Raw genomic sequence first — 99,390 nt, 5'->3', positions numbered from 1 at the left:
GCATGCAGATCGATTCCACAGTAGTACTGATGTTGCGTGGTGTAGAATCTCATCGAGGTCTCCTCCTTCGTGGGGTGAGTTGTTTGCCACAGCCACCGTACCCCGAAGGGCCACGGAGGCGGAGGCCTTGATGAGGATCAACGTGATCTCCTGCACCAGACGGTCGGCCGGATCGGGGGCGCCCATGGCTCGGTACATGGCCTCGGCATCGCGCAGGCCCGCTTCCAGGAGGCCACGCACGCTTCCGCTTCAAGGTGACGCACTACGAAGCGCGGAACACCAGTCGGTCGCGTTGGCACGACCCCACAGGTGAGGTGGCGAAGGAGATCGGCCCTCAGCGCGCGGATTGGGTGCGCGACGTGCCAGCCCTGAACCAAAGGGAATCGCCCTGCACGGCGTCTACGACCGGGCCAGGATCTCGCCGGAGGCGCGCTCGCCGGAGCGGATGGCTCCGTCGATCCCGCCGTACGAGAGCGTCGCAGTCTCGGTTCCCGCCCAATGGACACGTCCGAACGGCTCGCGCAGCAGTGACCCGTACCGCGTGAGGATTCCCGGCGACCAGTGCGCCATCGAGCAGCCGCGCGTCCACTCCTCATGCCACCAGGCCGTCTCGATGAACTCGGATGGCGAGGCCGCGCGGGGGCCGAACCGTTCGGCCATTGTGTGGAGCACCAACCGGCGGCGTTCGCTCGCGTCGAGCGCGTCGGCCCGTTCGGCTACGGGTCCGAACGTGAAGGATGCGATGACCCCCGGCGTGCCTGCAGCGGGTGTCGCATCGATCGTGACCTCGGCCGCTGACCCCGGCTCGGCGGACTGCCCACTGAAACCAGCCGCGCGCCAGAAGGGCTCGTCGTAGACCAACAGCGTCTTGGTCTCCGGACCCGCGGTCGAGTGACGGTACAACGAAAGCCGGTCGTCCGGCAGAACGGGATCGAAGGCGATCTCCAGCGCTAGCGCGGGCGGCACGGCGACGACGACGTGTCGAGCCGACACCGTAAGCGCGGCGCTTTGGACGATGACGTGATCGTCGCGCTGAGCAATCGCGCGAACCGGCGTGTTCAGGCGGACGGCATCGCCAAGTTCTTCTGCCACACGCCGTGCGATCGACCCGGCGCCGCCCTCGACAAGGTTCTCCTGGTAGCCGCCAGCGATCGAGAATAGCGTGTTGATGCTCCCGGCCGAACGGATGAGGAATAAGAGGTTGAGGAACGACACCTTGGTCAGGTCGCCACAGAACAGCCCGCGCACGGCCGACTCGAACAGATCGCGCGCGATCGTCGTGCGGATTCCCGACCGCTCGAGGAACCACGCGATCGAGCGTGAGTCCCACTCCTCGGCGCGCTTGGCCGTCCACGGTGCCTCGATCGGCAGGCGCTTGGCCATGCGATCGAGTTTAGCCTGCACGAGGATGATCGAGAGGACGGCGCCCACGCTGATCTTCGGGATCAAGCCGTGGTACCGCCGTGTTCGTCCGTCACCAATGAGGAGATGGTCGCCGGCGACGTACGTCTTGTAGGTCGACACACCGACCTCATTCGCCAGGCCGCGGGCCGCTTCGTGGCGGTTCGCCAGCCACGCACCGCCGCGATCGATCGGCGAGCCGTCAGGAAGATGGTGGGTCCAGATGCGACCGCCGACTCGGCCGCGTGCTTCGAGGACGACGACCGACTTGCCGGCTTGCGTCAGGCGCCGCGCGGCCGTGAGCCCGGCGTACCCAGCCCCGACGACACAGACGTCGGTATCTACGCGCTCAACCATCGACCCTCACCGCAACCCCTAACACCCTAACAGCGCAACAACTCGACAACCGATCTTTTCCGACAACTCACTTGTCGAGCCCCACCTTCTTCAGCAGCGCCGTGAAGCGCGGGTCGGCGCGCAGCGGGTCGAGCTCGGGATCGAGTTTCCACCATCCGGCATAGTAGGAGTGTTGCGCCGCGGCTTCCTCCAGCGCCGCGAAGGCTTCGTCGATCTGGCCCAGCCCGACGTGCACCGTCGCCAGGAATGCAGCGGAAACGAACGTGTCGCGCATTTGCTCGCGCAGGCGGTCGAGCACCTCGGTCGCTTTGGTCCTGTCCCCCGCGTCGGCATACGCGCGCCCGAGAGCCGACTCTTGTTCTGGACCCGGTGCCACCTGCATGGCAGTTCGCAGCTCGGCAACCGCTTCGGAGAATCTGCCAGTGCGCGCGTACACACGCCCGAGAAACAAGTGTGGGTAGACGTAATCCGGGTCAGTGTTGATCGCGGCCCGCAGCTGTTTGACCGCCTCGTCGTAGCGGCGGGTGAGATAGAGGTTGACGCCGAGGAAGGTGTTGGTCTCGGACGACAGCGGATCTAGCTCGACCGCACGATGCGACTCGGCGAGTCCTGCATCGACCTGACCGGCGGACACCAAGTACCAGCCGTACATTTCGTGAGCCGAGGCCAAGTCGGGTTGCATTGTGATCGCCGTTTGGAACTCGCGTCGCGCTGCGGCGTCGTCACGGTCGTACCACCAGTGCACCGTGCCTAGCCAGGTGTGCGCCTCCGCCAACGACGGGTCGAGCTGCAGCGCCTTCGCGGCCGCCTCGCGGGCGCGCGGTAGGCACTCGCTTCCCGATAGCAGCCCATCGGTGCCGGACACGTAGTAGTAAGCCAGCCCGTTATAGGCCAACGCATAGCCTGGGTCGCGCGTGATCGCCTGCTGCAGATACCGCATGGCCGTGACCGGGTCAGCGTAGGTCGCGGCTGCATGCCGTCCCTTCAAATAGAGCTGATACGCTTCCAGGTCCTCCGTCGGCTTCTGCCCGAGCCTCTGGTACTCGCCCGCCGCCAGAGTGACCTGCAGCGCCTTCGCCACGGTCTCCGCCACCTGGCTGCGGATGGCGAAGATGTCCTGCAGCTCGCGGTCGTAGCTGTCCGACCAGAGATGGTAGCCGTCCTCGACGTTGATGAGCTGCGCGGTGATCCTCACTTGATTGCCCGCCTTGGCGACACTGCCTTCAAGGACGGCCCCGACGTGCAGTTGCGCACCGATGGTGCGGATGTCGTCGTTCTTCCCTTTGAAGGCGAACGACGAGGTGCGCGCCGCGACGTGCAGGCCCGACACCTTGGAGAGCGCGGTGATCAGGTCTTCGGTGATCCCGTCGCTGAAGTACTCGTTCTCCTTGTCCGAGCTCATGTTGACGAAGGGCAGGACGGCGATGGACTTGCGATCGTCATCATTGCTTGCGACCGACGGCGCCGCGGGCTGTCGGTAACGCCACACGGCAACACCAACGGCAACGACTATGAGCGCAGCGGCCACGACGGCCCAGCGCATCGCGGCGCGCCGGGGTGCCGGGCCCCGCGCCACGCCCTTCGGCACGATGAGATAGGCGTGCACCGGATCGGAGATGTTCTTCAGCTTCTGTCGGCCGAGATCGACGAATTGTTCATCGAGCGTGTTGCGCACCTGGCGGTAGACGCCTTCGGAGATGCAGATCGTCCCCGGCCGTGCCAGCGCCTCCAGACGCGCGGCGATGTTGATGGCGTCGCCGAAGGCGCGGCCGTCGCGCAACAACACGTCGCCGAGATGGACGCCGATGCGGATTTGCAGCGCCTGACCCTCGAACGGCTCGTCGGCGATGCGCCGCTGCAGCGCGACCGCCGCTTGCACGGCCGCCACCACGCTGTCGAAGGTGGCGAACAACGCGTCGCCGGCCACCGGCTCGGCGCGGCCGTTGTGCTCGCTGACGATGCCCTGCGCGATCGACTGCAGATGATGCACCGCGTGCGCCGTGCGCTCGTCGTTCTCGCCCATGAGCTTGCTGAAGCCGGTCACATCGGCCAGCAGCACGGCGCACACGCGGCGCGTGAAGGTGGAGTCGGGGTCCATCCGGCTCAACGCGAGGCGCTTGGGACGCTCATCCTTCGATCTCGCCCGCCACCTGTTGCAGGGTTAGCGCGCGGTGCGGCACGTACGGCCGGATGAGGTCGAAATCCCGCGTGTTGCTCGTCACGATGACGGCGCCGATGCGCAGCGCGGTGCAGGCGATGAGGATGTCGTTCTGCAGGTTCTTCGTGCGCAAGGAGGGATGCGCGTCCCAGATGCGTCCTTGAGTGGTGCCCGCTCGCGTCCAGTCCGCATGCGTCGGGGCAATCACCCGGCCGCTCCGTTCGAGCGGAGCGACCGCCTTCCCAACACGGGCGCGGGCGATGTCCCCCTGCGCTCCCTGCACTAGCTCGAGCCGCACCACACTGCTGAGAAAGGTTTGCGGAGTGACTCGCAGGAGCGCACTGCGGTAGCGAGCGAGATAGGCCGGGTCGTGGAGGGTATGAAAGTAGATGTTGGTGTCGAGCAGATACTTCACCGGCGCCGTCCGCGCTGACTCCGCATGCGCTTGAGAAACTCCGGCCGGAACTCGACCTGTCCGCTCACCGATTCAAGCGCCGCAATCAATTGCTCGCCAACCAGCACGGCATGCAGCGCCTGATGAATGGTGTCGGTCTCTGTCGCCGCACCTAGGACGCGCTGCGCTCGCCGCAGCAGGTGCGCGTCCAAGTTGTGGCTCTTTCGTTTGATGTGCATGGCGATATGCCTGTAACACCGCCTGATGCATACGGCAAACGGTTGGCACGTAGGACGCCGGCGGGCGTCCGCGTTCATTGGTCCAACCCCACCTTCTTCAGCAGCGCCGTGAACCGCGGATCAGAGCGAACGCTGTCGAACAGTGGCTCTACTTTGAGCAACATCAGCCCACTCGAACGTTCCTCGTACGCCCTTCCCAGCCACTCGAACGCCCGGTCCTTGTCGCCAAGACCTGTGTAGATCACCGCGATCGAAAACGGGTCTACATAGTGTCGCTGCGATAGTTCATTCAAATCATTGAGTGCCTTCTGCGCGTCGCTTGTCCTTCCCGATACCGCATAGGTGTATCCAAGCTGTGCGAGCACCCGCTGGCCGTCCTCCAATTGTCGAGCCGCTTGCAACTCAGCAATCGCTTCTTCGTTCATCCCCTGTTGCAGATACACCACACCCAGGACCCAGTGCGTCCGGGCGAATTTCGGGTCCATCGCAAGCGTCCGGTGGGCTTGGTCGACTGCTTCGTCGTATCGCCGCGCGTGGTACAAAACAACTGCGCGGGCTGTGCTGATAATGAGCGACAGGGGATCAAGTTCCTGTGCGCGTTTCACCTCTGCAATGGCCTCATCCGCGCGGCCCCGGTTGCTCCAGAACATGCCGTACCAGTGGTGGGCCGTGGCATAGTTTGGGTTGAGCTGCAGGGCTCGCTTCCATTCCCCTTCGGCAGCGAGCCAGTCCCAGTCTCTCTGGAAGACCATGGCGAGCGAGTTGTGCGCTTCCGCAAGGGTGTCATCAATCTCCAGAGCCCTGGTCACTGCCGCCCTGGCTTTGGGCATCGCTGTGGCTGGAGGAAGGCCGCCGGTGTCGGCATCGCTTGCCAGCAAGTAGCAGTCTGCCAATCCGGCATACGCCGCAGCGTAGTTCGGGTCTTTGTCGATCGCCTGTTCGAACTGCTCGATGCCCTTCTGGAATCCTTCCTCAGTCCGCTTGTTCCAGTAGTAACGGCCCAACAGATACGAGTTGTAGGCGTCGAGGTTCTCCGTCGCTTTGCGTTCGAGCCGTTGCCGCTCGTCTGCCAGCAGCGTGACTTTCAACGCGTCAGCGACGCGTTGGGCGACCTCACTTTGGATGGCAAAGATGTCGGCCATCTCCCGGTCGTAGCTCTCTGACCAGAGATGATAGCCGTCGGCAATGTTGATGAGCTGCGTCGTGATGCGGAGTCGGTTCGCCGCCTTGCGCACGCTGCCTTCGAGCACGGCGTGCACGTGCAGTTGGTCCCCGATCTTCTCAATCGCCTCGTTCTTGCCTTTGAAGGCGAACGACGAGGTGCGGGCCGCAACCCGCAAGCCGCTGAGCTTGGACAACGCCGTGATGATCTCTTCGGTCATGCCATCGCTCAAGTATTCGTCAGCGTCGTTGCCGCTCATGTTGACGAAGGGCAGCACGGCGACGGACTTGCGTTCTTCAGCTTGCCCGCTCGCCTTCGGCGCGCCGGGAGCTGCGCTCTGTTGGTGGCGCCATGCGAGGACGCCGGCGGCAGCCAGCAGCGCCAACGCACCTGCCGCCACGACCCAGTGCCGCGCGGAACGCCGAGGCACCGGACCCAACGCGCCACTCGGTACGATGAGATAGGCGTGCACCGGATCGGAGATGTTCTTCAGCTTCTGCCGGCCGAGATCGACGAATTGTTCGTCGAGTGTATTGCGCACCTGGCGGTAGACGCCTTCGGAGATGCAGATCGTCCCCGGCCGTGCCAGCGCTTCCAGGCGCGCGGCGATGTTGATGGCGTCACCGAAGGCGCGGCCGTCGCGCAGCAACACGTCGCCGAGGTGCACGCCGATGCGGATTTGCAGCGCCTGGCCTTCGAACGGCTCGGCGGCGATGCGCCGCTGCAGCGCCACCGCCGCTTGCACCGCTGCGACCACGCTGTCGAAGGTGGCGAACAAGGCGTCGCCGGCGACCGGCTCGGCGCGGCCGTTGTGCTCGCCGACGATCCCCTACGCGATGGACTGCAGATGATGCACCGCGTGCGCCGTGCGCTCGTCGTTCTCGCCCATCAGCGTGCTGAAGCCGGTCACATCGGCCAGCAGCACGGCGCAGACGCGGCGCGTGAAGGTGGTGTCGGACTCCACTTAGCCCCGCATCTCCGGCGCGACGTGAGCCAGGTCTGACGGCCGCATCAGGCTTGCCAGGCGTTGAGCAGTGCGACGCCGGTCTTTGCGAAGTCGCTCACGTTCCGCGTCACCACCGTGTATCCGTGATGCATACCGGTGGCCGCGATCAAGCCATCGACCACGGCGAGCGTGCCGCCCGCACGTTCGATCCGCGCCGCGGTGCGGCCCCAGATGGCCGCAATGGCCGCGTCGATCGACAGCATCCGATCCGTGTATGTTGAGCGCAGGGTGGCGAGCCATCCGCTCAGAGCCACTTTCTTCCGGCCTGCCGGAAGGGCGGCGACTCCCTTCTCGATTTCGCCGATGGTGAGCACGCTCACAAACAGCGCCGTCGCGTCCTGCGCTTCGAACCAGCGCAGCACATTCGAATGCGGCTTCGGGCGGGTGAGCTCCGACAAGACGCACGTATCGAGTAGGAAGCTCACAGCAACACGCGTCGGCCGGCGTCCCGGCTGCGGACCAGCTTCAATTGATGCAATGGGGCGCGGCGCAAGAACGCCTTGAAATCGTGTCGCCGGCTCGTCAGGCGCTGGTAGTCCGCGGCACTCAGCACCACAGCCGCCGGCCGGCCATGCCGGGTGACGGTCTGCGGCCCCTTGGTTGCGCTGGTCTCGATGAGCTTGCTCAGTTCCGCCTTAGCGCGCTGCAGTTGCCACGTGTTGGCCATGATGACTCCATTCTGGTCAGACTAGTCAGTTCTCACCCTATCGACACGCCCCCACCCCTGTCAAACTCGACGCCAGTAAGGTGGCGTCGGGCTCCTTGCCCCTCACTTATCCAACCCCACCTTCTTCAGCAGTGCCGTGAACCGCGGGTCGGCTCGCAGCGCATCCACCATCGGGTCAACCTTCAGCCCCGAGATGAAAAAGCTGCGATCTTCATACGCCCTGTCGAGGAATGCGAAGGCCTGGTCGGTCTCGCCCAATGCTGCGTAGATCACCGCGAAGAAATATGGCGACACGTAACTCGCTTGCGACTGCTGGCGTAATTCGTCGATCGCTCGCTGCGCCGCGTCGCGGTCACGCGCCACGGCATACGCGTAGCCCAGTGCGCTCATCACGTCCGGGTTGTGCGGATCGAGCTCCTTCGCCCGGCGCAGCTCGGCGATGCCGCGCTCCAGCTCTCCATTCTGCACGTATGCTTTGCCCAACTGGAGGCGGGCGAACGAATAGCTGGGCTCCATTTCGAGCGTCTCGCGGAACTGTGCGATCGCGTCGGCATAGCGGCGCGCACAATAGAGGGTAGCGCCGAGGAAGCTGTTGGCCTCCGGGGAGAGCGGATCGATTGCGACGGCTCTCCTGACCTCGTCAATGCCTTCGGGCGCCAGTCGGATCAGATTCAAGTACTGACCGTAGAACTCGTGCGCAACGACGCTGTTCGGATCCAGCGCGAGCGCACGCTTGTGCTCCTCCTCGGCGGTGGACCAGTTCCAGTCATACCACCAAGCGAATGCGGCCAAGAAAGTATGGGGCTCGGAAAGTGTGGGGTCGATCTGCAAGGCCTTCTCCGCCGCCGCGCGCATCTTGGGCATCGCGTCCTTCGGCGCCGCAAACCAGTCATTGACGATGCTGTAGTAGTAGGCCAGGCCCTGGTAGGCGAGCGCGTAGCCGGGATCGAGTGCAATCGCTTGCTGCAGGTAGGTGAGTCCCTTCTTCAGCCCTTCTTCGCTGTAGCGATTCACGTAGTAGCGGCCCTTCAGATAGAGCTGATGCGCTTCGGGGTTCTCGGTCGGTTTGCTCTGTAGTCGCGCCTGTTCGCTCGCATGCAAGGTGACCTTCAGTGCCGCAGCAACACGCTGCGCCACGGCGCTCTCGATGGCAAGAATGTCCGCCGTGTCCTCGTCGTAGGTTTCCGACCACAGGTGGTAACCGTCACCAGTGCTGATGAGCTGCGCCGTCACTCGCAGCTTCGGACCCACCTTACGGACGCTGCCTTCGAGCACGCTGCCGACGCGCAGCTTCGCGCCGATCTCTTCGATGTCTTCGTTCTTGCCCTTGAAGAAGAACGACGAGGTGCGCGCGGCGACGCGCAGGCCGCTGACTTTCGACAGCGCCGTGATGATCTCTTCGCTCATGCCGTCGCTCAGATACTCGTCGGCATCGTTGCCGCTCATATTCACGAAGGGCAGCACGGCGACGGACTTTGACACCTCAGCCGATGCGGCTGCCGACGGCTTCGGAGTGGTCGCCGGAGCGGCGAACAGAGGCCAGAACCACCGCCCAACCCCAGCGCCGACAAGAGCGATGACCAACCCGTGCCCCGCAATCACAAGGGCGATGATCACACCGATGACCCACGTACGCATTCCGCGCTGTCGCAGACGTCGGACCCAGCGCCCTACGTGAGGCAGATCACCGCCTGCCCACGGCAGCACCACGCGGTATACCTCGACGGGCACATCGATGTTCTTCAGCTGCGGTTGCTTCAGCCGGATCAGCGGCAGGTCAATCTTGTTTCGGATCTGTTCGTAGACCGCACCGGAGATACAGATCCCGCCGGGCTCCGCCAACGGCTCGATGCGCGCGGCGATGTTCACACCGTCGCCGAAGACGTCACCGTCGCGGGTCTCGACGTCACCGAGATGCAGTCCGATGCGGATCTGAATGCGCCGGTCCGGCGCCTCGGACGAATTGCGCTGCACCATCCCCTTTTGAATCTCAATCGCACAATGCACCGCCTGCAACGCGCTGCCGAACTCGACCAGGAACCCATCACCGGTGCTTTTGACTTCGCGCCCGCTGTACTGCGCAAAGATCGGCCGGACGAGTTGTTGCTGCTCGTGGAGCAGTGCAAGCGACAACGCCTCGTTGCGTTGCGCCAGCGCGCTGTAGCCGACCATGTCGGTGAACATGATGGCCGCGAGCTTGCGGTGTTCGTTCTCGGTAAGCATCGGCTTGTTGGTCCTAACATTTGGACGTGCTCTGTGTCGAAGCCGCAGGCGAAAGGGTAGTCGCACGTGGACAAGCGCGGTGATGCCTGGTTATAGATCCATCGTTGTCGATCAGGAGGCGGAGGATTCAGTGACAGTCGAAGCGCACATTCCTCTTCCCGGCTGCGAGGTCGCGTTGCCGGTGATGGGAGTGGGAACCTGGGCGTGGGGCGACTCGCGCACTTGGGGGATGAACGCGTACGACCGCAGCTACAGTTTCGAGACGATTCGCCAAGCCTACGAGCGCTCCGTCGCCGCCGGGATCACACTGCTCGACACCGCAGAGGGCTACGGCGAGGGCGAGAGCGAGCGCATCATCGCGCGGTTGCTCGATGGCGATGCGGCGCATCGCGGGCAGATCGTGGTGGCGACAAAATTCTTTCCGGTACCGTGGAAGATCTGGGTCATGTCGGCGCTGCTCGCATCGCTCAAAGCGTCGCTCGCTCGCCTACACCTGCCGTGGGTCCATCTCTACCAGATTCACGGCCCCATCAGCTTGCGCTCGCACGCGGCGATGGCTGAAGCGCTGGCGGCCGCGCACAGCGCGGGGTTGGTCAAAGCGGTCGGCGTCTCGAACTATTCGGAACGGGAGATGCGAGCGATCTATGGAGAGTTGGCCAAGCGCGGCATTCGTCTCGCGACCAACCAAGTCGAATTCTCTCTGCTGCGCACGCGGCCAGAATCCACCGGTCTGCTGCGCGCGTGCAAAGAGTTGGGCGTGGTGCTGCTGGCCTACTCGCCGCTGGCGATGGGGCGATTGACGGGCAAGTACAGCGCCAGCAACCCGCCACCGAGTCATCGCACCTTCTCCGACTTTCCGATGACGGAAGTCGACCCGATCATCGCGGAGCTGCGCCGCATCGGCGCAAACCACGGCGACAAGACCCCGGCGCAGGTGGCGCTCAACTGGATCATTTGCAAGGGCGCCGTGCCGATTCCCGGCGCAAAGACTGCGGCGCAAGCCGAGCAGAACGCCGGCGCGCTCGGCTGGCGTCTCGCGGAAGACGACATGCGGGCGCTCGATCAGATTAGCAAGCTCGGTCGGCGCAAGCTCATGCAGCGCGTGTGGCAGCACGGGTGAGGGGTTGAGGGGGCTGTGCATAAGACGAGCGGCGACCTCCCCACTCGTCATTCCGGCGGAAGCCGGAATCCAGGATCGCGCGCCGCTCCCCGCCTGGATTTCGCCGGTATGACGAACCGACGGCTGCGAGACTCTTGTGCAAGAGCGTGAGGGGCGAGTCGCTTGCTCCGAGCTTCACCATGGCGGATCAATTGTATAGAGATCGGGACAATGACTGACGCCGAGCAGCGGTCGCCACGCTACATCAAACGCTCCGGCGATCCTGATCTCTCCTACTTCCCCGACTTCCTCATCGTCGGGCCGCAGCGGACCGGCACGACGTGGTTGCACGCGCACCTGCGCTATCACCCGCAGATCATGCTGGCGGAACCGAAGGAGCTGTTCTTCTTCAGCAGCCTGAAGACGCCCGACAGTCCGCGCTATCGCTCCAACGAATTGGGTTGGTACCTCCAATTCTTTCACGAACCGCTGTGGCGCGTTGTCTTCCGCAATCTCATGAGCGTGCGCCTCTACCGCGAACTGTACCGGCCGCAGGTTCGCGGCGAAGCGACCGCGAGTTACGCCACGCTCGATCGCGACGTGATCCAAGAGATCGCGGCGCTCAAGCCGGACATCAAAATAGTCCTAATGATCCGTGAGCCGATCGATCGCGCTTGGTCGCACGCGAAGAAGGACCTCGTCCGAAACAAGGGGCGCAAGTTCGCCGAGGTGTCGGCCGGCGAGTTCGAGCGGTTCTTCGCCGAACCGTATCAACGCCAGTGTGCCCGCTACGTCGAGCAGATCGACAACTGGTCGGTGTACCTGCGTCCCGGCAATCTGCTGGTCGGTCTGTTCGACGACGTCGATGCGCAGCCGGAGGCATTGCTGCTCGAGGTGATGCGATTTCTCGGTGTTGCCAGCGATCGCCGCTATATCAGCGGCGCGGTGAGCGAGCCGGTCAATCCGACTGGGGTGAGCACAATCCCGGAACAATATCGCCGGCGGCTCGAAGCGCTGCTCAAGGACGACATCATACGATTGAAGGAGCGCCTCGGCCTGTCGTGGGACTTGGCCGGCAAGCTGGAACGGCGTCCGGGCGGTAGCGGCGGGTTCAGGTTCGCGCTGGACTAGCGTAGTGCGTCACGCAGACGGGCTCTTGTCCGAGCGTGCGCAGCTCACGCAGAATTGGGAGGGCGAGGCTCCCGCCGAGCCGATCCGCTCTGCAACACGGCTCCGCGGAAGCGTCGCCCTCCCAAATTCGCGCTAGGCTCTCGTTTGCGGAATGGGTCTTCATTTCGGACGCAGCACACTAGCGATCGCCAAGACAGAGGAGCATTTGGAGCGGCCCGGCCCGGCTTGTCATCCGATCCCACCCTCTGGAGCTTGCGTTGCGCGGCTGCTATGGTGCGCCGCATCACTCATTAGAAGGAGCCAACTGACGGGGGCCTTCCGGCCCCCGTTGTGTTTCACACGGATGATGACATCACCGAATCCAATCCGCCGCACCGATATCCGCAACATCGCCATTGTCGCCCACGTTGACCACGGCAAGACCACGCTGGTCGACGCCATGCTGCATCAGAGTGGGATCTTCCGCGTGAACGAGCAAGTAATGGAGCGCGTCATGGACTCCAACGCGCTGGAGCGCGAGCGGGGCATTACGATCCTCGCGAAGAACACGGCGGTCGAATACGGCGGCGTGAAGATCAACATCGTCGATACGCCCGGCCACGCCGATTTTGGTGGTGAGGTCGAACGCACGCTGGCCATGGTCGACGGTGTGATGTTGCTGGTCGATGCCTCGGAAGGGCCGCTTCCGCAGACGCGCTTCGTGCTGAAGAAGGCGCTCGAAGCGGGACTGCCGCCGATCGTCTGCGTCAACAAGATCGATCGGCCCGACGCGCGCATCGCCGAAGTACTCGACGAGATCTACGCGCTGTTCATCGACCTCGACGCGACGGTGGAGCAGATCGAGTTCCCTGTGGTCTACACCAACGCGCGCGAGGGCACCGCGACGCGCGACCTGGCGCAGCCGTCGAACGACTTGCGGCCGCTGTTCGACCTGATCGTTGCGCGGCTGCCGGGACCGGCCGGCGACATCGATGCGCCGATTCAGTTTCAGGCCAACAATCTCGACTACAACGACTACGTCGGCCGGCTCGCCATCGGCCGGATCAAGAACGGCGCGCTCAAGAGCGCCGGTCTGTACACGCTGTGCCGCACCGATGGCACGCAAGCACTGGTGAAGGTGACGCAGATCTACACCTGGCACGGCCTCAAGCGGCAAGAAGTCGAGACCGCGGGGGCGGGCGACATCGTCGCGATCGCGGGGATCGAGGACATTCACATCGGCGACACCATCGCCGACCGCGAGAATCCGCGTCCGCTGCCGGCGATTCGCATCGACGAGCCGACGATCGCGATGATCTTCAGCGTCAACACCTCGCCGTGGGCGGGCAAGGAAGGCGAGTTCGTGACCTCGCGCAAGCTGCGCGAGCGCTTAGAGCAGGAGCTGCGCAAGAACGTCAGCATTCGGATTGAAGACACCGACTCGCCCGACGCGTTGCGGGTCACCGGCCGCGGCGAATTGCAACTCGCGATCTTGATCGAGACCATGCGTCGCGAAGGCTACGAGATGATGGTGTCGAAGCCGACCGTGGTTACGCGCGACGTCAACGGCGCGCTGAACGAGCCGATCGAGTTGCTCGTCATCGACGTCCCCGCAGACTACATCGGCGTGGTCTCGCAGCTGCTGGCGATGCGCAAGGGCAAGATGACCAAGATGACGCAAGCTGGCTCCGGCCGCGTGCGGTTGGAATTCTCGGTGCCGTCGCGCGGGCTGATCGGCTTTCGCTCGCGCTTCCTCACCGAGACGCGCGGCACCGGCATCCAGAACGCGCTGTTCGATGGCTGGGCGCCGTGGCATGGACCAATCCAAGCGCGCACCAACGGCGCGATGGTGTCGGATCGCGAAGGCGTGGCGCCGCCGTACGCGATCTTCCATTTGCAAGAGCGCGGCACGATCTTCATCGCGCCGAGCACGCACGTGTACGAGGGCATGGTTGTCGGTGAGTACTCGCGCGAGAGCGATCTCAACGTCAACATCTGCCGCGAGAAGAAGCTCACCAACATCCGCGCCGCCGGCCGCGACGAGAACATCATCATCACGCCGCACCGCGAGATGGGCTTGGAAAACGGCATCGAGTGGATCGGTGACGACGAGCTGGTCGAAATCACGCCGCAGTCGGTGCGCCTGCGCAAACGCGTGCTCAAACAAGTCGAACGCCCGAAGCGCCGCGCCGAGACACTCGAGTAGAACGCCTACGCTGGCCGAGTCCTTTGATTCGCCCGCTTTCCGGCGATGGCGGCCGTTGCGTCGAAGGAGCAAATTCTATTTTCAAGGGCTGAACCCGTAGCCTGGCGAGCGAACTCATGCCGCCGCCGACTGCGGCTTTGGGGCTGCGGATATCCGTCTGGGCGCAAGGAATCGTGAGCAGCGCAGTGAACGAGCTCGCCGAGCGTGCGAAGCGGCCGTAAACTAGACCGCGCGTGGGATACGAAACCCCGCAAGCGCCGCCAATCACGTCAATCGGCGTTCATAGGGAGAATCGGCGGCCTGATCGAACGCATCGTTCTCATCCGTGCCCTCGGTGAGCGCCTCCGGGAGATCGCGAAAGCGCACCACGTCTCCGAATTCACGCCAATGGGCAGTGATCAAGTAGGTGAGACTCGATCAGCCATCCCGGACTATTTGCCAAAGTACTCTGCGATCTGCGAGTCGTGAAGTAGCAGAACCCCCAGTGCCTGAGCCAACTGCCGCGCCGGATCGGTGAACTCGTTGTTGGTTACGACCACAGCCAGGTCCGCCCCGACAAAACTCTTGGCTGCGTAGATTTCTTGCACCGCTTTGTTACCCACTGGCGAGCCGTAGAGCTTACACTGTAAGGCAACCGTTAGCCCGGGCTTCCGTGCGATGACGTCGACGCCTTGGTCACCGGATGCTTTGGTGACTGTGGCTTCGAATCCGCATGTCCTCATCAGTTCGGCACACTGGTGTTCGTACTCCGTCGGCGACGTCTCTAGGGAGAGGGCCACCGCATCAGTTTCTTGGATCGGTACAGCGTCGGCGAGAGTCTCGAGTGTCAGATACAAAGCTGTACAGAGAGCATCGCCGATTCGCTCCATCACCAGCTCCGTAACGTTGCAAGCCGATAGAAAATGTCTGAGTTCCCGCAATAGTGGCTCGTCATCGATCTCACCGTAGTCCCCCCTCACCAGAAGGTTGCGCCTCTTCCGCAACAGGGTCTCCATGTGACGTTCGGCACAGTCGAACAGATACTCCTTCCAGGTTTCGAAGAGTTGCTCCTGGAGCCACGAGTCCACTTGGCCGGGCGACCATGCAGTCCGCAGAAAGCCACCCTTCGACATCTTTGCAGCGTGCTTGTGGAGTTCTAAGGTGCGCACCATTGCGTCCTTGAGCTTTTGCGCGTCGAATGGAGTCATCAACTCTCTCCAGGACCTCGGTTTTCTGACTGCTGTGTTCCCTCCGGACCCCTGACCCTTCCGCTACGATGACCACGGTTCTGACCCTCGGGAATGAAGGCTCAAAATTCACCGCCCAGAGATACGTCCCGGCATGCCTTCGTTCTGCAGCCTACGACCCGTCCTCCCTGTTGCTTCCGACCGGTTCACGACGTCGCTGAGCTGGGTGGTTTCGGTGGCCTTGGTGGCGGCGGCGGCGGCGGAACCCCTCCCTCTGCCGGCTTACGCGTTGGCCTCCGTGTCCTCTGCACACTGCCCATGAGATCCTCCTCTACTTGTTTGGTTGGCCTCGGCTCAATGGGTGATCTATGTATCGCCTCGTCGGTAGCTTGTCAGGAATACCTGTCAAGGCACGGGCGTTGGCGTCGCGGTCAGTGTCGCAGTCGGAGATACGCTTGTCACCGATGGAGCCTTGTCTTGAGTCTGGCCCACTCGCCCTAGATTCTGTGCCGCGAAGGTAACCAGAAAGATGACCCCGACGCCGAAGAAGCACCCCGCGGAAATGTTCAATATCCAGGTTGCAATTCCGAACCCTCCACCTGGGGGTTCCTTCTTTGACGCAGGATCTGCTCTGGGACGATCGACCTGCACAATCGCCCGATACAACGCAAACTGACTCGTAAGCATCGAACCTAGGCAGCTCAGCATACTCGTCGACAAGAAGATCCACGCGCAGAACAGCTCCGGCATAGTGATTGGATCTGGAGTTCCGCCGATGATGTCCTTGACGAACGCGAAGGAAACAGCGAGAGCCCCGCCCGACAGGGTCATCACGGCCTTGTCATACGCGTGAGCCTCCTTCTCTAGTGCTGCCTCAAGGAACGTACGATGAGACAGCAAAGGGTCGCTTTGCTGATTTGTCCCAACACCCATGCGGGCACCTCTCTAATCCAGTAGATGGTCGTCATCAAGACTAGCAGCCCGATGAAAAAGTGCGGCGCCCTTCGAAACGGCGCTGCGCGCCTCAGGGCGAACGGGAAAGTGTTGTGGCACAAGGGAGGAACCGCTCATGCTGAGGAGCGCCGACAGGCGCGTCTCGAAGCAAGCGAGGTTTTTCAACGGGCTGCTAGGGAAGGCGAACACTCGACCGATGACGGTGGCGTCGAGCAGAATCGGGGTCAGTGAATCGAGCAGAATCAGGGTCAGCCCTTGAATGTAGACTTCAGCCGATCACGCGAGCCCGAGTCTTCGCTTGCGCCTCGCCTACCGGCGTTCATCGCCCATTGAGCCTTCACGGAATGGAATGTCCTCAAGTCTCAACTCCCCTCGCGGATCTCGACGTCGCGCACGGTCCAATAACCGCCCGCCGCTTGGAGTGCGTTGGCTTGCGGGCTGTACTGCTCGTGCTCGTGCGACGGGCCGAGGTCAACGGTGAAGATGATTCGCCCCGCCGCGTCGGCAACGACGTGCGAGTCCGCATCGCCGGCGTTTGCGACTGTGTAGCTGTGCCGGGGTTTGTACAACGATGCGGTTCGAATCGTGCCCCGTCCAGAACCCTGCACGACGAGGCCATCGGCGCGCACGTCGCTGAGGTCGAGAAACTCGCGTACCCCTCGCTCGACGTGTACCTCGTATCCCCACACCGAGAACTGCTGCGCGATCGTACGATAACGAAAACCCGGTCGTGCTGCCGCCGACACGGGACGGATGCCGGCACTGCGCGGGTCGGCGAGACGGGCCAGGAAGAATGGCAGGTGCCGCTCGCGTAGCCACAGCGGCCACCACCGCCACGAGTGGCCGCCTTCGGTTTCGCGGTAGTCGAAGACACCGTCGCTCGGGGCGCGACTCGCCAGGTGGTCTCTGAAATCGCGGTTCGCGGGCACGAAGACCTGCTCGAATCGAAACGTGACGCAATCGTCGATCGCCTGATCGGTTATGCAGACGGTGCCGATATCGAGGGTCAGATCAACACCATCGAGATTACCCGCGAGATCGACCGGCAAGTTGCCGTGCCGGTACGCGGGGGCCTTGCTCGCCGTGCCGAGTCCGCTGATGGAGACGGCCGCCAGATTCGACGACATCCCCCCGGCCGCCACGAATCGGTCGGGCGCTTTGGCGGCGAACAGCGTGGCGCCGTAGCCACCATTGGATAGGCCGTCGATGACACGCCCGCTGCGTTCGGCGATCGTGCGGAAGTGGCGGTCGACGTACGGAATGAGGTAGCCGAGCACGTACTGCTCGTTCTTGATGCTGCCGTCGAAGCTGTCGTACCACTGCCCATCGCGTCCGTCGGGCATGACCACGACGGCGGCGTTCGCGACGTCCGTCGCGACGAGAGTGTCCATGATCGCACGGATGCCGCCGTAGGTGACCCAATCGGCTTGGTCTCCTCCGCCTCCGTGCAGCAGGTAGACCACCGGGTAACGAAGATTGCTGGTGAGATATCCGGGTGGAAGATACACGCAAACGCCGGAGGTGAACGCCAGCGAGCCATCGGGCGCGAGCGGCCCGCGCGGCAGAACGCGGATCACGAGCGACTGATCACTGGCTCGCAGTGGATCGTTGCATGCCACTATGGGTGCGACGTGCGCCTCGTTGCCGAACGGGTCGAGCCCTTGCGCCCCGTTGTCTTGCTCGGCGGGAAGTTCGTCGTCGATCGCCGGCGTTGAGGTACTGCCGCCGCAACCGGCGAGAGCCACGGCGGTGAAGACGAGCGCAAGATGTCGCCGGATTAAGGATCGAGCTCGATGCATGATCACGCGGGTGTGGAGGGAATGCGTCATACTCCCTGCTCCTGGCCATCTGAATCGCGCCGCCTGCCTACACGAGGCTATGTCGGAAACGCAAACTGCGAGGCTTGGCGCGGGGCTGCTGCGTGAACTGCACGCGCTTGGATAGGAGCCCATCTGTGTGACGCGCGACGTCGCCAGCACCAACGCTGTTACACGAAGGCTTACGCGGCATGAACAGCGGCGACAGATCTTCGGCGGGTTCGTCACCCGCTCGACTTCGGCCCCGTCGCGGGGGACAATGACGGCGATGGAAGACCGGCCCATCACCGGGTACTCGTACCTGGTGACGAATCCCGAGCGGCTCGGCGGAAAACCGACGATACGCGGCACGCGTTTTACTGTGTCGTTCATCCTGGCGTGTCTGGCTGAGGGAATGTCGTACGAGGACATCGTGCGCGACTACTCCGAGTTCCCACGCGAAGCCCTCCCGGAAGTGCTGCGCTTCGCCAGCGCCGCTACCGATCGGCGCGATGTGGCTGCTTGATGTCAATTTGCCGAATGGGCTGGTGACGTTTCTCCATCGGCAGGGCGTCTCGTGCGACACCGCGGTGAACCGTGGATGGCGCGGTTTGACGAACGGGTCTCTGACCCAGGTGGCATTTCAGGCAGGCTTTCGTGTGATTCTGACCCGAGACCGCCTCTTCGGATACTCTGCGGGTAGCAGCCTCAAACTACTCCCTGACTTTGCGATCATCCTCGTGACGCTACCGCAGGCGCGCGCGGCTGCATACTTGGCAGAGTTCGAAGCGCGCTGGCGGCACACGCCCATCACGCCGGCAGCCGGCCAAATCATCGAGTGGCCGTAAACCGGTCGCAAACGACTCATCGAAGTCTCTTCACTGACGCGACTGCAACGTCATCGGCAGTCCGTTGCGCGGTCGCAGGGTCAGAATCGGATCGGGTTCGACCGGGTGGCTTGGATCGCCGTGCAGGCGGAACCGTTGTGCGATCATCGCCAGCACCAGCTGCCCCTCCATCATCGCGAACTGACTGCCGATGCAGCGGCGTGGTCCGGCGCCGAATGGGAAGTAGGCGTACTCAGGGCGGCCGGCGCTGCGCTCGGGCGAGAAACGGTCGGGATCAAAACGCTCGGGGTCTTCCCAGTACGCCGGATCGCGATGGGTCGCGTACGGACTGAGCGTCACGACAGTGTTGGCCGGGATGCGGTGGCCGCAGACGTCGTCTTCCTTGAAACTCTGCCGAGCGGTTGCCCATACCGGTGGGTAGAGTCGCATGGACTCCTCCAGCACCATGCGCGCGAAGGGAAGGTTGGGTAGATCGCTCAACGTCGGCGTGCGCTTGCCGAGGACATCGTCCACCTCTGCGTGCAAACGCCGCTCGACGTTCGGATGCGTTGACAGCAGATGCCACGTCCACGAGAGCGCAACCGCGGTGGTCTCGTGACCCGCCACCAGGAAGGTGACGGCTTCATCGCGCAGTTGGCGGTCGGTCATCGCTTCGTTGGTCTCCGCGTCGCGTGCGCCGATGAGCATGCTCAATAGGTCGCCACGGTCTCCGCCTTCGCGACGATGCCGGGCGATGATATTCCAGACGATCTCATCGAGCGTGGCGATCGCCCGGCGGCCGGCGCGGTTGGCGCGCGTTGGAACGATCAGCGGCAGCGCCAGGAAGTGGTTCATCAAATAGTTCGCATAGGCCAGCCCACCCGAGACAGCGTCGGTGAACACCACCTCGTCATCCTCGAGATCCGTGCCGAACAGCGCCTTGGCGACGATCTGCAACGTGAGCTTCGACATCTCCGCCGCTACGTTGAGTGACTGCCCCGAGGCAGCGGGCGTCTGCCAGCGATCGAGCATCTCGATGGTTGCGCCGGTCATCATGTCCGCCATCGCCGCGATGCGGTCGCGATGGAATGCCGGCTGCACCAACTGGCGCTGGCGACGCCAGAGGTCGCCATCGCTGAACACGAGTCCCTCACCGGCAATGCGCTTGAGTTTGCCGAACAGTGAACCCTTCCAGTAGTTGCGGTGGTTCTCCTGCAGGATGTGTTTGACGCCGGCTGGATTGGTCACGAGAAAATTACGCAGAGGAAAGAAGCGGATCTCGACCACATCGCCGTAGCGGCGGGTCGTGTCCATCAGGAAGCCAAGCGCGTCGTCCCGCATGACGGCCAGGAACCCGAACGGCGTGGCGAAACGCGGTCCGCGAGTCGACCCGCCGTTGTTGGCCATGACTGCCATTGCTGCGAAGTCTACAGCCCGCTCTTGTAGTCTTCCTCGACGAGTTCATCGATCGATTGTGCGACCTGATCGTCGGCGCCGAGCTTGGCGGCAAACATCTTGCCGAACGAGATGCGCTCCACCGCGGGCCACGACTCCGGCTTCCACAGTTGCGCACGAATGAAAGCCTTGGCGCAGTGGAAGAAACACTCCTCGATGGTGACGCGGATGGCGAGCAGCGCGGGCTGACCGCGTGTCGAGAGCCGTTCGAGGATCTGCGGATCGGAAGTCAGCTCGGCATGACCGTTGATCCGGACGGTTTCACGCACGCCGGGAATGATGAACAGTACGCCGACGTGCGGGTTCGCGAGAATGTTTTGCAAGCCGTAGATGAGCTTGTTGCCCTTGCGATCGGGGATGAGCAACGTGCGATCGTCGTCGATCGCCACGAACCCCGGTGTGTCGCCCTTGGGAGATACGTCTTGTCTTCCCGCGGCATCGGAAGTCGAGAGCACAAGGAAAGGGGAGCGGGCGATGAAAGCACGCGCGTACTCGTTCAGCGCAGCATCGACCTTCATCCCGATGACCGGCATGGGTTCGCCGATCACTGCGCGCAATTGTTCCGCCGTCTCGATGCCGTACCGATCGCGATTGCTCATGGACTCCTCCGCAGTGTGATGGCGCTCATAGTAGTCTCCATACGCCGAACAAGCGAGGCAGTGCGAAGGAAAGCTACGCGGCTAGCCGATGGCTGATGGCATTTGGTGGATCACTCGTTGGCAGATCGAACGTCCGCACGATGTCCCGGCCGGTCGCGACGCTTGCGCCGAGGCGCAGCCCCGAGTGACTGAAACGTTGGCAATGATCGGCCCATGTGATCTACACGCGCCGTGAACTCGACGGCGCGGACGGTTGTGTTCTTGGCGATCGCGGCCAGTCTGGAAATCACCGGCGACGCGATGATCCGGCGCGGGCTGGTGCAATCGACGTGGATCTCCGTGTTGCTCGGGGGTGCGCTACTCGCCGGGTATGGGTTCGCGGTGAACGTCGATCGTACAATAGACTTCGGCCGTCTGATGGGCCTCTACATCGCGATCTTCTTCGTCGTCAGCCAAGCGATCAGCTTCGTCGTCTTCGGCGAGCGCCCGTCCGTCGCCGTACTGGCCGGCGGTGCGCTGATCGTCGCGGGTGGACTGGTGATGCTGCTCCTGCCGTCGGCGTGATCCAATCTTCTCCGTGACGGGATTGGATCACGAGGTGGTTACGGCTGAATCAGCCCGTTGCGCACTGCGTATTTCACCAAGCCGGCGAGGTCGTGGATGTTGAGGCGCTTCATGATGTGAGTACGGTGGGTGTCGACGGTCTTGATGCTGGTTTCGAGGAGTTGGGCGATCTCTTTGTTGGTGCGGCCCTCGGCGATGAGTTGCAACACTTCGCGTTCGCGCAGGGTCAGCTCGGGAGCGCGATCGGGTCGGGTGCGGACTGCGCTCAAGTAGTCGCTGACCACGAGCGAGGCGACGTCCGGACTGAGGTACGTGTCGCCGCGGGCCACGGCGAGGATGGCTTGGGCGACGTCGCTCCCGATCGATTGTTTGGTGAGATAGCCGCGGGCGCCGGCTTCCAAGGCCTGCAGCACCAACTCGCGGTCGGCGAACATGCTGAGCATGACCACCGCGGTGTGCGGCGATAGCTTGGGGATGCGCATCGCCGCGGTGAGGCCGTTCATGCTCGGCATCGAGATGTCGAGCAACGCGACCTTCGGCCGCAGCCGCTGCACCAGGCGAAGCGCCTCTTTACCGTCGCGTGCCTCGGCGAGGATCTGAATGTCCGGATTCGTGCTCAGCAGCGAAGCGATACCTTGCCGAACGATCGCGTGATCATCGGCGATGACTACCGTGACCTTCATGCTCAAGGGCCTGGAGTCTACGTGGCCTCCGCGCGAATGCATCGCGTATGCTTCATAGCTCATATCCTACTCGGAGCAGAACAGAAAAGTCCGCCGCGGTGGCCACGGGACTGATGTTGTCGACCATAGCGAGTTGAAATGTCGTCGGCCCTACCCGCGCGTTGGCGCCCCACGTCAGCTCGACCACCGTGCCGTCGAGAATGCGCGTGCCGTTGCCGTGCAGCGGGCTGGTGTACAGTTCCTGCTGCAACAGCAGAGAAAACCACGGCCACAACACTCGCGCTTCAGCGGCGACCGCTTGGTTGAGCGCCGGATTGAGTGTGAGCCGCGCCGGGGTGATCGGACCGACCGGAAAGATTCCCGCTAGGTCGGCGTACAGAATGAGCCATGATAGCGGCTGATGCTCAGCCGCGAAGCCGAGTCCGAAGTCCGGATAACCACTGCCGAACACGGCGCTGGCGCGACCGGTGGGCGCTTTGATAGCGGCGCGCAGCGAGACCAGCGGCCAGTTCGCTCGGCCCCATACTTCTTGTTTAGCGCTGAACCAGATGTCGCCAAGTTCAAACACCTGCCGCTTGCCTTGAAAGACGGTTGTATTGCCTTGGCGAACGAGGAACGCGCCGAACGAATTGTCGGGATATAGATCGCGCTCGGGATTGAACGTGCCGAGCGCGTGTTCGATGGGATCGATGACCGTATCGAGCATGCCGCCGTAGTGCGAGATGAACGGAATGTCGCCCCCGACTTCGAGCCCCGGCCACACGCCGAATTTCGCACCGATGACAGTGCGGTTGGTTTCGAGTTTGAGCTGACCCTGCACCTTCGGATTGGAGACCGTGGCGATGGTGTTGCTCTCGACCGTTTCCAGGTGCGCTTCAAGCGTGCCCGCTGCCAACGTGCGTGCGCGCTCGACCGGCAGGTTCAAGAAGATGAGTTGGATCGGCTGGTAGTTGCGAACCGACGCGGGACCGAATCCGGAGAAGTCGTCCGCGCGCGCGCAGGGGACGAGCAACGCGATGGCCATGCTCGTGGTGATGCGCGCGATGATGCGAATGATCCGGAGCCACCGCGAAAACACCGGCGCGTCATAGCCGATGTGTGCAGCGCGCTCAAACGGCCACCTTCAGTTGCGACGGCTACGGCTTTTTGAATTCGCGGGCGCCCGACTGCGCGAACATGTCGGCGGCGGCTTGCTTGGCCGTGCTCTCATCGCCCTGGGCGAGCGCCGCGCGGAAGCGTTGCGCGACCGCTCGCATCAGCATGGCCTCGGCGGGGTCAAGCCGATCGGCGAGCGCGGCGAGGTTGTCCATCGCCAGGCCGACGCGCGCCAGCGCGGCGGGAGCATCGCCGCGGTCGCGGGCGGCCATCGCTTCGATCAGCCGCGCGCGCACCGCCGGGATCGCCGCGCGCGCGGGTTCGCCGAGCACGATCTCCAATTCGGAGAGGCGTGCGATCACTTGCTCGATGGCGATCGGTACCGCAGGTTGATGTTCGTCGGCCATTGTGGCAGCGGCAGCGCGACTGCACTGTACGAAGTCGGCCAGCGAACTGCAACGGAGGTAGGCATGTTGTTTGTGATCATTGGACACGACGCGCCGGACGCGAGAGAGAAACGGCCACAGCATCGCCCGGCACATCTCGCCCACTTGGAACCGCTGGCGCAGGCCGGACGCGTGCGGCTGGCGGGTCCGTTCACCGACGGGAGCGGAAGCCTGATCATCCTCGATGCGGAGTCGCGCGAGGCGGTGTGGGCGATCGTCAGCCGCGATCCCTATGTGATCAATGGCGTGTTCAACTCGGTCGAAGTGAAACCGTTCATGCAGGTATTCCCGCAGATCGCGGCATGAGTAGCCGACCACCGCGGGACGCGCCGGCGCCGTTCCGTCGTGCTGTGTATCGCACGGTGAAGCGAATCCCCTCCGGCCGCGTGGCGACGTACGGACAAATCGCCGCCATCGTCGGCCATCCGCGCGCGGCGCGCGCCGTCGGAACGGCGCTGTCCTGGCTGCCGGCGGCAATCGAGCCGAGCGTTCCATGGCAGCGGGTGATCAACGCGGCGGGACGGATCAGCCATCGCGGTGATGTCTATCGGCCGGAACTGCAGCGCCGGCTACTTGAAGACGAAGGGATCGAGTTCGATCGCGACGGTGTCGTCGACCTGCGCCGCTTTCGCTGGTGCGGGCCGCGCCGCGAGCATCCAGTGCGGTTGCGGGTTGCGCTGCGAGACTAGCGGGCGATTCAGCCGACCGCTTTGCGGTGCGGCAAGAGGAGGCCAACCTTGTGGCGATGCCCGGCAACCCGACGAGCAAAGGGCAGGGTGACGACGAACTGGCCACTGGCGGCGCCCGCCGGGCCATGAGCCAGGGTGAATACGCCGCGGCGGATGTAATCGGCATCGAAGTGCAACGCGCTGCAGATGTTCTCAAACGAGAACGGCCAACTGTTGTCGCGCGCCGCGAACCAACGCGTGGCATCCTTCGCCAGGCGCTGCGGTCGCACGCTCGGGTTGCCGCAGTGCTTGAGCAGGGTCAGCACGGCCTCTTCCAGCACCGCCAGCATGAGGCGACGCTCTGGTGAGAGCGAAGGCGGGTAGGCGGATGCGAAATATTGTTCGGGCACCATGATGTCGGGCGCGAGCAAAGATCCAGCGGCCTCGTATACCGGCATGCACGACTCCGTCGGCCTCAGGCCGGCCCAGCGGGGACGACGCGATCCATCGGTGGTTCTTCCCGCAGTACTTCCCGCGTTGCCTCCGCGAGCGGCAGGGTGACGAAGGTGAGCAGCCAGCAGAGGCCCGGTCCGGTCATGTCATCGACTCTAACTCGGCGACGGGGGGTAAGGTTCCCAGTATGGCTCCAACGGCTCGAATCGGGCGCGCAACGGCTGGCTTTCGGTGGCGAGAAGCCCATTGAACGCGTGAACGCGGCGCGGCGCGGCGTTTCATTTCAGCGCGAGTGGCAAGCACTCGCCGGAGTACGCTTCCGCACACCCAGGACAGCCCGGCATGCGCCCTCGCAGGGAACGGGGCACTGATCTTGCAAACCCGATCGGGGCACGACACCATGGTGGACATGATCGAACTACGTGACCTCACCAAGCGTTACGGCGACGTGATCGCTGTGGATTGCGTCAATCTGCACGTGCCGGCCGGCGAGATCTTCGGCTTTCTCGGTCCCAACGGAGCGGGAAAGACGACGACGATCCGCATGATGATGGGTTTGCTGCAGCCGACCGAGGGCAGCGTATGGCTCGGCGGCCACCACCTCAGTGCCGATCCGTTGCGCGCCAAACAAATGTGCGGCTTCGTCCCGGATCGTCCGTACATCTATGAGAAGCTCACGGCGAGCGAATTCCTCGCCTTTGTCGCCGGACTCTATAGCGTTCCCGACGGATTGATGGACAAGCGGCGGGCCGAGCTGCTGGATCTGTTCGACCTCACCAACTGGGCCGACGACTTGGTCGAGTCGTACTCGCACGGGATGAAGCAACGCCTGACGATGGCATCGGCGCTGATTCACGGACCGCGGTTGTTGATCGTCGACGAACCGATGGTCGGGCTCGATCCGCGCGGGGCGCGCTTGCTTAAGCGCACCTTCCGACAGCTCGCCGCCGAGGGCGTCACGGTCTTCATGTCGACCCACAGCTTGGAGGTGGCGGAAGAGACCTGTGATCGCGTCGGCATCATCAATCAGGGCCATCTGATCGCCGTCGGCAGCGTCGACGAGCTGCGCCAGCAGGTGGGCAGCGCCGATCACCTGCCAATCGAGTCGTTGTTCCTCACGCTCACGGGAGGGATCGAGGGCGACGGCGCGGTGGGTGGGATGCGGGTCTGACTATGCCGCGCGCCAACGGCCGACTGGCCGTGCCGCTCGCAACGCCGTTGAATGAGTTGCACGGGAGCCCCGGCGGCGAGCTGGCGGGCCTTTCGCTGCTATTGCAGCCGCGTTGGCTGGCGGCGCGTAACCGCACTCGGCGCTTGACCCGTGCGGGGCGGATTCAAGCGGCAGTGTTGGCGCTGGTCGCGCTCGGGTTCGGCGCGGCGGTCTTCATCTTCTTCACTCGCGCGTTGCGGTACTTCCTGTCGATTCCGGATCTCGGCCCGGTGCTGGCGTACAAGCTGCTCGGCATGGTGCTGATGACGTTCTTTTCGATCCTGTTGTTCTCGAACATCGTCGCGTCGCTGTCGACGTTTTTTCTCTCCCGCGATCTCGATCGTCTGGTGGCGGCGCCGATCCCGCCGGCACGCTTCTTCTACAGTCGGCTGGGCGAGACCCTCCTCGACTCGTCGTGGATGGTGATCCTATTCGCGATTCCGGCGTTCCTTGCGTATGGCACGGTGCATCATGCCGGCCCGCTCTTCTATCTCGCCGTCGTTGGAACCTTGCCACCGTTCTTGGTGATTCCGGCGGCGATCGGCATCACGCTCACTGCCGTGCTGGTGAACGTCTTCCCGGCGCGCCGGACCAAGGACATTCTCTTCCTGCTGTCGATCGTCGCCGTGGCTGTGCTGTACTTGTTCTTTCGCCTGCTGCAACCGGAGCGGCTGGTCAATCCGGAGGCGTTTGCAAACTTCATGGACTTCCTCGGGGCGATGCAGGCCCCCGCTTCGCCGCTACTGCCCAGCACCTGGGCCGCGGAGGCGATCTCTCCCTCGCTTGGGCTGCGCGAGGGCTCCCCGTGGTTTTACTACGGGCTGCTGGTCACCACGGCCGCGGTCGTCGCGATGGGCAGCGAATTGGTCATGCGGCGGCTCTTCCTGCCCGGCTGGACCAAGGCACAGGAAGGTCGGCAGGCCCGGTTGACGCAGCAACCGGCGTGGGAAGCCCTGTTGCGCTGGGCGACCTGGCCGTTCTCGCCGCAGACACGTTTGATCTTGATCAAGGACGTGAAGACCTTCTTTCGCGACACCAGTCAGTGGTCGCAGCTCATTCTGCTGCTGGCGCTCGTGGTCGTGTACGTCTACAACTTCAGCGTCCTGCCGCTGCAGGGCAATCCGCTGGTGACGTTCTACTTCAAGAATGCAATCGCCTTTTTGAACCTGGCACTGGCCGGTTTTGTGGTGGCGGCCGTTTCGGTTCGTTTCATTTTCCCGTCGGTGAGTTTGGAGGGGAAGGCCTTGTGGGTGCTGCGCACGGCGCCGCTCAGCCTGCGCCGAGTGTGGTGGGCGAAATTCTGGGTGGGGTTGGTCCCGCTGTTGGTGCTTGGGGAGGTGCTGGTCTTAGCCACCAATACCTATCTGCGAGTGATGCCATTCATGATGTGGTTGTCCGCGCTGACCCTGTTTGGGATGACGTTCAGCATCGTCAGCCTCGGTCTGGCGGTCGGGGTCACGTACCCGAACTTCGATGCCGACAACGCCGCCCGCGTGGCTGCCGGAACCGGTGGCCTGGTCTACATGGTCCTGTGCATGTCGTTCATTGCGGCGGTGGTCGGCTTGGAGGCCTGGCCGGTCTATGTTCTGTTCACGAGCTGGCTGCGGGGAGGCGTGATCGCCGCCGGCGCTTGGCTGGGAATCGGAACATCGTTGGCGGGTGCGTTGGGGGTGACGGTGGCGGTGTTTGTGGCCTCAACCCAGTATGGGCTGCGCCGACTCGAGGGGATCGAAGACTAAGGCGAGCGAGGTCCCACCGGGCAGCCGTTCGGATCAGATTTTCATTGCCCGGGGTATGCAATGGTGATAATCGTCCAACCGTTATGCGCTTCGGAACGGACACTGCGGAAACGCAGCATCGTGTCACGAGCCCCGAGGAACGGCTGCTGCTCGCCGTCATGCAGTCAGCCTTTTGGGATTTGGAGCACCGCGACCCCGCCGAGCGCGACCGGGCGCAGCGCTACTTCTTGAGCGAAGGCGACGATCATCCGTTCAGCTTCGAAGCGATTTGCCGGCACTTTGGCTGGTCCCCTGGGCGGATTCGCAAGCAACTATCGCCTCAGCTGATCACGCTGGGCCCCGAACTGTTACGGCCCCCACTGCGTCAGGTTGCCAGCCGTTGATCCACCGCTCATCGCCGGGCAGGTTCCGATCGCCGGTGGCAATAACACTCTCCGATTTCCCAGACAAAAGGGGTGCCGTTGGCGCGTCAAGTCGCCTCGGTAGGGGTAACACCCCACAGGGTTGACTGACCCGTGGGCGGCTCTTATTCTTCGCCCGACAACGGAACCTGGCGTGTCGCAGCTGCGATCCGAATCGATGTCCGAAACTGTAGTTGGCGCGGCCGCGTCCGCTGGCGATCCGTACCTGAGCACCGAGGTCGGCGGCGTGATTCTCGCGGGAGGTAAAAACAGCCGTATGGGCGGCGAGGACAAAGCCTTCCTTACGGTCGATGGTCAATCAGTGTTCGAGCGGACCTTGGCATTGTTGCGGGGGTGCTTTCCGCAAGTGGTGGTGGTCAGTAACTCTCCCGAGAAGTACCGCGGCTTCGACGTGGAAATCACCAGCGATGAAGTACCCGGTCTCGGACCGCTCGGCGGCATTCATGCGGGGCTCTCGCGGTTGCGGACCCCTTACGCTTTCGTGGTGGCGTGTGACATGCCCTTCCTGCGAATTGAGCCGATTGGGTTTCTAGTGCGTCGATTGAATGGACAAGACTCCATCATCCCCGAATGGGAGAGCGACATTGAGCCGTTGCACGCTTTGTACGCAACGCGGCTGCGGGATCCGATTGCGGCAGCCCTGCAGCGCGGCGTCCGCGCTATTCGCAACCTGCTGCCGGCGCTCAACGTCGACTACGTACCTGAGGCTGAGATGCGAGCCGTCGTGGGTGCCGCCGAGTCGTTTCGCAACGTCAACACGCCCGAGGAAGCTGCACGCTTTGCCGTGCGCCGACGCGCAGTGAGGTAGGAGCCGTTGACGTCAGCGGGTACCCGGCAGTAAGCTGCCGCGGCAGGTGACCTCGACAATCAGGTGTGTAGCTGTGAGGCCGTCATCTCGCCAGATTTCATCCCGCTAGGTTCTATCCGACGACTTAACAATGACCTGTCAACCGCGTCGCGACGCTTGAGGCTTGTGAACGAATGGAAGAGGGAGTGATCCGCGCAGCATTTGAAAAGTGGACCGCTGGCCGTGACCCGGTGGCGGCGCGCATCGCGTTGTTCGAACACGTGCGCGATATCCCCTACACCTACCCGGCCAGTCGGAATCCGGCCGAGGTGCTGCGCCAACGCGTCGCGTCCTGTTCCGGGAAGCACTACCTGTTGGGCGAGTTGTTCCGCATGCTCGGGCTCAAAGTGCGCAACATGATCTGCCGCCACCGCTTCGACGAATCGTCGTTGCCGTTTCCAGACGAGATGCAGGCGCTGCTGCTCAAGAATGAGATCGTCGATTTTCACGACTATCTGCAGATCCAGGTCGACGGCCAATGGATTGAAGTCGATGCGACCTGGGAAGGTGGCCTGCGCGAGTTCGGGTTTCCGGTCACCGAGCAATGGAACGGGAGCGACCCGATGCTGCTCAGCGTTGTCGTCGACGAGGAATTCGTCGTGCAAGGCGACCCGGCCAAAACCAAAGAAGAAATGCTCTCCAAGCTGACCCCACGTCAGCGCGCGCTGCGCAAGCAGTTCCTCGAGTTGCTCAGCGCCTGGTTGCAAGAGATCAGCGCCGAGATCCCCCGCGAGGCCGTCGCCGAATGAGTGCGGCGGCGAGCGCGGACGAACTGGTCGACATCGTCGACGAACAGGACCGTGTCGTCGGTCAGACGACGCGGCGCGACATCCGCGCCCGCGGCTTGCGTCACCGCAGCACCTATGTGCTGCTGTTCAATCGAGACAGTCAGCTGTTCGTCCATCGGCGGACGGTTACGAAGGACGTTTACCCAGGCTACTACGACGTGACGTTCGGCGGCGTCGTGGCGGCGGGAGAAGATCACGACGCCGGGGCACAGCGCGAGTTGCGCGAAGAAGCGGGGGTCGCCGGCGATCGGCTGCGGCGCCTCTTCAGCTTCCAGTTCGATGACGACACGAACCACATCAACGGCGTCGTCTACACGGCGACCCACAATGGAGCACTCGCGCTGCAGGCCAGTGAAGTGGCCAGCGGCGAGTGGATGGATCTGGATGCGGTGATCGAACTGGCCCAGCGTGAACCGTTCTGTCCCGACGGGATCGAAGTGCTGCGCCTGTACCTCGACCGACTCAATCAGGCGCGATCTCCCGCGGAGTAGCCACGCGTCAGTGCGGCGCGGCCATCGCGATCGTGCGCACGGCCTGCATCAGCACGATCTTCTGCGCGCCGGCGGCGCTCTCAATGGTGACTTCCTGGCCATCGATGGCAACGACCGTGAACATCCCCGGTGCTGACATGATCACTACTGTATCCCCGATGCGTACCATGAATCGCCTCCGCCCCGCCTCTATAGCGGCCGGCGCGCGGCGGGGCAAAGGGCGCGTTGCCGGTCTGAAAATGGTGTGGTAGCGTCCGCCGGTCATGGACAACGCATGCCGCGAAGAACATTGGATGCGAAGAGCACTCGAGGAAGCCGCGAGCGCCGCAGCCCACGGGGAAGTGCCGGTGGGCGCGGTGGTGGTGCGCGACGGCGCTGAATTGAGTGGCGGGCACAACGCGGTCATTCAGTCGGCTGATCCGACAGCGCACGCGGAAATCGTCGCGTTGCGGCGTGCGGCGACCGTGATCGGCAACTATCGGTTGCTTGGTTGCACTGTCTTCGTCACGCTCGAACCCTGCGCGATGTGCGTCGGCGCGCTGATCCACGCGCGGGTCGATCGTGTGGTGTTCGCCGCCGCCGACCCCAAGGCCGGCGCGTTGGGTTCGGTATTCGATCTCAATACCGGCGTGCTGAACCATCGGCTGGATGTTCAAAGCGGGGTATGCGCGGATCAGAGCGTGGCCCTGTTGCAGGCGTTTTTTCGAGCCCGGCGTGGCGCGGGCGAGATGATGCCCGCGGCCGAACGCGAACTGTCGGCGCAATAGCTTTTGGAGAGGTGGCCGAGCTTGGTTGAAGGCGCACGACTCGAAATCGTGTGACCCTAACGGGTCCGGGGGTTCGAATCCCTCCCTCTCCGCTCTTGTCTTCATCACAGTTGCCGGCTGTTGCCACGATGCGCTGCCGGTGAAGGAGATTACCGATGCGTGGTCTCATGCAAGATGGTCCGTTGACGTTGTCGCAGCTCGTGCGGCGTGCCGAGCGGATGTTCTCCACCGTACCGTTAGCCAGCCGTACGGCGGACGGGATGTTCCGCTACACCTATGGCGAGGCCTGCCGCCGTGTCTATCGGCTCGCCAACGTGCTGAAGAAGCTCGGCGTCAAACCGGGCGATCGGGTCGCCACCTTTGCTTGGAACAACCATCGGCACTTCGAACTGTATCTCGCGATTCCCAGCTTCGGTGCGGTGTTGCACACGGTCAACATCCGGCTGTTCCCCGAACAGATCACCTACATCATCAACCACGCGGAAGACACCGTCGTGTTCCTCGACGACTCGCTGGTGGCACAGTTGGAACCACTGGCGGCGCAATTGCGTTCTGTGCGTGCCTTCGTCGTGATGGGCGACGGACCGCTGCCGTCGAGTTCGCTCGCACCGATGTATAGCTACGAAGAGTTGTTAGAAGAGGCGCCGGAAGAGTTCGCCTTTCCCGACCTCGACGAACGATCGGCGGCGGGCATGTGTTACACGTCGGGGACGACCGGCAATCCAAAGGGCGTGCTCTACAGCCACCGTTCGCTGTTCCTACAGTCGATGGCGCAAGCGATGACCGACGCCATGGGTATCTGCGAGCGCGACCGCATCCTGTCGATCGTGCCGATGTTCCACGCCAACGCCTGGAACATGCCGTTCACCGCGACGATGGTGGGGGCGGAGCAAGTGTTTCCCGGCACTCAGCCGACGCCGGAGGGTATTGCGCGGCTGATCCAAGACGAGCGCATCACGGTGGCCGCGGGCGTGCCGACGATCTGGATGGGCGTGCTCGGTGTGCTCGACCAGAAGCCGTACGATCTCTCCAGCCTCCGCTGTATCCCGTGCGGCGGCTCCGCGGTGCCTCCGAGTTTGATCGAATCCTACGACAAGCGCGGCCTGACCATTGTTCAGGCGTGGGGCCTCACCGAAACCGCGCCGTTGGCGACGCTGTCGCGCGCGCGCAAACACATGGACGCGTGGACCCCCGCGCAGCGGGTCGCCGTTCGCGCTAAGCAAGGGACCATCATGCCGTGCTTGGACATCCGCGCCGTCAATGACGACGGGCGCGAAGTGCCGTGGGACGGCCAGAGCGTCGGCGAGCTGCAACTGCGCGGCCCGTGGGTGATCAGCGAGTATTACAACGATCCGCGCAGCGCGCAGGCCTTCGCCGATGGATGGTTCAAGACCGGCGATGTCGCTAGCATCGATGCCGACGGCTTCGTGCAGATCACCGATCGCGCCAAGGACGTGATCAAGAGCGGCGGCGAATGGATCTCCAGCGTCGAGTTGGAGAACGTGATCATGGGCCATCCGAAAGTGCTCGAAGCCGCTGTGATTGGCTTGCCGCACGAACGATGGGGGGAACGTCCGCTCGCCTGCGTGGTGGCCAAGCCCGGGCAGACCATCACGAAGGACGAGATCATGACGTTGCTGCGCGAGAAGGTCGCCAAGTGGTCGCTGCCGGAGGACGTCGTCTTCGTCGAGTCGATTCCGAAGACCAGCGTCGGAAAATTCGCCAAGCGCGAGTTGCGTGAGCAGTTCGTGAATTACAAATGGGGGGCCAGGGGCTAGGGGTTGGGGGCTGGTAGGACTCCGCCGCCCTCCACAATGTCCCTTCCCGCATTCATCGATGCGATGCTGCGGCCCGAGTTCTATTCGCATCGACCGCGCGAAGTCACCCTGGTTCAGAGTCACATCTCCTACGTCCTGCTCGCTGGCGACGAGGTGTACAAGCTGAAGAAGCCGGCGCGCTTCTCGTTTCTCGACTTCTCCAGCTTGCAACAGCGCCGCCACTTCTGCCACGAGGAAGTTCGCCTCAATCGTCGACTCGCGCCCGACGCCTACCGCGGCGTAGTCGCGATCTGTTCCCACGATGGCGGCTATCGGCTCGGGGATGAGAGCGACGCTGGGGCCGTCGAGTACGCCGTTCACATGCGGCGGTTGCCGGACGACCGCATGCTCGATCGATTGCTCGAACGCGGCGCGGTGACGGCGGAGATGATCGACGCCGTCGTTGCGCGGCTGGTCGCCTTCCATCGCGCGGCCGACTGCGGTGCAGAGGTCACGGCCAACGGCGATCCCGCGGCGATCTGGCGCGTGTTGGAGGAGAACTACGACGGTGTGCGCCCGTTTCGCGATGTCACCATCGCGTGTGGCGACGACGACGCGATCCAGTCATTTGCGCGGGAGTTCATGGCGCGTCACGACGCGCTGTTTCGCCGCCGACAGGCCGAGCAACGCATCCGTGATTGTCACGGCGATCTGCACAGCGAGCATGTCTGTTTCGCCGACGATGGCTTGGTGATCTACGACTGCATCGAGTTCAACCAGCGATTGCGCTACTGCGACGTAGCGTCGGAGATTGCGTTTTTGGCGATGGACCTCGACTATCACGACCGCCCCGACCTAGCGGCGCACCTGATCGCGAGCTACGCCGCGCATGCGAACGATCCCGAGTTGCCGCGGCTCGCGCCGTTCTACCAGTGCTACCGCGCGTACGTGCGCGGCAAAGTCGACAGCCTGAAGAGTGTCGAAGGTGAAGTCAGTGAAGCCGGCCGCGCTGCAGCGCGCACGAGCGCGCAACGGCACTTCGCCTTAGCCTACCGCTACACCTGGGTCGAGCATGCGTGCGTGGTCGCCATCTGCGGACTCAGTGGTTCGGGTAAGTCAACCATCGCGGCGGCGCTGCGCGCCCGCACCGGCTTTGTCCACGTCAACTCGGATGTCGTCCGTAAAGAGCTCGCCGGCATCGCGGCCAATGCGCCGCGCTCGGCGGCGTACGACGAAGGCATCTACGCGGCCGAGCAGAGCGACGCGACCTATCGCGCAATGATCGAGCGGGCTCGTGCTGCGTTGGCAGCGGGGCAGGGCGTCATCATCGACGCCACCTTCCAGCGCCGGCGCGACCGCGACGGATTGCGAGCGCTGGCGGCGGAGCTCCGCGTGCCCGTGCACTTCGTCGAGTGCCAGTGCAGCGAGGAAGAAACGCGCCGCCGCCTCGATGCGCGTGGCGTCAACACACCATCGGATGCCGACTGGAACGTGTACGTCGAGCAACGCCGCCGGTTCGAAGCCTTTGCTGCCGAAGAGGCGCGCATCATGGTGGATACCAGCGCTGCGCTCCCGGACATCGTCGGCGCGATCGAGTACGCGCTGCGACGCTGATGCACGAGCGGAAGGAGGATGCTCCTATGTTGCACGGATCGATCAATCACATCTCGATCACAGTCCGCGAATTGGTGACTGCGATGCGCTTCTTTCGTCCGCTGCTAGAGTTCCTCGGTTTCGCTGTCGGCGAGATTGAATACTACAAGCCCGCCGACGCGCGGCTGACCGTCAACATCAACGAGAAGAACGGCGTCGCCTTCAACATCTGGCAAGCTAAGTCGGGCCTCGCCGATCATCCGTTCGAAGTGTACGAGGTAGGATTGCACCACGTTGCCTTCAACGTCGCCACGCACGACCGGGTGGATGAAGTGGCGCAGCTCATTCCGCAGATCGGCGGTCAGATCATCGACGGCCCCGGTGAGTGGCCCTTCGGCCCGGGCGGCTACTACGCGGTCTACTTCCTCGGCCCCGACCGGCTAAAGTTCGAGGTCGTCCACATGCCGCTAGCCGAACGCCGAGCGCGGGAACGCGGGGATCAGTAACCGCGAGAGCCCGGGCTGGCGCCGCCTCGTCATTGGGGGAACAGATGTTCCTGCCTGTCCAGGTATTCTTCGTGAGGAGGATATCGATCTACTCCCTAGGCGTGCTTCGACAAGCCTGTCCTGAGCCGAGTCGAAGGGCCTAGCACAAGCGATGATCGAACGGTTTGAAAGGACCTCATCGCCCTGAGCCTGTCGAAGGGTCTTCGCGTTTCTCGACAGTCTCAAGGCATAGAAATTGTCCGCGTCGATGACCACGCCGCGATCTTGCAGCTCTGGGCTAGATAGCTGCGCGAGGTGATCTAGATGACCACTTCCGGCTTAGCCCTTTGATGAACCACCACCAAGAATGTCCGTCATCTCAGCGTCATCGACGATTCTGTATCTCCTCATCAACTGTGCCCATAAGAGCATCGCGAGCACCCAGCCGCCGGTAGCCCCTAACACTACCGCCATTCCTGCACCCCACGGCAATTCGTTCTCACCCCCATGAACAGAAACCGCATTGTTAGCTCCAGTTCTCTGGGCATCCCAGTCCAATGCTTGCAACGCGACAAAGATGCCCAATAGAACACCCAAAATGCTGAGTGCGACGCCGCTGACCCACGCGACGCTCTTCCTTCCTCTACTAGGCCGTTCAGGAGTCACGACCATCGGGGTGCCAATGACGAGTCTAGTCCTTGCAGCTCACGCCTTCAAAATGTCCGCCGCGGCATTGAGCGCGGTGACCGCTGCCGGAACACCGGCGTAGCACGCCGTCTGCATCAGCACTTCGATCAACTCTTCGCGCGTGATGCCGAGGTTGAGTGCGCCCATCAGGTGGCCCTTCAGCTCGTCGATCTTGCCGAGTGCGGCGAGTTGGGCGACGGTACACAGGCTGCGGCTGCGCAGATCGAGATTCGGCCGCGACCAGAACATGCCGAACACAAACTGGGCGACCAGTCCGAAAAACTCCGGCGCCAGTTTGTGCCCCGGCAACTCCTGCCCGCCGGCGCGTGTCCCCCACAACTTGCCTGCCACTTCGCGCCCGCGCGCGAGATAATCCGGTTGCTCCGCCATTGGTTCTCTCCTCTCTCTCAATGATTGATACAGCGCTCGGCGTATAGGCCGCGACCGCATCGTCGTGCAAGGGCGCACCGCCAAGAGCGCGGAGACCGCAGAGAGGAGTGTGGAGTTGCGTCGGGCTCCTTCGTGGTCTCCCGCTCTATGGCTCGGCGCTCTCGGCGCGCTCTGCGGTGAATCCATTTTTTGTCGCATCGAAGCTAGTCATCGGGTGCGCAAATCGTGTAGGAGGTCGCGTGCTCGAAGACGCGTGGCGCATGATGAGCGGATGATGATGGGTGGATACGGACTGCAGTTCACGACTGCTACCGCGCTGGCATTGTTGGCGACGCCGGTGGTGCGCGCCGCCGCCGCACGCTTCGGTGCGGTCGACGTACCGGGTGATCGCCGCGTGCATCGCAACAATGTCCCGCGCCTCGGCGGGTTGGCGGTGGTGGCAGCGATGCTGGCAGCGCTCGCAATCGGCGCCGCTGCCGGCGGCATCAAGCCATTTGGCGAACTTCCGCAGTTGCTGTGGCTGTTGGCGGGCACGCTCTGCGTGGTCACCGTCGGCGTCATCGATGACGTCCGCGGTCTCGGGCCGTGGCCGAAGCTGGCGGTCGAGATCGTTGCTGGGTTGATGGCGCTCGCCGGCGGCTATGGATTTAGTGCCGTGACCAACCCGTTCACCGGCGGCTACATCGCGCTGAGCGTGTTCGGCACTCCTATCACGCTGCTGTGGATCGTCGGCATCACCAACGCAGTCAATCTCATCGATGGGCTCGACGGACTCGCGGCCGGCGTTGGCGTGATCGCCGCCGTGACGTTGATCGTGGTCGCGCAAATGCAGGAACGGCCGGAGGCTGGACTGCTCGCGGCGACGTTGGCCGGGGCGTTGGTCGGTTTCCTGGTCTACAACTTTCATCCGGCGTCGATTTTTCTCGGCGACTCCGGGGCACTGGTTGTTGGCTTTCTTCTCTCCGTGTTGTCGATCCAGGCGCAAGGGAAAGGTAGCACGATTGTCGTCGTGTTGGCCCCGCTGCTGGTACTCGGTCTTCCGATCATCGAAACCGGATTGTCGATGCTGCGGCGCTTCTCCGCCGCGGGAGCGGCGGGCATCTTCCGGGCCGATCAGGAGCACATTCATCACCGGTTGCTTCGTCGCGGGTTGAGCCAGCGCCGCGCCGTGCTGTTGCTCTATGCGGTGTCCGTGCTCTTGAGCGTGCTGGCCTATCTCGCCATCGTGATCGGTGGTCGAGGCAATGCGCTGCTGGTGGCCGGCGTGGTCGTGGCCATTTACGCTGCGGTGCGCAAGTTGGGCTACGGAGTGCGTTCGTGAGCCGCCGCGAGCGGGTCACGACCGGCGCGCTGGCGCTGGCCGCGGTTGCGTTCGTGGCGTGGGTGCGGCTCTTGCCGCTCGCGCTGCAGGCGGTTCCAGAGAACGTCAAAGGGCAGTTGCGCTACCACGCCGATGACGGCCGCGACTACACTTGCCTGGGCGACTACGACAGCTACGCGTGGCTGTCCGACGCGCGTACCTATTTGCGCACCGGCGCTACCTGCGAGAAGGGGACCGACGGCAAATGCCACGACGGATACTCCAACGCGCCGGTCGGGCGGCGGACGATGTACAATCACTCGGCACACTTCACTGCGATTGTAGCAGTGCAACGTATCCTGACCTGGTTCGACGCTGGCTTCCCGCTGCCGGCGAGTTCGTTTCTCGTGCAAGCGATTGTGGGCGCCCTAGGGGTGCTGCCGGCGTTCTGCCTGGGCCGACGGCTCGCTGGCAATCTCGCCGGCGTGGCGGCCGCGGTGGTCATCGGCGCCAACCCCGTGTTTCTCGAGCGCAGCCTGGGAAGCGACAACGACGTGTGGAATGTCATTCTGCCGTTGTGGATGTTTGCCGCGGCCGGCGCCGCTTTGGCTGCCACCGGCTGGCGACGGGCGATGTACGTGTTGGCCGCGGCGCTCGCTGCCGGCTTGCACCTCGCCACTTGGCGCGGATGGTTTTTCACCTACATGGTGCTGCTGGCGGGGTTGGCGGCTTACGTCCTCCTGGTGGCCGCGCAGGCGTTGCTCGACCGTCGCCGCGCGGCCGCGGCGTACGCGCTGCGGCTTCGCACCGCGTTGATCGTGTCCGGCATGTTCTATCTTGCAACGGGAGCGGCGGCGTGGATGAACGGATCGCTCAAGGGGTACCTGCGCGCTCCGGGGATTGTCGCGGAGTTCATGGTTCGAGAGGCCCCCGAGTCATCGGCTCGAGGAGCGCCGACTCGGTACTGGCCGGATGTCTTTGTGACCGTCGGCGAACTTCGTGGGACAAACTTGAGCAGCGTCGCCGACGGGCTCGGCGGCCGCGCGTACTTCGCCCTCGGTTGTCTCGGCCTCTTGTTGCTGGCGCTACCGCGTTCCGACTGGAAGCGCTGGCAACTCGCCATATTCATCGGTGGGAGTTGCCTCTATGGCTATCTCGCCTTGATGTCCGACGTCGGCCGACTCGTGTTGATCGCGATGCTGGCGATGCCGCTGGGGCTGGCGCTCGGTCTGCACGTCGTAACCGCCGACGACGCCAGCGACCGCGGTGCCGGTGTGATCGTCATCGCCTGGTTTCTGAGCGCGCTATTCCAAGCCCACAGCGGCCTGCGCTTCGTGATGTTGCTGGTGCCGCCGTTCGGTATCGCGTTCGGCGTACTGCTCGGCCGCTTGCAGCAGTGGCTCCGTGACGCGGCCGCGCGTCTGGTCCCTGCCTCTGCGCGAGTCGCCGGCGGCGTGGCCTTCATCGCGCTCGCCGGGACGTTGGTGTTGCCCGTGCAGCGCGGCTATGCCGTGGCGAGCAACTACGTGCCTCGCATCAACGCCGCGTGGTGGGAGGCCCTGCGGAGGATCCGCGACGAAACGTCGTCGTCCGCGATCGTCACCACGTGGTGGGACTACGGCTACTGGGTGAAGTTCGTCGCCGAGCGCCGGGGCAGCGCCGACGGCGGATCGCTGATGACGCATATCCCGCACTGGATAGCGCGAGCGTTTTTGGCGCCGACCGAGCGCGAAGCGATCGGGCTGTTGCGCATGTTGGATTGCGGCTCGGATGCGACGCCGGATGATGAAGGCGACGCCGGCGCCTACGGCCGCTTGCTGGCAGCCGGCGTCGATGAGGTGACCGCGCACGGGGTCATCCTTCAACTCGCGAGCATGGATCGCTCTGCTGCGCAGCAGTATCTCGCTAAGCGCGGCATCGAGTCCGCAGCCAGCGCCCGCATTCTGGCAGCCTCGCACTGTTCGCCGCCGCCGGCGTATCTCGTGCTCAGCTCCGAACTGATCGATCAGCCGGCGTGGCGACATCTGGGGAGCTGGGATGTCGAGCGCGCCTACATTGCCACACACGCGCGCGACCTCCCGCTGCCGGCCGCGGTCGCAGACTTGATGCAGCGCTTCGGTCATTCTCGAGCGGATGCGACGCGACTCTATTTGCAAGCGACCGCGTTGCAGTCCGAAGCCGCGGTGCGCAACTTCATCGGCCCGGCGACCGGCTACGTCGACCCAAACTGGAAGCCGTGCCGGGCCCCGAGCGAGGCCGGCGACGTGATCTGCCCAGTCGACGTGCCGCTCGATCGCGGCACGACCGTGCTCGACGAGTTTCGCTACCACATCGACGCGCCGGCAAACGGCCGACTCCTGCTGCATCGCACGGACAGTGGCAGCGCGTCACACCGCATCGATAGCGTGCCCGCCAGCATTGTGATCGCGGGCGCCGATCACCTCGACGAGGTGTCGCCCGCAAGCGCCACGGATGCTCGGCTGGGCGTCCTGCTCGATCTCGTCAATCAGCGTGTGCTCATTGGTCCGCCGTACTTGCTGCGTTCGACGTTCACCCATCTGGTCTACCTCGACGGCCGCTACGCGCAGTTCTTTGAGAAGTTCGACGAGCGCATCGGCTACAAGGGCGAGCGCGTCGTGACCTGGAAGATCAACTGGCCGGACCCGTAGAGCTGAGGTGGAGCAGCGCTTCACAATCGGCGACCAGGCGCGCCGCGGCGTCCGCGTGAGCGAGGCTGCCGACGCGATTCGCCGCCGCCGCCCACGCGTCAGCGTTCTGCAACAGCGTGACGATGGGTTCCGCCAACGCTTCGACCTGCCAGGTTGACTCCGCGACGCAGCGCAGCCCGGCCGCGCGCGCGAAGGCTGCGGCGTTGCGCGCCTGGTGGTTGGCCGCGGCACTCGCCAGCGGTACCAGCAGCGCTGGCAAGGCGGCAGCCGCCAACTCCGCAAGCGTGCCGGCGCCCGCACAGGTTACCGCGAAGTCGGCCCACGCGTAGGCGGCGCCGATGTCGTCGATGAATGACACGACCGTCGCCGTCGCCCCGGTCGCCGCGTACAACGCTTGCACGGGCTCGATTGGCCAATCGCCGGCCTGGTGCAGCACCTCGATCGCCACCGCGCGCTGCGCGAGGCGCGCCACCAGTTCGGGCACACGCCCGTTCAGGAATCGCGAACCGCCGGAGCCACCGGTTACCAGCAATCGCCGCGGGCGACTGGCGGAGAACGCGTCGCGCGATCGCTGCGCATTCGCGAACTCCGCGCGTAGCGGCATTCCGATCACGACAGCGCGGCGCGGTGGAAATGCGCGGCTCGCGTCTGCGAAGGCGAGGTACACGCGGTCGACGAGATGCCCGAGTAGTCGATTGGTCAACCCGGGTACGACGTTTGCCTCGTGAATCGCGGTGCGCATGCCCAGCATGCGCGCCGCGAGAATGGTACCGGCTGAAACGTAGCCGCCAAAGCCGATGACCAACTCGGTCCGTTGGGTTTGCAAGAGACGACGTGCGGCGCGTGCGCCGGCCAGCAGATCGCGGGCGGCGCGCACTACACCGCGCAGACCAACGCCGTACAGCGGCGAGCCTGGGACCACTGCGAGTCGATAGCCGTGAGCGGGTACCAGCCGCGTCTCCCAACCATCGGCGGTGCCGATGAAAAGCAGGTCGACATCGGGCCGTGCTTGCCGATACGCGTCGGCAAGCGCCAGCGCTGGGTAGACATGCCCCGCCGTGCCGCCGGCGACGATGGCGACGCGTCGCCTGACTAGCTCGCCTGCTTCAGAATCGGTATGAGCCACGTACGTCGTGCTCATGTCGTCCACCCCTCATCCTCGCGTTGCCATCGTTGTGCTCGGCGAATTCGAGCGCAGCCCGCGCATGCAGTACCACGCCGATGCGTTGGCAACCAGTTCGGCTGAGGTTGATGTGATCGCGTACTCTAGCGAGCGCCACGACTGCGCGAGCCCGCACGTGCGGCTCCACCGCTTGCGAGACCTGCCAGGCGCCACGTCAACGCATCTCCCTCGCCCGCTATTTCTCCTGTGCGCGATGCTGCGTGCGCTGCACCAGAGCGGGCAGTTACTCTATCGACTACTCGTGTTGCCAAAACCGGACGTCATCCTGGTGCAGAATCCGCCGGCGATGCCGACGCTGCTCGTCGCCGTGTTGGCCGCGCGGCTGCGTGCGGCGAAGTTGATCATCGACTGGCACAACTTCGGATACACGATGCTCGGGCTGCGGCTCGGCCACACTCATCCGATGGTTCGGCTGGCGCGCGGATACGAGTTCGCCATCGGCCGGCGCGCTGATGTGCACCTGTGTGTCTCGCGCGCGATGCTAAACGCGCTGCGCGAGCGCGGCATCGCTGCGACGGTGCTCTACGACTGCCCGGCAGAGCGGTTTACGCCGACGCCGGTCGAAGCGCGGCGCGACCACTTTCACCGCCTGTGCGTCGCCGGCATCGTCGATGTCCCGTTCGAAGAGCCGCAGCGTCCAGGCATCGTCGTCAGCGCGACGAGTTGGACCGCTGACGAGGACTTCGATCTGTTGCTCGACGCGCTGCGCCTTTGCGACGAACGGCTGTGCACGACCGCCGCACGACTGATGATCCTCATCACCGGCGAGGGCCCACTGCGCGCGCGCTTCGACGCGGCCATTGCACGGCTGACGTTGCGAGCAATTCAGATTCGCACGCTGTGGCTCGCGCCCGATGACTACGCTCGGCTGTTGGGGTCTGCCGACTTAGGTGTGTCGTTGCACCGTTCGTCATCGGGCGTCGACCTACCGATGAAGATCGCCGACATGTTCGGCGCCGGCTTGCCGGTGTGCGCGTTCGACTACGGCGCGTGCGTGACGGAGCAAGTCCAGGATGGTGAAACCGGCTTGTTGTTTTCGAGCGGAGCGCAGCTGGCACAGCAGCTCTTCGAGCTGTTCAGCGAGCATCCGCGCCACACGCCACAGCTTGATCGCCTGCGGCAGAATGTGCGGGCGATGCCGCCGCGGCGCTGGATCGATGCGTGGAACGTTGCGGCGAAGCCGCTGTTCTTCGATGGCGACTAGCCCTGATGTGGCATGAACGGATTCACCGCAGAGTACGCCGAGAGCGCCGAGCATGGAGTGGGAGACCACGAAGGAGGTCACACGGAAGTCCATTGCAAATGAGGTTGTCGAACATGCTCGAATACTCTCGTGTTGACGCTTTCTCTGCGATCTCCGCGTCCTCGGCGGTGAGTCTTTTGTCTCATCAGGGCTCGCACGTGGAGTTGTTGACGCGGTTGTGGTCAGGGATGTCGGCGTTTGCGGATACACCTGCGGGCTTGATAGCAGACCGGTAGTGACCGATTGCCGCAGCCCCGAGATCCGAGATCGCTAGGCATGTTCAACACGTTGCGCAAGTGCTTGCTCTTTCTGCCATCGGCACTGCGCTGGCGTTGGGTCGCCGTGGTGCCGCTGGTGGTATCGGCGGCGGCATTGGAGGCGCTCGGCGCCGCCGCGGTGTTTCTCCTGATCAAGCTGATCGGTGATCCGCTCCACCCGCCGTCGTTCGTGTTCGCGGGATTGATTTACCGGATTCTTCCGGCCGGCGACGCGCGCGCGATCGTCTTGTGGGCCACGGTGCTGGTGGCGCTGTTCTATGTGGTGAAGAACGCGTTCCTGGCATTCGTCGTCGCCATCGAGAGCCGAGTCGTCACCGATTCGGTCACGCAATTGGCCAGTGACATGCTGCGCGGGTACTTGTCGCTACCGATGGCGTTTCATTTCCAACGCAACTCCGCCGAATTGATTCGCCATACGGCGGACGGTACCGACGTGGTCTTTCGCCAGGTCATGACTGCCGCGGTGGCGATCGTCACCGAGATGCTGATCACCCTGGCGATCGTGTCGGTCCTGATGAGCACGGCGCCGGTGTCGACGCTGATCGCCATCGTCATGCTGTTCTCGCTGCTGGCCGGACTGTTGCGCCTGACACGACGAGTGCTGACGCGCTGGAGTCGGCAGGAGCATGATCTCAAGCGCGAGACGTTGCAGACCCTGCAACAGACGTTCGGGGCGCTGAAGGAAGTCAAGCTGCGCGGCGGCGACGCGTTTTTTCACGGCCTGTACTCTGCGCAGCATCGCACGCTCAGCCGTCTCCGCCATCGTTACATCACACTCAACGATTCGCTGCGCTTGCTGATTGAGACCGTGTTCGTGTGCGGCATGCTGTTGCTGATCACGCTGGTGAACTCGCGCAGCGTGGCGGGGCCTGACATCGTGCCGCTGCTGGGGTTGTACGCGTATGCCGGCTTCCGCGTCATCCCTTCCGTCAATCGCGTGCTGCTGCATCTCAACACGATCCGCTGGGGTTCGGTGGCGGTGGAGAAGCTGTACGACGACTTTGTCACGTTTCGTCGCGTCGTGGCCGCACCCGCGAGCACCGACGGTGTCGCTGACCTTTCGTTTAGCGATCGCATCGAGTTGGCCGGCGTCTCATACATCTACGCTGGGGCCGCGACCCCCGCGGCGCAGGCGATCGATCTGGTCATCAGCCGCGGCGAATCGATCGGGATTGTCGGCCCGACCGGCGCCGGCAAGAGCACGTTGGTTGACATGATCCTGGGCTTCCTGCAGCCGGCGACCGGGCATGTCACCGTGGATGGCTGTGATATCTTTGCGCGCAATGCGTACTTGCGCGGGTGGCAGCGGCGCATCGGCTACGTGCCGCAAGCCGTCTACCTCATCGACGATACGCTGCGTCGCAACATCGCCTTTGCCTTGCCCGAGCGAGGCATTGACGATGTCAAACTCTCCGCCGCGGTTCGTCTGGCGCAGTTGGAGGAGTTCGTCGCCGGCCTTCCGCAGGGCCTCGAGACGGTGGTGGGCGAGCGTGGCGTCCGTCTCTCCGGCGGCGAGCGCCAGCGCGTAGCGATTGCGCGCGCGCTCTACCATCAACCCGAGCTGTTGGTGTTCGACGAGGCGACTTCGGCGCTCGATCTGCAAACCGAGCGTGAGCTGACGCGCGCGATCGACGAGCTGCACGGCAAGAAGACGCTGATCATCATCGCCCATCGCCTGAGCACGGTGCACAACTGCGATCGCCTGGTGTTCCTGCGCAATGGTCGCATCGCGGGGATTGGATCGTTCGACGAACTGCTGGCCGGCAACGCTGAGTTCCAGAACATGGTCCGCACCGGTAGCGAGGCGGTGACGCCGTGAACGAATCTAGAAGTCCCGCACGAGTTCCCGCACTCGGGCGATGAACCGCTCGACCGAGAACACATCGGCGCGCGATGACAGATGCGTCCGCAGCGCCTCTTGCCGGCTGGGGTCATCGAGGGTGGCGACGATCTTGGTGACCGCATCGTCGACGCTGTTGTAAAGGAGGCGCGGATCGCGGTCGACGATCTCCACCTGCCCGCCGCCGTCCGGAACGAACACGACACAACCCGCGCGCACCATCTCTCCGATGGCCATCCCGAAGTGCTCCTCTTGCATGCCGTGGATGCCGTAACGATGTTCGGCCAACCGCTGATTCAACTCGGCGCGCGACGGATTCTCATCGAGGAATAGCCAGGCCGCATTGTCACGCACGCGGCGTCGGATGTGATCCAAATAGGGAGGCTCGGTGGTGGACCCGATGAGGTGCAAGTGTACGTCGTGTCCGGCCTGGCGAACTCCGGCGACGATGTCGATCACGCGGTCCAATTCCTTGCTGGGCGACAGGCGCCCGACGCACACGAAGCCGTTCTCGCGCGCGGACCACGATAGCTGCGTGTTACCACCGACCACCGGCGGATACAGCGTGGTGCTCGCGAGGCCGTGACGTTCGTACACCTTCGACCCGGTCCAGTCGGAGTTGACTAAGGTGAGGTTGCGTTTCATACGTTCGGAGGAGAAATCGGCGATCCGCAGGCAGCGCTTGTAGTACCACCGCAGCAAGGCGGCCGAGCGTTGGTACCAGCGCAATGAGCCCTCGGGTTCTGCGAAGAAGACCCACGGAAAGTGGACGTACTGAATGCCGGGCGTGCCGAGATCGGCCTCGTTGTGCGTGGAGATGAGCAGGTCGTACGAATGGCTGATCTGTTTACCCCGCCGCCACAACAGACAAATGCGAAGCAAGTTGAGGCGGAAGGGAATACGATCAAGCACAAGGCGCCACCACAAGGGCGGGCGCAGCACCGCGAAGTCGCCGTGGCCGAGCGCCGTGCCGTAGTAGCGATTGATCGGCTCGGGGTCGAGCGGCTCCCACATCAGCACCGCGAGGTCGTGTTCCTGCTTCAGCGCTTCAATCATCCACGCGGCGACCCCTCTGCCACCGCCCCGCGGCTGCAGCGATGGCATGACGAACAAGATCTTCCGCGTTATCGATTCGGTCGTGGCCATGGGAGCGATAAGTACAAACTTCTCCTTGCCAGGGTTTTGACTTCGCTCCCGCTCCTTGTCAAAGCCGGGTCGGCCGTGCAACATCGCGCAACAGTTCGAATGACTCGACGGTTCACCATAGCATCACAGACCCTGCTGCTCGCGGCTCTGGTGCTGGCTATTGCCAGCGCCCAAACTTACGGGCAAAGCGCCGCCGCCGCGTTTGACGCGTGTGTCGGCGACTGTGATGGCAATGGCCAGGTGACGGTCGAGGAGTTGGTGGCGGGTGTGAACATCGCGCTCGACAGCCTGCCGCTCGACACCTGCCCGGGGTTCGATAGCGACGACGATGGGCGGGTATCGATCGACGAAATCGTGCGCGCGGTGGGCTACGCGCTGAACCGCTGCCCGGTGAAAGCCACGCCCACGTTCACAGCGACAGAAGCGGTGTTGACCGAAACGCCGACCGCGACCGCAACCGCAACAGTGCCGCCCTTGCCGACTCCGACCGAGACGCCGATTCCGACCGTGCCGGTTCATTTCTGCGATCTTCCCGGCTCGGTTCAGACGACGGCAAACGGTCTGGTCGTCATCCCTGGCGGCCCGGCGAGCGCGCCGGATCTGCGGTTCCTGCATCTGCCCGTCGGTTTCTGCGCGCACTTTTTCGCCAACATCGGCAACACGCGGCAATTGCGCTTCGCTCCAGGCGGCGAACTGTTCGTCGCATCACCCACGGCGGTCACGACTGGAGGTGGACCCAGAGGTCTGAGGTCGATCATGGTTCTCCCCGACGATGATCACGATGGCGTGGCGGACACGCCGCTGACGTTTATGAGCGGACTCCCTTCGACACAAGGCCTGCTCTTCACCGGCGGGTTCTTGTACTACCAGCGTGGGACGAAGATTATGCGCGTGCCCTACGCGACGGGCGATCGTACGCCGTCGGGTAGCAGCGAGCAGGTTGCCGACATCACCATCTACAGCTCCCAGCTGCATTGGCCGAAGACGCTCGACGTCGCCGACGACGGCACCATCTACGTCGGCAACGGCGGCGAACAGGGAGAGACCTGCACGATCATGCACCCTTTCCGTGGAGGCATCCTCAAGCTCGACGGTTCTCCCGGCGGCACGCCGGTCGCCAAGGGTTTCCGCAACCCCATCTCGGTGCGCTGCTCGCGCGGTCACAACCTGTGCTTCGCAGTGGAACTCGCGCGGGACTATTCGGCCACGCAGGACGGGCGCGAAAAGCTGGTGCCGATCCGGCCGGGCGACGATTGGGGACACCCATGTTGCGCCACCAAGGACGTACCGTATCCGGACATCGCTCCGGTGCCGAACTGTTCCGCGGTCGCATCCGAGAACAACTCGTTCGTCATCGGGCACACGCCCTTCGATTTGGATTTCGAGACCGGGCAATGGCCCGCGCCATGGAATCAGCGCGTGTACGTTCCGCTCCATGGTGCGTATGGGACCTGGGATGGCGCGCGCGTGGTCGCCATCGAGTTGGATCCGGCAACCGGCCAGCTATTGCCTGGATCAGACCTCGGCGGTGAATCGAGTGGTTCCATGTTGGACTTCGCGACCGGTTGGGCTGGCGGCCCGCTGTTGCACGGCCGCCCGGCCGTCGTGGCGTTTGCGAGCGACGGCCGTCTCTTCTTAGGCAACGACAACAACGGCGACATCATCTGGATCGCGCCGATGGGGTTGTGATGGATTTACTGGCGAGGCGCAGTCCGTGGCGGCTGTCGTTTGACCTGGCACGGGAAAGTGAAAAGGTCCTTCAGGAGCAGAGCAGCAGCGACAACCCGGACGTGAAGCGTAAGAAATCCGGAGGCTCCAGTGACTCAACGTGACCGAGAAGCACGGTCGCATGGTGTTCGTCAGCAGGCGACGCACCAGGTTCAATTCTCGCGGTCTCTTTTCGCGATATCACTCCTCTCGTTGTATGCAGACACGTCCAGATGCCGCCGCTCTCGTACGGACTCGAGGCACTTGGACAACACAAACGTGGGACCTAGGCTCTCGCGGGGAGATCGTGTGTTCTTGACCCTCGCGCCCTTGACCGGGAGCACCATCCTGTTGCAGTCATACCGAGAAAACGCGTTTCCTCAACCTACCGACGGACCGATTTTCGGGGGCAGGTCAGCCTTAGTCACTTGGTTAACCCGAGGATTTTCTTTGCGCGGAAGTACCGCGCAGCGTCCCAGGTCGGGAGACCATTCCTCCAGTAGCCCGCGGGTGTGCGATTTGTGAATTCACGGAATTTTTCGAGGTCCCAATCGTAAAGGTGAGTCGCGGTCCGCAATTGGTGCAATAGATCAGTTGCGGGTGGCTGTTCGATCATCGCGCGCAAAACCTGCTCTTGGGTGTGTGTCAATTGACCATGGGTCTCGAAGATTCGATCAAAGTCTTTCCGTGCTTTGCCCTTTATTCGTATCCAGCCCGATACGGTTAGGCTGAAGATCGGCGCATCATCAATTCGATTGCGCGGCTCGCGTTGAACCAGATCAAAACTAGCAAGTTCCTTCTCCAGTGCATCCAGATACTCAAGGCGCTTTTGGCGGTCGTGGGAGTCAAAGAAAAAACGATTCTCGGTCGAGACGAAGCGTTGTCCTTCCTCCGTCTCAATGTAGAACAAACCCGACGGTTCAACGGAATCGAGGAGTTCCTCAGCGCAGTCACTCAAGATACCGGCCCGTTTACGGGCAAAAGCAGTGATCCCATCTTGATTGCGTGAAAGCGTTAGACCAAGGGTCGCAATCACCAATGCCGCGACGCCAGAAAGCAGCCCAACAAGGATCTGGCCAGCGGTTCCAGTCACAATGGCAACCACGGCAGTCACTGCGGCAAGCCCCCAAAGCCTCTTGACGACCACTCCAAATACCGCTGCTGCGACACGGCCCCATAGCCATCGCCTGATTCGCTCTACCGGCTTGTCCATGCCGTCGATTTTAGCGCGACACGACTGATCCGGAAAGCTGTCGAACCTGTACGCGTCAAGAGCCGTGAAGTCGCGAGTCGCGCGACGGACGTGCGCGGCGAGCGCGAAGATTTGATCGGAGGCTCGCAAGATTCTTTGGCACCAAAGTTGGCACCAAATCACTGATTAGCCGGCGAAGCGTCGTGAGGCAAAAGCAAAACCCTCCGATTTCTCAGGGGCATTCCCAAGTGGGCCGCGTTGTCCGCAGCGTCGCGCGGAGTGATTTCCGCTCGCTGCGATTGCACTTGTCGTACGGTTCCATCCGCGCCCGTCCGCTTCCTTGTTGGCGGCTTGGCTGTCAGCGTGGCTGTCAATTCGAAGATCCTCCGACGCGCGGAATCGTGCCCTTCACGGGAGAGCTTCGACTTGGCGGTAGAGTTCGTAGACGGCACCCTCGGTTGCCTGAAGCAAGGACGCCGACGCGAACGCTTTGGAGATACCGAAGGCGCCCAACTCTTTACGAACAGGCGTCGCTGAACACTCGAGGGAAGGTGCGTCGCTAGCTACTAGCGGCGTGCGTCGTCGACCTCGATCTCGTGCTGCCATTGATGAGCTTGCACGACGTTGGGCATCATGCGGTCTACCTCGGCATTGGCGCCCATGTAGGGCTTGCACGCGAGCGCAAAGTCCTCTCCGGCCCGATTGGCCCCAAAGATTCGGCGCGCGACACTCCCCTTACTGCCGTGTATCACGGCATCAAAGGCGGCGGTGAACAACTCCAACGCTTCCTTGCATGGCTGCGAGACGGCAACTTCGTAGGATGTGTCGGCGACTACGTAGGGGGTGCTGTGTGTGGTGTCCGAGAGGACGTTGCGCATCGCGCGGGCTACCTTGGCATTGCCGCCCACGCAGGGCTTGCACGCGAGCATGAAGTCCGAGCGCCGACTGGCCGCGAAGGCCAGGCGCTCTCTTGCACGAGTTTCTTCAATAATCCCCGGTGGGTTGCTGACTTTACTGTCGCGTACCGCTCAACCCAAAAGGCGGCGGTGAACAACTCCAACGCTTCGTCGCATTGCTGTGAGACGGCCACTTCGTAGGATGTGTCACTGGATTTGCTGGGCGCATGCATCGCAGTAACGAGGCTTGTCCCTAGATTGTTCGACGGTTTAGGGCCGCCCGGATCAAAGAAGCAATAGAATACGATAGGGAGGCCGACTAAAACGGATAGGAAAATCGCGCCCGGAAACTGCTTGATCCAGTTGATCCACTGTTTTCCTCTCGCCATCGGTCTTCTCCCCATCTCTGCCGCCGACCGCACTCAATTGACAGTACCAGATGGCGACCTTCGGCGACAAACGACAGAGGGGTGGACGAGGCAGGCGAGTCGATTCGATCACCTCGTTGGAGACTCGGCCATGATCATAGCGCCCGCGACCCCGTTTCGGACCGCGCAACTCGGGCATGCGAAGCCGATAACGACGTTGCAATAGCACTCGCATCTTCCGCACGCGGACTCGCACCGATTCGTTGACGGGCTCGCTGCCGGCTCGAAAATTCTTTGGCACCAGTTGGCACCAAACGACCGTTGAGCCGGTGAAGCACCGCGCGGCAAAAGAAAAAGCCCCCGATTGCTCAGGGGCTTTCCCGAGTGGGCCGCGAGTGACTCGAACACTCGACCCGCTGATTAAGAGTCAGCTGCTCTAGCCAACTGAGCTAGCGGCCCGTACGACGACGCGCAGCACTCTCACCATACCCGCGAACGCAACTCAAGTGGCTGCGCGGAGCGGTTACTGAAAAAAGGGTGAGCGAAGGGTTTCGAACCCTCAACCCCTGGAGCCACAGTCCAGTGCTCTACCATTGAGCTACGCCCACCATACTTCCCCCCGTGCGCGCGATCACCGCACCAGCCTCTCAAGCAGACGCGCCAGTCCGGATTCGAACCGGAGACCTACGGCTTAGAAGGCCGTTGCTCTATCCACCTGAGCTACTGGCGCCCGTACGTCGCACATCGATCGTGCTCTGGTGCGATGCCGTGGCCACACGTCGTCCGAATCGAAGTCGGGGTGAGAGGATTTGAACCTCCGACCCCCTGCGCCCAAGGCAGGTGCGCTACCAGGCTGCGCCACACCCCGTTCACATCGGCAGCGTCGTATGACCCGTGGTGCTCCTCGTGCTCGATCGATCACGGAACTCGCACGCTGCGTGGCTGTAACAGAGGGAATACTTGAAATCAACTTACTCGCCGCGCAGAAAGCGCTCCAAACGTGGACGCAACACGGCACAGGCGCGGGCGCGATGACTGAGGGCGTGCTTCTGCGACAACGGCAGCTCGGCGAAGGTACGCCCGAGTGCCGGCACGAGGAAAACCGGATCGTAGCCGAACCCGCCGCTGCCGGCCGGTTGCGGCGCGATCAGGCCCTCGCACGATCCGTCCGCCGTCAACACGCCCCCATCGGGCCGCGCCACGACGATCGTACAGCGGAAGCGCGCGGTGCGCGCGGTTGCAGGCACGTCGCGCAGGGCGGCGAGCAACTTGGCGATGTTGCGCTGATCGTCGGCGGGTTCGCCCGCAAAGCGGGCCGACCGCACACCGGGACTGCCGGCGAGTGCGTCGACTTCGAGACCCGAATCGTCGGCGAGTGCTGGCAACCCAAGGTGTCGGCACACCACCTCGGCCTTCGCCAGGGCATTCTCGCGATACGTCGAAGCGTCCTCGGGAATTTCCGGAATCGCGGCGAACTCGCGGAGCGAAAGCAGAGTGATAGCGAGACCAGCGAGCAGATCCTGGAACTCGGCGACCTTGCCTGCGTTGCGAGTCGCGAATATCAACCGCGGCGCTTCAGGCACGAGCCAACCCTGATGTGACATGAACGGATTCACCGCAGAGCGCGCCGAGAGCGCCGAGCCAATGAGCGGGAGACCACGAAGAAGCCAAACGAAAGTCCATCGCCAATGAGGTTAACGAAAATGGCTGGAATACTCTCCGTGGCGACGCTCTCTCTGCGATCTCCGCGTCCTCGGCGGTGAGTTTTCTGTCACATCTTGGCTAGCAGGTCCGCTTGCGCGCGGGTCAACTGAGTGATCGCTGCCCACGCGAGCTCCGCCATGTGATCCAGTTGCACCTTGCTGAATGGATTGTGCTCCGCGGTACCTTGGACCTCGACGTACTGGCCACCCTGGGTCATGACGAAGTTCATGTCGACGGCCGCGCGGCTGTCTTCGTCGTAACGAAGGTCGACCAGCACCTCACTACCGACGACGCCGACACTGATCGCTGCGACCGCTTCGCGGAGCGCCCCGTTCCCACTCTTGCCCTGCGCTGCAAGCTTGCGCACGGCAAGTGCCAGCGCGACGTACGCACCGGTGATCGAGGCCGTGCGGGTTCCTCCGTCGGCTTGAATCACATCGCAATCAATCCAGACCGTGCGCTCGCCCAGCTTGGTCATGTCGGTGACGGCGCGCAGGCTGCGGCCGATGAGCCGCTGGATCTCGTGGGTTCGGCCGCCGATTCGCCCGCGGGTCACCTCGCGCTCGATGCGCGTATCGCCCGATCCCGGCAGCATGCCGTACTCCGCCGTCACCCAGCCGCGTCCGCTGTCCCGCAAGAATTGCGGAACCTTGTCTTCGATCGTCGCGGTACAAATCACGCGGGTCTCGCCCATTTCGATCAACACCGAACCGTCGGTGCTGCGAATGAATCCTGGCGTCATCACCACCGGGCGAATTTCGTCGGCCCGTCTCCCATCAGATCGCATTTCGCCTCCTGCCGCCCGGCCTCCATACCAAACAACCCCATACGGCGCAGCGCACTCTGGCCGCAGAGATAAAAAATTGTCGTCCGGTTGGGCGCTGCTCTTGTAATCGGCCCCTCTTGCTGTTAATTTTTTGTCACTTTGTCTGTGAGGTATTAGGGACAACGATGGACGCGTTTACGATCAAGGGCAACCACCCGGTGATGGAAAAGCTCCTGAGCATTGCGCACCGGGTCGCCACCACCGACTCGACGGTAATGATCTCGGGGGAGAGCGGCACAGGCAAGGAACTGGTCGCACGCTACATTCACGCCAACAGCAAACGCGCCAGCAATCCGTTCATCGCCGTCAACTGTGGAGCCATTCCACCAGAGTTGCTCGAGTCGGAGATGTTCGGTCACGAGCGCGGGGCATTCACCGGGGCAATCGGCACCCGCATGGGCATGTTTCAACTGGCCAACGGCGGGACGATTTTTCTCGACGAGATCGGTGAGATGACCTCCCAGCTCCAAGTGAAGCTGCTGCGGGTGCTGCAGGACCGCGAGATCAGGCCGGTGGGCGCCGATCGCACCGTTAAGGTCGACGTTCGCGTGGTCGCCGCCACCAATCGCGAGCTCTCCGTCGAGGTCGAGAAGGGGCGCTTCCGCGAGGATCTCTTCTACCGCCTCCAAGTTATTCCGCTCCTCATTCCACCGTTGCGCGAGCGGCGTTCAGACATCCCGATCTTGGTGCAGCACTTCCTCGAAAAGCACAATGCGAAGCGGCAAGGGTCGGCCGCGCCGGTTCGGGTTTCGGACGAGGCTCTGGTGCACCTGTGGGAATACGATTGGCCCGGCAATGTGCGGGAGTTGGAGAATCTGGTCGAACGCCTGGTGATCTTGAGCGATGACGGCATCATCCACATTCAACAGCTGCCGCCCAACATTCGCTCGTTCATTTCGGAGAAGAAAATTCCGCGCCCGACGCTGACAGAGGAAGGGATCGATCTGAACCAAGCCGTGGAGGAATTCGAGTACCGTCTCATCGATGAGGCGCTGCGCCGCACCAAGGGTAACAAACAGGCCGCGGCTCGACTCCTCGGCCTCAAGCGTACCACCCTCGTCGCCAAGCTACGCCGCAAAGGCAGCGGTGGGGATGCCGCGGAAGGCTACTTGATCTAAAGGACGGCGATGGGAAAACCAGTCATGCAAGAAGAAGCGATTCAGGCGCCCAAGGGGCGGGTGCTCATCGTCGATGACGACCCACACGCATTGGAGATTTTGTCACGACTGTTGGGGCGTGAAGGCTACGAGTGCCAAACCGTCGACAGCGGGCAGGGCTGCCTTGATGCCCTGGCGCGGCAACCAGCCGACGTCATCGTGCTCGACGTCATGATGCCGAATATGGATGGCCTGCAGGTGTGCGAGCACCTACGCGCCAGTGACGCGACGCGCGCCATCCCAGTGATTCTGCTGACCGCCAAGGACGACATGGAAACGCGTCAGCGGGGCATGGCCCTGGGCGTCAGCGAGTACCTCACCAAGCCACTCAACAAGCAGGAACTGTTCACGCGCATCCGCGCCCAGGTGCACTCGCGCGAACTTGAGCGGCGGCTCACCAAAACCGAAGAATCCGTCGCCGGCAAAAAGAAGGCCTGACCGCTTCAAGCCGCGATGCGAAAGTCTGCTCAAAGACTCTGGTTAGTTACCGCGCTCGTCGTCGGAGTGATCGCCGCGCCCGTTGGCGGCAGCGCCGTCGATCGTCGTAGCGAGCAGGCCCTCCCGAATGGACCCGCGCGGCCGACGCTCGACTCGACCCCGCCCGCGATCAAACTTCCAGGCGTGCCGGGTGTCAGCCTGGCGCCACCGCGCCCCAACCCGTTGCGCGTGCCGGGTAAGATTCGACTGCTGGTGGTGGCTCCGCACCCCGACGACGAAACACTGGGCGCTGGCGGCCTGATGCAACGGGTGATCGCACTCGGCGGCACAGTACGAGTGGTTTTCGTTACGAACGGCGACGGCTTTCGCAGCGCCGTGGTCGCGGAAAACAAACACGTCAAGGTTTCAGGTCGAGACTTTCGCGCCTACGGTGAGCGCCGCCATCACGAAGCGCTGCGCGCCGTTGAAGTCCTTGGTGGCAAGCAGATCGGCAGCACGTTCTTCGGCTTTCCCGATGACGGGATCGATGATCTCTGGAGCGACAACTGGCCGGAGAGCCGCCCCTATCGGTCACCATTCACCGAATCGGATCGCCCGCCCTACGAGGAGAGCCCGCGGCAAGGCATCGAGTACTCGGGGGTCGACCTCAAGCGCGAGCTGCGCGATCTGCTCCGCGATTTCGTGCCCGACTGGGTGGCGATTCCCGATCCGCGCGATCGCCATCCCGATCACTGTACCACCGGTGGCTTCGTGCTCGACGCGCTACGCGAGTTGCGCGAGGCGCAGATCGCTCCATTCACGCATACTGAGGTGCTGACCTACCTCGTTCACTACCCAGAGTACCCAGGCAACCCGCTCTGGCAGGTCGCGGTCAACCGCGCCGGCATCGGCGGCTCGAGTGCTGGGCACGAGAGCCTCTCGCATACCGCCTGGCTGCGGCTCGATCTGACCCCTGACGAGGTCGCCCACAAGCGCGACGCGCTCGGCCGGTACCGCTCGCAAGTGCAAGCCATGGACCGTTTCCTTGGGCTGTTCGTGCGGTCTGACGAAGTGTTCGGTCATCTCAACGGCAGCCAGATCTCGACGTTGCCGATCGAGTATGCGCGCCGTTGGCGTCCGCACCGAGCGCCGTAACGCCGCGGCCGCGCGCCGCGCAAGCCTCGCCAAGACTTGCCAGGACTCGTAAGGCTCGCCGTGTCGCTGCGCAACATCCGCATCGTCCTGCATCGCCCGCGTGGCGCCATCAACGTTGGCGCCGTCGCCCGCGTTATTGGGAACACGGGACTCGGCGACTTGGTCGTCGTTCGCGCGAAGCCACTGCGATCGACTTGGGTGCGCAAAATGGCCGCCCACGCCGGCGGGGTTGTCGATCACATGCGGCAGTGCGTCACACTCGCCGACGCGATCGCTGATTGCGCGTTGGTGATCGGAACGACCTGCCGCGCCGGCGGCTATCGTGAGGTGACGCACGCGCCGCACGCACTAGCGCCGGCGATCGTCGCACGCGCGCAGACCCAACCCGTTGCTCTCGTGTTCGGCCCCGAGGACCACGGCCTCAGCAACGCCGATGTCAAACTCTGCCACCAGCTGATCACGATCCCATCCGCGGCCGACTATCCGTCCCTCAATCTGGCGCAAGCGGTCATGGTGTGCGGCTACGAATTGTTCGTCGCCGCGCAGGAGACGCTGACTGAGCCGATGCTGCCAGCGATTGCAACGACGGCGGCGATGGAGGACATGTATGAACGGCTGCAGGCCGCGCTGCTGGCGATCGGGTTCCTCCATCCGGAAAATCCCGAGCACATCATGTTTTCTCTGCGGCGCCTGTTCGGGCGCGTCGGGATCGACGAACGCGAGATGCGTATTCTGCTCGGCCTGGCGCGACAGATCGAGTGGTACGGCTACGATGGGTGGCGCGTGATGCACGACAAGGCCGCGGGCAGGGATCGGCCGGCGTGATGGCCGAGATCATCGCGTTTACTGATATCGTCGCCGCCCGCCGGCGTGCCCACTCTCAGGCATGCACGCAGGCGTGCATCGATCTCATCGAGGTGAACCTGCGGCTGGCGTTGGAGCACTTCGCCGTTGCCGATCGTTCAGAACGCGCGCTGCGGGCGCGCCGCATCCGCGTGCTCAGTGAGCTGCTAGAGTACGCGCTGCACGTGCAGTGATCTGCCGGAGTGCCGGGAGCTGACTCGTGCGCAGCCCCGGATGTGCGGCGTGCACGGCTTCGGAGCGTATGCCCAGTCGTGCGCACATCGCCTCACCGCCGCGGAGCCACCCGCGCAGAATCTGCCGCAACCACTCCGTGCTTATGGTCGGCACGATCTGGTTCGCGATCAGATGATCTCGCAATGCTACCAACGACCACTCAGCCCGCGCCAGCCCCAGCGTTCGCGGCGAGCAGGCGGCGTACGCGCAGATGCGTGCGCGGACGTCAGCGGTGAACCGCACTCGGCCACCGCGCCGTGGCACGCGTTCGAGCGCGGGCACGCCGCCCGCTGCAAATCGACGCACCCAGCGCCGCACCGTGTTGACGGTGACACCAAGGTCCAGAGCGATGGCCTTGGCCAAAGAACCGTCCGCCGCCGCCAACACGATCACCGCGCGCCGGCCAATGTCACGGTCGCCGGCGAGCCGTCGCAATGCCAGCTGAGCCGTTCGATCCAGCGCGATGCGGTCTGTCGCCGGCGGCGGCCACCCGGGCGGGCGGCCACCGGTTCGCGCGAGCAGTTGCCGCAGCCCTTCGACGCTGATGTCGTGCACGATCTCCATACGTATGACGTGAGCGCGCAGCTTTTGCAGCGACCAGGTTGCAAATGCTTCGCTGCGGGCGCCGGGAGGCTGGCTGGCGATGGCCCGGATCGTCGCAACCGTCGCGTCGGTGAACTTCGCCGGGTGCGTACGTCCCGAATTGGCGTGCCATAACCCGACGGGCCCGCGCGCGCGGTAGCGGGCCACCCAGCGACGCACCGTGTCGCGATGCACGCCCAGGCGATGCGCGATCAGCCAGTTTGGCAAGCCTTGACGGCGAAGCAGGATCATGTGCGCGCGCCGCTGCTGGGCGTGGCGCCCGTATTCGACCCACTCGTGCAGCTGCGCAAGATCCCGTGCTCCACTCGACGCAATTCGATCTCCCATTGCGACCCCTTTCTGGGGCGCGGTCCTCCGCAACCCCCGTGCCGCGAGAGCGCACTTGGCCACACGCCGTGCGCGCGGGCTTCGCGGAGAGGCAGTGGGCGTCGGACCTGTCCGCGAGCGCCCGCCCTGGGCGCTGGAACCCGTGCGGGCCGCTTGGGCCAAGTGCTCGCGCTGGTTGCAAGCCGTACTCGGGGCTGGTGTACTGCCGCTCCATGCAATCGCGCACTCGACGCACTGCGGCGCGCGCGCTTGTGCTGGCCTGGTCGGTTCAGTGGGTTGCCACGCCGGCGCTGGCGTCAGACGAGAGCGAGCGGGAGCTCGGGCGCAAGTTCGCGCTGCAAGCGCAGGCGCAGTTGCCTTTGATCACCGACGTCGAAGTGGTCAACTACGTCAGCCGCATGGGGCAACGCATCGTGGCAAATCTGGATGGCGATCCATTCGACTACACCTTCGCGGTCGTGCGCGATCCCAAGATCAATGCGTTCGCTGTCCCCGGGGGCTACGTGTACGTGCACTCCGGGCTGCTCACGCGTGCGGTCACCGACGACGAGGTGGCGGGCGTACTCGGCCACGAGATCGCCCACGTGCACGCGCATCATCTCGCGCGCGAGCAGGACGCAACCCGATTCATGAACTACGCGACGCTGTTCGGCTTGCTGCTGTCGATTGTGCAGCCGGCCATCGGCGCCGGTGCGGTGGCCGCCAGCGCCGCCGCGCAACTCAAGTACCACCGCGAGTTCGAACAAGAAGCCGACTACCTCGGCGTGCGCTACATGCAGCACGCGGGCTTCGATCCGAAGGGCATGCTCGACTTCTACAAGACGATGGCCGACGAGCAGCGCGTCTCGCCCACCTTTGCGCCGCCGTATTTGCAAACCCATCCGCTCAACGACGATCGCCTCACGCATCTCGAAGCGATCCTGCGCACGCAGCAGTGGGACAAGACGCCACGCCGGCCGAAGTCGGCGGCGCTCGCCCGCGTGCAGGCCTTGCTACACGCCAAGACCGAGGTGCCGAACGACGTGCTCCGGGTCTATCGCCGGCAGGTCGACGAGCATCCCGACGATCCGCAAGCACGCTATCTGCTTGGGGTCGTGTTTCTCGAAACCGGCGCCTTCGACGCCGCACGCCAGACGCTCGAACAGGCGCGCGACATGGGCTGGACTGCGGCTAATCGAGAACTCGGCCGCACTTGGCTGCGCCTGCGCGAGCCGAGCAAGGCGCGATTGCTGTTGGCCGCAGCGGTCGAAACCAACCCCGACGATGCCGGCGCGCACCACGAACTGGCCAAGGCGTTCGAAGCGATGGGAGATAGCTCGTCCGCGCTACGCGAATACGAACGCGCCTTCACGCTGGCGCCCGGACTCGACGAAGCCCACTACAACTTCGGCATCCTCGCCGGCCGCGCCGGCCGCGAGGCCGACGGCTACTTCCACCTCGCCGAAGCCCTGCGCTTGCGCGGCGAGTACGACAAGGCAGTCAAGCAATATGAGAAAGTGCTGCCGCTGCTCGAATCGACGAGTCCGCGCGCGGAATATGTGCGCAACCAGATCGAGGAACTCAGCGAATTCATCCGGCACAGCCGCAGTCGGCATTGACGCGCGTGGTCAGTCCATCGAAGAGAGAGACGACCGCCGATTCACGCCGATGCGGAATTGGACCCAACAGCGCTTGATCACGTAACATCTATCGCTGCGATTCGCCTAGCGCCAGTGTTCACGCGCCGCGGACGGAACGCGACGCTACGCTTTGCCCGAACGGCCTCGCGGCCGCGGGCGGGTGGAGCGCCTTGCCCGGCCTTGCCGCTTCGGTGATAGTCCCAACCGCATTCGTACCTGTTCGCTGGACAAACCTCCTTCGGTTTCCAGCCGTGTTCGTGATCGCTCCAAGATGGCCTGGAACGTTGGATTGATGCTCAGCAGCATGCTTTCTGCATCGTGCTGGTCAGCGGGGACGATCGCTGCGACCACCTGCCCGTGGTCCGTGAGCAGCAACGGCATATCGCAGCCAGGCTGGATGTGCGGGGCCAAGGCAGAAACCTCGGATAACTCGATGGCTTTCATAGATCGATTCTCTCCTTGCCGATCCACAACTGATTATGCTGCTTGATGCCCACGGCCGCAACCTTGACCAGAAGCTCCGCCTTCTCCTGCACGTCGTAGAATACCCGGACGTCACCCAATCGCAGCTCCCACGGAGCAATCGGATTGGGACGCAACAGCTTCCGCTTCCGTGTTGGTAGGTTCGGCTCGTGCGTGAGTTGCTTCTCCACCTGATCGACGACCAGCCTTTGCGTGGCCTTCGAAAGCGCCGCAAGATGGTCAACGGCTTCTGGGGAGTAGACGATTGCGAAGACCATGACCGAGCCTACGCATATCCCCGCCGCTGCATCAACGGAAGCGCTACATCGTCCAACGCCTCAGCGTTCTGCTGCGGCGCACCGATCATGCTGCGGCCAGCGCGCACAGCGGGCTGGCCGCTTCTGAATGACGCGCCGACAGCAGCAACACGTCGTTAGGCGGTCTGCGGAGACAATTAGTCAGAGTCGGCTGAGTGCGCCAGCGACTTGAGCTCATTGAAGATGGCGGTCAACGCCGCCACGTTTTCAGCCAAGTCCAAAGTCGTCCCGTCTCGGTCGACGACGAACCTTAGCGGGGGAACAAAGTGGCCGTGTCGACGCAATTCACCGTCTCGGGAGCCACGTTCTGGAACAAACCTGCAAGGTGCGGCCGAAGCGAATGACTGAAGCCGTGCATCGACGGACCCGCGACTCTTGGAGAACACTGCAACAACCAAGGACTCGGCTCGTGTCCGTACCGGCGCCTCACCCGCGCGGTAGAATCGAGGGTTGAGGAGCGGATGTACGTGCCACCCACCGACATATGCCCTAAGCGTTGACTCGTTAGCGTGCCGGCGCTCAACATAGAACCCGATATTCTCGAGGTCATCGCGTAGCTCATCAGCGAACGGTGGCATGCTTCGGATTCCCCGTCGAACAGGTCGCCGACCATCCCCTTCAGAATTCGCGTGTGTCCCTTCATGTGCCTGAGTGGGGTGTCCTTCATCAGATGTAGAGTGATCCGCCTAGCATGAATTCGGCAGGTCTCTGTAGGACGTCGAGCGCTGCACGGCTCGGAACGTAACACTGCGCGCGGGGCGCAATCGTTCTTGAGGCCATTGCGCTTCGCCGAGTTAGGGGCTGCCCCCGGCGGAACGCGGCGGTGGCAGGTGCAACTTCACGCCGGCGTGGCGCTCCATCAGCTCGACGAGGTCGGTGAAGTCGCGCTCGCCGAGGCCGGCGGCGATTGCGGCAACGAAGCTCTGCGCGACCTCGGCGGCTACCGGCGTCGGGACGCCGAGGTCGCGGCCGACATCGAGCAGCAGGCCGGCATCCTTCGCGGCCAGTGCGAGCGAGAAGGACGTGGGACGATTGCGTTCGTTGATGCCTTCGACCATTCGATCGGTGAAGAAGTTGCCGGCGCCGCCGGTGCGGATCACTTCGATCATTGTCCGCAGATCGATGCCCGCCTTCGCCGCCACCGCGAGGCCTTCGAGCGAGACCCACGCCGCAGTGAACGCGAGCAGGCTGTTCACCAGCTTGGCGACGTTGCCTGACCCCAGCGGTCCGATGTGAAAGCTGGCGCGGCCGAGTTTGTCGAGTAACGGCCTGCAGCGTTCGTAGACGCCAGCATCGCCGCCGACCATGAAGACGAGCATGCGCATCTTCGCACCCGGCGCGCCGCCAGTCAGCGGCGCTTCGAGCAGATGACAACCGGCCGCGGAGATGCGCGCGCCGACCGCTCGCACTGTGACCGGCGCGTTGGTGCTCAAATCGACGAGCACTGCGTCGCGAGTGGCGCCCGCCAGCCAGGCTGTGGCGACCGTGTCCATGGCCGCAGGGTTGGGGAGGGAGGTGAACACGACCTCGGTGCGTTGCGCCAACGCGATCGCTGATGCCGCGGCCGTGGCGCCAGCGGCCACGAGGGTTTCGACGCGGGTGGGGTCGAGATCATGCACATGGACTTCGTGGCCGTCGACGATCAAGTTCGCGGCAATCGCGCCGCCGATGTTACCGAGTCCGATGACACCGACGCGTTGCGTTGCCGCGCTCACGATGCCACCTGCGTGCTGATCCCGTACAACCGCGCCGGGTTGTCCCACAGCGTTTTTCGCTTCACTGCTTCCGATAGCGTGTCGACGGCGACGAATTCTTTGATCGCGTTCGGAAACTTGCCGTCACCATGTGGGTAGTCGCTGCCGAGTACCAGGCAATCGTCGCCGAAGGCATCGACGACGTACTTCGTGCCGCGCTCGTCGACCTCGGTTGAGATGAAGCATTGGCGTTTGAAGTACTCGCTGGGCTTCATGCGGAGGTACGGCGCTTCGCGCGGGCCGAAGTAGCCTTCGAAGTGCTCATCCATTCGTTCGAGCCACCACGGCGCCCAGCCGGCTCCCGACTCGAGGAAGACGCAGCGCAGCGCCGGATGGCGTTCGAGCACGCCGCCGACGATCAGGTCGAGACAGCCACCCATGTTCTCGACCGCGTGGCAGACCATGTGGAGTTTGAACAGCTTGTCGTAGCGATCGCGGCCGAATTGATTGAGATGCACCCCGGCGCCTTCATGGGTGGCGAGCGGCACACCGAGACGCTCGATCTCGCCGTAGAGGGCATCGAAGTCTTGGTGATCGATGGTACGGCCGTTGACCGGATTGGGGCGAATGAAGATCGCCTTCATGCCGAGTTGTTCGACCGCGTAAACGGCTTCCTTCACTGCGGTGTCGGGATCGTGCATGGTCACCATCCCCGCGCCATACAGACGAGTCGGCGCGTAGCGGCAGAAGTCGGCGAGCCAGCGATTGTAAGCGCGGCAAATCGCGCCGGCGAGGCGCGGCGGGATCGCATCGACCGACGCCGCGTAGAGGCCGCGCGACGGATATAACACGGCAATGTCGATCCCTTCGATGTCGAGCGCTTCCACTTGGCTGGCGGGATTGAAGCCTTGCCTGGCGGCGAAGCCGTAGCGCGCGGACGGTCCGGTAGTGTAGTCGGGCGCGACGTCGGCGAGACCACCGGGCACGTCGGGCATGCGATGGCCGAGCACGTCCATGCTCATCACGCCGAAACCTTTTGGTGCTTGATGGCGGAACTCGGGATCGATGTAGCGCTCCCACAGGTCCGGCGGTTCGAGTACGTGGCCGTCGGCGTCGATGACTCGGTAGTCTTGATACATGCCGTCCTCCGCGATCAGTCAATCAGTTGATTGGCTACCACAGTGAGGGATCGCGTGACAACGGTGCGCCGTGTCGGCCTTCCGGTGTAGGGGCGACGCATGCGTCGCCCGCGAAGTAGAATGTTCGCGGCGGGGAACCCGGCGTGCGATGCATGCATCGCCCCTACGACTTGGAGCGAGATTGCTTCGTCGCTCCGCTCCTTGCAATGACGACTGCCGAAACGTTCAAGTCCCGCGGGGCGGCAAGCCGGCCGCGCGATATACCGCGTCGATCACGCGCATGTTGGCGATGCCGTCGGTCGCGTCGGTTGGGACGGCGGTACCGTCACGCACGGCCGCGACGAAGGCGCGCAGTTGGTGTGTGTAGGTGGCGTCGCCGGCGACGCGTTCGCTGGTGGTGCCGCGTTCGGTGCGCACGCTGAGCCGATGCCATAGGTGCGGCGCGACGGGATTGATCACGCGCAATTCGCCGCGATCGCCGCGCACGAGCGCGCGAATGCGCAGCAACGCGGCGGAGAACAACGAGCACGTCATCCGTCCACTGCGGCCGTCGGCAAAGCGGAAGTCCGCTTCCATGTAGCGATCGACCTTGGGCGACGACAGGCGCGCCTCGGCGTGCGTCACCTCTGGCTCCGCGCCGGCGAGGAAGCGCAGGAGGCTGATGGTGTAGCAGCCGACGTCCATTGCCGCGCCGCCAGCGAGGTCGTAGCGGTAGCGGATGTCGTTGGGGAAGGGCAGGGGGATGCACATGTGGGTTTCGACGTGGCGGATCGTCCCCAGGTCGCCGCTGTCGATGATGGCCCGCATGCGCGCCGCGAGTGGATGGTAGCGGTAGTGAAACGCTTCCATCAGCACGAGCCCGGTGCGTGAAGCGGCCTGCGCCATCTGCTCGGCTTCGGCGGCGTTCGAGGCAATCGGCTTTTCGCAGAGGACGTGCTTGCCCGCTTCGAGTGCGCGAATCGTCCACACGCAGTGCAACCCGTTGGGCAACGGATTGTAGATCGCGTCGATGTCCGGGTCGGCGAGCAATGCATCGTAGCTGTCGTGGACGCGCCCGATACCGTGCTTGCGTGCGAACGCGTCGGCCTTGCCGCGGTCGCGGGCGGCGACGGCGGTGATCGCGGCGGCGGGAACCTGGCGCGCCGGCCGGATCAACGCCATCGGCGCGATGCGGGCGGCGCCAAGAATGCCAATGCGCAGCGGACCGCGGTCGGTGTGATCGGTCATGATACGGCGATGTTGCCTTCGCGCGGCGAGGCGCGCACCGCGCGGTCGTACGCCCAGGAACGGATATGGTCGACTTGCTCGCGCATGGTTTTGGACAGCGGGACGATGCCGCTGGCGACGTTGAGGATGTCATCGTCCTGCAGCGGGCGGTCGTGCAGCTTGGCCGCGGTCATCGCCGAGACCACGCACTGCTCGACTTCGGCGCCCGACCAGCCCTTGGTAAATTTCTTCAAACGATCGAGTTGGAACTGCGCGGGATCGATGCCGCGCTTCTGTAAATGGATGCGGAAGATCTCGATGCGTTCGACGTCAGTCGGCAGGTCGACGAAGAAGACTTCGTCGAAGCGTCCTTTGCGGATCATCTCGGCGGGCAGCAGATCGATGCGGTTGGCGGTAGCGGCGACGAAGAGGCCGCGCGCCTTCTCCTGCATCCAGGTCAGGAAGAAGGCGAAGATGCGGCCGAGGTCGGCCTGAGCGTCGCCCGTCAGTTGCGCGGTGATACCCATTTCGATTTCGTCGAACCACACCACCGCCGGCGCGACCGACTCCACCGTGCGGCAGGCCTCGACGAAGGCGCCGTCGGGACTGCCGTGGCGACCGGAGAACACCTCGATCATGTCGATGCGATAGAGCGGCAGGTTGAAGCACGAGGCGATCGATTTCACGCACAGACTCTTGCCGCAACCGGACACGCCCATCACCAGCAAACCTTTGGGGACGATCTCGGCGGCGAGGCTCTCGCGTTCGAGGAAGAGTCGGCGACGTTCCATCAACCATTGCTTGAGGTACTCCAAGCCGCCGACGTGGCCGATCTCGGTGCCGTCGGCGATGTACTCGATCAAGCCGGTCTTGTTGACGAGCAGTTTCTTTTCTTCGAGCAAGAGCGGCAGCGTTGTCTCGTCGATGCGTTGAGCCACGGCGACCGCGCGCCGCAGCGCGTGATGCGATTCCGTGAGCGTAAGACCTTGGAGGGCGCGCGCCATCTGATAGAGCGCGCCCGCACTGCTGTCGACCGCGACACCTTGTTGACCAAGACTCGTGAGTTCGCGTTCCAGAAAACTGACCAGCTCCGGCAGGTCGGGGCTGTGCAGATCGAGGTACGCCATTTGGCGCTGAAGTTCTTCCGGGATGACACGAAGGGGCGAGGTGATGATGATGAACTTGCCGGTGTCGAGGCAGCGGTCGTAGAGATCGCGCAGGCGGCGGCGAATGTCGGGGGCGTCGCGCAGGAACTCGTGAAAGTCGCGCAGCTCGAAAATTGCCGGGCCCTTGTGGCCGAGGATCACGTCGAGCACCTCGCGTGGGCCAGGCAAGGTTTTGGTGCCGGCGCTGCCATCGGGCTGCCGCAGTCCGTCGGTCAGACTCCAGGTCCAGACCGGCGCCTTGCCGCTGAAGATCTGCGCATTGGCCTCGTTCAACAGTAAGTGAACGCGCGCTTCTTCAGGCGAGCGGATGTAGATCAACGGTCGCCCCGCTTGAAACAGTTCCTTGAGATTGGCGAACGCGCGGCTCTCGGCCGCCGGGGTTGCACTCGGGTTACTCACGCTCCGCTCCGCTGTGGCTGCGCATGGTACATGAATTGGACGGCGAGTGCTCGCGCTGATTCACCGCGGGACCATAGTTGCGACCCTTCCATGCGGCGCCCGTGCCGACGTGGTGGCGCCACGCGGACGATGCGGTCATGCCGGCATAGAGCGTAGCCGACAGCGGCAGGCCCAGCGCCCACGCCGGCGCGCAGCCCAGATACGCAATCATTGGGCTGTAGGTGCGGAGCATCGCGATGTAGGTGAGCGCGCTGAGAAGACGCAGCTCGCCTGATCCGAAGACGATTCCAGCCATCGGCACCAGAAACACGAAGGCGAGTCCGAGCAGACAGCCAAGCAACGCGAAGGGACTATAGCCGAGTTGCGTGTAGGCGCTGCGCGCGACCATGTTCCAGATGTCCGCCAGCGTGGCGTAGCCGCGGGTCGAGTTCACGCCCGGATCATAACCCAGCCACAAGCGAGCACCGACCGCTTTGCAGGCACGGCCGAACGCGACGTCGTCGATCACCGCGTCGCGGATCACGGCCATTCCGCCGATGCGATCGAGCGTGCTGACGCGCACCAGCATACAGCCGCCGGCCGCACCGGCGGCGGATGACGCATCGTTGCCGATTGCGAGGAACGAATAGAGGCCGGCGAAGAAATAGGTGAAGGCGGGAATGAGAAGCTTTTCGAAGGCCGTGTGGCAGCGCAGGCGCGCCATCACCGACACCACGTCGCGTTGCCGGCAGTGTCCGGCCGCGAGCAAACGCGCGAGCACGTGGCTGTCGTGACGAATGTCGGCGTCGGTGAACCAGATCCATTCCGCGCCCAGCTCGCGTGCGCGCTCCGCACCTTGTTGCTGTGCCCAAACCTTGCCGGTCCATTGTGCCGGAAGAACAGGAGCGTCGATAATCACCAGGCGATCGCTTGCGCGGATGTCGGCCGTGAGTCGCCGCGCCACATCGGCGGTGCCGTCGTCGGAATGATCGTCGACCAGCACGACCACGAGATCGCGATGGGTCTGCTGCAGCAGTGCGGGGAGCGTGTGGGGCAACTCGTTAGCCTCGTTGCGTGCGGGTACCACCGCGACCACGCGCGTGGGAGGCAGGTCGAGCTCGGGCGGATCGAGCAACGGCGCAATCCGCCAGCGCTGCCCCAACAGCGCATAGCCGCCCCAGACGAGGAACAACAACCAGAGCATCCACATCATCGTCGGGCGCTTGTGGCAGATCCGGCGAGTGAGTGAAAGGGGGCCTCGACTTTCGCCGCGGCCTCAGTCACATCACAAGCATGTACGAAGTGCGGGTGGTGGCCAGGCTCAGCGAGATCGCGCGCCTGGAATGGAATGCACTGGTCGGCGCCGATGGCTCGCCGTTTCTCGAATGGGACTGGTTGGTGTCGCTCGAAGAGTCCGGCTGCGTCACCCGTGAATCCGGCTGGCTACCGCAACATCTCGCCGTGCGCGATCAACAGGGCCGACTCGTGGCGGCGTGTCCGCTCTATTTGAAGGGGCACAGCATGGGTGAGTTCGTGTTCGATCACGAATGGGCGGCCGCCGCTCAACGCGCCGGCATCGCCTACTATCCGAAGGTGTTGGTCGCGGTGCCGTTCACGCCCGCGACCGGCTCGCGCCTGTTGACGGCGGCGGGCGCAGACCGACCCGCGTTGCTGCGGCTGCTCAGCCGCGCTTTGCGCGACATCTGCGAGCGCAACGACCTGTCTTCAGTGCACGTGAATTTCTGCCGCGCCGACGAGGCGGCGGCATTGCGCGAAGACGGCTTCCTCGAACGCGCCGGGTTTCAGTATCAGTGGCAGAATGCCGGCTACGCGACGTTCGACGACTACCTCGAACACTTTCGCAGCAAGCGGCGCAATCAAATTAGACGCGAGCAGCGCGAACTGGCGGTACAAGAGGTGACGATCGACGTGCGAGTGGGCGACGACATTCCCGACGAATGGTTCCCGCTGATGTTCGACTTTTACAAGGCCACGATCGACAAGCTCTACTGGGGGCGACAGTACCTGAGCCCGGAGTTCTTCGAGCTGCTCCGCCGGCGGTTCAAGCGCAACCTGTGCTTCGTGGTCGCGCTGGAGAAAGGGGTACCGATCGCGGGCACCTTCAACGTACAGAAGGCGGGAGTGTTCTATGGCCGCTATTGGGGTGCGACCAAGGAGTTGCGGCATCTGCACTTCAACGTCTGCTACTACGCTGCGGTGGCGCACTGCATCGCCAGCGGGTTGCAACGTTTCGAGCCCGGTGCCGGGGGTGAGTTCAAGACGCTGCGCGGATTCGATCCGCAGCCGACGACGAGCATGCACTACGTCCGCGAGCCGCGGCTGGCGGCTGCGATCGAACGGTTTCTTGTCGCTGAGCGACGCGAGGTCGATCGCGTCGTCGGATGGATGCAACAGAACAGCGAGTTGAAGCCGACGGATGTGGGCGGAGAATGAGGTGAGGGAGGGACGAATGTCAGGAGCAGCCGCGTACGGGCGATGCATGCATCGCCCTCTGTCTTCTCCGCGATGGGCACGTCAATCGGAGGGCGACGCATGCGTCGCCCCTACAGGGAACAGGGAATCTGGTACGGCGCTCAAGGCAAGAAACCGAGACCAAAGTTCGGGACGGTCCAGAATGTGTCCGGGTCCATCCCGGTGTCGAGCGGCAAGAAACTCTGAGTGGTCGCGTCGTCAAGGTTGAGCCAGTGCTTTAGAATAGTCCCGTAGATGTCGCGGATGTCGGTGGAGCGGAAGGGCAGGGTCAGGTCCGACAGATTGTTCGGCGCTTGGGAGTACGGCGTGTTGCCGTCGTCGTCGAGGGCTTGCGGCGCACCGGAATCGACGCCGTTGATGTTGGGATGGTTGCCGTACGCGACGCCCCCGTTGACCGTACCGCCGATCACGAACACGGGGCCTTGCGAGCCGTGATCGGTACCGCTGTCGTTCTGCGGGATGCGCCGGCTGAATTCGCTCCACACCAGCACGAGTACCTTGTTCGCCACGCCCATGTCGAGGCAGTCTTTGTAGAAGAGCGAGAGCGCGTCGAAGACTTCGTGATGCAGGCCGTTCTGTTGATCGTTGGCCCCATCGATCCCCTGATCGCGATGGGTATCATAGCCGCCATTGGCGACTTCGAAGAAGCGGGTGGTAAGCGGATTATAGGCAGGGATGCCTTGGCTGACGCCGTAGATCATCTTGGCGACTTCGCGGAGATTGCGGGCGAAGCCGGTATTGAGCCCGACTGGTTCGCCTTGGATGCTGTTCGAGTAGTGCTTGTACCACTTGGTCGTTCCATCGGATCGCGCGTTGTACGGGCCTTCGACTTGCGGGTAGCTTTCGGTGCTCAACAACGTACTGGTGCCGCTGTCGCCGATGTACTTGAACGTTGGTTGCATGGAGCTGGAGGCCTTGTCGCAGAGGGCAAGGTACGCCGTCCGCTTCGCGTTGTCGTCGCCGCCGAAGGAGGGATCGTAGGGGAAATCGAAGTCTTTTACGCGATTGATGGTCAACACGTTGGTAGTGCGCTGGCGGAACTCCCCAGGCACCTCCGAGCGAACCGCGACGCCGGGAATCTCCAAGGAGCCATAGTTGGCGGCGAGATAGCGGCCCACCCAGCCATTGGGGAACGCGCCATCGCCGAGCGGATTGCCGGTCTGCCACGCGGTCCGCGACTCGTCGTGCGACAGGCTGTAGCTCGGATAACCAGCGCCTTGGATGACGGCGGCATGTGGGCGCACGGTGGAATCGAGCAGCGCGCTCATGCCCGGGTGCAAGGCCAGCGGCGTGCCGGTGTTAGGGTCAGTCGCGAATTGCGTCAGGATACCTGTATCGAGCCGCAGGCCCGTCGGACCGGTTCCGCGCGCAGCCTCGTAGGCAGCCCGCAGTGCCGAACTCCCCACGTCGCCGAGCGGCACGACCGTGTTGAGGCCGTCGTTGCCGCCGTCGAGAAAGACGACCACCAGGTAGCGGTCGCCGATCGCGGCCATGGCCTGCTGCAAGAACAGCGGATTGCGGAACAGTCCCTGGCTGAGGAAGCTGCCGGCGGTGAGTGCCCCTGTGCGCTTGAGAAACTGTCGTCGCGTGATTGCCATGGCGTTCTCCTGCTGTTCCTAGTGGATCTGGTAGGCGGGGGATTGAAGAAGGATGCCGAACAGGCCGTACAGCTTGGTGTTGCGGATGTTGTAATCGTGTAGGTCGAGAGTCGTGTACTGGCCGCCTTGGCCATCATCGCGCAGATAGGTCACCAGCGCGGCGACATCATCGGTCGAGAGTTGATCGTCGATGCCCAGATACTTGGCGGCATTGGTGAGAATATCCGTCGGGTCGGTGAGATCGATCAAGAACACCTTAGGTGAGAGGCTGATTTTGATCAGCTCGGGACGGAAGCCGTAGACGTTGCGATCGCGTGCGGCAACCACGTCGCGAGCGAAGGTGCAGCGGGCCAACAGGGTGGTACTGCTCACCCATGAGGTTTCCCAATCCCATCCGAATACACTCGGTGGTTCGAGCAGCAACTGGCCCATCGCGTCCATGTGATCGACCACATCAGCATAAGATCCTCCTCGAATGGCGAAATCGACAGCGTACGGCCGCACGCCCAGCAGCCGCAGGGTGCTCATGACGTAATCCACCGGCCATTTCACCGATTTCTTCGTCGTCGCGGTGTACGGTGCCGGGGCGGCTTCGGTGGCGTAGAATTCGTCGTGACAGATGATGCCTTTGACCAGCGCGCCGATGTCGAAGAAGGTGTCGAAGCTGGAGAACGCGATGATCTCGTCGATCACTGGGATCGTCGGCTGGGAGTGGCAGAGGTAGGTGAACAGCTTGTTGGCGATGTAGCGGGCGACAGTATTCTTGCCGTCGCTGTCTTGGTGGAGGAAGATCTTGTCGATGACCGTGTCGATTTCCTGCGGCCCTTCCTCACCGGCGTTTGCGGCATAGGCCGCGCCGCCAGCACCGAAGGCGGGATTGTTCTTATAGATGACCTTGGGGCCGCGGCTGGGAAAGTTGGCCATGAAGTCGTGGCTGGACGGGTGGAATTCCGCCTTGACCGTGGTCAGGTTGCGGCGCCAGCCGGTGAAGGCGCGCGCGATCTGCGCAACGTCTTCTTGCGCGTAGTTGTTGTTGCCGTTGAGATCCTTCACGCCCAAGGTGAACAGCTCTTGCAACTCGCGGGCATAGTTCTCGTTGGGTTCTTGCTTGTTATTGTTTTGCGTGTCGAGGAACTCGATCATCGCCGGGTCCTTGTTGATCGCTTTCACGAAGTCTTTGAAATTGCCCTTGTAGTAGAGATAGAGCAGGCCGATCTGAGTGTACATCAGTTTGGGATTGGTGACCTTGACGGCGCTGGTGGCGAAGTGGTCGTGCCAAAAGAGGACGAGCTTGTCTCGAAGCGGATAGGCCGTGAAAAACATCGTGCGGATCCAGCTATGGCGCACCTTCGTCATGTCGGCGCCGATAGGCTTGAGGTTGCGCGCGGGGAACCTCAGCATCCCGTCGGCGGCGGCGCCGCGCGTCGCTGTGCGTAGCAATAGGTTGTTGATAGTGGTCGGCGTTCCGCCGAAGCCGGCGCGACGCAGCAACTGCCGCGCATCGGCCAGGCTCAGAGGTGCGTTGGGATCGATAGGCATGAGTCCTTCTCCTTCGTGACCGCAATAGGTGCGTCAGTCGGTGCCGGGCACCCACCCGGTGTCGGGTGCACCACTGAGAATCCACAACCGAATGGCTTCTTGAAGACTGACGTTGAGCACGCGTCGTCCGCGTGGCATGCGCAGTCCATAGGACGCGTCGGGCAATCCACCTGTGATGATCTTGTGATAGAGCAAACTCGTCGTCGGGTCACCAACGCCGACGCTCGGCACGCTCACGCGCGTCCAGCCGGCCGCCGCGGCGCTGGCGGTCGTCGGCACCACGTTGATCAAATTGGCCGGGAAGGCACCGGATTCCAATAGCAGCGCCGCCGCCTTGGTTTGCGAGTCGTGGCAGGTGGCGGTGGCGCAGCTCTGATTGAAGATCTGCTTTTGAATGCGATCGTAGGTGCCGGTGAAGAAAGTGCGCGGGTCGCAGCCGTTACTGGTCTTCGGTGCCGGCCGACACATGAGCATGAGTCCGTCGACGTCGTTGGGGTAGACCTTACCTTGTATGACTTGGACAACCGTTGTCAGCTTCACCGTCTTGATGCTGAGCGAGCAGTTGTGAACGGTTGGCTTGCCGAACGGACCATGAATCGGGACGCGAATGTTCACGCGCCCCGAGCAGCTATCCGCCACGGCGGTGGGCGGGTCGATGGCATTGTCGATGGCGCCCTGCAGCAATTGAAAGTCGGGGTCGAATTTGGGATCGACCCCATCATCGTCGGCATGGCCGACGGTGATCGACTGGACGCCTTGCAGCGTACACTTGCTGGGATTGTAGGTGCTGTTTGCGCAAACCCCGACGCTGAAGGTGCAGACGCCGTTGACGACTCCGTCGGCGTCGCATGTTGGATCGCCATCGACGCAGCGGATACTCAATGGCCGCGCGGGGGGGAAGTTCACGTCGGCATCGAAGACCGCCAAGCAATCCGTGTTTGCCGCGCCGCCGCCCCCGTAAACAGCGAGCGCGCGCTGCGCCACGATATTCTGCAGCGTGACAACGGTCAGTATGGCGATTGCGAAGCTGAGCCGCGAACGATGCGATGCCCCCACCAATTCCCCCTCTTTCAGCCTCGCATCTTAGTTTGACCCTGGGGGGTCGTCAACGCGAATTCGCGACAGCAACGGCGCCGGGGCTCATCCGTTTCTCCTCCGCAGGCCTTGCCATGGCAGAGGCTGCGCTAGACAGACCGGCCTTGGCCCCAGTAGGGTCGGAACATGGCGCGGCTGAGTAGGGTGTGGGTGATCGCGATTGTGCTGGGCTTGGTCGGGTTCGTCGCCGCGCTGGTTGTCTATGAGCGGCGCGCCGCGCGGCCGCCCGAAGTGCCGGCGCAGTTGCCCGAGTTGCCGCTCGCCGTGCAGAGCGCGCCGTTTGTCCCATGGTTGCGCTTCGAGTCCATCACCGATCATCGTGACGCATACGAGCGTCTCTATGTCGACCTTGTCCTCGGCCATCAAGTCTTCAAGGCGCTGCCGCGTGGCTTGCCGGCGCAGCGCGCGCGCGAGTTGCTGCTCGACGACGATGACTTGCTGCTGTCGTCCGGCCGCCGTTTGTGGAGCAAGGAAGCACTGGCGCAACCCGGCTTCGTCGGCAAGTTCTGCTACACCCATTCCGATTTCTGCTTGAAGCGGTTGTTCGAAACCTATTTCGTCATCGATGGCCAACCCGCCGTCATCTACGACAACCAATACGCCATCGAGCGCTATCCCAGCCGCACGCTGACTCGCTACACGTTCGGCACCGTCGACATCGACGAGCACAAGTTCATCACCTACGACGATCGCGCGGTGGCCAGCTACGACATCCGTTCGCGCGACGGCCAGGCGCACTCGGTGGTGGTGCAGGTGATGACGCAGAACTTCACCATGCCCAACTCCACCGGTCCGACGGCGTACCCGCTGCTCGGCAGCGGCCAGTACCACGGCCAGCCGCTGTCGGTGTACCTCGATGCACCCGGCTTCGATGCGAGCGAGGGCTATCCGATTCACCTGCACCGGACGGTCGATACAATTCCCGACGGCACCCCCGTGCGCGTCACCGTCGCCGCCAGCTTCGATAACGCCGCGCCGAGCAATCGCGCGCGCGCGCTGCCCAACGACACGTTGGAACGCCACGTCGAAGCGTACCAGCGTTGGTTCTTCGACAACGTGCCGTACTTCGATTGTCCCGACGGCGCGATGAAGCGGATGTGGTACTACCGCTGGTGGATCGTGCGCTTCAGTCTGGTCGAGGTGAACACCACCGATTTGCAGGGCGCGGCGTTCTACGAGGGCAAGCTCGGCTTCGACAACCTGATTTCGTTCGCCGCGCCGGCGCAGATCAAGGAGCTGACGTACCTGCGCGATCCGCACTTCGCCCTCGATCAAGCGCGCAACAGCTACCGCAATCTCTCATCGATCGGGGCGTTGATGGACGCGCCGGGCAGCCCGTACTGGGGCGAGATGTACTCGCAGTGGACCACCGCGGCGGTCGCCGACTTCCATCGTGTGCATCCCATCGATCCCGCCACGCTGCGCAGCTTGCTGCCGGCGATGGCCAGCGACGTGCGGACATGGATGCGCGCGTTCGATCCCGACGGCGACGGGCTGCCGAGCCGCAACATTCCGCGCATCACCGGCTACGACCTCGACATCTTGTCGTGGTGGTACTTCTCGGGCCTTAAGCTCGATTTGTTCAGCAAGCCGGTCGAGCTCGAGCGCGTCGACTTCGCCAGCTTCGTCTACGGCAATGCGGCGGGCGTTGCCGAACTCGCGGAGAGCGTCGGCGATCAGGCGCTGCAACAAGAGTTCACCGCGGTTGCGGGCAAGATTCGCGCTGCGGTGTTGCAGCACTTGTGGGACGCGCCATCAGCGTTCTTCTATCCCCAACGCGCGGCCGACGACGTGCGCATTCCGATCCGCGAGCTGCACGGGTTCTTTCCATTCACCATGCGATTGGCGCCCGACGAGCAACCGTACCTCAGCGCGCTCAACAAACTGGTTGACCCGGCCGAGTTCTGGGCGCGCTTTCCGCCGGTGATTACCAGCCTGGCGCACTATCGCGAGTGGACGTGGGAGATGAGCGGACTGACGCGCAACATCGCGCCGCATCCGATCAGCATGGGCGGATTGACGCTGATCCGCGCGATGCACGACTATCATCAGGAGAGCGTGACGCCGGCGCATTTCATGGAACTGATGGCGCGCTACACGTCATTGATGTTGCCTGGCGTGCATCCCAACGATCCGGCCTGGCGACCGAACGCGCACGAATACTATTCGCAGTGGGAGCCGGGGGCGTCGACGGCGCTTCCGAAGCCATCGGACATCTCGCACGACTTCCACTCGATGTATAACGCGCTGGTGGTCGAAGGCGTGGTCGGCCTCACGCCGCGGCGCGACGAGCGCATCGAGCTGCGTCCCGCCGCGCGCGAGTGGCCGTATTTCGTCCTCGACCGTCTGCGCTATCGCGGCCACGATCTCACGATCATTTGGGACCGCCCCGACGGCCACGTGCGCTACAAGGATTATCCCGAAGGCTTCTCGCTCTACATCGACAACCAGCTCGCGTTTACGCGGCCAAGGTTGGATCCGGTGATCTACGATCCGGCGACGCACGCGGTCGTTGGCGAAGCGGAGACGAAATGAGTGATGACGGATCCGACCGATCGGTCCGATCGGTCGGATCCGTCATCCCCGACCCCGGGCCGCGTGCGCGCTACACCGCGCGCCCGTTTCCCGCCTACCGCTACGTGCCCGGCGTGCACCCCCATCCGACTCGCGATCCACGCGGGCACTCGTACGAACCGAACCCTACACTGCATCGGCACGCCGCGTGGCAACCGGAGCAGTGGCGGACGTTGGAGGCGTGGCTGTTCGGCGTCGATCTGTTCAACGCGCACTATTTCTGGGAAGCGCACGAAGCCTGGGAGGGCTTGTGGGCGGCGATGCCACGCGACAGCGAGCCCGCCCTGTTGCTCCAAGGGCTGATCCAGATCGCCGCGGCGCTGCTGAAGGTGCACATCGGCACACTGGCCGGCGTCCAGATATTGTCCGTCGAAGGACTCGACAAGCTCGCGCATGTCGCCGAGCAGACGCCGCGCATGCTCGGACTCGATCTGCAGGATGTCATGGCGTCGCTGCGCGCCTACTTCGCGCCCGCTGACCGCGGGGTGTTGCCCGAACTGAATGCTGCTCCGCTGATTCGTCTTGCGGAGTCATCGCTGGAACGGTAACGGGACGCCGTGCGTCGGACGACTACGAAGCAAATCGCACGCGCGGCTGGGCGCACTCGAATCGTGATTGCCCCGTGTCGGGTGAAGGACATCGACGCGGTCCTCGATCTGTGGAAGCGCGCCGGTGCGGCACCTAGCGTGACCGACGACGGCGAGGGAGTGCGACGACGGCTCAAACGCGACCGGCAGCTGTTTGTGCTGGCGTGGGCTGGCGCGCGTCTGGCCGGCAGCCTCATCGGTGGATGGGACGGTTGGCGGGCGAGCATGGCCAGGCTTGCAGTCGATCCGGCGTATCGCCGTCACGGCATCGCAAAACGTCTCGTCGCCGCGGTCGAAGCACAGCTCCGTCAGATGGGCGCCAAGCGAATCGGGTGCATCGTGCTCGAAGGCAACGAGGGCGGCACCGCATTCTGGCGCGCCGCGGGGTACTGGCGCGATGCGCAAACGCGCCGCTATGTGAAGGATCTCTCCTGAGTTCGGAGGCGCTACCCTTGCCGGGACGCGAGGTGGCTCAGCACGGACTCTGCCGCTTGCTCGCCCGAATGAATGCAGTCGGGGATGCCGACGCCGCGATAGGCGTTGCCGGCAAGGGAGAGGGCGCCGAGCGCTGCGACCTCGCGATTGATCCGTGCCATGCGCTCCAGATGACCGACACGATACTGGGGCATCGCTTGATGATGTCGATGCACGCGCGTGAACAACGGAGCGTCCGACACGCCGAGCAGCGCCGTTAATTCTTGGCGAACGCTTGTCACCATCGTCGCGTCGTCGGCATCGAAGCGCTCGCGTTGTAACGCGCCGCCGACGAATGCGCGCAGCAGCACATGCCCGTTCGGCGCGCGGCCGGGATACTTGATGCTGCTGTAGGTGCAGGCGATGATCGCCCGCGACTCGATCAGCGGCACGACGAAGCCGAAGCCATCGAGCGGTCGTGGAAAGGCCGCGAGCGGATACGCCAGACTCACGGTCGCCGACGACGCGTACGGAATGCGGCTCAGCGCTTCGCTGAGAGTGGGCGCCGTTTCGCGTAGCAGCGTCGCGCTACGATGCGCTGGCGTCGCGAGGACAACCGCATCGGCAGCGGCCCGGGTCCCGTCATTGAGGTGCAGTTGCCACTCCATGGATTCAGAAGCGCGCGTGATGGCGGTGACATCAGTGTCGCAGCGCAGCACGCCTTCGGGCAAACGTTGCGCGAGCGTGTCGACGACCGTCTGCATGCCGTCGTCGACGCTGACGAACAAGCTCCAGCGCGCGCCACTGGCCGCGCGCGTAGCGGCCGGCTGCCGGCGCTGCTGGCGCCACATCGCCCAGATCACGCTGCGGTCGCGCCGCTCCATTTCTAGGAAGCGCGGCATGGTCGCCGCAAGGCTGAGATCATCGGGATCGGCCGTGTAGATGCCACCAATCAACGGCTGCGCGACGCGTTCCAATGCTTCGTGCCCGAGACGGCGCGTGACGAATGAGCCGAGGCTCTCGTCGGTGCGTTGAGCGCCGCGCGGCAAAACAAGATCGAGCGCCATGCGCAGCTTGCCCGGCCACGTGAACAGCTGCGTGGTGATCAATGGCCAGAACTGCGTCGGCGCGAGCAAGAGGAATCCATCGGGCAACGAGTGCAAGCGGCCGTTGTGCACGACGTAGGTGCGGCGGTGCTCGTCGCGGGTGCGCACCAGCCGCGGCGTCAGACCAATGCGGTCGCAGAGCTGCAACGCCCACGGCTTCTCGGAGATGAACGAATCCGGTCCCGCCTCGATCACAAAGCCGTCGATCCGCTCGGTTGCGATCGAACCACCGGGACGCTTCGCCGCCTCGAGCAGCGACAGATTGATCGGTTGATTGCGTTCGCGACTCAGCTCTACCAGGCGATGTGCTGCAGCGAGGCCGGCAATGCCCGCGCCGACGACGGTAACGCGGTGGTGAGCGGGGCGAGTGTCACTCATGCACATTCCAGGTGGAGGAAGCCGTCCCTGGCGCCGGGCGCGTCGAATCTACCCTCGTCCGCACCAATTCAGCCAGCATGCGAATGAAGGAAGGATCATCGTTCACCGCCGCCGCCCGGGCGAAGTGGATGCCGAGTTGCTCCGCGACCGCGCGCGCTTCGATGTCGAGGTCGTACAGCACCTCGACGTGGTCGCACACAAAACCGATCGGCGACACCACCACGCTGCGGACGCCGTTCGCAGCGAGAGCCCGCAGTGCGTTGCCGATGTCGGGCTCCAGCCAGGGATCCTGCGGATTACCGCTGCGGCTCTGATACGCCACGGACCAACCGCGATGCCCGAGACGCTGTGCTACGGCGCTGGCACCGGCCTCGATTTGCGCGATGTAGGGAGATCCATTTGCCATCGCGGTGGGTATGCTGTGCGCCGTGAAGATCAAATGGACACGGTCGCGTTCGCCGTCCGCGATGGTAGTCAACGCCACAGCGGTGCGCTCGGCGACGGCTTCGATGAACAGCGGGTGCGTCGGCCACGGCGGTGCGAATGCGACTTCCGGCGCTTCGCTCACCACCGCGCGCGCATCGGCGACATCCTGGACATAGCGTTGCCAGCCGGCCTCGCTCTGTTGCGCGGAGAGAATCAAGCCGACCGTGCGACGATGGCCGGCCGCTGCCATCTTGGCGAGCGTCTCGTGGAGAAACGGATGCCAGTTGCGCATGCCGACGAAGACGGGCAGGGCCAGGCCACGTGCGCGCAACTCCACCGTGAGCGCGGCCGCTTGACGAAAGGTCAACTGATTGAGCGGCGACCGGCCACCGATCAGTTCGTAGTGATGCGCGACGGCTTCCAGCCGGGGCGGCGGAAGAAATCGCCCGCGTGTGACGTTGGCAAGGAACGGCCGCACCTCGTCGGGTTGTGTCGGGCCGCCGAACGCGATCAGCAAGATCGAGTCGAATGGTTCAGGCATCACGCCTCACGGGGTGCGCTCAGCTCGTGCACCGTGTCGATCAGAAGACGCACATGATCGACCGGTGTCTCCGGCAGAATGCCGTGACCGAGGTTGAAGATGTGTCCCGGCCGGCCGCGAACTGAATCGAGCAACGCAGCGGTGCGTCGCCGAATCTCGGCCGGTGGCGCGAACAACGCGACCGGGTCGAGATTCCCTTGCACCGCCACGTCGTGGCCGATGCGTTGCCAAGCGCCGGCGAGATCGACACGCCAATCGACGCCGAGCACCGTGCCGCCGGCGTCGCGCATCAGTTCGAGCAACCCGCTGGTGCCGGTGCCGAAGTGAATGACCGGCACGTTCGGCGTGATCCCACGGATCAGATCGCGCATGTGTGGCTGCACGTACTCGCGATAGTCGATGGGAGCGAGACAGCCGACCCAACTATCGAACAATTGCACCGCGTGCGCGCCGGCCGCGATCTGGCCGTTAAGATACGTCACGACCACACGCGTGAGCTTTGCCATCAGCGCGTGCCACGCGCCCGGATCGCGGTACATCAAGGCCTTGGTGTGGATGTAATTGCGCGACGCGCCGCCTTCGACGATATACGAGGCGATCGTAAACGGTGCGCCAGCGAAGCCGATCAGCGGCACGCGCAGCGCGGCGGTGGCGCGGCGCACGGCCTCGAAGACGAAGGGCAGTGACTGCCGCGGGTCAATCTCGGGCAGCCGATCGACATCGCTTCCGGTGCGCACTGGATGCTTGATCAGCGGGCCATCGCCGCTGCTGAATTCGAGTCCGATCCCCATCGGTTCGAGCACGAGCAAGATATCCGCGAAGATGATCGCCGCATCGACGCCGAGTCGCTCGACCGCCGTGACGGTCACCTCGGCGGCGGCGTCCGGGTTGTGGCACAATTCGAGGAAGCTCAGCTTGTCGCGCACCGCGCGATACTCGGGCATGTAGCGGCCGGCCTGCCGCATCAGCCAGATCGGCGTGAACGGTGTCGCCTCGCGGCGGCAGGCTTTGAGAAACGGGTGATCGCGCACAAGTTAGGTGTAAAACGTACAGCGCGAAACGTAAAGCGCTGGCTCCCAATAAGAGCTAGGCTCCACGCTTTGAGTGCAGCAACGCGGATCCGCTCCGTGCCGCCGCTGCCACGAGGTGGCCCATCTTCGAATGCTCGGGCTCGATGTCCGGCGGCAACCCGTGCGCCCGCAATGCGGCGCTACACACGGGCCCGATGGACGCGATCAGCACGTGCTGGAATGCGGTCCGTAAGCGGGACGGATCGACGCCCTCTTGGTTCGCGATCAGTGCGAGATGCTCGACCTGGGTCGCGCTGGTGAACAGGCCGATGTCGACCCGACCGGCAACGAGTTCGGCGACGGCAGTGCGCAGGGGCTCAGTGTCCTCCGGCAACGCCCAGCGATAGACGGGCACGGTGGTGACGGTCGCGCCGCGCTGGCGCAAGCCGTCGCACAATTCGGGATTGGGCACTCCGTATTCTTGTACCGCGACGCGCAGACCGCGGACCGGCAGGTCGCGGTCGAGCGTGGCAAGGATCTCACGCCACGTGTTGGGTTCAGGAATAGTCACCGCTGGCGTCAGGCCGAACTCGCGCAGAACCGCGACCGGCTTGGGTCCGCGCGCCACCAACTTTACGCGGCGGAGCAAGTCGGCGAAGCGATCGTGCGCGCAGCGCGGTTCAATCGCCGCGGCGAGCGTGCGAGTGCCGACACCGGTGAGCAGAATGACGATGTCGATTGCGGCCTGTTCGAGTTGCGCGAGAAAGGCGAACGCCGGCTGGTTCTCGTCGAGCGGTACCTCACGCAGCGCCGGGGCGATCAGCGGCGTGCCGCCGTGACGCCGGATCAGTTCGGCGATCTCGCTGGCGCGCCGGCTTTCGAGTGCGAGGACGACCAACCCGGTCAGCGCGGCGGCGGGCATCGAGCCGCTCAACTATTTTGAACTCGCGTAGCGCGTGCCGCCGGCGAGCGCGTCTCGCTTGGCCGTGCAACTGCCACAGTCGGGCTGCTCGCAGACGAACACGGCCGGATCGGCTTCGAGGGCGCTGGTGGCGAGGTTCACCAAGTAGCGGACCGGAATCTTTCGCGCGATACCGTTGGCGAGCGGTATCGACAGCACCTTGGCCGGATCGAGGCGGGCTTCGAGGCGATCGAACGCGGTGCTGCAACCGGGGACGTTCTCCAGCACCACGCGCTCTTCGTAGCCGGCGGCGTTGAGGCGGATGGCGGAGCGACGTGAGAGATACGGCACCTGCAGCCGCTCTTCCGCAAGATGAATCGCGGTGACTGTGCGCAACGTGGTGCCGAGCAGCAGCAATTGACCTTGCGCGATGTTGAGCTTCTTCATCGGTCCCATCACGTTGTTGTCGCGTTGGGTCGAGAGTAGATCCCGCGCGTTGCGGCCATAGGCGGCGAAGGAGTGGGTCGGATGACTGCTGCGCAGGACTCCGGGCACGCGGCGGAAGGCCTCGGCAATCGCGCCGATCTCACGACTGACGGGCAGATCGGGATGAAACGCCACGGTGCGGCCGGGGCGGAGGCCGATCAACGTCTCGGCATACGTGAATGCCGGCACCAGAATGGTCCCGTCACCGACCGCCTCGATCAGGGCGTTGCAGACCGTCGGCGCACTGCCTTCGACTTCGCCAAAGGCGGACAGCGACGCATGCACGACGATCTGGTTGCCGCGCACGTTGAGTCGCTCGAACAGTTTTCTCACATCGTCTCGATTCATTGCTTGCTACCACACTGACCAACGCAACTAGTATCGGTTTCTCCGCGACCGCACCAGCCCAGCTTCAAACGGCTTGCAGATGGCGGCGGACTGCGGCGAGCAGCATCAGCTTAGCGCGCGCTTGGGTGGGAGTCAGGGAGCGGAGGCCGCACGACGGTTGCAGATAGATCGCATCGGGCGCGTAGCGCCGCAGCAGGCGATCGAGTCGACTGGCGAGAGCGACCGGATCTTCGAGCGTGGAGTCGCGGCCGTCGACCACGCCGAGCGCGAGCGTCTTGCCGGAGCCGGTGCTGGCGATCGTGTCCCACAGCGCGGTGCTGCCGGTGAGATCAACGGCGACGATGTCGGCGGGAATCGAGTTGAGTTGCGGGTAGATCGGATCGGCGTCGCCGCCATAGGTTGCGATGGCAATCTCGGCGTTGCCGCGCGCGGCGTATAGCGGCTCGAACAGGTTGCGCAGCAGGCGGATGTCGTGCAGGCCGTCGTAGCAAATCGCCGGCTCTTCAATCTGAATCACTGTCGCCCCAGCGGCGGCGAGCGCAGCGACTTCGTGCGCCAGGATGGCGCTGAGGTCGACCGCAAAGTTTTGATAGTGGGCGTAAGCGCTCGGCTCGATCCGCGACAGGCGCGCGAGGGTGTAGGGGCCGGTGACAATCGGTTTGACCGGTACCGTCACGGCGCCGCGTGCCTGGTGGAAATTGGCGAGCAGATCGGACCTGCCGCGCGTCACGGGTGCGTTCACGATCGGTTGTTGGAAGGTTCGCGTTGAATTGAAGAAGGTCCGTCGGCCGCCCAGTCGCACGCCGCCGAGCGTCGCCATGAAGTGCGAGATCGGATCTCGCCAGTTGATTTGGCCGTCGGTGACCAAGTCGAGTCCAGCTGCGGCTTGTTCCGCGGCGACTGCCGCGATGCTGGGCCCGCCGTCGGTGGGATAGCTGCTGTGATTCGCGATCGAGATCTGCATGATCCTGCGGAGCATATCGGGGCGGTTTGTGCGCAGCAACCGCGGCGCGCCTGCGCGAGGTCGCTTGTTCGGGTTCAAGACGAGTGGTACACGAGCCGCAGTGAGCGTCACATTGTTGATGTGGGAGCGGCTGGCGACGGCCAGCGGTTCGGCGGGAGGAATCTCATGACGGGCACGCTGCTTCGGGTCGACCTCAGCACCGGCAAGATCAGCAAGGAGCCGATCGCCGAAGGGCTGTGGCGGCAATTCATCGGTGGTCGCGGCCTCGGCACCAAACTGCTGATGGACAACATGGACCCGCGCACCGACGCGTTGAGTCCGAACAATCCACTGATCTTCGCCTGCGGTCCACTGACCGGCACGTTCGCTCCCACCGGTGGACGGTACATGGTGATCACCAAGTCGCCGCTGACGGACGGCGTGGCTTGCTCCAACTCCGGCGGCTATTGGGGGCCGGCGCTGCGCTACTCGGGCTACGACTTTCTGATGATAGAAGGCGCGGCGAAGGAACCGGTGTATCTCTGGATTCATGACGATGCGGTCGAGATTCGCAGCGCCAAGCACGTGTGGGGCAAGTTGGTTGCAGACACGGAAGACATCTTGCGCCAAGACACCCATCCGGATGCGCGCGTCGCTTTGATCGGGCCGGCGGGCGAGAATTTGTCGCGTGTCGCTTGCGTGATGAACGACAAGGGCCGCGCGGCGGGGCGGTCTGGTGTCGGCGCGGTGATGGGCTCGAAGAATCTCAAGGCGGTGGTCGCGTACGGAACCAAAGGTTTGCGCATCGTCAAGCCGCGCGAGTTCGCGGTGGTGACGCGCAAGGTGATCGCGGACGTCGCGAACTCTCCGGTGAGCTCCGGATTGAGCATGCTCGGCACGGCGGGGACCGTCGGCTACATGAACATGGTTGGCATGTTGCCGACCAACAACTTTCAGACCGGCATCTTTCACGGTGCGGACAAGGTCAACGGTGAGCGTGTCAAGAAGGACTTCATGACCCGCACTCGCGGTTGTCATAGCTGCACCATCAGTTGCGGCCGGGTTACCAAGATCACCGGCCACGGCTCGCTCGATGGCCACGGCGAAGGGCCCGAGTACGAGACGATCTTCGGCCTCGGCACCACCTGTGGCGTGGACAACCTCGCCGCCATCATCAAGGCGAACTATCTGTGCAACGAGCTGGGCATGGATACAATCGAGGCCGGTTGCGCGATCGCTACCGCGATGGAGTTGGCGGAGAAGGGCTACCTGCCGGCGAAGGACGTTGGCTTCGCGTTGAAGTTCGGCGACGCCGAGGCGTTGATCAACTTGATGGACGCGATGGCGTATCGAAAAGGATTCGGTGACGCGCTGGCGGAAGGCGGCTACCGGGTCGCCGAGCGCTATGGTCATCCGGAACTGTTCATCGGCTCTAAGAAGCAGGCGTTCGCGGCGTACGATCCGCGCGGTTCGGTCGGCATGGGGCTGGGCTATGCGACGTCGAATCGTGGCGCGTGTCACTTGCGTGGCTATGCGGTGTCGCTCGAACACTTTGGCAATCCCGTGAAGCTCAATCCGTTCACTCCCAACGAGAAGGCGATGTGGCTGACGATCCTGCAGAACGGGACGTCGTTCGTTGATGCCAGCGGTGTGTGCCTGTTCTCAACGATGGCGATGACGCCGGAAGGGTTGCCCAGCATGGTGAGCGAGGCAACCGGCTTCGACATCAGCCCCGACGAGGCGCAGTTGATCGGCGATCGCATCTGGAACTTGGAGCGGCTGTTCAACAATCAAGCGGGGATGACCAGGAAGGACGACAGCCTGCCGCCGCGGATGCTGAACGATCCGTTGACCGAAGGACCATCGGCCGGGCACGTCGTGCCGCTGGAGCAGATGCTGACGGAGTACTACGCGCAGCGCGGGTGGGACACCGAAGGTCGGCCGACGAAGGAGAAACTGGCGCAACTTGGATTGGTGTGAACCGAAATGACGCGGATGGCGGATAGCAGATGGGTGCATGGCCGGAGTTTTACGCGACGATGACCTTTCAGCGACTCGCCACGAGCGATAGACCGGCAGCGATGGGTACGTCATGGATCTGAGCTGGCTGTCACAACCGCGGGCGGTGGGTCGCGGTCTCGTCACCGCGTTCTTCGCCGTTGTCTTCCTGCAGTCCGCGATCGACAAGCTGGTCGATCGCGAAGGCAACCTCGGATTCTTCAGCGATCACTTCAAGAACAGCGCGGTGGCGGGCTTGGTGCCGTTGATGTTCTGGACGCTGACGCTGCTGGAAGCGACCGCCGGTGGTCTGTGCGCGTTGGGCATCCTCATCTTCGACTTCACGCACGAGGGGCTGAGCGTATCTTCCTGTGGCGTAATCGCCGCGGGCATCGCGCTGCTGAGCTTGCTGCTGGGACAGCGATTGGCGAAGGACTACGCCGGTGCGGCAGTGGTTGCCGCGTACTTCGCGGTAGCGTTGATCGGCCTCGCGTTGTTCTGAACGCGAGGCGTCGCTTGTACGACTTGCAACGTTGCGCGCCAGCTCTGAGATCGTCGCCTGCGATCTCAGAGCTGGCGTCGTCTCAAGGCGCCGACGCGACTCACCGCGCCTTCAGCGGTTTGTTTGCCGCTTGTGGATTCAGAACCAAATGCTGAGCCAACTCCACGACGGCCTGCTCGATGCACGCTCGTAGGGCTGCGTCGCTGCCCTCCTTCGTCGAGTGTGACACGTCGAGGTCGGCGTCCGCGTCGCGAAACCACTTGAACCATTTTCCCAGGAGTTTGCCGATCCCCGTCGCCTCAGTGCCTTTCGTCTGAATCGCTTTGCTGACGTTCACCGAATCGCGCACTTCGCGTGTCTTCACATCGATGATCCGAACATCGATGCCGATGCCGTCGGCGCTTTGATTCGACGTAGTCTCCATGCCTTCGGCAACGATGCGTATCTTGTCGGCAGTCTCTCCCGCATTCGCCTCCGAGACTTTCCCTTTCAGGATGTAGTCGTACGGCACTGCCTGCGCGCGGCCGGCGTGCTTGCCGGGCGCGGCCGGCCGGTCGTCAGGTTCCACGACCGCGAAGGCGCCTGACTCGACCAAGGCCGTGGTCAGCATGTCGGTTGCGGCTTGTGTCGATACCATCTGCGGCGCCACACTTTCGAACTCACCGATGAGCACGCGCTTCTTTGCGCCGGCGAAACGCGGCAGCGATCGCAGGGCTTCGCTGGTAGCGGACGGTTCTGCCACCGGCGACTGCGACTTCTGCGGAGCACACGCCCACAGCATGCTCACGAGCATGACCAACACGAACCCGACCGAACCTCTTCCGAACCGGTCCCTTTCGATCTTCATGTCGTCCTCCTTTCGAGACAAGGTCAGCGAACTTCGCTGCAACAAGCAGCCCGCCTCCACACGATCGCGCCCGCCCCATCGGGGCTACGTTTGCAGTTATGCAGTCGCATAGGCGCCGAACATCCAAACCGCTTCTGATCAAGAGTAGAACAAGGGCCGTGCCAACGATCGCTCGGCACCCGCGACGACGGTTGGTAGGAGAGTAATGCTGCGCCTCTGCTACCTGACGGTGGCAGGTGCCACCGGAAGTTGGCAGGTGGTATCGGAAGGTACCAGGTGTGGAGCGCGGACTAGTTCAGCTGACCACCCAGGTATCGCCGCGGCCGAAGAGTTCGTCGAGATCGCCGGGGCCGAGCTTGGCTTTGGCCTGCTCGACCTGATGGACGAGCGCTTCCTCGTAGGTCGGGCGGCTGACGGCGCGGAAGACGCCGATTGGGGTCGGAAACTTCGGCGGCTGCATGGTGCTGAGCAGGAACGCGAGTACGGGATCCGACTCGTCGTGTACGATGAGGTCCGCTTCGGTCGAGTCCTTTCCGAGGTGCGCGACTTCAAGCGAATGGCCCCGCATGCGGATACCTTTGTCGCGGTCCTTGCCGAAACGGAGTGGCTGGCCGTGTTCAAGCAGCAGTTGGGTCTCGGCTTTGGTTTCCTTCTCGGTCAGATCCGCGAAGGCGCCGTCGTTGAAGATGTTGCAGTTCTGAAGAATCTCGACGAACGCAGTGCCCTTGTGCTCGAAGGCGCGCCGCACGATCTCTTGCAAGTGCTTGGCCTCGACATCGATGGTACGCGCGACGAAGGTACCTTCGGCTCCGAGGGCGACGGAAATCGGATGGAATGGATGATCGAGCGAACCCATCGGCGTGGACTTGGTGATCTTGCCTTCCTCCGAGGTTGGCGAGTACTGGCCCTTGGTCAAACCGTAGATGCGATTGTTGAATAGCAGGATGTTGAGGTCGAGGTTGCGACGCAGCGCATGGATGAGGTGGTTGCCGCCGATGCTGAGCGCGTCACCGTCGCCGGTGACCACCCACACCGACAATTCCGGCCGGCTCGCTTTGAGTCCCGTGGCGATCGCCGGGGCGCGCCCGTGGATGGTGTGAAAGCCGTACGTGTTGACGTAGTAGGGAAAGCGGCTGGAACAGCCGATGCCGGAGAGGAACACGAAGTTCTCACGCGGCACACCCAGTTCGGGCAAGACCTTCTGGACTTGGGCGAGGATGGCGTAGTCGCCGCAGCCGGGACACCAGCGAACATCCTGATCGCTGACGAAGTCCTTCCGGGTGAGTTTGGTCGCGGGGGCGGTTGGCATCTTAGGCCTCCAGCAGCCGCTGAATGCGGCCGACGATCTCGTGCACTTTGAATGGTTGACCTTGAATCTTGTTCAGGCCGATCGCATCGACGAGGTACTCGGCGCGGATGACCTTCAACAGTTGGCCAAGGTTGATTTCCGGGATCAGCACGCGTTCGAAGCGGCGGAGAATGTCGCCCAAGTCCGGCGGTAGCGGGTTGAGGTGGCGCAGGTGGACGTGCGAGACCGCGTGCCCGGCTACCTGCAACTCCTTGGTGGCCGCGGCGATCGCTCCGAAGGTGCTGCCCCAGCCGACAACGAGAACTGTGCCGGTCGCTGGTCCGTGGACTTCTGTAGGCGGAATCTCGCGCGCGATGCCGGCGATCTTGCGCGCCCGCACGCGCACCATCTGTTCGTGATTCATGGGCGCGTAGCTGACGTTGCCGGTGAGGTACTCTTTTTCGATGCCGCCGATGCGATGTTCGAGGCCGGGCGTACCCGGGATCACCCAGGGTCGCGACAGCGTCTGCTCGTCGCGCAGGTACGGGTAGTAGCCGTTGGGATCGGTGCGAAAGCTGACCGGGACCTCCGGTAAGTCACTGGCCTTGGGCAGGAGCCACGGCTCGGCGCCGTTGGCGAGGTAGCCGTCAGAGAGGAAGACCACCGGGGTCATGTACTTCAGTGCGATCCGCACACACTCGAACACCGTCGCGAAGCAGTCGGCGGGTGTGCAGGCGGCCAGGACTGGCACGGGTGACTCGCTATTGCGACCGTACAACGACATCAGCAGATCCGCCTGCTCGGTCTTGGTCGGCAACCCGGTGCTAGGCCCGCCGCGCTGGATGTCGGCGATCACCAGCGGCAACTCGACCGACACTGCCAGGTTGACCGTTTCGGCTTTGAGGCACATTCCCGGACCGCTGGTGGTGGTGATGCCGATCGCGCCACCGAAGGCTGCGCCCAACGCGGCGCCGACGCCGGCGATTTCGTCCTCGGCTTGGAAGGTGTAGACGTCGAAATTCTTGTACGTCGCCATCTCGTGCAGGATGTCGCTGGCCGGGGTGATGGGGTAGCTGCCGAGGAAGATCGGCAAGCCGGCACGGCGCGCCGCAGCGACAAATCCGAGCGCGGCGGCGGAGTTGCCCGTGATGTTGCGATACTTGCCGGGGGCGATCGGCGCCGGCGCGACCGTATAGGAGGTGTGGAACAGTTCGGTGGTGTCGCCGAAATTGTATCCGGCCTTGAGCGCACGCACGTTGGCTTCGACGAGCACCGGCGTTTTCTTGAAACGCTGCTCGATGAAACTGATCGAGGCGTCGATCGGGCGGTGGAACAACCACGAGGTCAGCCCGAGGGCGAAGAAATTCTTACACCGCACGGTGGTGCGCTGCGGCAGACTCAAGTCCTGCAGTGCGTTGGTGGTGAGTTTGGTGATGTCGATCGGGTAGACTTGAAATTTCGCCAACGAGCCGTCGCTGAGCGGATTCCGCGGATACTCGGCCTTCTTGAGGTTTTGCTCGTTGAAGGTTTCCTTGTCGACGATGAGGATGCCGTTGGGTTTGAGGTCCTCGATGTTCACTTTGAGCGCGGCCGGATTCATTGCTACCAAAACGTCGGGACTGTCGCCGGGGGTGAACACTTCGCGACTGGAGAAGTGGAGTTGAAAGCCGCTGACTCCGGCGAGCGTGCCCGCGGGTGCGCGGATCTCGGCCGGAAAGTCGGGCAGCGTGCTCAGGTCGTTACCGGCGAGCGCGGTTTCTGTCGTGAACTGCGCGCCCGTGACTTGCATGCCGTCGCCGGAGTCGCCGGCAAAGCGGATGACAACAGTCTCGCGCTCTTCGACAGACTTCGGTGCCGCAACGGCGGCAGCAGATTCGGGGGCAGCGGGCGACATTACTCCTCCTTGCAATCAGGCGAACGGGCTACGCCGACACCGCGTTGAATATAGCGGGCGAGTTTCGGCGACTCAACATCGATCGGCTCAGGCGGCGGCTTCGACAGCCGTCACTTCGTAGGGTCGGTCGCCGAGATCGAGGGCGCCCGTGATGACGATCTTGGTCGAGAATTCGTTCTCGATAGCGTGTACCGCGGCGGCTTCCGTGGTCGCCAGAAAATCCGCGACGCGCTGCGGCACGCGGATCTCCAAACGTTCCACCCGCGGGTTAGCGGCGGCCTCGCGGCGAATCCGGCGGAGCACCTCGTAGGCGAGGGTCTCGGCGCTGCGGACCATGCCGCGGCCGTCGCAACCCGGGCACGGTTCGCCGAGGAGTTGGAGGAGATTCTCTCCGCGTCGCTTGCGCGTCATCTCGACGATCCCGAGATCGGAGATGTGCAGAATGTTGGTGCGGGCTTTGTCTTTGCGGACCGCATCGCTCAGGGCATCGTAGACCTTCTTGCGGTTGACCGCTTTTTCCATGTCGATGAAGTCGATGATGATCAAGCCACCGATGTTGCGGAGGCGCAGTTGCTCGACGATGATCTTGGTGGCCTCCAGGTTGGTCCGCAGCACGGTTTCCTCTTGCGTGGTTTTGCCGACGTAACGGCCGGTATTGACGTCGATGGCGGTCAGAGCTTCGGTGTGATCGATGACGATGTAGCCACCCGACTTAAGCCAGACGCGGCGTTCGAGCGCCTTGTTGAGCTGCGCCTCGACAGTGAAGCGATCGAAGATCGCCTGGCGATCGGTGTACTGCTCGACGCGATCTGTGAACCGCGGCATCACGGCTTCGAGAAATTCGATGATGCGCGAATGGTCGCGGCTGCTATCGATGACGACGCGCTGCACGTCGGCGGTGAAGAGGTCGCGGATCGAACGCAGAATCAGATCCATGTCGTAGTGCAACAGCAGCGGCGCGGCGCCTTCGCTCTTCTTCTGGATGCGGCTCCACAGGCGCAGGAGGAACCGCACGTCGCCCTGCATCTCGCGTTTGCTGAGTCCCTCGCACGCGGTGCGGATGATGAAGCCGGCGGTCGGCGGCCGCAGTTCATCCACGGCGGCCTTCAAGCGTGCGCGCTCGTCCGGATCTTCGATCCGACGCGATACGCCGACGTGGTTGGTCAAAGGCATGTACACCAAGTGGCGGCCCGGGATCGCGATGTGCGACGTGACACGGGCACCTTTGCTCCCGATCGGGCCGTTGGCGACTTGGACGATAATTTCCTGTCCCTTCTTGAGTAGGGTCTCGATCGGTGCGGGTCCCACTAGTGAGGGTTGCTGACTGTCGCCTGTGCCGGCGTCGGCCGTCGTCGCCGTGGGTATCGCCGCCGGATGGCCGCCGTTCTCGTCGTCGTAATCGGTCAGCACTTCATCGCCCGTGCTCGGATAGAAGTCGGCAGCGCGCAGGAAGGCCGCCTTCTCCAGGCCGATATCAACGAACGCTGCCTGCATGCCAGGCAGCACGCGAGTGACGCGCCCCTTATAGATGTTGCCGGCAATGCCGCGCCCGCGCGCGCGCTCGATGAAGACTTCAACCAGACGGTTGTCTTCCAGCAGCGCGACCCGAGCTTCCTGCGGGGTCGAGTTGATGATGATCTGGCGTGGCACTGGCGTCAGCGCACGGGCATCAACCCGATGTGCAGCTCGTTGGCAACAGCTCCCACTGCGGATCCGTGGCGGGCCGTCAGTGGTGGTTCCGAGTCCTGGTGAACCCGATCGACCGAGGTTGCAGTGGCGTACATGACCCCCTCCCCATCAACCCAACACCCGCGCGCATCATAGGGGCAAGGACTCTACGGTGCAAGGCTGTATCTTCATTGGCTGCTGGTGCTACGCGTCACAATGTTGACTTCTCTGCCCCTGGCGGGTAGCGTGGCGCAACTTCGCGGCGGCGGGTGCCATGGTTGCGGAATGTTGGCGACTGCAAGCGTACTTAATACCAAGGTTCTAGTTCTCAACCGATCGTTCCTACCGATTCACATCACCTCGGTTCGCCGGGCATTTGCCCTGCTCTATCAGGGAGTTGCTGAGGCAGTAAACGGTCAGTACCAGACCTTCGACTTTGAGAGTTGGAGCACGCTATCGGCGTCGGTCCACGACGACACGGTCGGTATGGTCAATCGGGTCATCCGGGTACCTCGGGTCATTTTACTCGTTGCATACGACCGTTTGCCGCGGCGCCAGGTGCGGTTTAGCCGCTTCAATATCTATGCGCGGGACCGCAACACATGCCAGTATTGTGGCCATCGTTTTTCACGCGCCGAGCTGAACCTTGATCACGTGGTGCCGCGCTCGCAGGGGGGGACGTCTCGCTGGGAGAATGTCGTATGCTCGTGCCACGAGTGCAATCGTCGCAAGGGCGGCCGCACCCCGGAGCAGGCCCGCATGCACCTGCGGCGTCAGCCGCGGCGGCCGGAATGGACGCCATTCATGATGCAGACCTTCAGCCTGCGCCACTACGAAGAGTGGGTGCCATTCCTCTCGACGGTGGACGCTTCGTATTGGAATACGGAACTCCAAGAATGAGGGAGCTAAGGTGGGGTTGAGTGGTTGGGGCAACGAACAGCGCGACGCGATCCGGTTGACGGGTCGTCAAACGCTGTGAAATACTCGCACGTGGGGTGGTGGTGATGGCATGCGGATCAAGCAGCTTGAGTTAGCCGGCTTCAAATCGTTCGCGGACCGTACGGTCCTGAATTTTCCCTCGCGAGTTACCGGCATTGTCGGGCCGAACGGCTGCGGCAAATCGAACGTCGTCGACGCGATTCGTTGGGTGCTGGGCGAGCAGAGCCCCAAGCATCTGCGCGGCATCGCGATGGAGGACGTAATCTTCAACGGCAACGAACGCCACGCGCCCCTCGGCATGGCGGAGGTCTCGATCCTGTTCGAGAGTACCGGCGAGACTCGCGCGACCGCTCAGCCGCTCGATCCCGATCTCGACGTCTCGACGGTCCCGGCGCACTTCCGCGATTTGGCAGAGATCATGGTGACGCGCCGCTACTTCCGCTCCGGGGAGTCGGAATACTTCATCAATAAGACCGCTTGTCGCCTCAAGGATATCACCGAATTGTTTCTCGGCACCGGCATCGGCAGCAAGGCCTATGCGATCATCGAGCAAGGCCGCGTCGAGCAGCTGGTGAACGCGAAACCGGAAGATCGACGGCTGTTCATCGAAGAAGCCGCCGGCACCACGCTCTATCGTAGCCGCAAGCTCGCGGCGGAGCGCAAGATGGAACGTACCCGCGAGAACTTGTCGCGCGTCACCGACATCCTGCACGAGCTCGAGCGGCAGATTCAGTACCTCAATCGTCAAGCGAAGCGGGCTGAACAGTATCGCGCATTGCAAGAAGAGATGCGGGCTCTCGATCTGACCGTGGCTAGCTACCAGTGGCGGCAGCTGTCAGCGGATATCGTGCGACTGGAGGAGGAGCGCCGCCAGACGGTTGCCGAGCAGGAGCGATTGCAGCATGAGGTGGCAGCACTCGAATCAACCCGCGAGGCGGTGAGCGCCGCAGTGAGCGCGGCCGAGGCACACCTCGGGCAACGGCGCGAAGCACTTGCGGTGCTGGACGCTGAACGCGAGAGCCAGGGCCAGCGCATCGACATGCTGCGCCAGGAAGTGCGCGAGCGCGCGCGTCGCTTGGGCCGGCTCGACGCCGAACGCGACGCGCTGCAGAATCGCAGTGCGGGGTTGGCCCGCGAGTTGGCGGCGGCGGAACGCGATCGCGACGAGTGCGCGCAATTGTTTCTATTTGAAGAGGGTGAGCTGAAAGGGCGCGAGACAGACCTTGCGGCGGCGCGTGAGGCGCAGCGGGGTGTGCAGCGCGCGGCGGAGGACGCCAAGGGTCACGTGATCGCACTGGTCACACGCATGGCTGAAGTGCGCAACGAGATCGCCGCAGTGACGCGGCGGCGCGACGATGTGCAGCGCCGGCTGGCGCGGCTCGCCGACGATCGGCAGGCGTTGGCGACGCAATTGGAAACAACCGAGCATGAACTCACCGCGCGCGGGCGTGCTGCCGTGGCCTTGCAAGAGCGGCTGCAGACTGCCGCTGGCGAGAAGGAGCACCGCGCGGCACAGATCCGCGCGCTCGCCGAAGAGCGTCGGCGTTGCGAGCGCGAATTGAACGACTTGCGCGCGCAGCTGGTCGGGACGCAGTCGCGGCTGCGCTCGCTGGAAGAAATTCAGCGTAACTACGAGGGCTATCAACCCGGCGTCCGTTCGATCATGGCGCAGGAACAGCCGGCGCATGGGGTACTCGGCGTCGTCGCCGACGTCATCGGAATTCCGCGTGAGTACGAACGCGCCGTCGCCGCCGCGCTCGGCGATCGACTGCAGTACGTCATCGTTGAAGGTGCCGAAGACGGAGCTGGGGCAGTCAGCAACCTGCGCGAGCACGCCTCCGGCCGCGGTAGTTTCATCCCGGTTGTGCCACGGCCTGTGCCGCTCAACGGTCTGGGGGCCGCGGGTATGAACGGCAACAGCTCGCGCTTGCTCGACCTCGTGCAGGTCGACGACCGCTATCGGCAGGTCGCCGAAGCGCTGCTCGGTGAAGTCGTTCTGGTCCCGGATCTCAAGTCGGCGTTGTCGATCTGGCATCAGAACGGACGCTACGTGACGATGGTGACGCCCGAGGGCGATGTTGTCGATGCCAACGGCGTGATCACCGGCGGCAGTGAGGCACCGATTGAAGCCGAAATCCTGTCGCGCCGTCGCGAGTTGGCGGAGTTGTCGCAGCGTGCCGGCGTATTGGGGGCGCGGGTGGGCAAAGCCGAAGCGCAACTGGCAACCCTGTCGGAGCGCATCGCGGAAGAAGAAGCGGCCTTGGCTATCATCGATCACGATACTCACGCCGCCACGTTGGAACTGGTCGCGGCGGAAAAGGACGTCGAGCGCTTGGAGCATGAACGCCCACGCCTGACCGATCGCATCGAAGTCGTGCGCTTTGAAGCTGAGTCGCTCGCCGGCGAGATTAACCACGCGAACACCGAGCTGACGCAGTTGAGTGTCACGCTGGCGGGATACGGAGAGCAACACGCCGGGCGTGAGGAGGCGCTGCGCGCTCGACAAGCCGAAGTCGAAGTGGCGACTGATCGTGCTGAGACCCTTGCCACGGAGGTGACCGCAACCAAAGTGCGCGTGGCCGAGCGGCGCGAGCGCCAACACGCGGCGGGTGCGGCGCTCACGCGGCTCGTCGCCAACCGCGAGGATCTCGCCGAGCGTGAACGCTCGTTGCGCGGCGAGCACGAGGAAACCGCAAATGAGCGCACGGGTCTCGAACAATCCGTGCTTGCAGCAGGAGAAGTCGCCGCGGCGCAGGCGGCGCAGCGGGCGACCCTCGAAGCGGAGGTGAACGACGCGTTACACGGCGCCGAGACTGCGCAAGGCCTGCTCGGTGAGCAGGAACAAGCGGTGAATGCGCACCGCGAACAGCTCGATCGGGTGCGCGCACTACGCAGCGAAACAGACCTCGCGCTGGCGGAACGGCGGCTCAGTGGTGAGCATCTCCGTTCGAGCGTGCAGGAGAAGTACAGCCTCGATCTGACCCAAGAGGCGGCGGCGCACACGGAAATGCCCGCGGAGGGTGCGACCGAGCGGCTGCAGACGTTGCGCGAACGCATCGCACGTATCGGCGAAGTCAATGTGAGTGCCATCGACGAGTTGCGCGAGCTGGAAGAGCGCGCGCAGTTCCTGTGCACGCAGAAGGAGGACTTGGAGCGGTCGTTGGCGGATCTCGAACGCACGATTCAGCAGCTCAATCGCGCCTCGCGGGCACGCTTTGCGGAGACGTTCGCCAAGGTCAATGAACGTTTTCAAGTGGTCTTTCCGCGCTTGTTCCGTGGCGGCGAGGCGAGACTGGTGCTCACCGACGAGCACAATCTTCTTGAGAGCGGCGTCGAAATCGTCGTTCGCCCGCCGGGCAAGCGGCTCGAAACCGTCAGCCTGCTCTCTGGCGGCGAGAAGGCGTTGGTGGCAACGAGCCTGATCTTCTCGTTGTTCCTCATCAACCCGACGCCGTTCTGTTTCCTCGACGAAGTCGACGCACCGCTCGATGACGCCAACATCGGCCGCTTTACCCAGATGGTACGGGAGATGAGCGACACGTCGCAGTTCATCGTCATCACCCACAACAAGCGGACGATGGAATGTGCCGAGACGCTCTACGGTGTCACCATGCAAGAGCCGGGGCTGTCGAAGGTGATCGCGGTCGCGATGCACTAGTCCGGATTGTCGCTGCAGCGGTGGTGAGACTGTCGAGGCGGCCGCGGCACCACGAAGCACGAAGAGGATTTTGGTGCGGGCCATCGAACCAGTGTTCTGATGTTCTGCGGCCCGCGTCCTTCGTGATTGGATGTCATGCCCCTCGGTCCCGAATTGATTGCCGGTTTGACGGCGGGCGGGTTGCTCGTCTTCGGTGGACTGATTGCGTGGTTGTCGCGCCGCGCGCGCGGGCGGGCGGAACTATCAGCACCCGCGCACGGTCATACTGAAACACGCGACGAGGCTACCGCTCCGTGGGCGACGTTTCGCTCGGGGCTGAGCAAGACGCGCCAAGTGTTCGGCACTCGCCTCCGTGACGTGCTGGGGCGCGACCGGACGCGGGAGGCGTGGCTGAACGACTTGGAGGAAGCGCTGATTCTGGCCGACGTCGGGATGGCTACCACGCAAGGTCTGATCCGTTCGCTGCGCAAACGATCCGGACTCGTTTCGGCCGACGCGGTCGTGTCGGCACTCAAGGCGGAAATCCGTTTGCTGTTGGAGGACGGGGCGGGGGTGGAACGCGCCGCGCGGCCGCACGTCATCTTGGTGGTTGGCGTGAACGGGGTCGGCAAGACAACAACGATCGGCAAGCTTGCGCATCGCTACAAGCAGGAGGGGAAATCGGTCTTGCTGGTGGCCGGCGACACCTTTCGCGCCGCCGCGACCGAGCAGTTGGAGGTGTGGGCGGAACGTGTCGGTTGCGACATCGTGAAACACAAGAGCGGCGCGGACCCAGCGGCGGTGGTGTTCGATGGGTTGAGGGCGGCGCAGACCCGCGGTACCGATGTGGCGATCATCGACACCGCCGGCCGCCTGCACGTGAAAGTCAACCTGATGGAGGAGCTGAAGAAGCTCGTCCGCGTGATCAGTCGCGAGGTTCCGGGCGCGCCGCATGAGGCGTTCCTCGTGCTCGACGCCAGCACCGGCCAGAACGCTCTCAGCCAAACCAAACTCTTCCGCGATACGCTGCCCCTCACCGGCGTGATCCTCACTAAGCTCGACGGCACCGCTAAAGGTGGTGCCGTGCTCGCCGTGAAGAGAGAGTTGAACCTGCCGCTCTGCTATCTCGGCCTCGGTGAAGGGATCAACGATCTGCGTCCCTTCGACGCGGCCGCGTTTACTGACGCGTTGTTCGAGCCCGACTCGGCAGGGTAGGGAAGCGCCAATGTCCATTTTGCGGATTCCCTACACTCCTCGATCCGCACGGCACACGCTGCCGCGGGCCCGTCGCGCGCAGTCGACGACCGCCTGTTGCTTGACTGCCCTCGCGGCCCTCCCTATTTTGGGCCGGTGCTTTGAGCTGTGAAGGGTATGAGTTTGGAGAATTTGAAACTTCTGGAAACGAAAATCGATCGCCTTTTGGCCCAGCACGAGAAGATTCGGCATGAGCGCGACGTGCTCGGGCAGCGGATGAAGGAAAAGGAGGCCCAATTCGCGCAGCTGGCGGGGCAGGTCAGACAATTCGAGCAGGAACGGAACGATCTCAAGACTCGGTTGGAGCGCATTCTCGGCCGACTCGAGGGCCTCGACCTCGGATGAACCCGAGCCGGATGGTGTCATGAAGCAACCGGTCGACGTGGTGATCATGGGTCAGATGTTGACCGTTGCGAGTGATGACGGCCCGGAGCATGTGCGGGCGGTGGCGCGGTTTGTTGATGACCAAATGCGTGCGATGACGGCGGAGGGGAGGGCGGTGGCGACCATCGACGTCGCCCTCCTTGCGGCATTGAATATTGCGAGCAAATATCAGAAACTGAAGCGGGAACATCAGGAACTGACAGAGACGATCGATCGTCTGTCCCGGCGCCTCCTCGCGGAGATCCCGGGCTGACGCACTGAAAGAAAGGAGACCGATCGGGAGATCACGCCGAATATCCCCCCAGCGCGCATGGCGCGCTGGATGCTGCTAGCTGACGGCTATGCATTGGGGATAAGGTTAGGCATCCCGGTGCAAGGGTCGTTGGGCGTGGGGTTTTGGGGAAAACTACGGACAGCAACTGGATACTGCGAATGCTCAAGTGCCGTGAAGTGTCACCGCATCATCCTTGTCGTGGAAGTCAGGCGACGAGTTGCTCCAATTGGGAAATCCCTCGATGAGTACCGTTGAATCCCCAAACGAACAGTACGCCGTGACGTAACGAGCGACTCGCACCGAGGTGCCTGGCGGTTCGGCCTCCCCGTGCGGAGCAATGACCCGGGTACCACTTCAACACGGCACATCAGCGTGCCGTTGGTCGGCATACGTGGTGATCACTGCAACGGGCGTATACTGCGCCCGCGCCGGGTCGCTGTGCGTTCGGCGCCGGAAGGCGCCGGTAGACGTATTTTCTCAAACAAACTTATCGGCCGTCTCGCCTATGGCGCCGTGTGCTGCGGGGCGGAGACGTTTGAAAACTGGGAGCTGCTGCGCTGAGGTTCGGTTGCGAGTGGAAGGCAGCTCCAGAAAGGACAGCGACAAGCATGACAGACTACGTGATCATGTTGATTGCGACGGTAGTATTGGCAGCCGTACTCGCATGGCTATTGGATCAGCTCCGCCAGCGACAGAATGTGCAACAGCGACAAGCAGCAAGCGATTCCGCCGAGCGAGCGCTCCAGGAGGCGCGCACTGAGGCGGAGGCGATTCGGAAGGAAGCCGATCTTCGCGCAAAGGAAACGATTCTTCAGGCCAAGGCCGACGCCGAGAAGGAAGGGCGGGAACTACGACGAGAGATTCAACAGACGGAGCGGCGCCTGGTTGGCAAGGAGGAGGTACTCGACAAGCGGGCGGAGCAGATCGAAAAGCGCGATCAGGACTTCAATCGGCGCGATCAGGCGGTGCGCCAGCGTGAGCGGGCGATCACGGATAAGGAGGCCGAGTACACCGGGCTGCTCGACGAGACCCGCGCGCAATTGGAGCAGGCCGCCGGGCTCACTCGCGAGGAAGCCAAGCGTACGTTGATCCAGCAAATGATGGACCAAGCGCGCCACGAAGGTGCCAAACACATCCGCCAGATCGAAGAGGAGGCCAAAGCCGAGGCTGATCGAAAGGCGAAGAAGATCGTAAGCATTGCGATCGAGCGGTTGGCCGGTGAGTTCGTCGCTGAGCGCACGGTGACGTCGGTTCACTTACCCAACGACGACATGAAGGGTCGGATTATTGGCCGCGAGGGTCGGAACATCCGTGCGATCGAAGCGGCGACCGGGGTTGACCTGATCGTCGATGACACGCCGGAGACAGTGATCGTGTCGTGTCACAATCCGATCCGGCGTGAGATCGCGCGCGTGGCGATCGAACGGCTGATTTCGGACGGCCGTATTCATCCGGGCCGAGTTGAAGAGGTGGTGCGGAAGGCGGAGCAGGAAGTCGAAGAGAGTGTGCGCGAGGCGGGGCAGAAAGCGCTGATCGAGGTCGGAGTGCACGGCGTCCATCCGGAACTCGTGAAGCTGGTCGGTATGCTCAAATATCGCTACAGCTACGCGCAGAACGTGTTGATGCACTCGATCGAGTGCGCCTTCATCGCCGGTGCGATGGCGGCGGAACTGGGATTGAATGAGAAGCAGGCGCGCCGGGCCGGGTTGCTGCACGACATCGGCAAGGCGCTCACGCACGAAGTCGAAGGCTCGCACGCGATCATCGGCGCTGACATCGCACGGAAATACGGCGAGTCGGCCAAGATCGTCAACGCGATCGCGGCGCATCACGAAGAGGTGAAGGCGGAAACGATCCTTGCACCGCTGGTTGACGCAGCCGATGCGCTCTCCGGTGCCCGCCCCGGGGCACGGCGGGAGGTGCTCGAGAGCTATGTGCGGCGGTTGGAGGATCTTGAGCGAATCAGCAACTCGTTCAAGGGTGTCGAGAAGTCCTTCGCGGTACAAGCCGGTCGCGAGATTCGAATCATCGTCGAACCGCGCTCGACTAACGACGAGCAAGCGACGATGCTGGCGCGCGATGTCGCGCGCAAGATCGAGAACGAAATGACGTATCCTGGGCAGATCAAAGTGACCGTGATTCGGGAGACGCGCGCCAGTGAGATGGCGCGTTGATGCGAGCGGGCGACGGTGAGCGCAACGCGCGTGCGGCTGGGCTATGAAGATCCTGTTTCTCGGCGATGTAGTCGGCAAGCCCGGCCGGCACGCGGTGCGCTCGCTGTTGCCGCGCCTGATCACGACGGAGAAGCTGGCCTTCGTTGTTGTGAATTGTGAGAATGTCGCCGGGGGTACAGGTGTCGATCCAGGCACAGCAAGGGAGTTGTTCGACGCGGGAGCAGACGTACTCACGTCGGGCAACCATATCTGGCGGAGCAAGGACATTGTCGAGTACATCGACCATGAAGAACGGCTGTTGCGGCCGGCGAATTTCCCCGCCGGAGTGCCGGGCCGCGGTTGGGTGGTGCGGGAGTTGCCGGGTGGTCAGCGCATCGCCGTCGTGAATCTGATTGGGCGCGTATTTATGGATAGCGTGGACTGTCCGTTTCAGCTGGCCGAGCGGCTCATGCCGGAACTCTTGGCGCAGACGCCCATAGTCATCGTGGACATGCACGGTGAGGCGACATCCGAGAAGTCGGCGATGGGCTGGCTGCTTGCGGGCCGAGCGTCGGCGGTGTTGGGCAGTCACACGCACGTCCAGACCGCCGATGAGCGGATACTCCCAGGCGGCACGGCTTACATGACGGACGTGGGAATGTGCGGGCCGATGGATTCGGTGATTGGCGTGCGCCGCGAGCAGGTGATTCAGCGATTCTTGGATCATATGCCAGTGCGGTTCGAGGTCGCGTCGGGGCCCGTTCTGGTGCAGGGTGCGATTGTGGACCTCGATGCAGCGACCGGCCGCGCCCTGAAGGTACGGCGGCTGCAGGAGCGCGTCGAGCGATGAAGTCGGTCTCGGAGCAACTGGCGATTCTGGGTCGCGGGACGGCGAATATCATCCCGCGGGAGGGACTCGAAGCCAAGCTTCGTGAAGAACGGCCGCTGCGAGTAAAGCTCGGCGTCGATCCGACGGCGCCCGACATTCACCTCGGACACACCGTACCGTTGCAGAAGCTGCGGCAGTTCCAAGATCTCGGGCACCATGCGCTGCTGTTGATCGGCGACTACACTGCGATGATAGGCGATCCCAGCGGGCGGTCGGCGACTCGTCCGCAGTTGACGCATGAGCAAGTGATG

At 63.6% G+C, this 99,390-nt stretch carries 87 protein-coding genes and 5 tRNA genes (1 of these 92 cut by a window edge); 44 read left to right on the top strand and 48 right to left on the bottom strand.

Features of this window, described 5'->3' with window-relative positions; translation table 11 throughout:
* Positions 1 to 399: 399 nt before the first annotated feature.
* From HYR72_00775 to HYR72_00740, 8 genes are all read right to left on the bottom strand, one after another.
* Positions 400 to 1,758 carry an FAD-dependent oxidoreductase gene (locus HYR72_00775; GenBank protein MBI1813488.1) on the bottom strand — a complete coding sequence of 453 codons (1,359 nt, stop codon included), beginning with the start codon at positions 1,756 to 1,758 and terminating at the stop codon, positions 400 to 402.
* A 67-nt stretch (positions 1,759 to 1,825) separates the two neighbouring features.
* Entirely contained in the window at positions 1,826 to 3,856 is a 2,031-nt protein-coding gene (locus HYR72_00770) for a tetratricopeptide repeat protein (protein MBI1813487.1), read from the bottom strand.
* A 28-nt stretch (positions 3,857 to 3,884) separates the two neighbouring features.
* Positions 3,885 to 4,331 carry a type II toxin-antitoxin system VapC family toxin gene (locus HYR72_00765; GenBank protein MBI1813486.1) on the bottom strand — a complete coding sequence of 149 codons (447 nt, stop codon included), beginning with the start codon at positions 4,329 to 4,331 and terminating at the stop codon, positions 3,885 to 3,887.
* Complete coding sequence (locus HYR72_00760; GenBank protein ID MBI1813485.1) at positions 4,328 to 4,549, bottom strand: hypothetical protein; 222 nt, start codon at positions 4,547 to 4,549, stop codon at positions 4,328 to 4,330. Before HYR72_00760 ends, HYR72_00765 begins: the two co-directional genes overlap by 4 nt.
* Positions 4,550 to 4,623: 74 nt before the next feature.
* Positions 4,624 to 6,489: a tetratricopeptide repeat protein gene (locus HYR72_00755; GenBank protein ID MBI1813484.1), complete on the bottom strand. Its 1,866-nt coding sequence runs from the start codon at positions 6,487 to 6,489 to the stop codon at positions 4,624 to 4,626.
* A 233-nt stretch (positions 6,490 to 6,722) separates the two neighbouring features.
* On the bottom strand, positions 6,723 to 7,142 hold the full coding sequence (locus tag HYR72_00750; GenBank protein MBI1813483.1) for a type II toxin-antitoxin system VapC family toxin: 420 nt from the start codon (positions 7,140 to 7,142) through the stop codon (positions 6,723 to 6,725).
* Positions 7,139 to 7,384, bottom strand: coding sequence for a type II toxin-antitoxin system Phd/YefM family antitoxin (locus HYR72_00745; GenBank protein ID MBI1813482.1), 246 nt, complete (start codon positions 7,382 to 7,384; stop codon positions 7,139 to 7,141). Before HYR72_00745 ends, HYR72_00750 begins: the two co-directional genes overlap by 4 nt.
* Before the next feature lie 102 nt (positions 7,385 to 7,486).
* Positions 7,487 to 9,607 (bottom strand): tetratricopeptide repeat protein, encoded by a 2,121-nt coding sequence (locus tag HYR72_00740; protein ID MBI1813481.1) that lies wholly within the window; start codon positions 9,605 to 9,607, stop codon positions 7,487 to 7,489.
* 184 nt (positions 9,608 to 9,791) lie between these two features.
* Here HYR72_00740 and HYR72_00735 point away from each other — a divergent pair, with 184 nt between their 5' ends.
* The 3 genes from HYR72_00735 (at position 9,792) to typA (ending at position 14,022) form a co-directional block, all read left to right on the top strand.
* Complete coding sequence (locus HYR72_00735; protein MBI1813480.1) at positions 9,792 to 10,727, top strand: aldo/keto reductase; 936 nt, start codon at positions 9,792 to 9,794, stop codon at positions 10,725 to 10,727.
* A 210-nt stretch (positions 10,728 to 10,937) separates the two neighbouring features.
* Complete coding sequence (locus HYR72_00730; GenBank protein MBI1813479.1) at positions 10,938 to 11,837, top strand: sulfotransferase; 900 nt, start codon at positions 10,938 to 10,940, stop codon at positions 11,835 to 11,837.
* A gap of 346 nt (positions 11,838 to 12,183) precedes the next feature.
* On the top strand, positions 12,184 to 14,022 hold the full coding sequence (gene typA / locus HYR72_00725; GenBank protein MBI1813478.1) for a translational GTPase TypA: 1,839 nt from the start codon (positions 12,184 to 12,186) through the stop codon (positions 14,020 to 14,022).
* Between the two features lie 431 nt (positions 14,023 to 14,453).
* Here the strand turns inward: typA and HYR72_00720 are convergent, their stop codons facing one another.
* Complete coding sequence (locus HYR72_00720) at positions 14,454 to 15,209, bottom strand: restriction endonuclease (protein MBI1813477.1); 756 nt, start codon at positions 15,207 to 15,209, stop codon at positions 14,454 to 14,456.
* Between the two features lie 1,295 nt (positions 15,210 to 16,504).
* The gene (locus HYR72_00715) at positions 16,505 to 17,971 is read right to left on the bottom strand and encodes a hypothetical protein (protein MBI1813476.1); all 1,467 of its coding nucleotides are present in this window, start codon (positions 17,969 to 17,971) and stop codon (positions 16,505 to 16,507) included.
* 256 nt (positions 17,972 to 18,227) lie between these two features.
* Between HYR72_00715 and HYR72_00710 the strand changes: the two genes are divergently transcribed.
* Both HYR72_00710 and HYR72_00705 read left to right on the top strand, forming a co-directional pair.
* Positions 18,228 to 18,464 (top strand): DUF433 domain-containing protein, encoded by a 237-nt coding sequence (locus HYR72_00710; GenBank protein MBI1813475.1) that lies wholly within the window; start codon positions 18,228 to 18,230, stop codon positions 18,462 to 18,464.
* Positions 18,451 to 18,786 (top strand): DUF5615 family PIN-like protein, encoded by a 336-nt coding sequence (locus HYR72_00705; GenBank protein ID MBI1813474.1) that lies wholly within the window; start codon positions 18,451 to 18,453, stop codon positions 18,784 to 18,786. Before HYR72_00710 ends, HYR72_00705 begins: the two co-directional genes overlap by 14 nt.
* A gap of 30 nt (positions 18,787 to 18,816) precedes the next feature.
* On the opposite strand, the gene HYR72_00700 is transcribed toward HYR72_00705, so the two are convergent.
* Positions 18,817 to 20,181 (bottom strand): cytochrome P450, encoded by a 1,365-nt coding sequence (locus HYR72_00700; protein ID MBI1813473.1) that lies wholly within the window; start codon positions 20,179 to 20,181, stop codon positions 18,817 to 18,819.
* An 11-nt stretch (positions 20,182 to 20,192) separates the two neighbouring features.
* A complete protein-coding gene (locus tag HYR72_00695) occupies positions 20,193 to 20,819 on the bottom strand; it encodes a pyridoxamine 5'-phosphate oxidase family protein (protein MBI1813472.1) in 627 nt (208 codons plus the stop codon).
* A gap of 255 nt (positions 20,820 to 21,074) precedes the next feature.
* Between HYR72_00695 and HYR72_00690 the strand changes: the two genes are divergently transcribed.
* The gene (locus HYR72_00690; GenBank protein MBI1813471.1) at positions 21,075 to 21,383 is read left to right on the top strand and encodes a hypothetical protein; all 309 of its coding nucleotides are present in this window, start codon (positions 21,075 to 21,077) and stop codon (positions 21,381 to 21,383) included.
* A 38-nt stretch (positions 21,384 to 21,421) separates the two neighbouring features.
* Here HYR72_00690 and HYR72_00685 read toward each other — a convergent pair whose 3' ends face one another.
* Genes HYR72_00685 through HYR72_00675 form a run of 3 tightly spaced genes read right to left on the bottom strand, consistent with a single transcriptional unit; the run spans position 21,422 to position 23,568 of the window.
* Positions 21,422 to 22,066, bottom strand: a complete 645-nt coding sequence (locus HYR72_00685) for a response regulator transcription factor (GenBank protein MBI1813470.1) — start codon at positions 22,064 to 22,066, stop codon at positions 21,422 to 21,424.
* A gap of 52 nt (positions 22,067 to 22,118) precedes the next feature.
* Positions 22,119 to 23,144, bottom strand: a complete 1,026-nt coding sequence (locus HYR72_00680) for a DUF3187 family protein (protein MBI1813469.1) — start codon at positions 23,142 to 23,144, stop codon at positions 22,119 to 22,121.
* A gap of 58 nt (positions 23,145 to 23,202) precedes the next feature.
* The gene (locus tag HYR72_00675) at positions 23,203 to 23,568 is read right to left on the bottom strand and encodes a hypothetical protein (GenBank protein ID MBI1813468.1); all 366 of its coding nucleotides are present in this window, start codon (positions 23,566 to 23,568) and stop codon (positions 23,203 to 23,205) included.
* A 63-nt stretch (positions 23,569 to 23,631) separates the two neighbouring features.
* Between HYR72_00675 and HYR72_00670 the strand changes: the two genes are divergently transcribed.
* A complete protein-coding gene (locus HYR72_00670; protein MBI1813467.1) occupies positions 23,632 to 23,913 on the top strand; it encodes a hypothetical protein in 282 nt (93 codons plus the stop codon).
* A complete protein-coding gene (locus HYR72_00665) occupies positions 23,910 to 24,296 on the top strand; it encodes an MGMT family protein (protein ID MBI1813466.1) in 387 nt (128 codons plus the stop codon). The genes HYR72_00670 and HYR72_00665 overlap by 4 nt, the downstream gene beginning before the upstream one ends.
* 8 nt (positions 24,297 to 24,304) lie before the next feature.
* On the opposite strand, the gene HYR72_00660 is transcribed toward HYR72_00665, so the two are convergent.
* Positions 24,305 to 24,733, bottom strand: a complete 429-nt coding sequence (locus tag HYR72_00660; protein MBI1813465.1) for a hypothetical protein — start codon at positions 24,731 to 24,733, stop codon at positions 24,305 to 24,307.
* A gap of 404 nt (positions 24,734 to 25,137) precedes the next feature.
* Between HYR72_00660 and HYR72_00655 the strand changes: the two genes are divergently transcribed.
* The 6 genes from HYR72_00655 (at position 25,138) to HYR72_00630 (ending at position 30,225) form a co-directional block, all read left to right on the top strand.
* Positions 25,138 to 25,899 carry an ABC transporter ATP-binding protein gene (locus HYR72_00655; GenBank protein ID MBI1813464.1) on the top strand — a complete coding sequence of 254 codons (762 nt, stop codon included), beginning with the start codon at positions 25,138 to 25,140 and terminating at the stop codon, positions 25,897 to 25,899.
* 2 nt (positions 25,900 to 25,901) lie between these two features.
* Entirely contained in the window at positions 25,902 to 27,677 is a 1,776-nt protein-coding gene (locus tag HYR72_00650) for a hypothetical protein (protein ID MBI1813463.1), read from the top strand.
* An 83-nt stretch (positions 27,678 to 27,760) separates the two neighbouring features.
* Positions 27,761 to 28,060, top strand: a complete 300-nt coding sequence (locus tag HYR72_00645; GenBank protein ID MBI1813462.1) for a hypothetical protein — start codon at positions 27,761 to 27,763, stop codon at positions 28,058 to 28,060.
* A 196-nt stretch (positions 28,061 to 28,256) separates the two neighbouring features.
* Positions 28,257 to 28,907 (top strand): molybdenum cofactor guanylyltransferase, encoded by a 651-nt coding sequence (locus tag HYR72_00640; protein MBI1813461.1) that lies wholly within the window; start codon positions 28,257 to 28,259, stop codon positions 28,905 to 28,907.
* Between the two features lie 173 nt (positions 28,908 to 29,080).
* Positions 29,081 to 29,695, top strand: coding sequence for a hypothetical protein (locus HYR72_00635; protein MBI1813460.1), 615 nt, complete (start codon positions 29,081 to 29,083; stop codon positions 29,693 to 29,695).
* Positions 29,692 to 30,225 carry an NUDIX domain-containing protein gene (locus tag HYR72_00630; GenBank protein ID MBI1813459.1) on the top strand — a complete coding sequence of 178 codons (534 nt, stop codon included), beginning with the start codon at positions 29,692 to 29,694 and terminating at the stop codon, positions 30,223 to 30,225. The genes HYR72_00635 and HYR72_00630 overlap by 4 nt, the downstream gene beginning before the upstream one ends.
* A 7-nt stretch (positions 30,226 to 30,232) precedes the next feature.
* Here HYR72_00630 and HYR72_00625 read toward each other — a convergent pair whose 3' ends face one another.
* Entirely contained in the window at positions 30,233 to 30,394 is a 162-nt protein-coding gene (locus HYR72_00625) for a hypothetical protein (protein MBI1813458.1), read from the bottom strand.
* 94 nt (positions 30,395 to 30,488) lie between these two features.
* Here HYR72_00625 and tadA point away from each other — a divergent pair, with 94 nt between their 5' ends.
* The 5 genes from tadA to HYR72_00600 all read left to right on the top strand — a co-directional run bounded on the left by tadA (position 30,489) and on the right by HYR72_00600 (position 34,848).
* Entirely contained in the window at positions 30,489 to 30,992 is a 504-nt protein-coding gene (gene tadA, locus HYR72_00620) for a tRNA adenosine(34) deaminase TadA (GenBank protein ID MBI1813457.1), read from the top strand.
* Between the two features lie 5 nt (positions 30,993 to 30,997).
* Positions 30,998 to 31,084, top strand: a tRNA-Ser gene (locus tag HYR72_00615).
* 75 nt (positions 31,085 to 31,159) lie between these two features.
* The gene (locus HYR72_00610) at positions 31,160 to 32,770 is read left to right on the top strand and encodes a long-chain fatty acid--CoA ligase (protein MBI1813456.1); all 1,611 of its coding nucleotides are present in this window, start codon (positions 31,160 to 31,162) and stop codon (positions 32,768 to 32,770) included.
* Positions 32,771 to 32,806: 36 nt separating this feature from the next.
* A complete protein-coding gene (locus tag HYR72_00605) occupies positions 32,807 to 34,363 on the top strand; it encodes an AAA family ATPase (GenBank protein MBI1813455.1) in 1,557 nt (518 codons plus the stop codon).
* A gap of 26 nt (positions 34,364 to 34,389) precedes the next feature.
* Positions 34,390 to 34,848 (top strand): VOC family protein, encoded by a 459-nt coding sequence (locus HYR72_00600; GenBank protein ID MBI1813454.1) that lies wholly within the window; start codon positions 34,390 to 34,392, stop codon positions 34,846 to 34,848.
* A 684-nt stretch (positions 34,849 to 35,532) separates the two neighbouring features.
* Here the strand turns inward: HYR72_00600 and HYR72_00595 are convergent.
* Positions 35,533 to 35,904 (bottom strand): carboxymuconolactone decarboxylase family protein, encoded by a 372-nt coding sequence (locus HYR72_00595; protein MBI1813453.1) that lies wholly within the window; start codon positions 35,902 to 35,904, stop codon positions 35,533 to 35,535.
* A gap of 271 nt (positions 35,905 to 36,175) precedes the next feature.
* Between HYR72_00595 and HYR72_00590 the strand changes: the two genes are divergently transcribed.
* The gene (locus HYR72_00590; GenBank protein ID MBI1813452.1) at positions 36,176 to 37,225 is read left to right on the top strand and encodes an undecaprenyl/decaprenyl-phosphate alpha-N-acetylglucosaminyl 1-phosphate transferase; all 1,050 of its coding nucleotides are present in this window, start codon (positions 36,176 to 36,178) and stop codon (positions 37,223 to 37,225) included.
* Positions 37,222 to 39,873: a hypothetical protein gene (locus tag HYR72_00585; GenBank protein MBI1813451.1), complete on the top strand. Its 2,652-nt coding sequence runs from the start codon at positions 37,222 to 37,224 to the stop codon at positions 39,871 to 39,873. The genes HYR72_00590 and HYR72_00585 overlap by 4 nt, the downstream gene beginning before the upstream one ends.
* Here HYR72_00585 and murG read toward each other — a convergent pair.
* A complete protein-coding gene (gene murG, locus HYR72_00580) occupies positions 39,854 to 41,014 on the bottom strand; it encodes an undecaprenyldiphospho-muramoylpentapeptide beta-N-acetylglucosaminyltransferase (GenBank protein ID MBI1813450.1) in 1,161 nt (386 codons plus the stop codon). The two genes, HYR72_00585 and murG, sit on opposite strands and share 20 nt — an antisense overlap.
* On the opposite strand from murG, the gene HYR72_00575 reads away from it, so the two are divergent.
* Both HYR72_00575 and HYR72_00570 read left to right on the top strand, forming a co-directional pair.
* The gene (locus tag HYR72_00575; GenBank protein MBI1813449.1) at positions 41,013 to 42,260 is read left to right on the top strand and encodes a glycosyltransferase; all 1,248 of its coding nucleotides are present in this window, start codon (positions 41,013 to 41,015) and stop codon (positions 42,258 to 42,260) included. The two genes, murG and HYR72_00575, sit on opposite strands and share 2 nt — an antisense overlap.
* Before the next feature lie 315 nt (positions 42,261 to 42,575).
* The gene (locus HYR72_00570) at positions 42,576 to 44,396 is read left to right on the top strand and encodes an ABC transporter ATP-binding protein (GenBank protein MBI1813448.1); all 1,821 of its coding nucleotides are present in this window, start codon (positions 42,576 to 42,578) and stop codon (positions 44,394 to 44,396) included.
* A 6-nt stretch (positions 44,397 to 44,402) separates the two neighbouring features.
* Here the strand turns inward: HYR72_00570 and HYR72_00565 are convergent, their stop codons facing one another.
* Positions 44,403 to 45,563, bottom strand: a complete 1,161-nt coding sequence (locus HYR72_00565) for a glycosyltransferase family 4 protein (GenBank protein MBI1813447.1) — start codon at positions 45,561 to 45,563, stop codon at positions 44,403 to 44,405.
* 99 nt (positions 45,564 to 45,662) lie between these two features.
* On the opposite strand from HYR72_00565, the gene HYR72_00560 reads away from it, so the two are divergent.
* Complete coding sequence (locus HYR72_00560) at positions 45,663 to 47,252, top strand: hypothetical protein (GenBank protein ID MBI1813446.1); 1,590 nt, start codon at positions 45,663 to 45,665, stop codon at positions 47,250 to 47,252.
* Between the two features lie 442 nt (positions 47,253 to 47,694).
* On the opposite strand, the gene HYR72_00555 is transcribed toward HYR72_00560, so the two are convergent.
* The 8 genes from HYR72_00555 to rph all read right to left on the bottom strand — a co-directional run bounded on the left by HYR72_00555 (position 47,695) and on the right by rph (position 52,217).
* Entirely contained in the window at positions 47,695 to 48,483 is a 789-nt protein-coding gene (locus HYR72_00555; GenBank protein ID MBI1813445.1) for a hypothetical protein, read from the bottom strand.
* A 545-nt stretch (positions 48,484 to 49,028) separates the two neighbouring features.
* A complete protein-coding gene (locus HYR72_00550; protein ID MBI1813444.1) occupies positions 49,029 to 49,340 on the bottom strand; it encodes a hypothetical protein in 312 nt (103 codons plus the stop codon).
* Positions 49,341 to 50,111: 771 nt separating this feature from the next.
* Positions 50,112 to 50,185: transfer RNA gene (locus tag HYR72_00545), tRNA-Lys, on the bottom strand.
* Between the two features lie 77 nt (positions 50,186 to 50,262).
* Positions 50,263 to 50,334, bottom strand: a tRNA-His gene (locus HYR72_00540).
* Between the two features lie 48 nt (positions 50,335 to 50,382).
* A tRNA-Arg gene (locus tag HYR72_00535) sits at positions 50,383 to 50,456 on the bottom strand.
* Positions 50,457 to 50,520: 64 nt separating this feature from the next.
* Positions 50,521 to 50,594: transfer RNA gene (locus HYR72_00530), tRNA-Pro, on the bottom strand.
* Between the two features lie 103 nt (positions 50,595 to 50,697).
* The gene (locus HYR72_00525) at positions 50,698 to 51,330 is read right to left on the bottom strand and encodes an XTP/dITP diphosphatase (GenBank protein MBI1813443.1); all 633 of its coding nucleotides are present in this window, start codon (positions 51,328 to 51,330) and stop codon (positions 50,698 to 50,700) included.
* A 167-nt stretch (positions 51,331 to 51,497) separates the two neighbouring features.
* Positions 51,498 to 52,217, bottom strand: coding sequence for a ribonuclease PH (rph, locus tag HYR72_00520; GenBank protein MBI1813442.1), 720 nt, complete (start codon positions 52,215 to 52,217; stop codon positions 51,498 to 51,500).
* A 164-nt stretch (positions 52,218 to 52,381) separates the two neighbouring features.
* Between rph and HYR72_00515 the strand changes: the two genes are divergently transcribed.
* From HYR72_00515 to HYR72_00495, 5 genes are read left to right on the top strand one after another with little or no spacing between them, the layout of a single operon-like run.
* On the top strand, positions 52,382 to 53,374 hold the full coding sequence (locus HYR72_00515; protein MBI1813441.1) for a sigma-54-dependent Fis family transcriptional regulator: 993 nt from the start codon (positions 52,382 to 52,384) through the stop codon (positions 53,372 to 53,374).
* Positions 53,375 to 53,383: 9 nt separating this feature from the next.
* The gene (locus HYR72_00510) at positions 53,384 to 53,851 is read left to right on the top strand and encodes a response regulator (protein ID MBI1813440.1); all 468 of its coding nucleotides are present in this window, start codon (positions 53,384 to 53,386) and stop codon (positions 53,849 to 53,851) included.
* 15 nt (positions 53,852 to 53,866) lie between these two features.
* Positions 53,867 to 54,985, top strand: coding sequence for a PIG-L family deacetylase (locus tag HYR72_00505; protein ID MBI1813439.1), 1,119 nt, complete (start codon positions 53,867 to 53,869; stop codon positions 54,983 to 54,985).
* A 60-nt stretch (positions 54,986 to 55,045) separates the two neighbouring features.
* Positions 55,046 to 55,810: an RNA methyltransferase gene (locus tag HYR72_00500; GenBank protein MBI1813438.1), complete on the top strand. Its 765-nt coding sequence runs from the start codon at positions 55,046 to 55,048 to the stop codon at positions 55,808 to 55,810.
* A complete protein-coding gene (locus tag HYR72_00495) occupies positions 55,807 to 56,022 on the top strand; it encodes a hypothetical protein (GenBank protein ID MBI1813437.1) in 216 nt (71 codons plus the stop codon). Before HYR72_00500 ends, HYR72_00495 begins: the two co-directional genes overlap by 4 nt.
* On the opposite strand, the gene HYR72_00490 is transcribed toward HYR72_00495, so the two are convergent.
* Positions 55,985 to 56,992, bottom strand: a complete 1,008-nt coding sequence (locus tag HYR72_00490) for a helix-turn-helix domain-containing protein (GenBank protein MBI1813436.1) — start codon at positions 56,990 to 56,992, stop codon at positions 55,985 to 55,987. The two genes, HYR72_00495 and HYR72_00490, sit on opposite strands and share 38 nt — an antisense overlap.
* A gap of 212 nt (positions 56,993 to 57,204) precedes the next feature.
* Here HYR72_00490 and HYR72_00485 point away from each other — a divergent pair, with 212 nt between their 5' ends.
* On the top strand, positions 57,205 to 58,590 hold the full coding sequence (locus HYR72_00485) for a M48 family metalloprotease (GenBank protein ID MBI1813435.1): 1,386 nt from the start codon (positions 57,205 to 57,207) through the stop codon (positions 58,588 to 58,590).
* 461 nt (positions 58,591 to 59,051) lie between these two features.
* Here the strand turns inward: HYR72_00485 and HYR72_00480 are convergent, their stop codons facing one another.
* The 6 genes from HYR72_00480 to HYR72_00455 form a co-directional block, all read right to left on the bottom strand.
* Positions 59,052 to 59,351: a type II toxin-antitoxin system RelE/ParE family toxin gene (locus HYR72_00480; protein ID MBI1813434.1), complete on the bottom strand. Its 300-nt coding sequence runs from the start codon at positions 59,349 to 59,351 to the stop codon at positions 59,052 to 59,054.
* An 833-nt stretch (positions 59,352 to 60,184) separates the two neighbouring features.
* A complete protein-coding gene (locus HYR72_00475) occupies positions 60,185 to 61,105 on the bottom strand; it encodes an NAD(P)-dependent oxidoreductase (GenBank protein MBI1813433.1) in 921 nt (306 codons plus the stop codon).
* Entirely contained in the window at positions 61,102 to 62,223 is a 1,122-nt protein-coding gene (locus tag HYR72_00470; GenBank protein ID MBI1813432.1) for an amidohydrolase family protein, read from the bottom strand. The genes HYR72_00475 and HYR72_00470 overlap by 4 nt, the downstream gene beginning before the upstream one ends.
* A 225-nt stretch (positions 62,224 to 62,448) precedes the next feature.
* Positions 62,449 to 63,450: a Gfo/Idh/MocA family oxidoreductase gene (locus HYR72_00465; protein ID MBI1813431.1), complete on the bottom strand. Its 1,002-nt coding sequence runs from the start codon at positions 63,448 to 63,450 to the stop codon at positions 62,449 to 62,451.
* Positions 63,447 to 64,994, bottom strand: coding sequence for an AAA family ATPase (locus HYR72_00460; GenBank protein MBI1813430.1), 1,548 nt, complete (start codon positions 64,992 to 64,994; stop codon positions 63,447 to 63,449). The genes HYR72_00465 and HYR72_00460 overlap by 4 nt, the downstream gene beginning before the upstream one ends.
* Positions 64,987 to 66,177, bottom strand: a complete 1,191-nt coding sequence (locus HYR72_00455; protein MBI1813429.1) for a glycosyltransferase — start codon at positions 66,175 to 66,177, stop codon at positions 64,987 to 64,989. Before HYR72_00455 ends, HYR72_00460 begins: the two co-directional genes overlap by 8 nt.
* Before the next feature lie 89 nt (positions 66,178 to 66,266).
* Between HYR72_00455 and HYR72_00450 the strand changes: the two genes are divergently transcribed.
* Positions 66,267 to 67,427, top strand: a complete 1,161-nt coding sequence (locus HYR72_00450) for a GNAT family N-acetyltransferase (GenBank protein ID MBI1813428.1) — start codon at positions 66,267 to 66,269, stop codon at positions 67,425 to 67,427.
* A gap of 140 nt (positions 67,428 to 67,567) precedes the next feature.
* Here the strand turns inward: HYR72_00450 and HYR72_00445 are convergent, their stop codons facing one another.
* The 3 genes from HYR72_00445 to HYR72_00435 are packed head-to-tail and all read right to left on the bottom strand — an operon-like array spanning position 67,568 to position 71,659.
* The gene (locus HYR72_00445) at positions 67,568 to 69,064 is read right to left on the bottom strand and encodes a DUF1501 domain-containing protein (GenBank protein ID MBI1813427.1); all 1,497 of its coding nucleotides are present in this window, start codon (positions 69,062 to 69,064) and stop codon (positions 67,568 to 67,570) included.
* 18 nt (positions 69,065 to 69,082) lie between these two features.
* A complete protein-coding gene (locus HYR72_00440; GenBank protein MBI1813426.1) occupies positions 69,083 to 70,603 on the bottom strand; it encodes a DUF1800 family protein in 1,521 nt (506 codons plus the stop codon).
* A gap of 33 nt (positions 70,604 to 70,636) precedes the next feature.
* A complete protein-coding gene (locus HYR72_00435) occupies positions 70,637 to 71,659 on the bottom strand; it encodes a hypothetical protein (protein MBI1813425.1) in 1,023 nt (340 codons plus the stop codon).
* A 165-nt stretch (positions 71,660 to 71,824) separates the two neighbouring features.
* On the opposite strand from HYR72_00435, the gene HYR72_00430 reads away from it, so the two are divergent.
* The 3 genes from HYR72_00430 to HYR72_00420 all read left to right on the top strand — a co-directional run bounded on the left by HYR72_00430 (position 71,825) and on the right by HYR72_00420 (position 75,294).
* Positions 71,825 to 74,233 (top strand): hypothetical protein, encoded by a 2,409-nt coding sequence (locus HYR72_00430; protein MBI1813424.1) that lies wholly within the window; start codon positions 71,825 to 71,827, stop codon positions 74,231 to 74,233.
* Positions 74,230 to 74,820, top strand: coding sequence for a DUF309 domain-containing protein (locus HYR72_00425; GenBank protein ID MBI1813423.1), 591 nt, complete (start codon positions 74,230 to 74,232; stop codon positions 74,818 to 74,820). The genes HYR72_00430 and HYR72_00425 overlap by 4 nt, the downstream gene beginning before the upstream one ends.
* A gap of 63 nt (positions 74,821 to 74,883) precedes the next feature.
* Positions 74,884 to 75,294 carry a GNAT family N-acetyltransferase gene (locus HYR72_00420; GenBank protein ID MBI1813422.1) on the top strand — a complete coding sequence of 137 codons (411 nt, stop codon included), beginning with the start codon at positions 74,884 to 74,886 and terminating at the stop codon, positions 75,292 to 75,294.
* A gap of 11 nt (positions 75,295 to 75,305) precedes the next feature.
* Here HYR72_00420 and hemG read toward each other — a convergent pair whose 3' ends face one another.
* The 6 genes from hemG to HYR72_00390 all read right to left on the bottom strand — a co-directional run bounded on the left by hemG (position 75,306) and on the right by HYR72_00390 (position 81,433).
* Positions 75,306 to 76,757, bottom strand: coding sequence for a protoporphyrinogen oxidase (gene hemG / locus HYR72_00415; protein MBI1813421.1), 1,452 nt, complete (start codon positions 76,755 to 76,757; stop codon positions 75,306 to 75,308).
* On the bottom strand, positions 76,750 to 77,724 hold the full coding sequence (gene hemH, locus HYR72_00410) for a ferrochelatase (protein ID MBI1813420.1): 975 nt from the start codon (positions 77,722 to 77,724) through the stop codon (positions 76,750 to 76,752). Before hemH ends, hemG begins: the two co-directional genes overlap by 8 nt.
* Positions 77,724 to 78,755: a uroporphyrinogen decarboxylase gene (gene hemE / locus HYR72_00405; GenBank protein ID MBI1813419.1), complete on the bottom strand. Its 1,032-nt coding sequence runs from the start codon at positions 78,753 to 78,755 to the stop codon at positions 77,724 to 77,726. Before hemE ends, hemH begins: the two co-directional genes overlap by 1 nt.
* A 55-nt stretch (positions 78,756 to 78,810) precedes the next feature.
* Positions 78,811 to 79,656, bottom strand: a complete 846-nt coding sequence (locus tag HYR72_00400; GenBank protein ID MBI1813418.1) for a uroporphyrinogen-III synthase — start codon at positions 79,654 to 79,656, stop codon at positions 78,811 to 78,813.
* A gap of 12 nt (positions 79,657 to 79,668) precedes the next feature.
* Entirely contained in the window at positions 79,669 to 80,469 is an 801-nt protein-coding gene (locus HYR72_00395) for an AAC(3) family N-acetyltransferase (GenBank protein ID MBI1813417.1), read from the bottom strand.
* A 64-nt stretch (positions 80,470 to 80,533) separates the two neighbouring features.
* Positions 80,534 to 81,433 carry a hypothetical protein gene (locus HYR72_00390; GenBank protein ID MBI1813416.1) on the bottom strand — a complete coding sequence of 300 codons (900 nt, stop codon included), beginning with the start codon at positions 81,431 to 81,433 and terminating at the stop codon, positions 80,534 to 80,536.
* A 165-nt stretch (positions 81,434 to 81,598) separates the two neighbouring features.
* Between HYR72_00390 and HYR72_00385 the strand changes: the two genes are divergently transcribed.
* Positions 81,599 to 83,392: an aldehyde ferredoxin oxidoreductase family protein gene (locus tag HYR72_00385; GenBank protein ID MBI1813415.1), complete on the top strand. Its 1,794-nt coding sequence runs from the start codon at positions 81,599 to 81,601 to the stop codon at positions 83,390 to 83,392.
* A 112-nt stretch (positions 83,393 to 83,504) separates the two neighbouring features.
* Positions 83,505 to 83,912, top strand: a complete 408-nt coding sequence (locus tag HYR72_00380; GenBank protein ID MBI1813414.1) for a DoxX family protein — start codon at positions 83,505 to 83,507, stop codon at positions 83,910 to 83,912.
* A 100-nt stretch (positions 83,913 to 84,012) separates the two neighbouring features.
* On the opposite strand, the gene HYR72_00375 is transcribed toward HYR72_00380, so the two are convergent.
* The 4 genes from HYR72_00375 to HYR72_00360 form a co-directional block, all read right to left on the bottom strand.
* Positions 84,013 to 84,759: a hypothetical protein gene (locus HYR72_00375; protein ID MBI1813413.1), complete on the bottom strand. Its 747-nt coding sequence runs from the start codon at positions 84,757 to 84,759 to the stop codon at positions 84,013 to 84,015.
* A gap of 295 nt (positions 84,760 to 85,054) precedes the next feature.
* Complete coding sequence (locus tag HYR72_00370; protein ID MBI1813412.1) at positions 85,055 to 86,068, bottom strand: 2-oxoacid:ferredoxin oxidoreductase subunit beta; 1,014 nt, start codon at positions 86,066 to 86,068, stop codon at positions 85,055 to 85,057.
* Position 86,069: 1 nt separating this feature from the next.
* On the bottom strand, positions 86,070 to 87,941 hold the full coding sequence (locus HYR72_00365; protein ID MBI1813411.1) for a 2-oxoacid:acceptor oxidoreductase subunit alpha: 1,872 nt from the start codon (positions 87,939 to 87,941) through the stop codon (positions 86,070 to 86,072).
* An 87-nt stretch (positions 87,942 to 88,028) separates the two neighbouring features.
* The gene (locus HYR72_00360) at positions 88,029 to 89,591 is read right to left on the bottom strand and encodes an Rne/Rng family ribonuclease (GenBank protein ID MBI1813410.1); all 1,563 of its coding nucleotides are present in this window, start codon (positions 89,589 to 89,591) and stop codon (positions 88,029 to 88,031) included.
* Between the two features lie 303 nt (positions 89,592 to 89,894).
* On the opposite strand from HYR72_00360, the gene HYR72_00355 reads away from it, so the two are divergent.
* The 8 genes from HYR72_00355 to HYR72_00320 form a co-directional block, all read left to right on the top strand.
* Complete coding sequence (locus HYR72_00355; GenBank protein ID MBI1813409.1) at positions 89,895 to 90,509, top strand: HNH endonuclease; 615 nt, start codon at positions 89,895 to 89,897, stop codon at positions 90,507 to 90,509.
* A gap of 109 nt (positions 90,510 to 90,618) precedes the next feature.
* Positions 90,619 to 94,206, top strand: coding sequence for a chromosome segregation protein SMC (gene smc, locus HYR72_00350; protein MBI1813408.1), 3,588 nt, complete (start codon positions 90,619 to 90,621; stop codon positions 94,204 to 94,206).
* A gap of 135 nt (positions 94,207 to 94,341) precedes the next feature.
* The gene (gene ftsY, locus HYR72_00345; GenBank protein ID MBI1813407.1) at positions 94,342 to 95,400 is read left to right on the top strand and encodes a signal recognition particle-docking protein FtsY; all 1,059 of its coding nucleotides are present in this window, start codon (positions 94,342 to 94,344) and stop codon (positions 95,398 to 95,400) included.
* 156 nt (positions 95,401 to 95,556) lie between these two features.
* Positions 95,557 to 95,784 (top strand): cell division protein ZapB, encoded by a 228-nt coding sequence (gene zapB / locus HYR72_00340; protein MBI1813406.1) that lies wholly within the window; start codon positions 95,557 to 95,559, stop codon positions 95,782 to 95,784.
* Positions 95,785 to 95,803: 19 nt separating this feature from the next.
* Positions 95,804 to 96,076: a cell division protein ZapA gene (locus tag HYR72_00335; GenBank protein ID MBI1813405.1), complete on the top strand. Its 273-nt coding sequence runs from the start codon at positions 95,804 to 95,806 to the stop codon at positions 96,074 to 96,076.
* 629 nt (positions 96,077 to 96,705) lie between these two features.
* Complete coding sequence (gene rny, locus HYR72_00330) at positions 96,706 to 98,271, top strand: ribonuclease Y (protein ID MBI1813404.1); 1,566 nt, start codon at positions 96,706 to 96,708, stop codon at positions 98,269 to 98,271.
* A 43-nt stretch (positions 98,272 to 98,314) separates the two neighbouring features.
* On the top strand, positions 98,315 to 99,100 hold the full coding sequence (locus HYR72_00325) for a TIGR00282 family metallophosphoesterase (GenBank protein MBI1813403.1): 786 nt from the start codon (positions 98,315 to 98,317) through the stop codon (positions 99,098 to 99,100).
* On the top strand, positions 99,097 to 99,390 hold the beginning of the coding sequence (locus HYR72_00320) for a tyrosine--tRNA ligase (GenBank protein MBI1813402.1). It continues 909 nt past the right edge of the window; 294 of the gene's 1,203 nt are visible here — the first part of the coding sequence; it begins with the start codon at positions 99,097 to 99,099; its stop codon lies off the right edge, out of view. The genes HYR72_00325 and HYR72_00320 overlap by 4 nt, the downstream gene beginning before the upstream one ends.

It is taken from the genome of Deltaproteobacteria bacterium (assembly GCA_016178705.1).
Lineage (GTDB): Bacteria > Desulfobacterota > Binatia > HRBIN30 > JACQVA1 > JACOST01.
This window is presented reverse-complemented; position numbering and strand designations above follow the sequence as displayed.

Excerpts from the sequence above, each read along its gene's own strand:
- HYR72_00730 (MBI1813479.1), top strand. The coding sequence starts at position 10,938 with ATGACTGACGCCGAGCAGCGGTCGCCACGCTACATCAAACGCTCCGGC.
- hemH (MBI1813420.1), bottom strand. The coding sequence starts at position 77,724 with ATGCCTGAACCATTCGACTCGATCTTGCTGATCGCGTTCGGCGGCCCG.
- HYR72_00740 (MBI1813481.1), bottom strand. The coding sequence starts at position 9,607 with ATGCTTACCGAGAACGAACACCGCAAGCTCGCGGCCATCATGTTCACC.
- HYR72_00560 (MBI1813446.1), top strand. The coding sequence starts at position 45,663 with ATGACTCGACGGTTCACCATAGCATCACAGACCCTGCTGCTCGCGGCT.
- HYR72_00670 (MBI1813467.1), top strand. The coding sequence starts at position 23,632 with ATGTTGTTTGTGATCATTGGACACGACGCGCCGGACGCGAGAGAGAAA.
- HYR72_00455 (MBI1813429.1), bottom strand. The coding sequence starts at position 66,177 with ATGCTCTGGTTGTTGTTCCTCGTCTGGGGCGGCTATGCGCTGTTGGGG.
- HYR72_00630 (MBI1813459.1), top strand. The coding sequence starts at position 29,692 with ATGAGTGCGGCGGCGAGCGCGGACGAACTGGTCGACATCGTCGACGAA.
- typA (MBI1813478.1), top strand. The coding sequence starts at position 12,184 with ATGACATCACCGAATCCAATCCGCCGCACCGATATCCGCAACATCGCC.
- HYR72_00700 (MBI1813473.1), bottom strand. The coding sequence starts at position 20,181 with ATGGCAGTCATGGCCAACAACGGCGGGTCGACTCGCGGACCGCGTTTC.
- HYR72_00335 (MBI1813405.1), top strand. The coding sequence starts at position 95,804 with ATGAAGCAACCGGTCGACGTGGTGATCATGGGTCAGATGTTGACCGTT.
- HYR72_00380 (MBI1813414.1), top strand. The coding sequence starts at position 83,505 with ATGGATCTGAGCTGGCTGTCACAACCGCGGGCGGTGGGTCGCGGTCTC.
- HYR72_00600 (MBI1813454.1), top strand. The coding sequence starts at position 34,390 with ATGTTGCACGGATCGATCAATCACATCTCGATCACAGTCCGCGAATTG.
- HYR72_00565 (MBI1813447.1), bottom strand. The coding sequence starts at position 45,563 with ATGGCCACGACCGAATCGATAACGCGGAAGATCTTGTTCGTCATGCCA.
- HYR72_00465 (MBI1813431.1), bottom strand. The coding sequence starts at position 63,450 with ATGACCGATCACACCGACCGCGGTCCGCTGCGCATTGGCATTCTTGGC.
- rph (MBI1813442.1), bottom strand. The coding sequence starts at position 52,217 with ATGCGATCTGATGGGAGACGGGCCGACGAAATTCGCCCGGTGGTGATG.
- HYR72_00715 (MBI1813476.1), bottom strand. The coding sequence starts at position 17,971 with ATGACGCATTCCCTCCACACCCGCGTGATCATGCATCGAGCTCGATCC.
- HYR72_00375 (MBI1813413.1), bottom strand. The coding sequence starts at position 84,759 with ATGAAGATCGAAAGGGACCGGTTCGGAAGAGGTTCGGTCGGGTTCGTG.
- HYR72_00525 (MBI1813443.1), bottom strand. The coding sequence starts at position 51,330 with ATGTCACATCAGGGTTGGCTCGTGCCTGAAGCGCCGCGGTTGATATTC.
- HYR72_00735 (MBI1813480.1), top strand. The coding sequence starts at position 9,792 with ATGGGAGTGGGAACCTGGGCGTGGGGCGACTCGCGCACTTGGGGGATG.
- HYR72_00325 (MBI1813403.1), top strand. The coding sequence starts at position 98,315 with ATGAAGATCCTGTTTCTCGGCGATGTAGTCGGCAAGCCCGGCCGGCAC.
- ftsY (MBI1813407.1), top strand. The coding sequence starts at position 94,342 with ATGCCCCTCGGTCCCGAATTGATTGCCGGTTTGACGGCGGGCGGGTTG.
- HYR72_00390 (MBI1813416.1), bottom strand. The coding sequence starts at position 81,433 with ATGCAGATCTCGATCGCGAATCACAGCAGCTATCCCACCGACGGCGGG.
- HYR72_00515 (MBI1813441.1), top strand. The coding sequence starts at position 52,382 with ATGGACGCGTTTACGATCAAGGGCAACCACCCGGTGATGGAAAAGCTC.
- HYR72_00720 (MBI1813477.1), bottom strand. The coding sequence starts at position 15,209 with ATGACTCCATTCGACGCGCAAAAGCTCAAGGACGCAATGGTGCGCACC.
- HYR72_00635 (MBI1813460.1), top strand. The coding sequence starts at position 29,081 with ATGGAAGAGGGAGTGATCCGCGCAGCATTTGAAAAGTGGACCGCTGGC.
- HYR72_00650 (MBI1813463.1), top strand. The coding sequence starts at position 25,902 with ATGCCGCGCGCCAACGGCCGACTGGCCGTGCCGCTCGCAACGCCGTTG.
- HYR72_00590 (MBI1813452.1), top strand. The coding sequence starts at position 36,176 with ATGATGATGGGTGGATACGGACTGCAGTTCACGACTGCTACCGCGCTG.
- HYR72_00430 (MBI1813424.1), top strand. The coding sequence starts at position 71,825 with ATGGCGCGGCTGAGTAGGGTGTGGGTGATCGCGATTGTGCTGGGCTTG.
- HYR72_00385 (MBI1813415.1), top strand. The coding sequence starts at position 81,599 with ATGACGGGCACGCTGCTTCGGGTCGACCTCAGCACCGGCAAGATCAGC.
- HYR72_00470 (MBI1813432.1), bottom strand. The coding sequence starts at position 62,223 with ATGTATCAAGACTACCGAGTCATCGACGCCGACGGCCACGTACTCGAA.
- HYR72_00425 (MBI1813423.1), top strand. The coding sequence starts at position 74,230 with ATGAGTGATGACGGATCCGACCGATCGGTCCGATCGGTCGGATCCGTC.
- HYR72_00760 (MBI1813485.1), bottom strand. The coding sequence starts at position 4,549 with ATGCACATCAAACGAAAGAGCCACAACTTGGACGCGCACCTGCTGCGG.
- HYR72_00550 (MBI1813444.1), bottom strand. The coding sequence starts at position 49,340 with ATGCGCAACGTCCTCTCGGACACCACACACAGCACCCCCTACGTAGTC.
- zapB (MBI1813406.1), top strand. The coding sequence starts at position 95,557 with ATGAGTTTGGAGAATTTGAAACTTCTGGAAACGAAAATCGATCGCCTT.
- HYR72_00645 (MBI1813462.1), top strand. The coding sequence starts at position 27,761 with ATGCGCTTCGGAACGGACACTGCGGAAACGCAGCATCGTGTCACGAGC.
- HYR72_00610 (MBI1813456.1), top strand. The coding sequence starts at position 31,160 with ATGCAAGATGGTCCGTTGACGTTGTCGCAGCTCGTGCGGCGTGCCGAG.
- HYR72_00445 (MBI1813427.1), bottom strand. The coding sequence starts at position 69,064 with ATGGCAATCACGCGACGACAGTTTCTCAAGCGCACAGGGGCACTCACC.
- HYR72_00365 (MBI1813411.1), bottom strand. The coding sequence starts at position 87,941 with ATGTCGCCCGCTGCCCCCGAATCTGCTGCCGCCGTTGCGGCACCGAAG.
- HYR72_00395 (MBI1813417.1), bottom strand. The coding sequence starts at position 80,469 with ATGAATCGAGACGATGTGAGAAAACTGTTCGAGCGACTCAACGTGCGC.
- HYR72_00440 (MBI1813426.1), bottom strand. The coding sequence starts at position 70,603 with ATGCCTATCGATCCCAACGCACCTCTGAGCCTGGCCGATGCGCGGCAG.
- HYR72_00660 (MBI1813465.1), bottom strand. The coding sequence starts at position 24,733 with ATGCCGGTATACGAGGCCGCTGGATCTTTGCTCGCGCCCGACATCATG.
- HYR72_00595 (MBI1813453.1), bottom strand. The coding sequence starts at position 35,904 with ATGGCGGAGCAACCGGATTATCTCGCGCGCGGGCGCGAAGTGGCAGGC.
- HYR72_00695 (MBI1813472.1), bottom strand. The coding sequence starts at position 20,819 with ATGAGCAATCGCGATCGGTACGGCATCGAGACGGCGGAACAATTGCGC.
- HYR72_00480 (MBI1813434.1), bottom strand. The coding sequence starts at position 59,351 with ATGGTCTTCGCAATCGTCTACTCCCCAGAAGCCGTTGACCATCTTGCG.
- murG (MBI1813450.1), bottom strand. The coding sequence starts at position 41,014 with ATGAGCACGACGTACGTGGCTCATACCGATTCTGAAGCAGGCGAGCTA.
- HYR72_00505 (MBI1813439.1), top strand. The coding sequence starts at position 53,867 with ATGCGAAAGTCTGCTCAAAGACTCTGGTTAGTTACCGCGCTCGTCGTC.
- HYR72_00450 (MBI1813428.1), top strand. The coding sequence starts at position 66,267 with ATGTACGAAGTGCGGGTGGTGGCCAGGCTCAGCGAGATCGCGCGCCTG.
- HYR72_00485 (MBI1813435.1), top strand. The coding sequence starts at position 57,205 with ATGCAATCGCGCACTCGACGCACTGCGGCGCGCGCGCTTGTGCTGGCC.
- hemG (MBI1813421.1), bottom strand. The coding sequence starts at position 76,757 with ATGAGTGACACTCGCCCCGCTCACCACCGCGTTACCGTCGTCGGCGCG.
- HYR72_00370 (MBI1813412.1), bottom strand. The coding sequence starts at position 86,068 with ATGCCAACCGCCCCCGCGACCAAACTCACCCGGAAGGACTTCGTCAGC.
- rny (MBI1813404.1), top strand. The coding sequence starts at position 96,706 with ATGACAGACTACGTGATCATGTTGATTGCGACGGTAGTATTGGCAGCC.
- HYR72_00745 (MBI1813482.1), bottom strand. The coding sequence starts at position 7,384 with ATGGCCAACACGTGGCAACTGCAGCGCGCTAAGGCGGAACTGAGCAAG.
- HYR72_00675 (MBI1813468.1), bottom strand. The coding sequence starts at position 23,568 with ATGGCCGACGAACATCAACCTGCGGTACCGATCGCCATCGAGCAAGTG.
- HYR72_00605 (MBI1813455.1), top strand. The coding sequence starts at position 32,807 with ATGTCCCTTCCCGCATTCATCGATGCGATGCTGCGGCCCGAGTTCTAT.
- HYR72_00510 (MBI1813440.1), top strand. The coding sequence starts at position 53,384 with ATGGGAAAACCAGTCATGCAAGAAGAAGCGATTCAGGCGCCCAAGGGG.
- HYR72_00655 (MBI1813464.1), top strand. The coding sequence starts at position 25,138 with ATGATCGAACTACGTGACCTCACCAAGCGTTACGGCGACGTGATCGCT.
- HYR72_00355 (MBI1813409.1), top strand. The coding sequence starts at position 89,895 with ATGTTGGCGACTGCAAGCGTACTTAATACCAAGGTTCTAGTTCTCAAC.
- HYR72_00570 (MBI1813448.1), top strand. The coding sequence starts at position 42,576 with ATGTTCAACACGTTGCGCAAGTGCTTGCTCTTTCTGCCATCGGCACTG.
- HYR72_00710 (MBI1813475.1), top strand. The coding sequence starts at position 18,228 with ATGGAAGACCGGCCCATCACCGGGTACTCGTACCTGGTGACGAATCCC.
- HYR72_00400 (MBI1813418.1), bottom strand. The coding sequence starts at position 79,656 with ATGCCCGCCGCCGCGCTGACCGGGTTGGTCGTCCTCGCACTCGAAAGC.
- HYR72_00640 (MBI1813461.1), top strand. The coding sequence starts at position 28,257 with ATGTCCGAAACTGTAGTTGGCGCGGCCGCGTCCGCTGGCGATCCGTAC.
- HYR72_00575 (MBI1813449.1), top strand. The coding sequence starts at position 41,013 with ATGTCGTCCACCCCTCATCCTCGCGTTGCCATCGTTGTGCTCGGCGAA.
- HYR72_00555 (MBI1813445.1), bottom strand. The coding sequence starts at position 48,483 with ATGGACAAGCCGGTAGAGCGAATCAGGCGATGGCTATGGGGCCGTGTC.
- HYR72_00770 (MBI1813487.1), bottom strand. The coding sequence starts at position 3,856 with ATGGACCCCGACTCCACCTTCACGCGCCGCGTGTGCGCCGTGCTGCTG.
- HYR72_00665 (MBI1813466.1), top strand. The coding sequence starts at position 23,910 with ATGAGTAGCCGACCACCGCGGGACGCGCCGGCGCCGTTCCGTCGTGCT.
- tadA (MBI1813457.1), top strand. The coding sequence starts at position 30,489 with ATGGACAACGCATGCCGCGAAGAACATTGGATGCGAAGAGCACTCGAG.
- HYR72_00705 (MBI1813474.1), top strand. The coding sequence starts at position 18,451 with ATGTGGCTGCTTGATGTCAATTTGCCGAATGGGCTGGTGACGTTTCTC.
- HYR72_00625 (MBI1813458.1), bottom strand. The coding sequence starts at position 30,394 with ATGGTACGCATCGGGGATACAGTAGTGATCATGTCAGCACCGGGGATG.
- HYR72_00685 (MBI1813470.1), bottom strand. The coding sequence starts at position 22,066 with ATGAAGGTCACGGTAGTCATCGCCGATGATCACGCGATCGTTCGGCAA.
- smc (MBI1813408.1), top strand. The coding sequence starts at position 90,619 with ATGCGGATCAAGCAGCTTGAGTTAGCCGGCTTCAAATCGTTCGCGGAC.
- HYR72_00775 (MBI1813488.1), bottom strand. The coding sequence starts at position 1,758 with ATGGTTGAGCGCGTAGATACCGACGTCTGTGTCGTCGGGGCTGGGTAC.
- HYR72_00490 (MBI1813436.1), bottom strand. The coding sequence starts at position 56,992 with ATGGGAGATCGAATTGCGTCGAGTGGAGCACGGGATCTTGCGCAGCTG.